General features: G+C 63.1%; 113 protein-coding genes (1 of these 113 only partly in view). 34 read left to right on the top strand and 79 right to left on the bottom strand.

Going from position 1 to position 112,980, the window contains the following annotated elements:
- Positions 1-749 carry the 3' portion of an N-acetylneuraminate synthase gene (gene neuB, locus AC1RQP_RS31085; RefSeq protein WP_492940634.1) on the top strand. 322 nt of this gene lie to the left of the window's left edge, so 749 of the gene's 1,071 nt are visible here — the last part of the coding sequence; its start codon lies off the left edge, out of view; its stop codon occupies positions 747-749.
- On the opposite strand, the gene AC1RQP_RS31080 is transcribed toward neuB, so the two are convergent.
- Positions 746-1,357: an acetyltransferase gene (locus AC1RQP_RS31080; protein WP_492940632.1), complete on the bottom strand. Its 612-nt coding sequence runs from the start codon at positions 1,355-1,357 to the stop codon at positions 746-748. The two genes, neuB and AC1RQP_RS31080, sit on opposite strands and share 4 nt — an antisense overlap.
- A 198-nt stretch (positions 1,358-1,555) precedes the next feature.
- On the opposite strand from AC1RQP_RS31080, the gene AC1RQP_RS31075 reads away from it, so the two are divergent.
- From AC1RQP_RS31075 to AC1RQP_RS31035, 9 genes are all read left to right on the top strand, one after another.
- A complete protein-coding gene (locus tag AC1RQP_RS31075; RefSeq protein WP_492940631.1) occupies positions 1,556-2,605 on the top strand; it encodes a nucleotidyltransferase family protein in 1,050 nt (349 codons plus the stop codon).
- The gene (locus AC1RQP_RS31070) at positions 2,602-3,510 is read left to right on the top strand and encodes a Gfo/Idh/MocA family protein (protein ID WP_492940629.1); all 909 of its coding nucleotides are present in this window, start codon (positions 2,602-2,604) and stop codon (positions 3,508-3,510) included. Before AC1RQP_RS31075 ends, AC1RQP_RS31070 begins: the two co-directional genes overlap by 4 nt.
- Entirely contained in the window at positions 3,507-4,208 is a 702-nt protein-coding gene (locus AC1RQP_RS31065; RefSeq protein WP_271533338.1) for an acylneuraminate cytidylyltransferase family protein, read from the top strand. Before AC1RQP_RS31070 ends, AC1RQP_RS31065 begins: the two co-directional genes overlap by 4 nt.
- A 13-nt stretch (positions 4,209-4,221) precedes the next feature.
- The gene (locus tag AC1RQP_RS31060; RefSeq protein WP_492940627.1) at positions 4,222-5,043 is read left to right on the top strand and encodes an SDR family oxidoreductase; all 822 of its coding nucleotides are present in this window, start codon (positions 4,222-4,224) and stop codon (positions 5,041-5,043) included.
- Between the two features lie 10 nt (positions 5,044-5,053).
- Positions 5,054-6,568: an oligosaccharide flippase family protein gene (locus AC1RQP_RS31055; protein WP_492940625.1), complete on the top strand. Its 1,515-nt coding sequence runs from the start codon at positions 5,054-5,056 to the stop codon at positions 6,566-6,568.
- Between the two features lie 68 nt (positions 6,569-6,636).
- On the top strand, positions 6,637-8,025 hold the full coding sequence (locus AC1RQP_RS31050) for a surface carbohydrate biosynthesis protein (protein ID WP_492940623.1): 1,389 nt from the start codon (positions 6,637-6,639) through the stop codon (positions 8,023-8,025).
- A gap of 4 nt (positions 8,026-8,029) precedes the next feature.
- On the top strand, positions 8,030-9,436 hold the full coding sequence (locus AC1RQP_RS31045; protein WP_492940621.1) for a capsular polysaccharide export protein, LipB/KpsS family: 1,407 nt from the start codon (positions 8,030-8,032) through the stop codon (positions 9,434-9,436).
- Between the two features lie 11 nt (positions 9,437-9,447).
- On the top strand, positions 9,448-10,197 hold the full coding sequence (locus AC1RQP_RS31040; RefSeq protein WP_492940619.1) for a glycosyltransferase family 2 protein: 750 nt from the start codon (positions 9,448-9,450) through the stop codon (positions 10,195-10,197).
- A 142-nt stretch (positions 10,198-10,339) separates the two neighbouring features.
- Positions 10,340-11,302 carry a UDP-glucuronic acid decarboxylase family protein gene (locus AC1RQP_RS31035; protein WP_492940617.1) on the top strand — a complete coding sequence of 321 codons (963 nt, stop codon included), beginning with the start codon at positions 10,340-10,342 and terminating at the stop codon, positions 11,300-11,302.
- 121 nt (positions 11,303-11,423) lie between these two features.
- Here the strand turns inward: AC1RQP_RS31035 and AC1RQP_RS31030 are convergent, their stop codons facing one another.
- Positions 11,424-14,360, bottom strand: coding sequence for a M10 family metallopeptidase C-terminal domain-containing protein (locus AC1RQP_RS31030; RefSeq protein WP_492940615.1), 2,937 nt, complete (start codon positions 14,358-14,360; stop codon positions 11,424-11,426).
- Between the two features lie 287 nt (positions 14,361-14,647).
- Here AC1RQP_RS31030 and AC1RQP_RS31025 point away from each other — a divergent pair, with 287 nt between their 5' ends.
- Complete coding sequence (locus AC1RQP_RS31025) at positions 14,648-14,872, top strand: hypothetical protein (RefSeq protein ID WP_492940613.1); 225 nt, start codon at positions 14,648-14,650, stop codon at positions 14,870-14,872.
- Positions 14,873-15,027: 155 nt separating this feature from the next.
- Complete coding sequence (locus AC1RQP_RS31020; RefSeq protein WP_492940611.1) at positions 15,028-16,221, top strand: CaiB/BaiF CoA transferase family protein; 1,194 nt, start codon at positions 15,028-15,030, stop codon at positions 16,219-16,221.
- A 167-nt stretch (positions 16,222-16,388) separates the two neighbouring features.
- Here AC1RQP_RS31020 and AC1RQP_RS31015 read toward each other — a convergent pair whose 3' ends face one another.
- From AC1RQP_RS31015 to AC1RQP_RS30985, 7 genes are all read right to left on the bottom strand, one after another.
- The gene (locus tag AC1RQP_RS31015; RefSeq protein ID WP_492940609.1) at positions 16,389-17,339 is read right to left on the bottom strand and encodes an outer membrane protein; all 951 of its coding nucleotides are present in this window, start codon (positions 17,337-17,339) and stop codon (positions 16,389-16,391) included.
- Positions 17,340-17,415: 76 nt separating this feature from the next.
- Complete coding sequence (locus AC1RQP_RS31010; RefSeq protein WP_492940607.1) at positions 17,416-18,933, bottom strand: tripartite tricarboxylate transporter permease; 1,518 nt, start codon at positions 18,931-18,933, stop codon at positions 17,416-17,418.
- A gap of 13 nt (positions 18,934-18,946) precedes the next feature.
- Positions 18,947-19,489 carry a tripartite tricarboxylate transporter TctB family protein gene (locus tag AC1RQP_RS31005; protein WP_239625343.1) on the bottom strand — a complete coding sequence of 181 codons (543 nt, stop codon included), beginning with the start codon at positions 19,487-19,489 and terminating at the stop codon, positions 18,947-18,949.
- A 176-nt stretch (positions 19,490-19,665) separates the two neighbouring features.
- Entirely contained in the window at positions 19,666-20,652 is a 987-nt protein-coding gene (locus AC1RQP_RS31000) for a Bug family tripartite tricarboxylate transporter substrate binding protein (RefSeq protein ID WP_492940605.1), read from the bottom strand.
- Positions 20,653-20,796: 144 nt separating this feature from the next.
- Positions 20,797-21,594: an enoyl-CoA hydratase/isomerase family protein gene (locus AC1RQP_RS30995; RefSeq protein ID WP_239625346.1), complete on the bottom strand. Its 798-nt coding sequence runs from the start codon at positions 21,592-21,594 to the stop codon at positions 20,797-20,799.
- 61 nt (positions 21,595-21,655) lie between these two features.
- Positions 21,656-22,855 (bottom strand): pyridoxal-phosphate-dependent aminotransferase family protein, encoded by a 1,200-nt coding sequence (locus tag AC1RQP_RS30990; protein ID WP_492940603.1) that lies wholly within the window; start codon positions 22,853-22,855, stop codon positions 21,656-21,658.
- 138 nt (positions 22,856-22,993) lie between these two features.
- Positions 22,994-24,196, bottom strand: a complete 1,203-nt coding sequence (locus AC1RQP_RS30985) for a pyridoxal-phosphate-dependent aminotransferase family protein (RefSeq protein WP_492940601.1) — start codon at positions 24,194-24,196, stop codon at positions 22,994-22,996.
- A 130-nt stretch (positions 24,197-24,326) separates the two neighbouring features.
- Here AC1RQP_RS30985 and AC1RQP_RS30980 point away from each other — a divergent pair, with 130 nt between their 5' ends.
- The 3 genes from AC1RQP_RS30980 (at position 24,327) to AC1RQP_RS30970 (ending at position 28,564) form a co-directional block, all read left to right on the top strand.
- Positions 24,327-25,064, top strand: a complete 738-nt coding sequence (locus AC1RQP_RS30980) for a GntR family transcriptional regulator (RefSeq protein WP_492940599.1) — start codon at positions 24,327-24,329, stop codon at positions 25,062-25,064.
- Between the two features lie 103 nt (positions 25,065-25,167).
- Complete coding sequence (locus AC1RQP_RS30975; protein ID WP_492940597.1) at positions 25,168-28,143, top strand: FAD-binding and (Fe-S)-binding domain-containing protein; 2,976 nt, start codon at positions 25,168-25,170, stop codon at positions 28,141-28,143.
- Positions 28,136-28,564 carry a GlcG/HbpS family heme-binding protein gene (locus AC1RQP_RS30970; protein ID WP_239625354.1) on the top strand — a complete coding sequence of 143 codons (429 nt, stop codon included), beginning with the start codon at positions 28,136-28,138 and terminating at the stop codon, positions 28,562-28,564. The genes AC1RQP_RS30975 and AC1RQP_RS30970 overlap by 8 nt, the downstream gene beginning before the upstream one ends.
- Positions 28,565-28,747: 183 nt before the next feature.
- Here the strand turns inward: AC1RQP_RS30970 and AC1RQP_RS30965 are convergent, their stop codons facing one another.
- The 6 genes from AC1RQP_RS30965 to AC1RQP_RS30940 all read right to left on the bottom strand — a co-directional run bounded on the left by AC1RQP_RS30965 (position 28,748) and on the right by AC1RQP_RS30940 (position 35,659).
- A complete protein-coding gene (locus AC1RQP_RS30965) occupies positions 28,748-29,530 on the bottom strand; it encodes an enoyl-CoA hydratase/isomerase family protein (RefSeq protein ID WP_492940594.1) in 783 nt (260 codons plus the stop codon).
- A gap of 132 nt (positions 29,531-29,662) precedes the next feature.
- Positions 29,663-31,750: a molybdopterin oxidoreductase family protein gene (locus tag AC1RQP_RS30960; RefSeq protein WP_239625358.1), complete on the bottom strand. Its 2,088-nt coding sequence runs from the start codon at positions 31,748-31,750 to the stop codon at positions 29,663-29,665.
- A 208-nt stretch (positions 31,751-31,958) separates the two neighbouring features.
- Entirely contained in the window at positions 31,959-32,765 is an 807-nt protein-coding gene (locus tag AC1RQP_RS30955) for an SDR family NAD(P)-dependent oxidoreductase (RefSeq protein WP_492940592.1), read from the bottom strand.
- A gap of 22 nt (positions 32,766-32,787) precedes the next feature.
- On the bottom strand, positions 32,788-34,080 hold the full coding sequence (locus AC1RQP_RS30950) for a TRAP transporter large permease (protein WP_492940590.1): 1,293 nt from the start codon (positions 34,078-34,080) through the stop codon (positions 32,788-32,790).
- The gene (locus tag AC1RQP_RS30945; RefSeq protein ID WP_492940588.1) at positions 34,071-34,622 is read right to left on the bottom strand and encodes a TRAP transporter small permease; all 552 of its coding nucleotides are present in this window, start codon (positions 34,620-34,622) and stop codon (positions 34,071-34,073) included. The genes AC1RQP_RS30950 and AC1RQP_RS30945 overlap by 10 nt, the downstream gene beginning before the upstream one ends.
- Positions 34,623-34,687: 65 nt before the next feature.
- Entirely contained in the window at positions 34,688-35,659 is a 972-nt protein-coding gene (locus AC1RQP_RS30940) for a TRAP transporter substrate-binding protein (RefSeq protein ID WP_239625365.1), read from the bottom strand.
- 280 nt (positions 35,660-35,939) lie between these two features.
- Here AC1RQP_RS30940 and AC1RQP_RS30935 point away from each other — a divergent pair, with 280 nt between their 5' ends.
- A complete protein-coding gene (locus AC1RQP_RS30935) occupies positions 35,940-36,716 on the top strand; it encodes a cyclase family protein (RefSeq protein WP_239625367.1) in 777 nt (258 codons plus the stop codon).
- Between the two features lie 111 nt (positions 36,717-36,827).
- On the opposite strand, the gene AC1RQP_RS30930 is transcribed toward AC1RQP_RS30935, so the two are convergent.
- From AC1RQP_RS30930 to AC1RQP_RS30920, 3 genes are all read right to left on the bottom strand, one after another.
- The gene (locus tag AC1RQP_RS30930; protein ID WP_492940585.1) at positions 36,828-37,556 is read right to left on the bottom strand and encodes a Crp/Fnr family transcriptional regulator; all 729 of its coding nucleotides are present in this window, start codon (positions 37,554-37,556) and stop codon (positions 36,828-36,830) included.
- Between the two features lie 280 nt (positions 37,557-37,836).
- Positions 37,837-37,965 carry a hypothetical protein gene (locus AC1RQP_RS30925; RefSeq protein WP_256457747.1) on the bottom strand — a complete coding sequence of 43 codons (129 nt, stop codon included), beginning with the start codon at positions 37,963-37,965 and terminating at the stop codon, positions 37,837-37,839.
- Positions 37,966-38,057: 92 nt separating this feature from the next.
- On the bottom strand, positions 38,058-38,771 hold the full coding sequence (locus AC1RQP_RS30920; RefSeq protein ID WP_131873074.1) for a helix-turn-helix domain-containing protein: 714 nt from the start codon (positions 38,769-38,771) through the stop codon (positions 38,058-38,060).
- 154 nt (positions 38,772-38,925) lie between these two features.
- On the opposite strand from AC1RQP_RS30920, the gene AC1RQP_RS30915 reads away from it, so the two are divergent.
- On the top strand, positions 38,926-39,243 hold the full coding sequence (locus AC1RQP_RS30915; protein WP_492940583.1) for a c-type cytochrome: 318 nt from the start codon (positions 38,926-38,928) through the stop codon (positions 39,241-39,243).
- Positions 39,244-39,249: 6 nt separating this feature from the next.
- On the opposite strand, the gene AC1RQP_RS30910 is transcribed toward AC1RQP_RS30915, so the two are convergent.
- From AC1RQP_RS30910 to AC1RQP_RS30900, 3 genes are read right to left on the bottom strand one after another with little or no spacing between them, the layout of a single operon-like run.
- Complete coding sequence (locus tag AC1RQP_RS30910; protein WP_492940581.1) at positions 39,250-40,353, bottom strand: ABC-type transport auxiliary lipoprotein family protein; 1,104 nt, start codon at positions 40,351-40,353, stop codon at positions 39,250-39,252.
- A 3-nt stretch (positions 40,354-40,356) separates the two neighbouring features.
- A complete protein-coding gene (locus AC1RQP_RS30905) occupies positions 40,357-41,124 on the bottom strand; it encodes an ABC transporter ATP-binding protein (protein WP_239625373.1) in 768 nt (255 codons plus the stop codon).
- A gap of 2 nt (positions 41,125-41,126) precedes the next feature.
- Entirely contained in the window at positions 41,127-42,263 is a 1,137-nt protein-coding gene (locus AC1RQP_RS30900; protein ID WP_028181563.1) for an ABC transporter permease, read from the bottom strand.
- Positions 42,264-42,438: 175 nt separating this feature from the next.
- On the opposite strand from AC1RQP_RS30900, the gene AC1RQP_RS30895 reads away from it, so the two are divergent.
- On the top strand, positions 42,439-42,714 hold the full coding sequence (locus tag AC1RQP_RS30895; protein ID WP_035704954.1) for a hypothetical protein: 276 nt from the start codon (positions 42,439-42,441) through the stop codon (positions 42,712-42,714).
- On the top strand, positions 42,715-43,203 hold the full coding sequence (locus AC1RQP_RS30890; RefSeq protein WP_492940578.1) for a phage holin family protein: 489 nt from the start codon (positions 42,715-42,717) through the stop codon (positions 43,201-43,203).
- Positions 43,204-43,257: 54 nt separating this feature from the next.
- Here AC1RQP_RS30890 and AC1RQP_RS30885 read toward each other — a convergent pair whose 3' ends face one another.
- Positions 43,258-45,951: a bifunctional acetate--CoA ligase family protein/GNAT family N-acetyltransferase gene (locus tag AC1RQP_RS30885; protein WP_239625376.1), complete on the bottom strand. Its 2,694-nt coding sequence runs from the start codon at positions 45,949-45,951 to the stop codon at positions 43,258-43,260.
- Positions 45,952-46,015: 64 nt separating this feature from the next.
- The gene (locus AC1RQP_RS30880; protein ID WP_492940576.1) at positions 46,016-46,849 is read right to left on the bottom strand and encodes a universal stress protein; all 834 of its coding nucleotides are present in this window, start codon (positions 46,847-46,849) and stop codon (positions 46,016-46,018) included.
- Positions 46,850-47,024: 175 nt separating this feature from the next.
- On the opposite strand from AC1RQP_RS30880, the gene AC1RQP_RS30875 reads away from it, so the two are divergent.
- The 3 genes from AC1RQP_RS30875 to AC1RQP_RS30865 are packed head-to-tail and all read left to right on the top strand — an operon-like array spanning position 47,025 to position 50,556.
- Positions 47,025-48,008 carry a zinc-dependent alcohol dehydrogenase family protein gene (locus tag AC1RQP_RS30875; RefSeq protein WP_492940574.1) on the top strand — a complete coding sequence of 328 codons (984 nt, stop codon included), beginning with the start codon at positions 47,025-47,027 and terminating at the stop codon, positions 48,006-48,008.
- 11 nt (positions 48,009-48,019) lie between these two features.
- Entirely contained in the window at positions 48,020-49,570 is a 1,551-nt protein-coding gene (locus AC1RQP_RS30870) for a bifunctional aminoglycoside phosphotransferase/ATP-binding protein (RefSeq protein ID WP_492940572.1), read from the top strand.
- Between the two features lie 11 nt (positions 49,571-49,581).
- On the top strand, positions 49,582-50,556 hold the full coding sequence (locus tag AC1RQP_RS30865) for a CHAD domain-containing protein (RefSeq protein WP_492940570.1): 975 nt from the start codon (positions 49,582-49,584) through the stop codon (positions 50,554-50,556).
- Here the strand turns inward: AC1RQP_RS30865 and AC1RQP_RS30860 are convergent.
- Entirely contained in the window at positions 50,553-52,406 is a 1,854-nt protein-coding gene (locus AC1RQP_RS30860; RefSeq protein WP_492940568.1) for a PHA/PHB synthase family protein, read from the bottom strand. The genes AC1RQP_RS30865 and AC1RQP_RS30860 overlap by 4 nt on opposite strands.
- A 207-nt stretch (positions 52,407-52,613) precedes the next feature.
- Here AC1RQP_RS30860 and AC1RQP_RS30855 point away from each other — a divergent pair, with 207 nt between their 5' ends.
- Complete coding sequence (locus tag AC1RQP_RS30855; protein ID WP_239625385.1) at positions 52,614-53,342, top strand: CBS domain-containing protein; 729 nt, start codon at positions 52,614-52,616, stop codon at positions 53,340-53,342.
- A gap of 54 nt (positions 53,343-53,396) precedes the next feature.
- Here the strand turns inward: AC1RQP_RS30855 and AC1RQP_RS30850 are convergent, their stop codons facing one another.
- The 3 genes from AC1RQP_RS30850 to AC1RQP_RS30840 all read right to left on the bottom strand — a co-directional run bounded on the left by AC1RQP_RS30850 (position 53,397) and on the right by AC1RQP_RS30840 (position 56,235).
- A complete protein-coding gene (locus tag AC1RQP_RS30850; protein WP_239625387.1) occupies positions 53,397-53,861 on the bottom strand; it encodes a RidA family protein in 465 nt (154 codons plus the stop codon).
- Positions 53,862-53,876: 15 nt separating this feature from the next.
- Positions 53,877-55,568: a benzoate-CoA ligase family protein gene (locus AC1RQP_RS30845; protein WP_492940566.1), complete on the bottom strand. Its 1,692-nt coding sequence runs from the start codon at positions 55,566-55,568 to the stop codon at positions 53,877-53,879.
- Between the two features lie 148 nt (positions 55,569-55,716).
- Positions 55,717-56,235: a MarR family winged helix-turn-helix transcriptional regulator gene (locus AC1RQP_RS30840; protein WP_028181148.1), complete on the bottom strand. Its 519-nt coding sequence runs from the start codon at positions 56,233-56,235 to the stop codon at positions 55,717-55,719.
- A gap of 251 nt (positions 56,236-56,486) precedes the next feature.
- Between AC1RQP_RS30840 and AC1RQP_RS30835 the strand changes: the two genes are divergently transcribed.
- Entirely contained in the window at positions 56,487-57,662 is a 1,176-nt protein-coding gene (locus AC1RQP_RS30835; RefSeq protein ID WP_492940564.1) for an ABC transporter substrate-binding protein, read from the top strand.
- Positions 57,663-57,692: 30 nt separating this feature from the next.
- The gene (locus AC1RQP_RS30830; RefSeq protein WP_492940562.1) at positions 57,693-58,145 is read left to right on the top strand and encodes a cupin domain-containing protein; all 453 of its coding nucleotides are present in this window, start codon (positions 57,693-57,695) and stop codon (positions 58,143-58,145) included.
- Positions 58,146-58,254: 109 nt separating this feature from the next.
- Here the strand turns inward: AC1RQP_RS30830 and AC1RQP_RS30825 are convergent, their stop codons facing one another.
- The 4 genes from AC1RQP_RS30825 to AC1RQP_RS30810 form a co-directional block, all read right to left on the bottom strand.
- Entirely contained in the window at positions 58,255-59,505 is a 1,251-nt protein-coding gene (locus AC1RQP_RS30825) for a flavin-dependent oxidoreductase (RefSeq protein ID WP_492940560.1), read from the bottom strand.
- A 51-nt stretch (positions 59,506-59,556) separates the two neighbouring features.
- On the bottom strand, positions 59,557-61,908 hold the full coding sequence (locus tag AC1RQP_RS30820; RefSeq protein WP_492940558.1) for a bifunctional salicylyl-CoA 5-hydroxylase/oxidoreductase: 2,352 nt from the start codon (positions 61,906-61,908) through the stop codon (positions 59,557-59,559).
- 100 nt (positions 61,909-62,008) lie between these two features.
- Positions 62,009-62,845 (bottom strand): enoyl-CoA hydratase family protein, encoded by an 837-nt coding sequence (locus AC1RQP_RS30815; protein WP_239625398.1) that lies wholly within the window; start codon positions 62,843-62,845, stop codon positions 62,009-62,011.
- Between the two features lie 43 nt (positions 62,846-62,888).
- Positions 62,889-63,650 carry an SDR family NAD(P)-dependent oxidoreductase gene (locus AC1RQP_RS30810; RefSeq protein ID WP_492940556.1) on the bottom strand — a complete coding sequence of 254 codons (762 nt, stop codon included), beginning with the start codon at positions 63,648-63,650 and terminating at the stop codon, positions 62,889-62,891.
- Positions 63,651-63,861: 211 nt separating this feature from the next.
- Between AC1RQP_RS30810 and AC1RQP_RS30805 the strand changes: the two genes are divergently transcribed.
- Genes AC1RQP_RS30805 through AC1RQP_RS30785 form a run of 5 tightly spaced genes read left to right on the top strand, consistent with a single transcriptional unit; the run spans position 63,862 to position 69,580 of the window.
- Entirely contained in the window at positions 63,862-64,659 is a 798-nt protein-coding gene (locus AC1RQP_RS30805; protein ID WP_492940554.1) for an alpha/beta fold hydrolase, read from the top strand.
- 12 nt (positions 64,660-64,671) lie between these two features.
- Positions 64,672-65,961 (top strand): acyl-CoA dehydrogenase family protein, encoded by a 1,290-nt coding sequence (locus AC1RQP_RS30800; protein ID WP_492940552.1) that lies wholly within the window; start codon positions 64,672-64,674, stop codon positions 65,959-65,961.
- Positions 65,962-65,963: 2 nt separating this feature from the next.
- Positions 65,964-67,499: a class I adenylate-forming enzyme family protein gene (locus AC1RQP_RS30795; protein WP_492940550.1), complete on the top strand. Its 1,536-nt coding sequence runs from the start codon at positions 65,964-65,966 to the stop codon at positions 67,497-67,499.
- Positions 67,496-68,584: an NAD/NADP-dependent octopine/nopaline dehydrogenase family protein gene (locus AC1RQP_RS30790; RefSeq protein ID WP_239625406.1), complete on the top strand. Its 1,089-nt coding sequence runs from the start codon at positions 67,496-67,498 to the stop codon at positions 68,582-68,584. The genes AC1RQP_RS30795 and AC1RQP_RS30790 overlap by 4 nt, the downstream gene beginning before the upstream one ends.
- Before the next feature lie 3 nt (positions 68,585-68,587).
- Positions 68,588-69,580 (top strand): 3-hydroxybutyryl-CoA dehydrogenase, encoded by a 993-nt coding sequence (locus AC1RQP_RS30785; protein ID WP_239625408.1) that lies wholly within the window; start codon positions 68,588-68,590, stop codon positions 69,578-69,580.
- Here the strand turns inward: AC1RQP_RS30785 and AC1RQP_RS30780 are convergent.
- The 6 genes from AC1RQP_RS30780 to AC1RQP_RS30755 all read right to left on the bottom strand — a co-directional run bounded on the left by AC1RQP_RS30780 (position 69,577) and on the right by AC1RQP_RS30755 (position 75,893).
- Entirely contained in the window at positions 69,577-70,623 is a 1,047-nt protein-coding gene (locus AC1RQP_RS30780) for a 2,5-dihydroxypyridine 5,6-dioxygenase NicX family protein (RefSeq protein WP_239625410.1), read from the bottom strand. The genes AC1RQP_RS30785 and AC1RQP_RS30780 overlap by 4 nt on opposite strands.
- Positions 70,624-70,654: 31 nt before the next feature.
- Entirely contained in the window at positions 70,655-71,422 is a 768-nt protein-coding gene (locus tag AC1RQP_RS30775; RefSeq protein WP_239625411.1) for an ABC transporter permease, read from the bottom strand.
- On the bottom strand, positions 71,419-72,204 hold the full coding sequence (locus tag AC1RQP_RS30770; protein WP_239625413.1) for an ABC transporter permease: 786 nt from the start codon (positions 72,202-72,204) through the stop codon (positions 71,419-71,421). Before AC1RQP_RS30770 ends, AC1RQP_RS30775 begins: the two co-directional genes overlap by 4 nt.
- Complete coding sequence (locus AC1RQP_RS30765; protein ID WP_492940547.1) at positions 72,201-73,046, bottom strand: ABC transporter ATP-binding protein; 846 nt, start codon at positions 73,044-73,046, stop codon at positions 72,201-72,203. The genes AC1RQP_RS30770 and AC1RQP_RS30765 overlap by 4 nt, the downstream gene beginning before the upstream one ends.
- Positions 73,047-73,140: 94 nt before the next feature.
- Complete coding sequence (gene ilvD / locus AC1RQP_RS30760; protein WP_492940545.1) at positions 73,141-74,835, bottom strand: dihydroxy-acid dehydratase; 1,695 nt, start codon at positions 74,833-74,835, stop codon at positions 73,141-73,143.
- A 74-nt stretch (positions 74,836-74,909) separates the two neighbouring features.
- Positions 74,910-75,893: an ABC transporter substrate-binding protein gene (locus tag AC1RQP_RS30755; protein ID WP_239625416.1), complete on the bottom strand. Its 984-nt coding sequence runs from the start codon at positions 75,891-75,893 to the stop codon at positions 74,910-74,912.
- Positions 75,894-76,059: 166 nt separating this feature from the next.
- On the opposite strand from AC1RQP_RS30755, the gene AC1RQP_RS30750 reads away from it, so the two are divergent.
- Entirely contained in the window at positions 76,060-76,977 is a 918-nt protein-coding gene (locus tag AC1RQP_RS30750) for an NAD(P)-dependent oxidoreductase (protein WP_492940543.1), read from the top strand.
- A gap of 15 nt (positions 76,978-76,992) precedes the next feature.
- Here AC1RQP_RS30750 and AC1RQP_RS30745 read toward each other — a convergent pair whose 3' ends face one another.
- From AC1RQP_RS30745 to AC1RQP_RS30710, 8 genes are all read right to left on the bottom strand, one after another.
- The gene (locus AC1RQP_RS30745) at positions 76,993-77,556 is read right to left on the bottom strand and encodes a flavin reductase family protein (protein ID WP_492940541.1); all 564 of its coding nucleotides are present in this window, start codon (positions 77,554-77,556) and stop codon (positions 76,993-76,995) included.
- Positions 77,557-77,565: 9 nt separating this feature from the next.
- Positions 77,566-78,771 carry an acyl-CoA dehydrogenase family protein gene (locus tag AC1RQP_RS30740; RefSeq protein ID WP_492940539.1) on the bottom strand — a complete coding sequence of 402 codons (1,206 nt, stop codon included), beginning with the start codon at positions 78,769-78,771 and terminating at the stop codon, positions 77,566-77,568.
- 90 nt (positions 78,772-78,861) lie between these two features.
- Positions 78,862-80,130, bottom strand: coding sequence for a CaiB/BaiF CoA transferase family protein (locus tag AC1RQP_RS30735; protein ID WP_492940538.1), 1,269 nt, complete (start codon positions 80,128-80,130; stop codon positions 78,862-78,864).
- A gap of 237 nt (positions 80,131-80,367) precedes the next feature.
- Positions 80,368-80,796: a GNAT family N-acetyltransferase gene (locus AC1RQP_RS30730; protein WP_492940813.1), complete on the bottom strand. Its 429-nt coding sequence runs from the start codon at positions 80,794-80,796 to the stop codon at positions 80,368-80,370.
- 63 nt (positions 80,797-80,859) lie between these two features.
- Positions 80,860-81,159 carry a hypothetical protein gene (locus AC1RQP_RS30725; RefSeq protein ID WP_492940536.1) on the bottom strand — a complete coding sequence of 100 codons (300 nt, stop codon included), beginning with the start codon at positions 81,157-81,159 and terminating at the stop codon, positions 80,860-80,862.
- Positions 81,156-81,539 carry a hypothetical protein gene (locus AC1RQP_RS30720; protein ID WP_492940534.1) on the bottom strand — a complete coding sequence of 128 codons (384 nt, stop codon included), beginning with the start codon at positions 81,537-81,539 and terminating at the stop codon, positions 81,156-81,158. Before AC1RQP_RS30720 ends, AC1RQP_RS30725 begins: the two co-directional genes overlap by 4 nt.
- Before the next feature lies 1 nt (position 81,540).
- Positions 81,541-81,771 (bottom strand): hypothetical protein, encoded by a 231-nt coding sequence (locus AC1RQP_RS30715; protein WP_492940532.1) that lies wholly within the window; start codon positions 81,769-81,771, stop codon positions 81,541-81,543.
- On the bottom strand, positions 81,768-82,457 hold the full coding sequence (locus tag AC1RQP_RS30710) for a hypothetical protein (RefSeq protein ID WP_492940530.1): 690 nt from the start codon (positions 82,455-82,457) through the stop codon (positions 81,768-81,770). Before AC1RQP_RS30710 ends, AC1RQP_RS30715 begins: the two co-directional genes overlap by 4 nt.
- A 63-nt stretch (positions 82,458-82,520) precedes the next feature.
- On the opposite strand from AC1RQP_RS30710, the gene AC1RQP_RS30705 reads away from it, so the two are divergent.
- Together AC1RQP_RS30705 and AC1RQP_RS30700 are read left to right on the top strand one after the other, a co-directional pair.
- Positions 82,521-83,786, top strand: a complete 1,266-nt coding sequence (locus tag AC1RQP_RS30705) for a hypothetical protein (RefSeq protein ID WP_492940528.1) — start codon at positions 82,521-82,523, stop codon at positions 83,784-83,786.
- On the top strand, positions 83,783-84,727 hold the full coding sequence (locus AC1RQP_RS30700) for a glycosyltransferase family 2 protein (RefSeq protein ID WP_492940526.1): 945 nt from the start codon (positions 83,783-83,785) through the stop codon (positions 84,725-84,727). Before AC1RQP_RS30705 ends, AC1RQP_RS30700 begins: the two co-directional genes overlap by 4 nt.
- Before the next feature lie 14 nt (positions 84,728-84,741).
- On the opposite strand, the gene AC1RQP_RS30695 is transcribed toward AC1RQP_RS30700, so the two are convergent.
- The 34 genes from AC1RQP_RS30695 to AC1RQP_RS30530 all read right to left on the bottom strand — a co-directional run bounded on the left by AC1RQP_RS30695 (position 84,742) and on the right by AC1RQP_RS30530 (position 112,191).
- Positions 84,742-85,737, bottom strand: a complete 996-nt coding sequence (locus AC1RQP_RS30695) for a tail fiber protein (protein WP_492940524.1) — start codon at positions 85,735-85,737, stop codon at positions 84,742-84,744.
- A gap of 73 nt (positions 85,738-85,810) precedes the next feature.
- On the bottom strand, positions 85,811-86,032 hold the full coding sequence (locus tag AC1RQP_RS30690) for a hypothetical protein (RefSeq protein ID WP_492940522.1): 222 nt from the start codon (positions 86,030-86,032) through the stop codon (positions 85,811-85,813).
- The gene (locus tag AC1RQP_RS30685) at positions 85,998-86,486 is read right to left on the bottom strand and encodes a hypothetical protein (protein ID WP_492940521.1); all 489 of its coding nucleotides are present in this window, start codon (positions 86,484-86,486) and stop codon (positions 85,998-86,000) included. Before AC1RQP_RS30685 ends, AC1RQP_RS30690 begins: the two co-directional genes overlap by 35 nt.
- Entirely contained in the window at positions 86,483-86,749 is a 267-nt protein-coding gene (locus AC1RQP_RS30680; RefSeq protein ID WP_492940519.1) for a hypothetical protein, read from the bottom strand. Before AC1RQP_RS30680 ends, AC1RQP_RS30685 begins: the two co-directional genes overlap by 4 nt.
- Before the next feature lie 53 nt (positions 86,750-86,802).
- On the bottom strand, positions 86,803-87,324 hold the full coding sequence (locus AC1RQP_RS30675; RefSeq protein ID WP_492940517.1) for a hypothetical protein: 522 nt from the start codon (positions 87,322-87,324) through the stop codon (positions 86,803-86,805).
- Between the two features lie 115 nt (positions 87,325-87,439).
- Positions 87,440-87,901: a hypothetical protein gene (locus tag AC1RQP_RS30670; protein WP_492940515.1), complete on the bottom strand. Its 462-nt coding sequence runs from the start codon at positions 87,899-87,901 to the stop codon at positions 87,440-87,442.
- 79 nt (positions 87,902-87,980) lie between these two features.
- The gene (locus AC1RQP_RS30665) at positions 87,981-89,111 is read right to left on the bottom strand and encodes a hypothetical protein (RefSeq protein ID WP_492940513.1); all 1,131 of its coding nucleotides are present in this window, start codon (positions 89,109-89,111) and stop codon (positions 87,981-87,983) included.
- A gap of 66 nt (positions 89,112-89,177) precedes the next feature.
- Positions 89,178-90,041: a tail fiber domain-containing protein gene (locus AC1RQP_RS30660; RefSeq protein ID WP_492940511.1), complete on the bottom strand. Its 864-nt coding sequence runs from the start codon at positions 90,039-90,041 to the stop codon at positions 89,178-89,180.
- Between the two features lie 76 nt (positions 90,042-90,117).
- Positions 90,118-90,396, bottom strand: coding sequence for a hypothetical protein (locus AC1RQP_RS30655; RefSeq protein WP_492940509.1), 279 nt, complete (start codon positions 90,394-90,396; stop codon positions 90,118-90,120).
- Between the two features lie 354 nt (positions 90,397-90,750).
- A complete protein-coding gene (locus AC1RQP_RS30650; RefSeq protein WP_492940507.1) occupies positions 90,751-91,530 on the bottom strand; it encodes a hypothetical protein in 780 nt (259 codons plus the stop codon).
- Positions 91,531-91,795: 265 nt separating this feature from the next.
- Positions 91,796-92,164, bottom strand: coding sequence for a hypothetical protein (locus AC1RQP_RS30645; RefSeq protein ID WP_492940506.1), 369 nt, complete (start codon positions 92,162-92,164; stop codon positions 91,796-91,798).
- A 642-nt stretch (positions 92,165-92,806) separates the two neighbouring features.
- On the bottom strand, positions 92,807-93,427 hold the full coding sequence (locus AC1RQP_RS30640) for a tetratricopeptide repeat protein (RefSeq protein ID WP_239625453.1): 621 nt from the start codon (positions 93,425-93,427) through the stop codon (positions 92,807-92,809).
- A gap of 78 nt (positions 93,428-93,505) precedes the next feature.
- A complete protein-coding gene (locus tag AC1RQP_RS30635) occupies positions 93,506-94,270 on the bottom strand; it encodes a hypothetical protein (protein ID WP_492940504.1) in 765 nt (254 codons plus the stop codon).
- A gap of 471 nt (positions 94,271-94,741) precedes the next feature.
- A complete protein-coding gene (locus AC1RQP_RS30630) occupies positions 94,742-95,056 on the bottom strand; it encodes a hypothetical protein (protein WP_239625454.1) in 315 nt (104 codons plus the stop codon).
- The gene (locus AC1RQP_RS30625) at positions 95,053-96,525 is read right to left on the bottom strand and encodes a hypothetical protein (protein ID WP_239625456.1); all 1,473 of its coding nucleotides are present in this window, start codon (positions 96,523-96,525) and stop codon (positions 95,053-95,055) included. Before AC1RQP_RS30625 ends, AC1RQP_RS30630 begins: the two co-directional genes overlap by 4 nt.
- A 328-nt stretch (positions 96,526-96,853) precedes the next feature.
- The gene (locus tag AC1RQP_RS30620; protein WP_492940501.1) at positions 96,854-97,261 is read right to left on the bottom strand and encodes a DUF6968 family protein; all 408 of its coding nucleotides are present in this window, start codon (positions 97,259-97,261) and stop codon (positions 96,854-96,856) included.
- 979 nt (positions 97,262-98,240) lie between these two features.
- Positions 98,241-99,656 carry a hypothetical protein gene (locus AC1RQP_RS30615; RefSeq protein ID WP_492940499.1) on the bottom strand — a complete coding sequence of 472 codons (1,416 nt, stop codon included), beginning with the start codon at positions 99,654-99,656 and terminating at the stop codon, positions 98,241-98,243.
- 1 nt (position 99,657) lies between these two features.
- Entirely contained in the window at positions 99,658-100,089 is a 432-nt protein-coding gene (locus AC1RQP_RS30610) for a hypothetical protein (RefSeq protein WP_492940497.1), read from the bottom strand.
- Between the two features lie 9 nt (positions 100,090-100,098).
- Positions 100,099-100,752, bottom strand: a complete 654-nt coding sequence (locus AC1RQP_RS30605) for a phage adaptor protein (protein WP_239625462.1) — start codon at positions 100,750-100,752, stop codon at positions 100,099-100,101.
- Complete coding sequence (locus AC1RQP_RS30600; RefSeq protein WP_492940495.1) at positions 100,749-101,081, bottom strand: hypothetical protein; 333 nt, start codon at positions 101,079-101,081, stop codon at positions 100,749-100,751. The genes AC1RQP_RS30605 and AC1RQP_RS30600 overlap by 4 nt, the downstream gene beginning before the upstream one ends.
- Complete coding sequence (locus tag AC1RQP_RS30595; RefSeq protein WP_492940493.1) at positions 101,081-101,392, bottom strand: hypothetical protein; 312 nt, start codon at positions 101,390-101,392, stop codon at positions 101,081-101,083. The genes AC1RQP_RS30600 and AC1RQP_RS30595 overlap by 1 nt, the downstream gene beginning before the upstream one ends.
- 1 nt (position 101,393) lies before the next feature.
- A complete protein-coding gene (locus AC1RQP_RS30590; protein WP_492940491.1) occupies positions 101,394-101,756 on the bottom strand; it encodes a hypothetical protein in 363 nt (120 codons plus the stop codon).
- A 69-nt stretch (positions 101,757-101,825) separates the two neighbouring features.
- On the bottom strand, positions 101,826-102,788 hold the full coding sequence (locus tag AC1RQP_RS30585) for a DUF5309 domain-containing protein (RefSeq protein ID WP_492940489.1): 963 nt from the start codon (positions 102,786-102,788) through the stop codon (positions 101,826-101,828).
- 206 nt (positions 102,789-102,994) lie between these two features.
- On the bottom strand, positions 102,995-103,639 hold the full coding sequence (locus AC1RQP_RS30580) for a hypothetical protein (RefSeq protein WP_492940487.1): 645 nt from the start codon (positions 103,637-103,639) through the stop codon (positions 102,995-102,997).
- A gap of 545 nt (positions 103,640-104,184) precedes the next feature.
- A complete protein-coding gene (locus AC1RQP_RS30575; RefSeq protein WP_492940485.1) occupies positions 104,185-104,667 on the bottom strand; it encodes a hypothetical protein in 483 nt (160 codons plus the stop codon).
- A gap of 47 nt (positions 104,668-104,714) precedes the next feature.
- Positions 104,715-105,164, bottom strand: a complete 450-nt coding sequence (locus tag AC1RQP_RS30570; RefSeq protein WP_492940483.1) for a hypothetical protein — start codon at positions 105,162-105,164, stop codon at positions 104,715-104,717.
- Positions 105,140-105,547 (bottom strand): hypothetical protein, encoded by a 408-nt coding sequence (locus tag AC1RQP_RS30565; RefSeq protein WP_492940481.1) that lies wholly within the window; start codon positions 105,545-105,547, stop codon positions 105,140-105,142. The genes AC1RQP_RS30570 and AC1RQP_RS30565 overlap by 25 nt, the downstream gene beginning before the upstream one ends.
- A complete protein-coding gene (locus tag AC1RQP_RS30560) occupies positions 105,544-106,380 on the bottom strand; it encodes a M23 family metallopeptidase (RefSeq protein WP_492940479.1) in 837 nt (278 codons plus the stop codon). Before AC1RQP_RS30560 ends, AC1RQP_RS30565 begins: the two co-directional genes overlap by 4 nt.
- On the bottom strand, positions 106,377-107,489 hold the full coding sequence (locus AC1RQP_RS30555; RefSeq protein ID WP_239625482.1) for a WD40 repeat domain-containing protein: 1,113 nt from the start codon (positions 107,487-107,489) through the stop codon (positions 106,377-106,379). Before AC1RQP_RS30555 ends, AC1RQP_RS30560 begins: the two co-directional genes overlap by 4 nt.
- Positions 107,490-107,592: 103 nt before the next feature.
- Complete coding sequence (locus tag AC1RQP_RS30550; protein WP_239625484.1) at positions 107,593-107,892, bottom strand: hypothetical protein; 300 nt, start codon at positions 107,890-107,892, stop codon at positions 107,593-107,595.
- Entirely contained in the window at positions 107,885-109,522 is a 1,638-nt protein-coding gene (locus AC1RQP_RS30545; RefSeq protein WP_492940477.1) for a portal protein, read from the bottom strand. The genes AC1RQP_RS30550 and AC1RQP_RS30545 overlap by 8 nt, the downstream gene beginning before the upstream one ends.
- A 1,076-nt stretch (positions 109,523-110,598) precedes the next feature.
- Entirely contained in the window at positions 110,599-110,892 is a 294-nt protein-coding gene (locus tag AC1RQP_RS30540; RefSeq protein ID WP_492940475.1) for a hypothetical protein, read from the bottom strand.
- Positions 110,893-110,941: 49 nt separating this feature from the next.
- Positions 110,942-111,409: a portal protein gene (locus AC1RQP_RS30535; RefSeq protein ID WP_492940473.1), complete on the bottom strand. Its 468-nt coding sequence runs from the start codon at positions 111,407-111,409 to the stop codon at positions 110,942-110,944.
- An 89-nt stretch (positions 111,410-111,498) separates the two neighbouring features.
- Positions 111,499-112,191: a hypothetical protein gene (locus tag AC1RQP_RS30530; RefSeq protein ID WP_239625492.1), complete on the bottom strand. Its 693-nt coding sequence runs from the start codon at positions 112,189-112,191 to the stop codon at positions 111,499-111,501.
- A 159-nt stretch (positions 112,192-112,350) separates the two neighbouring features.
- Here AC1RQP_RS30530 and AC1RQP_RS30525 point away from each other — a divergent pair, with 159 nt between their 5' ends.
- Positions 112,351-112,665 carry a hypothetical protein gene (locus tag AC1RQP_RS30525; RefSeq protein WP_492940471.1) on the top strand — a complete coding sequence of 105 codons (315 nt, stop codon included), beginning with the start codon at positions 112,351-112,353 and terminating at the stop codon, positions 112,663-112,665.
- The last annotated feature ends 315 nt before the right edge of the window (positions 112,666-112,980 follow it).

The raw sequence follows: 112,980 nt of genomic DNA, 5'->3' as shown, positions 1-112,980 counted from the left end.
TCCTTTTGTCTCTGAAACTGTCGCGCATCAAGATTGGTTCGGGCGATCTCACCAATGCCCCGCTGCTGCACGCAGCAGCAAAGGCCGGCGCGACGCTGATCCTGTCGACCGGCATGGCAACGCTCGGCGAGGTTGAGGAAGCACTGGGTGTATTGGCCCATGGCTATGCGCATCGCAGGGATCCCGCAGGCGTCGCCTCGTTCCGCGCAGCATGGCGCGATCGGGCGGCACGCGCCGCGCTGGCGCGGCATGTCAGCCTGCTCCATTGTACGACCGAATATCCCTGCCCCATCGCCGATGTAAACCTCGCCGCGATGGCGACGATGCGATCGGCGTTCCAGCTTCCGGTCGGTTATTCCGATCACACCGATGGGTTCGAGATTTCGGTAGCCGCGGTCGCGCTCGGCGCGACCATCGTCGAAAAGCACCTGACGCTGGATCGCAATGCGCCCGGCCCCGACCACGCTGCCTCACTGGAGCCGGACGATTTCAAGCGCATGGTCGGCGCCATCCGCAATGTCGAGACCGCGCTCGGCGACGGCGTGAAGACGCCGAAGGAATCCGAAATCAGGAACGTCCCGGTGGCGCGCAAGAGCATCGTGGCGGCGCGCGCGCTGAGGGCCGGCGAGATCATCGGACCGGCCGACATCACGGCCAAGCGGCCGGGCACCGGGCGGCCGCCGATCGACTATTGGTCCTTGATCGGAACGGCGGCGCCGCAGGCGCTTGATCCGGACGACCCGGTTTAACGACGGGGCTTTGCAGGGACCCCGCGCAGCACGGACCCGGGCGGCCATGAAGCCGTAACGACGGAACCCATCGCCACCAGCGTATCATTGCCAATGGAAATGTGATCGCGGACCCGGCTGCCGAGCCCCACAAAGGAGTTGTCGCCGATCTCTGCACCGCCGCCGACCACGGTTCCGGGAGACAGATGCGTGCAGTGCCCAACTCGCACATCGTGCTCGACGACCGCGCCGGAATTGATGATGCAGTGATGGCCGATCATGCTGCGTGCATTGACGATCGCACCCGGCATGATGACGCTACCCGCGCCGATCGTTGCCGATGGCGAGACGAACGCGCGCGGATGGATCACCGACGCCCAGCGCTTGAGCTGCAGCCGGCCGATCAATTGCCGTCGCGCGGGCCCCGCCTGCATCGTTCCGATCCCGACCACGAAGGCGGCATCCGGATAGTTGGACGCAACGTCATCGGTTCCGAGGTAGCGCGCATTGCCCAGTGTTCCCGGCTGGCGATCGAGGAAACCGACGACGTTGAACAGGCCCGACAGGAGAGCGGCCTCATAGACCATGAAGGCATGCTCGCCGCCACCGATGATGATGAGATCGTCCATCGCATTTCCCCTGCACAGACCGATCTTAGCGACGGGGCTGCGGTACTTCAAATCGACGGGGCCTGGCCCAAAAACACGGGTATTAACAAGGTCAACGCCCGGGCCCCTGGCGGGGTTGACGCCGCCTCTCGCAGCCGCGATATAGCAGGCTCAGCCGTGGGCCGCCCCCAATATCTGGCGTATACGAGGCAAATTGCCATGAAATCCTGGCGCAAAGCCGTCGTCGGTACCCAGGCGACTGTGGGCGAGGCCATCGCCGCGATCGAGAGCGGAAGCATCCAGGTTGCGCTGGTGCTCGACGACCACAATCGCCTGCTGGGCGTGGTCACCGACGGCGACGTGAGGCGCGGGCTGCTGCGCGGCATTCCTCTCGCCGGACTTGCGACCGACATCATGAACCGGACGCCGGTGTCGGCCCCTGCGACCTTGCCGCGCGAGGATCGCCTGCAGCTGATGCGGCAGAGGTCGATCAAGCAGCTCCCGCTTGTCGACGAGGGCGGCCATCTGGTCGTGGTCGAGACGCTCGATGAGCTGCTCGAGCCGCGTCACTATCCCAATCCTGTGCTGATCATGGCTGGCGGCCTCGGCGAGCGCCTGGGTGCGCTGACGCGCGACGTGCCGAAGCCGATGCTCCATGTCGGCGGCCGACCATTGCTGGAGACGATCGTCCGCAACGTGGTGCAGCAGGGTTTCGGCAACATCTACATTTCGGTCAACTACAAGGCTCAGACGATTAAAGACTACTTTGCCGATGGCGCCGCCTTCGGTGCCAACATCCAGTACGTGCACGAGACCGAACGTCTGGGTACCGCCGGCGCGCTTGGGCTCTTTTCGACACCGCCGGATCTGCCGATGATCGTCACCAACGGCGACATCCTCACCACGATCAACTATGGAGCGCTTCTCGACTTCCACAACGGAACGCCGGCGGAAGCGACGATGGCCGTTCGCGAGCACAAGGTGCACGTCCCCTATGGCGTGGTTTCCACGTCGGAGGGCTTTCTCCAGACCATTCGCGAGAAGCCGACCGAGAGCTGGTTCGTCAGTGCCGGCATATATGTGGTTGGAAGCTCGGTCTTCCGCCATGTCGCCCCCGGTGTCAGCATCGATATGCCGACCGTGCTGGAGCGGGTGATCGCCGATAAGGGACGCGTCGCCGTCTATCCCATTCGTGAATACTGGCTCGACATCGGCCGCCTGGAGGATTTCGAGCAGGCGCATGCAGAGTTTCACGAGGTCTTCCCGTGACCTCAACAACCGCCGTCGTGGTTGGCCTCGGCTCGATTGGCGCAAGGCATGCGCGGGTCCTGCGCGAGCTCGGCCTTCGGGTCGCGACTGTCAGCCGGCGCGAAGGCGGCGACTACGGGTCGATCGCGCAGGCCGTCGCGGCGGCGCATCCGGACTACGTGGTGATCGCTACCGAGACTGCGCGCCATGCGGGCAATCTGCAGGAGCTCGCGCAGACCAGGTTCCATGGCAGCGTCCTTGTCGAAAAGCCGCTGTTCGCAACACCGGCCCCGGCCCCGAAATATCCCTTCGCCCGTGTCAGCGTCGGATACAATCTGCGCTTTCACCCCGTGATGACGGCGCTGGCGGAACGACTGCGCGAGCGCGACGTGATCACGGTCGACGCCTATGTCGGCCAGGACATCAGGGACTGGCGGCCGGGCCGTGATCACCGTGCGACTGCATCCGCCACGGCTGACGCCGGGGGCGGCGTGCTGCGGGATCTCAGCCACGAACTGGACTATCTTTTGTGGCTGTTCGGGCCATGGCATCGCGTCGCAGCGCTCGGCGGCTCCTCCGGCGCTCGCGACATCGACGTCGACGACCATCTCGACCTGCTGCTCGATATGCAGCTGGCGCCATCGGTGCACGTCCACATGGACTATCTCGATCGCCAGGGCATCCGCCGCATTCGCGTCAATGTCGACGACGATACCATCGAGGCCGATCTCGTCGGCAGCCGTCTCACGGTCAACGGCAAGGCAACGGAGATTCCCAGCGAGCGCGACCAGAGCTATCGCGACATGCATGTCGCGGCGATGCGCGGCGCGAGCCCGGTCTGCTCGCTGCCCGAGGCCCTCGGCGTCGTGCATCTGATCGACGCCAGCGAGCGCGCGCTGCGCGCCAAGACCTGGATATCGCCATGAGTCTCGTCTGCACCATCTGCGCGCGAGGCGGCTCGAAAGGGGTGGTCGGCAAGAACGCGCGCGATCTCCTGGGCAGGCCGGTGCTCGCGTGGAGCATCGCGCAGGCGCGAGAGACCGGCCTGTTCGATGCGATCGCCTTCAGCAGCGATTCGGACGCCCTGCTCGAGGCAGCGCTGAAGGCCGGCGCCGACATCGCGGTCAGGCGCCCCGACGAGATGGCGACCGATACCGCGCCAAAGCTGCCGGCGATCCGCCATTGTCTCGAGCAGGCCATCGCGCAAATGGGCACGACGCCCGAGATCTTCGTCGATCTCGACGTAACCTCGCCGCTCAGGCTCGCCTCCGACATCACCGGTGCGGTGGCACTGCTGCGCGAGAGCGGCGCGCGCAATGTCATTACCGGGGCGCCGGCGCGACGCTCGCCCTATTTCAACCTTGTCGAGCAGCGCTCCGATGGCAGCGTCGGCCTGTCCAAATCTGCCGATCCTCCGATCACGCGCCGGCAGGATGCGCCGCGCTGCTTCGACATGAACGCGTCGATCTATGTCTGGCGCGTCGCGCCATTCCTGGAGCGGCCTGCGGTATTCTACCCGGACACGCGCCTGCTCGAAATGCCGGAAGAGCGTTCGATCGACATCGATTCCGATCTCGATTTCACGTTGGTGGAACTGTTGCTCCGCCAACGACTGGCGGCCTGAGGAGGCGCAAGCGATGACCACGAGCTTCAAGGCTCTGTTCGATCTGACCGGCCGCACCGCCGTCGTTACCGGCGGGTGCGGCATTCTTGGTCGTCGCTTTGCCGAGGGCCTTGCCGAGTTCGGCGCCAACGTTGCGATTGTCGATCTGGATCAGGCCGCAACCGATGCCGCAGCAGCCGACGTCGCCTCCCGCCATGCCGTCCGCGCCAGAGGCTACGGTTGCGACATCACCAACCCTGAAGCGGTGCGCAACACAGCCGATGCGATCGAGGCCGACCTCGGACCGGTCTCGATCCTGCTCAACAACGCGGCCAGCAAGACCCGCGACGTCGACGCCTTCTTCGCGCCTGTCGAGAAATTCTCGCAGGAGACCTGGCGCGAGATCATGGCTGTCAATCTCGACGGCATGTTCAACGTCGCGCAGGTGTTCGGCGGCCGGATGGCCGAACGCGGCTACGGCGCCATCGTGCAGACCGCCTCGATCTACGGACTGATGGCCCCCGATCAGCGCATCTACGAAGGCTCCGAGTATCTCGGCCGCGCCATCAACACGCCGGCGGTCTACACCGCCTCGAAGGCCGGTGTCATCGGCCTCACGAAGCACCTGGCGACCTACTGGGCGAGCAAGGGCGTTCGCGTCAACACGCTGACCCCGGGCGGGGTGGAGAGCGGGCAAAACGAGACCTTCAAGGCGCGCTATGGTGCCCGTATCCCACTGGGCCGCATGGCTCGCGCGGACGAAATGGTGGGAACGATCCTCTTCCTGGTGTCCGATGCGGCATCCTACGTCACCGGCCAGAACATCGCGGTCGATGGCGGCCTGAGCGCGTGGTGAGCGGCGGAGCATGCTCAAACAGCTGATCCGCAACACGCTGATATCCAGTGCGGCCTTCGGAATTGCGGCTGTGCTCGGGCTCGTCGTTATACCCGTCATCATCCGCACTTGGGGCGTGACCGAGTTCGGCCTCATCGTGCTGGCCCGCATCCTGCTGCCAAGCGGGATGATGGGACTGCTCGATCTCGGCCTCTCCGAGGTCACAACGCAAGCGGTCGCACGGGCGCGGGAGCATCGCAATTGGCGCATCGCCGGCCAGCAGCTCGCGCTTCTTACTGTGATGGCCGTGGGCCTCGCAGGGCTGCTCGCGGTCACGATCTGGATCAGCGCGCCTTACCTGACCATCGCGCTCCGCGTCGATGCTGCTCACGCCGACAGGTTTGCGCAAATTTTGCGCTACACTGCGCTTGCCAACGTGGTGCTGATCCCGGCACTGGTCTGGGAAGGCATCGTCAAGGGCTTTGAACGCTACAATGTCCTGCGGCTGGCGGAGGTGAGCTCCACGATCGCCTATGTGACCTGCACGATCTGGGCCGCCAATACCGGGGCCTCATTCGAGGTGGTGGCCTACATCTATCTCGCCAGCACTTTGATGCGCGCATGCTTGGCGTTCGCCGCAGCCTTCGTCGCTGTCGTGCGCAAGGTCAAACTCGCGATGTGGGACGCGCCGATCCGGCGCGAGCTGTTCCACCGCTGCGCGCTGTTCGCGCAAGGCAAGCTGACGGGCGGCCTGGCACTCCCGATTCAACCCTTCCTGGTCGGCCTCTTGTTCGGACCCAAGGGCGTGGGGGTATACGACACCCTGGTCAGGCTGCCCCGCGTGTCCAAGGTCGTCGTTGGCCTCCTGACGTCGGCCCTGCTGCCGGTGGCAAGCCGCCTCGACGAACGCGGCAACGCTGCCACGTTCCAGCGCCTTGGCGAATTCGGCCTGGTCGTCCTGCCGATGTTCACGGTGCCGCCGCTGATGGCGGCCGCCGTGCTGTCGCGCGAGATCATGCAGGTATGGATCGGACCACAGATGGCCCCCTACGCTGTCTGGATGGGCCTCTGCTTCGTGGTGCCGATCTGCGCTCAATACCTCGCCTTCGGCAACGTCATGTTCCTGACCCGCACAGACGTGCAGTCGCGTCTGAACCGGCTCATGATCTATCAATTGGCGGTGTGGGCCGCGGTGGCGGTTGCGACATTGCACCTGTTCGACGAGCGAGCGCTGATTCTTGGCCAAGTGGTTGCCAACGCCGTAATTCTACCGTTGCAGATCGGCACCGTGAGCCGCGCGTTGCGGCTTGACTCTCACCGCCTCCTTAGAGCACTTCTCATGCAGGCTGTCATTCTCGTGGTCCTGGGCCTGCTGCTCCTCAAGTTTGCAGAGTACCTGGCAATCGACGGCTTCTGGGGGCTTGGGCTTGCGATCGCTTCGTTCTGCGTAGTGAGCTGGACCGCACAGTATTTTCTCGTTCTGGAAGACCGCCAGCGGGCAATCTTCGCGGAACTCAGCCAGCGCTTCGGCTGGGCGTCGACCTAGCCTACTATTTGCACGAGTATGTTCGGGAGATCGATGAGCGCCTTGGTCGATACGAGGAGACGTGAACGGTGCGCATAGGCCTCGTGGTCGATCACCCCAAGCGTGACCTGCCGGGTGCGGTCATGCTCGGTTATCAGCTCGCGCGGCGCGGCGTCTCCGTCGTGCTGGTGCCGATGTACGAGCAGGCCGTCGACGTTCCTCGGCTCGGGCTCGACGCGCTGGTCGTCAACTACGCGCGTCCCGTCAACCTCGATCTCATGCGCAGCTTTGCGAGGGACGGGCTCGCGCTCTACGTGCTCGATACCGAAGGCGGCGTGCTCGCGGAAAAGGGCGGCAACTCGCCGCCGGCAATGGCGGCCCACATCAAGGGCAGCGGCTACGCCGACATCCTGGCGGGCTATTTCTTCTGGGGCAGTCGGCTGCACGAGGCCTTCCTCGCGGCCGGAACCATGAAGCCGGAGCAGCTTCACCTCACCGGATGCCCGCGCTTCGACTTCGCTGCGCCGCGCTGGCGCGCGCTGCTCGATGGCGAACCGCGTGACTACCTGCTCGTCAACGCCAACTTCCCGCTGGTCAATTCACGCTTCACCGGCAAGCCGGGCGGCGAGCGCGAAGCGATGGTGCGGGCCGGTTGGGACGGCGGCTATGTCGATCGCTTCATCGCCGACCTCAAGCAGGTCTTCGCCAACTACCTCGCCGAAATCGACCGTCTTGCCGCAGCGCGGCCCGACCGCACCATCCTGGTGCGTCCGCATCCCTTCGAGAGCGAGGAGGTCTATCGCAACGCGCTGGCGCGCCACGCCAACGTCCTGATCGACGGCACCGGCAGCGTACTCGACCGCATCCGCAATGCGGCCGCGGTCGTTCATCTTAACTGCGGCACGGCCGTCGAATCGGTCCTGCTCGGAAAGCTTCCGCTCCAGCTCGAATATCTGAACACACCGACCACCGCCGGCCATGCGGCGCTGCCCGCGCGCGTGAGCCGACCGGTCGCCTCGTTCGAGGAGCTGCTTGGCGCGATCGACCATATCGAGCGCGAGACCGAGACCTTCGATTTCGCCCGCGTTCATGCCGCCGATATCGAGGCCTTCTTCCATCTCAACGACGGGCAAGCCGCAGAACGGGTCGCTGATGTCCTGACGCGCGCCACGGGTGCGCGCCGGCCTTACGTGTCGCTACTGGCGACCGTGAAGGGCACGCGCGACAAGCCGAGTGTCGGCCAGATCGTCAAGGGCGCTGCCAGCGCCGCGCTCGGATCGGCCGTGACGGAACGGCTGCGCAGCCGGTTCAACCCGGCCCGGCGCGACAAGCGCATCGAGCCGGTCGTCGTCAGGACCCTGTTGCAGCGTATCGCAGCTCATGACCGCGCGAGCCCGGCGCAATTCGCCACAAGACGCGCACACTGCGCGACGACAGGCTTGCCGCTCGCGAGCATTGCCATCGACCCCACCCGATAGACTCATGGCCACACCCTCAAAGACCATTCTCATCACCACGCTTGCCGAATACCAGACCCGGTTCTGGATTCCGGTCGCGCAGCGGCTGCGTGCGGCAGGCAACGATGTCGAGCTGCTCGCCTTCGACGATCGCAGCGCCGAAATGTCGGCAGCCGAAGGCGTGCCGGTCACCAACATGTACCGCGACGGCCTGAGGACCGGTCCCTCCCCCGACGACCGCGGCGCGTTCGACGCGCGCGTCGCCGCCTACGGGCTCGACGGGACCAATTTGCTGTTCAGCCATGAGCGGTTCACGTTCGGCATCCGCGACACCGCAGCGCTGCGCCGGCGCTTCATGATCTATGCCAACGCGATGGAGACGGTGCTCGACCGGCTGGAGCGGCAAGGTAAGCGCGCCGAGCTGGTGCAGGAGCTGGGCGGCTTTCTCTCGGTGCTCGCGAGCTTCTACGCCGCCAGGCGCCGCAACATTCGCAACTGGTTCATCGAGCCTTCGTTCTTTCGCGGCCGCATGTACTTCACGCCCGACAGTCTCGCTGCGCCCGACGTGATGCCGACACCGGCGGATACGGTGTCGGCAGAGGTACGCGCCTATCTCGACGACACGCTGAAGCAGCGCGCGATCGTCATCCCCAAAAAGGACCAGCATCATTATTCAGCGGCCTTCAAGAAGGTCGTGAACCTGCGCAATGCCCGCCGCCTCACCGAAAAGCTGTGGGACCAGTTCGCGCTCGGAAAGCATCAGGAGTTCGGACACAATCTGCGTCACGCCCGCGTGCACGCGGCGATGGCGCTCAATGCGACGCGGCTGCGCAAGCTCTACAAGCCGATCCCCGGGGCGCCCTTCGTCTACTATCCATTCCACGTTCCCGCCGACATGGCGCTGACGCTGCGCTCGCCCGACTACCTCGACCAGGTCGCAACAGTCGACTTCCTGCTGCGGACGATCCCGGACTCGCATGTGCTGGTGGTGAAGGAACACCCCGCCCAGATCGGCGCGATCTCGGCCGACCGCCTGTTCGAGCTGGCGCGCCGCTTCGACAATTTCGTACTGCTGCCGCCGCAGACTAACAATTACACAGTGCTCAACCGCGCCGATGCGGTCATCTCCGTCAACAGCAAGTCGGGCGCCGAGGCCTTGCTGCTCGGCAAGCCGGTCGTGGTGATGGGCGATGCGTTCTACCGCTCCTGCCCGCTGGTCTACGCGGTCGACCGGCTGGCGGACGTGCCCGCGCGGCTGCGCGAGGCGCTCTCCGCCGGGCCATTCGATCCAGCCAAGGGCGCGCCCTATTTCGAAGCGGCCTGGCGCAGGTCTTATCCGGGCGAACTCTATATCAGCGATCCAGGGCTGCTCGACACGTTTGCGGCCTCGTTGTGCGCCGCGATCGCCGAGCCCACCGCCCGCGCGAATTGAACGGACCCGTCATGCCGCTCGTCTCGATCATCACCCCATCCTGGAACGTCGAAGGCCTGATCGAGGAAACCATCCGCTCGGTGCAGAGCCAGAGCTTTCCCGATTGGGAGCTCCTGATCGCGGACGACTGCTCGACCGACAGGACACCGCAGATCATCGCGGACATCGGCGAGCGCGATCCTCGCGTCAAGCTGATCCGGCAGGCAAAGAACGGCGGGCCGGCGCTGGCGCGCCAGGCCGCGATCGACCGGGCGCAGGGCCGCTATCTCGCCTTCCTCGACAGCGACGATCTGTGGCTGCCCGGGAAGCTGGAGCGGCAGCTCGCCTTCGCGAAGGCGAAGCAGGCCGCGCTGAGCTACACCGCTTTCCGCCGCATCAACGAGACCAACACGGCGACAGGACGGCTGATCGAGGTGCCGGCCTCGCTCAGCTATGGGCAGCTCCTGAAGAACACCGCGATCGCCACGCTGACCGCGATGGTCGACCGCGAGATCGCCGGCCCCATCGCGATGAAGAACGAGGGGTATGACGATTTCTGCCTGTGGCTCTCGATCCTCAAGCGCGGCCATACCGCATACGGCCTCAACGAGGATCTGGCGCGCTACCGCGTCAGGGGCTCCTCCGTCTCCAGCCGCCCGGTGCGCTCGGCCAAATGGGTCTGGCAGATCTACCGCAATGTCGAGCACCTCTCCCTGGTCCGATCGGCTTGGTGCTTCGGCCATTGGGGGGCACGGGCCTGGTTGAAGCGACGGGAGTTCTAGGCCCAGCCTAAAAAGTGCGAAAACAACCCCATGCACAGTAGAGGTGTTTAGATACCTCGGCCCAAGGCATTTGGCTATTGGCGAGTCCGGCCGTTGCCGATACCACTCAGCCGCTCCCTTTGCGAACAATCTGGAACCGATCATGCCGTTTGAAAACTACAGGAACAGCCGCATCCTCGTGACCGGGGGAGCCGGGTTCATCGGATCGCACCTTTGCGAGCGACTGCTCGATTCGGGAGCCGAGGTGGTGTCCGCGGACAACTATTTCACCGGCAGCCGGCGCAATATCGCCCATCTGATCGCAAATCCGCTGTTCGAGGCGGTCCGGCACGACGTCACCTTCCCGCTCTACATCGAGGTCGACGCGATCTTCAACCTGGCCTGCCCGGCCTCGCCGATCCACTACCAACGCGATCCGGTACAGACCACCAAGACCTCTGTGCACGGCGCCATCAATATGCTTGGGCTCGCCAAGCGGCTCAAGGCGCGCATCTTCCAGGCCTCCACCAGCGAGGTCTATGGCGATCCGCTGATCCATCCGCAGACCGAGGATTACTGGGGCAACGTCAACCCGATCGGCATCCGCTCCTGCTACGACGAGGGCAAGCGCTGCGCCGAGACGCTGTTCTTCGACTATTGGCGCCAGCACGGCCTGCCGATCAAGGTCGCGCGCATCTTCAACACTTACGGCCCGCGCATGCAGCCGAATGACGGGCGCGTGGTGTCGTCCTTCATCGTCCAGGCGCTCAAGGGCGAGCCGATTACCGTATTCGGCGACGGCGGCCAGACCCGCTCGTTCTGCTATGTCGACGACCTCGTCGAGGCCATCGCGCGGTTGATGGTGAGTGCGGAAGACGTCACGGGACCGATCAATCTCGGCAACAATTCCGAGTTCACCATCCGCGAACTCGCCGAGAAGGTCATCAAGCTCACCGGCTCGCGTTCCAGGCTGGAGTTCAAGCCGCTGCCGCAGGACGACCCGCGCCAGCGCCAGCCCGACCTCACCAAGGCGAAGGCGGTGCTGAACTGGGAACCAAAGGTTGCGCTCGAGGATGGGCTGAAGGAGACGATTGCCTACTTCAAGCACTCGCTCGAAATCGCCTGATCCCGCTCGCGGGGCCATTCCCGTGGTTGCGGATAGCTGCGATGTAGCCGGCAGGATGGGACACCGGCGAACCAAGACAGAGACGTTTGCCGGAGAAGCCTCGCGGAAAACGACCACGCCTTCAGGTCAGCTGGAAATCGAAATCGTGACGGGCCTGGAGAAAGTCGGCCAGAATGTCGATTGCAGCCGTGCCGTGACTGTCCGCCGGTCGAGTCCACTGATCCGACGCAGTCCACGGATCGGCGGGTGCCGGGATAAGGTCCGGCGGCTCGGACGGAGCGGTCAACGAGTGGGTGAAATCGAACGCGAAACCGTCGCCGGATGTCGGCGCAGCGCCCACCGTGCCGTCGCCGTTGAGATCCTGCTGCAGCGTCGGCTCCAGCGCTTTCAGAGACGGATCGGACCCGAGCACTTCCGGGGCCGCGGCAAGGGTCGTTAGGAAATTGCCGTTCGCGTCCGTGCTCCAGACTGAATAATGGGCATTCGCCGAGTTCTTCCAGACCACGTCGTAGCCACCGCCCGACACCTTCTCGGCGCCGATCACCGACCAGGTGCCCCAGTTCGCTGTGATCACCGCAGAGCCTGCATACTTCAAGGTCGGCCCGGTACCTGTCGCGATGCTCTCAAGATGGTAGTTGCCGCCGGATGAAACGACGCGCGTCGATCCAAACGCCTCGATCGTGGTGCTGCCGGCAGCAGCGACGCCGATCATCCCGTCACCGTTCAGATCTTGCTGCAGCGTCGGCTCCAGCGTCATCAGCGATGGATCGGTTCCCAGCATTTGGGGAGCCGAACCCAGCGTGGTCAGGAAGTTGCCGTTGCTATCCGTGCTCCACACGGAGTATTGCCCGCCTGCCGAATCCTTCCAGACCACGTCGTAGCCGCCGCCCGACACCTGCTCGGCACCAATCACCGACCAGGTGCCCCAGTTCGCTGCGATCACCGCAGAGCCCGCGTATTTCAAGATCGGCCCGGTACCCGACGCGATGCTCTCGAGATGGTAGTTGCCGCCGGATAAAACCAGACGCGTCGATCCAAGCGCCTCAATCGTGGTGGTGACGGCAGCAGCGACGCCGATCATGCCGTCACCGTTCAGATCTTGCTGCAGCGTCGGCTCCAGCGCTTTCAGAGACGGATCGGACCCGAGCACTTCCGGGGCCGCGGCAAGGGTCGTCAGGAAATTGCCATTCGCGTCCGTGCTCCAGACGGAATAATGGGCATTCGCCGAGTTCTTCCAGACCACGTCATAGCCGCCGCCGGACACCTGCTCGGCGCCGATCACCGACCAGGTGCCCCAGTTCGCTGTGAACACCGCAGAGCCTGCATATTTCAAGGTCGGCCCGGTACCGGTGGCGATGCTCTCGAGATGGTAGTTGCCGCCGGATGAAACGACGCGCGTCGATCCAAGCGCCTCGATCGTGACGGCAACTGGGAAGCCGATCATACCGTCACCGTTCAGGTCTTGCTGCAGGGTCGGCTCGAGCGTCTTCAGGGATGGATCGGTTCCCAGCATTTGCGGGGCCGAACCCAGCGTGGTCAGGAAGTTGCCGTTGCTGTCCGTGCTCCAAACGGAATATTGCCCGCTGGCCCCTTCCTTCCAGACCACGTCATAGCCGCCGCCCGACACCTGCTCGGCGCCGATCGCCGACCAGGTGCCCCAGTTCGCTGCGATCACCGCAGAGCCCGCATAGTTCAAGGTGGGCCCGGTCCCGGTGGCGATGCTCTCGAGATGGTAGTTGCCGCCGGATAAAACCAGACGCGTCGATCCAAGCGCCTCGATCGTGGTTGTCACCAAGCTGGAGCTTGCGAAGGTACCATCGGCGAATTGGAAGTACTCTACACCCACGGCAGTGTCGGTTCCGTCGGGCAGGCCGGAACGTTGGTCGACGATTGTGAATATCTGCGTCGCCACGTCGTACGAAATCAGGTAGTTGGCCCGGCTGCCCGAATACACCGCAGTGTCCGTGCCGGTGCCGCCATTTATACTGTCGTTGCCCGCACCGCCCGTGATGGTGTCGTTGCCACCGGCGCCGTTCAGCGCGTTGGCGATGGCGTTGCCAAGGATCGCGTCGTTGCCGGACCCGCCGACGGCGTTGTCGATGTAGGAGCGCGTGTCCCCGTTGTAGAGATAGGCGTTGTAGACGTTGCCCGATGCATAATGGCCGTTGCCGAGATAGGCCAACTGCACGGCGGAGAACACCGACGAAGCGCCGGGATTGAGGTTGATGCTCAGGTTGGTCGTGTAGTTCGACAGGTCGTAGGTATCGACGCCGCCGCCGTCCCAGACGGTCTCGTAGATGCGGTTGGCCGAGCCGCCGACGCCGCCGCCCGGCGCGAGCTGACCGACGCCGTTGATGAACTGCTGTCCGGTGGTCGAATTCCAGGTGTAGACGGTGTGGCTGCTCTGCGTCGTGTAGTCCGCGCCGTACATCGTCTGGAGCGCGAGGATATCGTTGGCCATGTAGGTCTGCGAATATCCATAGGCTTCGTTGGTGTAGCCGCCCGTGGTCGAAGCGCCGACATAGCTGCGATAGCTCATGACGGTATATTCGCTGCTGTCATGCGCGCTCGGCACCGCGACGTTGCCGGGGCCGCCAGCCTCCTGGCTGTGCTTGAGGCCCAGGGCATGGCCGAGCTCGTGCAGCGCGGTGGTGAAGTAATAGTTGCCGAGCTTGGCCAGCGAGAAATTGTATTGAGTGCCGAACCAGATGTCGCCGCCGGGCGCATAATTGCCGGGATAGTAGGCGTAGGCGGTCGGGTTGGCCGCGGACGACTGCGCGACCATGATGTCGGCGCCGTTCGTCCCCGCGTATTGGATGTCGGCGTTGGTGTAGCCGAGGATCAATCCGACCGCGTAGTTGATCGCCGCCTGTATCTGCGTGGGCGCCGAGGCAAAGCCCGAAGTGGTCGGCTCGCTGCTGCCGCCGTAATAGGGGTTGGAATAGTCGCCGGGCGCGTCGGGAAAGCTGTAGGTGATCGCGCCGGTCCATTTGTAGCCGGACAGCAGGCCGTCGATCTCGGCGTTGTTGGTGGCACTGACATTCACAGCGGTAGCCAATTGACTCTCCAGAGCAATGCCTCGCCAGATTCGCGGCGGAGGCGCATGATTCTAGCCTGAGAGTTGAACGTTTGGTTTAACTTGGGCTGCGGCGTCCGCTCCCTTCCGTAAGACCTTGTTAGGCGTCAAATCCCGTAGTCATACGGACACCGATGGGATACGGCTTCCGGCCCCTGTCATGTCCCAGAGACGATATGATGAAACGAGGCGCATTGTCAGCCGGTCTGATCGGTGTCCTCGCAACGTTAGCGGGATCGGATCATCTGTCCAACGGAGAACAGCCTGCCATGGTCGGGAAAGCCAAAGCGGATGACGGCAGGAAGGAGAGCGGCAAGGCAGGCCGCGCGCCCTCCATGCCAATCGCCCGCGATCCTGCCGTCGCGGTGGCAGAGGAATACGAAGCCGCCCGCCGGAAGGGAACGCGGGAAGCGTTCGAGCTCTTCATTGCGCGCCACGGCGATGATCCCTTGGCCGAGCAGGCGCGCGCGGAATTGAAGCGCCTGTCGCGCTGACCCTTCCCCACGCACCGCAGCAAAGCCGCCACGCACCGCAGCAAAGCCGTGTCAGGCATGGCATTTCGGCAGGCGGCATGCGCATCGGACGAGGGTTGCCGCAAGGTCTTTCGGCACTATGGTAGGCCCCGCAATCCGTCCCGGAGCCTCTCAAGATGCCCTTTCCGCATGCCTCGGAAGCCCTGTCGCGCTTCACCGTGCTCGATCTGACCCGCGTGCGCTCCGGGCCGACCTGCGTGCGGCAGCTCGCGGACTGGGGCGCCAACGTCGTCAAGATCGACGCGCTGACCGAGGATGCCGGCGGCGAACAGCCGGGCGGCCCCCGGCGGGGTTCCGACTTCCAGAATTTGCACCGCAACAAGCGGGCGATGACGCTGAACCTGAAGGATGAGCGCGGGCTCGCCGTCTTCAAGCGCCTGGCCACCAAAGCCGACGTCGTGGTCGAGAATTTCCGGCCCGACGTGAAGAAAAAGCTCGGCATCGACTATGACAGCCTCGCCGCAATCAACCCGCGCATCGTCTATGGCAGCATCTCCGGCTTCGGCCAGGACGGCCCCTACCATAAGCGCCCCGGTTTCGATCAAATCGCGCAAGGCATGGGCGGGCTGATGTCGATCACCGGCGCGCCGGGCGGAGGCCCGATGCGGGTCGGCATTCCCGTCGCCGACCTCACCGCCGGCCTGTTCTGCGCCATGGGCATCCTCACCGCGCTGCTCGAACGCGAGGTCTCCGGCAAGGGCCAGTGGGTGCAGACCTCGCTGCTCCAGGCCCAGATCTTCATGCTCGACTTCCAGGCCGCGCGCTGGCTGATGGAGAAGGAGGTCGCCAGGCAGGCCGGCAACAACCACCCGACCAGCATTCCGACCGGCGTGTTCAAGACCTCCGACGGCTACATCAATATCGCTACCACCGGCGGCCGGATCTGGGAGCGCTGTGCGCAGGCGATCGGCGCGCCGGAGCTTTTTGGCCATCCCGACTATGCGACGGCGCCTGCCCGCTCCAAGAACCGGGATGCGCTCAACGCCGAGATCGAGAAGCGCACCGTGACGAAGTCGACCGAGACCTGGGTCCGCGAGCTCAACGAGGCCGGCGTGCCCTGCGGTCCCATCTATGCCATCGACCAGGTGTTCGAGGACGCGCAGGTGAAGCATCTCGGCATTGCGCAGGACGTGCCGAACGACGAGGGCCGCCATATCCGCCTGGTTGGCCAGCCCGTGACGCTGTCGCGTACGCCGAGCAGGATGGTGGCGCGGCCGCCGGAATTCGGCGAGCAGACCGATGAGGTGCTGAAGGAGTTCGGTTTCGGCGCCGACGAGATTGCTGGACTCAGGGACGCCAAGGTGGTGTGACCTACAGCATGATCCGGAAAAGTGCGAAGCGGTTTTCCGGAAAGATCATGCGTGAACAACAACCTAAAGCGCGATGACGCTTCATCCAAATCTCATCGCGCTTTAGGTCGGAAACGACAATGCCCGGCAAGGTTGTCGGGCATCGATGGCAGTTCGCGCTGGACAGCTCAGTATTTTGCAACGACGGGCGTTGGAGTGAACGCGTAGTTGAAGCCGGCGCGCAGCACGTGATCGTGGAAGCTTACGTCCGCCTGGTTGGCGGTGCCCGCGAAGTAAGTCTTGCTCCCGAAATCCATGTAGAGATATTCGAGCTTGGCCGACCAATTCCGGGTGAACTTGCGTTCGACGCCCGCGCCCACCGTCCAGCCAACTCGGGTATCAGTGCTGGTTGCCCCCGCCCCGATTGGAAAGCTGAAACCGCCGAGCGGAGTCGTGCCGCCGAGGCCCGGCCCGAAGACCTGGATTCCAAGCGCGGTCGCGGACGAATATTTGAACTCGCCTACGGCGAGACCACCGGTCGCGTACCAGAGAGTCTGCGGATCCGACAGAATACCGACGCGCCCGCGGAATGTCGCGAACCACTGCAGGTCGTAGGAGAGATTTGCGGTGAGCGTCGCAATGGAGTTGAAGTCGCTGCCGAATGGGAGACCGATGATATTCGAACCGTAGCGTGCGCTCGTCGTGGTCACCGTCCGCGATGACCGCTCGCCGGTCGCCTGAATGTCGCCCTCGAGACCGACGACCCATTTCGGATCGACCTGCCAGTTGTAGCCCAGCTGACCGCCGGCCAGCCAACCGTCGACGTTCTGGCCAAACGCGCTGAATTGTGTGGCCGGAAACGGCAGTGCGATCGGCGCCACAGTCGTCTCTGCCCTGCCCCAGCTGTATCCGGCGTTCAATCCGGCGTAAAAGCCCGTCCAACTCCAGACCGGATCGACGACGGCCGGAGCCTTCACGTAAGGCTTCGATGCCAGATCAGCTGCCAATGCGCTGGTCGCGACCAGCGATGCCACCACAACTCCCGTCACAATCTTCATTGCAATGCCCCGTGAAAAACAAGAAATCCACGAGCAGCATAAGCGCCAAGGCCGGCCCAGGCTGTCGCGCGACAGCAACATTTGGAAACGACCACTAAGCGTCAGCGACCGGACTATGGCGACACGATAGAACTAAGACACAGATCAAATTCACCTTTCATTGCGTCGCCGTTTTGTCCTGCTGCCGCCCGCCGACACGGCCGAGCAAGCCGTCGATCACCGGCCAGAACAGCAGCAGAATCGCCAGCGTCGTGATCGAGCCGACCAGACCGTTCGACCAGAACACCTTCAAGGTCCCACCGGAGCCAATCATCGACAGGCGAAAGGCATCCTCGGCGCGGTTGCCGAGCACGAGCGCGAGGGTAAACGGCGCCAGGGGAATGCCGATCTTCTTGAAGACGTAGCCGACGATTCCGAAACCGAGCATCAGCCAGATGTCGAACATCGCGTTCTGGATCGCATAGGCGCCGATCGCGCAGGACACCACGATCATCGGCGCCACCGCGGCAAAGGGCACGCGCAGGATCGAGGCGAAGATCGGCACTGTCGTCAGCACCAGGACGAGGCCGACGACGTTGCCGAGATACATCGAAGCGATCAGGCCCCAGACGAAGTCCTTGTGTTCGACGAACAGCAGCGGCCCCGGATTGAGCCCCCACACCATCAGGCCGCCGAGCAGGATCGCCGCAGTGCCCGAGCCGGGGATGCCGAGCGCCAGCATCGGCAGCAGGGCCGAGGTGCCGGAGGCATGCGCAGCCGTCTCCGGCGCGAACACGCCCTCGATGCGGCCCTTGCCGAAGCTTTCGGGCTCCTTGGCGAAGCGCTTGGCGAGGTTGTAGCCCATGAAGGAGGCCGCGATCGCGCCGCCGGGGGTGATGCCGAGCCAGCAGCCGATGAAGGAGGAGCGCAGCAGCGTCACCCAGTATTTCGGCAGGTCCTTCCACACGCTGAGCACGACGCGCAGCGAAATGCCCGCCGCATGTCCCCGCAGCGCCAGCCGCTCCTCCATCGTCAGCAGGATCTCGCTGATGCCGAACAGGCCGATGACGGCGACCAGGAAGTTGATGCCGCGAAGCAGCTCCGGCGAGCCGAAGGTCATGCGGAGATTGCCGGACACGGTATCCATGCCGATGCCGGCGAGCAGCAGCCCCAGCGACATCGAGATGACCGTCTTGTGCTTGGCCTCGCGCCCGAGGCCGACGAAGGAGCAAAAGGTCAAGAGATAGACCGCGAAGAACTCGGGCGGGCCGAACTTCAGCGCGAAGGACGAGATCATCGGCGCGAGGAAAGTGATCAGCAGCACGGCGACCAGCGAGCCGATGAAGGAGGAGGTGAATGCCGCGGTCAGCGCCTCCGCCGCCCGGCCCTGCTGCGCCATCGGATAGCCGTCGAAGGTGGTCGCGACCGACCAGGCTTCGCCCGGGATGTTGAACAGGATCGAGGTGATGGCGCCGCCGAACAGCGCGCCCCAATAGATGCAGGACAGCATCACGATCGCCGAGGTCGGGTCCATCGTGAAGGTAAGCGGCAACAGGATCGCGACGCCATTGGGGCCGCCGAGCCCCGGCAGCACGCCGACGAAGATGCCGAGCACCAGCCCGACCATCATCAGCACGAGCGTCTTCCACGTCAGCAGGACGGCAAAACCGTGGAGCAGGAGCCCGAAAGCTTCCATTGTGCGGGCCCGCCTAGCGGCCGAGGGCCGCTTCGAGCGGCCCTTTCGGCATGATGACGTCGAAGGCGATGTCGAAGGTGACGAACATGATCGCCGTGAACACGAAGGCGGTGAGCAGCGACTTCCACAGCGCGATCTTGCCGACGAGGCGCATGAAGCCCGCGATCAGGAGGAAGCTCGCAACATAGAGGCCGAGGAACTGGGTCGCCGCGCAGAACAGCAGCGTCGGGACGAACACCGCCATCACGCGGCGGGCCTGCGCCCGCGTGACAAAGGTCTCACGCACCGCGCGCCGCGCGAGGAGCGCCGCGATCAGGCCGTAGAGGCTGCCGCCGCCGAGGATGATGGCGAGGTAGAACGGGAAATAGCCCGGCTCCGGCCCGGTCGCATCCCAGGACGCGCCGGTACGCCAATTGTCGTAGCCGAGCGTGGCGGCGAGCGCGAGCAGCAGGAGACAGACGACGATCTCGATCGTCCCGGAAGAGACGACGGAGGGGGAGTCGTCTTCAGGCGCGGTCGGATCGTCGACGACGATTTCAAGTTCGGTTTGGGACATGGGCGAGCAACAAATGCTGTGGCCAATCCCCTCTCCCCGCTTGCGGGGAGAGGGTTAGGGTGAGGGGGAGTCTCCGCGGAGACGGCGAGAGTTGGACTCGCGGAGAGTCCCCCTCACCCGGATTGCATCTTCGATGCAATCCGACCTCTCCCCGCAAGCGGGGCGAGGTGAAACAGCTACTTCGCGACGAAACCGGCTTCCGTCATCAGCGACTTGTTCAGCGTATCGTCCTCCTCGAGGAACTGCACCATGTCCTTGCCGGTGAGGAAGATCGGCTTGAGCGCCTGCTTCTCCATGTACTCCTTGTATTCCGTGGTCTGCGTCACCTTGTGGAACAGGTCGACATAGAACGCCTGCTGTTCCGGCGTCACCTTGCCGGGCAGGAACATCGCGCGCAGCATCAGATACTGCACGTCGACGCCCTCCTCCTTGCAGGTCGGGATGTCGGACCAGGACTGCGTCTCCGTCACCTTCGTCGTGTAGGAGATGCGTTCCTTGTCGAACACGCAGAGCGGACGCACCTGGCCCGCGCGCCAGACTTCGAGGTTCTCGCTCGGATTGTTGACGTTGGCTTCGGTGTGGTTGCCGACCAGCTGGGTCGCGGCCTCGCCGCCAGACTTGTAAGGCAGATAGGAGAATTTCGCGCCGGTCTTCTGCTCGAGGAACACGGTCAGCACGTGGTCCTCGCGCTTGGAGCCCGTCCCGCCCATTTTGAACGGCGAACTCGCGGCTTTCGCGGCTGCGACGAATTCCTTCACCGTCTTGGGACCCGCGCTGTTGTCCCAGAGAACGAACTGATCGAGTGCGACCACGGAGACCGGGGTCAGCTCACGCCAGTTGAACGGGATCTTGGCCGACAGCGGCAGCATGTAGATCAGCGAATAGGCGATCAGCACCTTGTTCGGGTCGCCCTCGCTGGATTTCATGTACATCAGCGCTTCCGCGCCCGAGGCGCCGCCCTTGAGCGAGACGACCATCGGCTGCTTCATCAGATTGTTCTTCTGGATCGCGGCCTGCATCATCCGCGCCATCTGGTCGGAGGCGCCACCCGCGCCCGCCGCAACCACGATCTCGACGGGCTTCGTCGGTTCCCAGCCGGCGAAGGCCGGCGTGCTCAACAACAGCGCCGTCGCAGCGCCGACGGCCTTTACTGAAATTCGCACGAGTTTCGCCCCCTGATGTTTTTTTGAGTTGTAGTGCGGAAGAATTCTATCCCTGCATTGTGCGGACTAACGCTGACGAGTGCAAGCAGCCCGGCAATTGGGCGCATATGACTTTCGACGGACGACGTCGATAGCGCATGAGCTTTACTTGCCCTTCCAGACGGGTGCCCGCTTGTTCAGGAAGGCGTCCATGCCCTCGCGGAAATCTTCGCTCATATAGGCTTTCAGGATCAGGTCCTCGCCCTCCTCCCGCGACAGCGTGCGGCGGATGCGGCGCACCGCTTCCTTGGTCGCTTCCAGCGTGAGCGGCGCGTGGCCGGCGACGAGCTTTGCGGTCTCGTCGGCGCGGCGTTGCAGCGTCTCGACGTCGGGCACGACCTCGTTGAGCAGGCCGAGCGCCAGCGCTTCCTGTGCCTCGACGAGGCGCGCCTTGAAGATCATGTCCTTGGTGCGGGCGGGGCCGACCAGCGCGACGATGCGGCTGATGTTCGACATCGACAGGCAGTTGCCGAGCGTGCGCGCGATCGGAAAGCCCATCCGCGTCGTCTCGGTGCCGATGCGCAGGTCGCAGCACGCGGCGATGCCGGCGCCGCCGCCGGTGCAGGCGCCGGCAATGGCCGCGATCACCGGAACGCGGCACTGCTCGAGCGTGCCCAGCACGCGGTCGATCCGCGCCTCGTAGTCGAGCGCATCCTGCGCGGTCTTGAAGGCACGGAATTGCGAGATGTCGGTGCCGGAGGCGAACGCCTTGTCGCCGGCGCCGGTCAGGATCAGCGCCTTGATCGAGCGATCGGCGTTGATCTCCAGGCAAATCTCCGCCATGCGGTCATACATGGCGAAGGTCATGGCGTTGCGCGCCTGCGGGCGGTTGAAGGTGATCCGCGCGATGCCGTCCTCGACGGAATAGAGCAGGTCTTCGTTTGCAGTCGTCGGTGCGTTCATCGCGCGCTCTCTTCTTCGTTACGCCGGTTCAGGCCACCTGAACCTTCAAGCTATCCGGGCCTCAAGCCACCTGGGCCTTGGCCATCTGCACCACGTCGCGTCCCTTCAGGACGTCCATGGCCGCGAGCACGCCGCCGCTCCGGTGCGGGATCTTTGCAAGATCCAGGCCCATCTCGACGCCGGCAAGCGTGCCCATCAGCATCAGATCGTTGAAATGGCCGATATGGCCGATGCGGAACACCTTGCCCTTGACCTTGTTCAGGCCGGTGCCGAGCGACATGTCGAAGTTCTCCAGCACGACCTTGCGGAAGGCGTCGGCGTCGTGCCCTTCGGGCACGCGCACACCGGTCAGCGCGGGCGAATGCGCGGCGGGATCGGCACATTGCGTCTCCAGGCCCCAGACCTTGACCGCGGCGCGCGTCGCAGCGCTGTGGCGCTTGTGGCGGGTCCAGACGTTCTCCAGCCCCTCCTCTTCCAGCATCTTGACCGCTTCACGCAGGCCGTAGAGCAGGTTGGTGGCGGGCGTGTAAGGGAAGGTGCCGAGCTTGTTGAAGTTGATCACCTCCTGCCAATCCCAGTAGGAACGCATGCCCGGGTTGGCCTTGGCCACGGCAAGCGCCTTCTCCGAGACGGCGTTGAAGCCGAGGCCGGGCGGCAGCATCAGGCCCTTCTGCGAGCCCGCGACCGAGACGTCGATGCCCCAGGCATCGTGCTCATATTCCATCGAGCCGAGACCGGAGATGGTGTCGACCATCAACAGCGCCGGATGCTTGACGCGGTCGAGCAGCTTGCGCACTTCCGCAGGCGGCGTCACGCAGCCGGTCGAGGTCTCGTTGTGGACGACGCAGACCGCCTTGATCTTGTGCTGCTTGTCGGCGGCGAGGCGCTTCTCGACCTCGGCGAGATCGGCGCCATGGCGCCAGTCGCCCGGGATGAAGTCGACGTCGAGCTTGAACTTTTCGGCGATGCCGCGCCACAGTACGGCGAACTGGCCGGTCTCGCACATCACGACCTTGTCGCCGGGCGCGAACACATTGACCATCGCCGCTTCCCAGGCGCCGGTGCCCGACGAGGGGAAGATGATCACGGGCTGCTTGGTACCGAACACGCGCTGCATTGCAGCGAGAACACCGAAACCGAGCTCGGCGAACTCCGGACCGCGGTGGTCCAGCGTCGGCATGTCCATCGCCCGCAGCACCCGGTCGGGCACGTTGGTCGGTCCTGGAATCTGTAGGAAATGCCTTCCAGTATGCACGGTCATCGGCGTCCTTCCCGGTTGAGCCTTGGTTTGGTGGGCGCCGAATAGCACCATTTGACCGGCTTGTCCCCTCTCGAAAGGGTCCGTCCGTGCTTGGCGGACCGGCCCGCCCTCACCTGCCTTTCCTTCCATCACGGCCCCTTACGTGCCGACGATCTTCAGATGCGGCGAGGCATTGCCCTGCGGGCGCTGCTCCAGGAGCTTCATCGCAACGTCGACGCCGCCGGCGCGGTGCGGCACGCCGGCGACCGAGAGGCCCATTTCGACGCCCGTGAGCGCACCGAGCAGCGTCAGCGCGTTGCATTCGCCGAGATGGCCGATGCGGAAGACCTTTCCCGCCACCTTCGACAGGCCCGAGCCGAGCGACATATTGTAATTGTCGAGCACGACTTTCCGGAACTGGTCGGCGTCATGCCCCGGCGGCATCAGCACCGCGGTGAGCACCGGCGAGTACTCGGCCGGCTCCTGGCATAGGATCTCGAGCCCCCAATGATTGACGGCGGCGCGCGTCGCCGCGGCCAACCGCTGATGGCGCGCGAACACGTTGTCGAGCCCCTCTTCCAGCAGCATCGCGATCGCCTCGCGCAGGCCGTAGAGCAGATTGGTGGCGGGCGTGTAGGGAAAGAAGCCTTTTGCATTCGGCTTGAGCATCTCGTCCCAGTCGAAATAGGAGCGCGGCATCCGGTTGGCTTTGGACGCAGCCAGCGCCTTCTCCGAGATCGCGTTGAAGCCGAGGCCGGGCGGCAGCATGAAGCCTTTCTGCGAGCAGCTGACGCTGACGTCGACCTTCCACTCGTCGTGGCGGTAGTCGGCCGAGCCGAGCGAGGAGATGGTGTCGACCATCAGCAGCGCGGGATGCGACGCGCGGTCGATCGCAGCGCGGATCTCGGCGATGCGACTGGTGGCGCCGGTCGAGGTCTCGTTATGCACGACCATCACGGCCTTGATCGCGTGCGCCGCGTCTTCGGTCAGCTTGGCCTCGATCACCGCCGGGTCGGCGCCCCGCCGCCAGTCGCCAGGCACGAAATCGACCTTGATGCCGAAGCGGCCGGCCATCTGCCGCCACATCGTGGCGAAATGGCCGGTCTCGACCATCAGCACCTTGTCACCCGGCGACAGCGTGTTGACGATCGCAGCCTCCCAAGCCCCCGTGCCCGAGGAGGGGAAGATCACGACCGGCCCCGTGGTCTGGAAGATCTGCTGGCTGCCTTCGAGCACGGCGCGGCCGAGCTCGCCGAACTCCGCGCTGCGGTGGTCGATGACGGGCATGTCCATGGCGCGCAGGACGCGCTCAGGGACCGGGCTCGGGCCCGGAATCTGAAGGAAATGACGTCCCTGATGCATGAGGCCTCCCTGGCTGCGGTCTTGGCAAAGCCGACAGCCATTTTGCATTCATTTTTTGCCGTTTCAATCGATTTTTGGTATGCGTTTGTGGACATCGACGCGATCGAATGGGCAAACTATTGTGCTGCAAATGAAATCCACGATTCCCGACAGCGCGGTTCCGATCGCCCTGGCCGCAGGCAATGGCGGCGACCGCCCCGAGGCCTCGCTCCACGGCGAGATCCTGCTGCGGCTGCGCGACTACGTGGTGGAAGGCAACATCGCGGAAGGAGCCCGCATTCCCGAGCGGCAGCTCTGCGAGATGCTCGGCATTTCCCGCACGCCCCTGCGCGAAGCCCTGAAGGTGCTTGCCGCCGAGGGCCTGATCGAGCTTTTGCCCAACCGCGGCGCACGGGTCCGCCAGCTCAGCCAGCGCGACCTCGAAGAGCTGTTCGACGTGATGGCGGGGCTGGAGAGCCTTGCCGGGCGCCTTGCCTGCGAGGCGATTAGCGACGCGGAAATCACCGCGATCGAGCAGTTGCATTACGAGATGTACGGCCACTATCTGCACCGCGACATGCACGGCTATTTCCAGGCCAACCAGCGCATCCATGAGAGCATTGTCGCGGCCGCGCGCAACGAGGCGCTGAAGACGGCCTACGCCAATTTCGCGGGGAGAATCCGCCGCGTCCGTTACTCCGCCAATTTCGCCCGCAAGCGGCAGCGCTGGGCGGAAGCGATGCGCGAGCACGAGGGCATCCTCGATGCGCTGCGCCGGAGAGCCGGCAGCGAGCTCAGCGACATCCTGTTCCAGCACCTGCGCAACAAGCGGACGGCGGCGATCGAGCACCTGACCGAGCCCCAAGAGCCTGCACCGGCCTCGCCCTGAGGGCGGCCAGCCTGCTCGCTTTTGAATTCATAATGCGTCGGTCGGGAACAATAATGAATAACTCAGCAAGGCGAGGCCTTACTGGAGCAGTCCGGGATCAGGGATGACAAACGCCTCCTCGCTCGAACGGCGCCTGCGGTCGGAACTGACCGGCGACGTCCTGTTCGACCCCTTCAGCCGCGGCCGATACGCTACCGACGCCTCGTTCTACCAGATCATGCCGGCCGGCGTGGTGGTGCCCAAGACCATGGACGAGGCCCTGCGGGCGCTGGCGATTGCCCGCGGCGAGGGGCTGAAGGTCACCCCGCGCGGCGGCGGCACCTCGCAATGCGGCCAGACCGTCAACGACGGCCTGGTGGTCGATCTCTCCAAGCATCTCAACCGGATCCTGACGCTCGACATCGAAGGCCGCACCTGCGTGGTCGAACCCGGCATCGTGCTCGACGACCTCAACCGCCAGCTCAAGAAGCACGGCCTGTGGTTTCCGGTCGACGTCTCCACCGCCTCGCGCGCCACCATCGGCGGCATGGCCGGCAACAATTCCTGCGGCGGCCGCTCCTTGCGCTACGGCACCATGCGCGACAACACGCTGTCGATGGAGGCCGCCCTCGCCGACGGCACTCTGAGCCGCTTCGGCGAGGTGTCGCGCGATCTCTCCGATCTCAAAGCCGGGGACGGCACCCGCGCCTTGTTCCGCGACATGCTCGATCTCGGGGCCCGCGAGGCCGACGAGATCGCGGCTCGCTTCCCCAAGGTGCAGCGCCGCGTCGGCGGCTACAATCTCGACGCCTTGGTGCCGCGCAATGCGCCGAACAACATGGCACATCTCCTGGTCGGCTCCGAAGGCACCCTCGCCTTCACCACCAAGGTCGAACTGAAGCTGTGGCCCGTGATCCGCAACAAGGCGCTCGGCATCTGTCATTTCGGCAGCTTCTACGAGGCCATGGACGCGGCCCAGCATCTGGTGAAGCTGAAGCCGATCGCGGTCGAGCTGGTCGACCGCACCATGATCGCGCTCGGCCGCGACATCGCGATGTTCCGGCCGATCATCTCCGCGGCCATCAAGGGCGATCCGGATGCCGTGCTGGTGGTCGAGTTCGCCGAGGAAGACCAGGCGGACAACCTCCTCCGTCTGAAGCAGCTCGGCGAGCTGATGGGCGATCTCGGCTTCGGCTGGAACAACGACACGCGCAAATGGGGCGGCGTGGTCGAGATTACCGAGCCCGCGCTACAGGGCGGCATCGCCGATTTCCGGGCCGCCGGCCTCAATGTCATGATGTCGATGAAGCAGGAGGGCAAGCCGGTCTCCTTCGTCGAGGACTGCGCCGTGCCGCTGCCGCATCTGGCCGATTACACCGCGCGGTTGAACGAGGTGTTCGCCAGGCACGGCACCAGCGGCACGATGTATGCGCACGCCTCGGAGGGCTGCCTGCATGTGCGTCCGGTGCTGAACCTGAAGCTGGACAAGGACGTCAAGGCAATGCGCGCCATCGCCGAGGAAGCCTTCGCGCTGGTGCGCGAGTACAAGGGCTCGCATTCCGGCGAGCACGGCGACGGGCTGGTGCGCTCGGAATTCCACGAGACCATGTTCGGCGGGCGCCTCGTCGCCGATTTCAAGGAAGTGAAGCGGCGCTTCGATCCCGCCGGCGTCCTCAACCCCGGCAAGATCGTCGATGCGCCCAAAATGGACGACCGTTCGCTGTTCCGCTACCGGCCGGACTATCGCGCCGGCGAGCTGAAAACCAGGCTCGACTGGTCCGCTTATCCCGGCGCGGGTGGCGGTTTCCAGGGCGCGGTCGAGATGTGCAACAACAACGGCGCCTGCCGCAAGCTCGAGGGCGGCGTGATGTGCCCGTCCTACCGCGCGACGCGCAACGAGAAGGACGTCACGCGAGGGCGCGCCAACACGCTACGGCTCGCGATCTCGGGTCAGCTCGGCCCCGACGCGCTGGCGTCGGACGAGATGATGGAGACGCTGAAGCTCTGCGTCTCCTGCAAGGCCTGTCGCCATGAGTGCCCCACCGGCGTCGACATGGCCAAGATGAAGATCGAGGTGCTCGCCGCGCGCGCTACCACGCACGGCCTGACGCTGCGCGACCGGCTCGTCGGCTATCTCCCGCGCTATGCCGGCCTCGCGTCGCGCTTTGCGCCGCTTTCAAATTTGCGCAACCGCAGCCCGCTCTTGCGAAAGCTGTTCGAGCGCTTCGCCGGCATCAGCGCGCGCCGCGCCCTGCCCGCCTTCCGCAGCGACGTGTTCGAGCCGCCGGCCGACAGCGTCGGCCCGGACGCCGGCCGCGAAGTCGTTCTGTTCGCCGACACGTTCAACCGCATCTATGAGCGCGAAAATCTCGACGCGGCGCTCCGCGTTTTGGTGGCCGGCGGCTATCGCGTGCATCTGCCGAAGCCTGCGCGCGGCGGCCGGCCGCTCTGTTGCGGCCGCACGTTCCTCTCCGCCGGCCTCGTCGACGAAGCGAAGTTTGAGCTCGATCGCCTCGTGGCCGCCTTCGCGCCCTTCGCCGCGCGCGGCGTGCCGATCGTCGGCCTCGAGCCGAGCTGCCTCCTGACGCTGCGCGACGAGCTCGCCTCGCTGCGCAAGGACAACGATGCCAAGGCCATCAGTGCCCATGCCCTCACCTTCGAGGAATTTTTGGTGCGCGAGGCCGAGGCTGGCCGTCTGCAGCTGCCGCTCGGGACCGTCGCCGACAAAGCCATTGTGCACGGCCATTGCCATCAGAAATCCTTCGGCGCCTTCAAGCCGGTCGAGCAGGTGCTGCGCCTCGTCCCCGGCCTGAAGGTCGAGACCATCGAGTCCAGCTGCTGCGGCATGGCCGGCGCCTTCGGTTATGGCGCGGACACCTATGACGCGTCGATCGAGATGGCCGAGCTGTCGCTGCTGCCTGTCGTGCGGCGCGCGGACCCAGATACGCTGGTCGTCGCTGATGGCACCTCGTGCCGGCACCAGATCCATGACGGCACGCAACGCGAGGCACTTCACGTCGCGCGCGTGCTGGCGATGAGCCTCGATCGCTCCGAAACCCATTCCACCTCTCAAGCCGCAAAGGAAACCAGCCATGGCTGAACTGACCCTCGACACCGCCCGCAAGATCCTCGACGCCGCCCTCGCAAAGGCCGGCGAGCTCAAGCTGAAGCCGCTGGTCGTCACCATCCTGGACGCGCGCGGCGTGCTCAAGCTTGCGGCCGCGCAGGACGGCACCAGCCTGATGCGCGCCGAGATCGCCCATGGCAAGGCCTATGGCGCGCTCGCCATGGGCATGGGCTCGCGGGCCCTGTTCCAGCGTGCGCAGGAGCAGGCCTATTTCATCGATGCCGTGAACACCATGGCCAAGGGTGCGCTGGTGCCGGTGCCCGGCGGCGTGCTGATCATGGACGGCGCGACCTTGGCTGGCGCCGTCGGCGTGTCGGGCGATACGTCGGACAACGACGAGGCCTGCGCGGTGGCGGGCATCCAGGCGGCGGGATTGAAGGCGAACGCGGGGTAGTCGTCCCAGAGCGCATCACATTGAACCATCACCGTCACCCTGAGGTGGCCGCTTCTTCAGCGGCCCTCGAAGGGCGACGGCCCGGCTGCATCTCGGCCGTGCATCCTTCGAGGCTCCCGGCGCGATGCTAGACGCACCGCGCCACTCGCACCTCAGGATGACGGATCAGCCAGCAGCCTTCTCTCACCGTCCCGTCCAGACCGGCTTCCTCTTCTCGCTGAACGCCTTCAGCCCCTCCTTGGCGTCCTCGGTCATCGCCAGCAGTGCGATCTGGCTTTCGGTATAGGCGATGCTCTCGTCGAACGACATCGAGGCGATCGCCCGCATGGCGTACTTGCCGCGGCGGATCGCGGTCGGCGATTTGTCGACGATGCGGCCGATCAGCCAATCGACCTTGGCGTCGAGCTCGGCGGTGGGCACGACGTAGTTGAGGAGGCCCGCGGCCTGTGCGGCCTTGGCGTCGAAGGGCTCGCCCGTGAGCGCCCATTCGTTGACGAGGCGCGGTGGCGCTATGCTCTGGAGCAGGCTCAGCACCTGCATCGGGAAGACGCCGACCTTCACTTCCGGCAGGCCGAAGACGACGTGATCGGCCGCGACCGCCATATCGGTCATGCACAAAAGGCCCATGCCGCCGGCCATGCAGACACCACCGACCCGCGCAATCGCCGGCTTGGTGGCGTTCTGTGAGAGACGCAACAGATCGGCATAGTCGACATTTGGCTTGGAATGATCCATCGCGAAAGCCGCGCCGGAGTTCTGCAAGTCGGCTCCGGCGCAGAACGCCTTGTCGCCCGCGCCCGTCAGCACGATGACGCGGACGTCCTTGTCCTCATGCGCGTCGCGATAGCCTTTGCTGATGCCGGCGATCACGTCGCCGTTCAGCGCGTTGCGCTTCTCCGGCCGGTTGATGATGATCCAGAACGCCTGCCCGCGCTTTTCGGTGATGACGGCTGTTGTGTCGGTCATGGCACGCTCGCTTCCTTGGCTCCGCTTGCAGCCATTTGCGGCAGCTCGGGCAGGAGGTGCAAGCGCAAACTGCGGCGCGCCGCTGCTTTAGCGCCTCGACACAAATTGCGAGCCGATAGCGGTGCGCGCCGCTCAGGCGACCGCTTTCCTGATCCAGACCTTGTTGTCGTGGAACGCGGCCCCGCCGATCGGCGCGATCGTGTCCGCACCCGTCAGCGTGTTGATGCCGCGGCCGCCGATGTGGTTCTTGTTGGGATGAACGGACTCTGCGATCAGCACACCGCGCCGCACGCCCTCGAACAGCGTTGCGACCAGCGTGGTCTCGCCGCGGCTGTTGCCGAGCGTCACGGCGTCGCCATCGGCGATGTCGAGCGCGGCCGCATCCAGGGGATGGATCATCACACTCGCCTTGCCCTCGCGCGCCTGAGAGGACGGCGTCTCGTTGAACGTGGTGTTGAGGAAGCTCCGCGAGGGGCTGGTCGCGAGCCGGAATGGGTGGGCCTGATCAGCGTGCTCGATCGCCGCCCAATGGTCCGGCAGCGCCGGCATCTTGTCGACATCGCCCATGGTCACACCGAACGGCGGATGCGCCCAGTCAGCCTTGAAGTGGAACTTCTTGTCGGCATGAGCAAAGCCATCGAGATAGTGCGAGGTGCGGAAATCCGGCTGCAGGTCGCGCCAGAGATCGGCTTCGAGGCCGGCGATGTCGCCGTGATCGCTCAGCTTCAGCGTCGCATCGATCAATTCGCGCGGCGTCATCTCGAAACCCGTATGCTTCGCGCCGAGCCGCGGCGCCAGCGCCTGCAAGACCTCGTGGTTGGAGCGGCATTCGCCGGGCGGATCGATCAGCTTCGGTCCGACCGAGATGTGCTGGTGGCCGCCGCCGTAGTAGAGATCGTCGTGCTCCATGAACATGGTCGCCGGAAGCACGATGTCGGCCATTTGGGCCGTCTCGGTCATGAATTGCTCGTGCACCGCCACGAACAGATCCTCGCGCGCAAAACCCTGCCGCACCAGCGCCTGCTCCGGCGCGACCGTCATCGGGTTGGTGTTCTGGATCAGCATCGCCTTGACCGGGCCCTTGCCTTGCAGGGCTTCGGCATCGCCGGTGAGGATGCGGCCGATCTGAGACTGGTCGAGCGCGCGCGTCGACTTGTCGATCGCGTCGTGGCCTTCGATGATGGATTCGTTGAAGTGCCACAGCGCATAATTGTTGAAGAACGCGCCGCCGCCTTCGTATTGCCAGGCGCCCGTCACCGCGGGAATGCACAGCGCCGCATGCATCTGCGTCGCGCCGTTGCGCGAGCGAGTGAAGCCGTAACCAAGGCGCAGGAAGGTCCGCTTGGTCTCGCCGACCGCCTTGGCAAAGGCCTCGATCTCCGCCACCGGAACGCCGCAAATGGCGGACGCCCATTCCGGAGTGCGCGTTTTCAGATGCGCCTCGAGCTCGGCGGGACAGTCCGTGTACTTGTTCATATAGGCGCGATCAGCATAACCGTCGCGGAACAGGACATGCATCACGCCGCAGGCAAATGCGCCGTCGGTGCCGGGGCGCAGGATGATCTTGATGTCAGCCTGCTTCATGGTCTCGTTGTCGTAGATGTCGACCGCGGCGATCTTCGCGCCGCGCTCCTTGCGCGCACGGGCGGCGTGCGTCATCACGTTGACCTGGGTGTTGACGGGATTGGTGCCCCAGATCACCACGAGATCGGACAGCGCCATCTCGCGCGGATCGACGCCGGCGATCTTGCCGGTGCCGATCGCGTAGCCAATGCGCGCGACGTTGGCGCAGATCGTTTGATAGAAGCGCGAATATTTCTTCACATGGGTGAGGCGATTGAGGCCGTCGCGCATCACAAGGCCCATCGTGCCGGCGTAGTAATAGGGCCAGATCGATTCCGCGCCGAACTCGCGCTCGGCCTCGTTGAAACGGTGCGCGATCTCGTCCAGCGCCTCGTCCCAGGAGATCCGCGCGAATTGCCCTGAGCCCTTCGCACCCGTTCGGCGCATCGGATACATCAGCCGTTCGGGGTGATGGATGCGCTCGGCATAGCGGGCGACCTTGGCGCAGACGACGCCGGCCGTGTAGGTCTGCTGCTTCGAGCCGCGGACGCGGCCGATGCTGCGGCCTTCGATCACCTCGACATCGAGGGCGCAGGCCGAGGGGCAGTCATGCGGACAGGTCGAATGGCGGATTTCGATCTTGGCGTGCTGGTTCATGCCCCAGTTCGTAACACCAAAATACCGGCCAGCCGAGCGCGTTTATCCGGCAAGACCCATGCGATTTGCACAAAGCGCACGCGCCGCGGGTTCCTGCTGCAACCGCGAAGACGGCTTGGCCAGGGACAAGAGCGGCGGTTGCGCGCCGGTCGGTTTCCGAGGGGCGCGTGCCGCCAGCTCTACGGCGAGAAGCGAATGCCTTCCTTTCCTATTTGTGCAGTTGGGTGAGACCAGTCGGTGGGCCATCGACCGCCGTCCAGCCGCCGTCGACGAACAGTGTGCTGCCGCTGACATAGCTCGCGGCATCCGAGGCGAGATAGGCCACCGCCGTGGCGACCTCGTCGGCACTGCTCCAGCGGTTGAACACGGTGTGGCCGGCATAGAGATTGTAGATGTCGGGACGCTGCTTGAACGGGCCGGTCAGCGCGGTCTCGGCGATGCTCGGCGCAATCGCGTTGACGCGCACGCCGGCGTGGCCGACCTCGGAGGCAAAGCCCTTCACCAGCAGGCCGATCGCTGCCTTGGTCGAACCGTAGACGCCGAGGCCCGGCTCGATGGTGACCGCGCGCACCGAGGAGCAGGCGATAATGCTGCCGCCCTTCTGCTCGACCATGATGCGACCGAAGGCCTGGAAGAACCAGACCGTGCCCTTGACGTTGAGGTTGAGGACGCGGTCGAGATCCTCCTCGGTGTAGTCGAGGATGGTCTTGCGAATGTTGAGCCCGGGCGTCGTCACCGCGATGTCGAGCCGCGGAAACTTCTGCATCACGGTTGTGGCGAGCGCGTTGACCTCCGCAGCACTCGCGGCGTCGCAGCTAGCCGCCTCCGCCCAGCCACCCTTTTCGCGAATGCCGGCGGCGGTCGCCTCCGCAGCGTCAAGCGCGCGATCGGCGCAGACAACGCGGGCGCCGAGCCCGGCCAGCGCCTCGGCCGACGATTTGCCGATGCCCGAGGCGGCGCCGAGCACCACGGCCGTCTTGCCGGTGAGATCGAAGAGCTTGCGATAGTCGGTCACTGGTAGCTTCTCCCTGGTACTGCTAGCCCTTGTAGCCCATTAAGAGGCGCGGCAGCCACAGCGAGAATGCAGGGACATAGGTCACGAACATCAGTGCTGCGATCAGCGCGGCATAGAACGGCAGGATGGTGCGCATCACGGCACCGACCGAGATGCCGCCGATGGCACAGCCGACGAACTGCGTGGTCCCAACCGGAGGCGTGTTGAGCCCGAGGGCGCAGTTGAGCAGCATCAGCATGCCGAACTGCACGGGATCCATGCCCGCCTTCATCGCGATCGGCAGGAAGATCGGGGTGCAGATCAGGATGGTCGCCGCCATGTCCATGAACGTGCCGAGCACGAACAGGATGACGTTGATGAGCAGGAAGATCATCCAGGGCTGCGTGGAGACCTTGCTCATCATTTCGCCGGCAAGGTCGGCAACCTCGTAGAGTCCCATCAGGTACTGGAACATCGTGGAGACGCCGATCAGCAGCAGCACCACACCCGTCGTTTTCACCGCCTTGGCCGCGGCCCGCAAGAAGTTCTGCAAGGTCATGGTGCGATAGATGAAGAAGGTCAGCAGGATCGTGTAGGTGACCGCGATGGCTGCCGACTCAGTTGCCGTGAAGACGCCGGACAGGATGCCCGCAAGGATGATGCCGACGATCAGAAGGCCCGGCAGCGCGGCCGCGAGCGAGCGGAAAACCTCGCTCCAGCCCGGAAACTTGCCGGCGGGATAGCCGCGCTTCACCGCGACTGCGTAGGCGGCGACCAGCATGCACACCATCAGCACCAGTGCCGGCAGCAGACCCGCGGCGATCAGCGCGCCGATCGAGACCTTGCCGCCGGCGGCCAGCGCATAGATGATCATGTTATGACTGGTCGGCATCAAGGCTCCGACCAGCGAGGCATGGGTGGTGACGTTGACGGCGTAGTCGGTGTCGAAACCTTCCTTCTTCATCATCGGGATCATCACCGCGCCCATCGCCGACACGTCGGCCACGGGCGAGCCGGAGACGCCGCCGAACAGCGTGCAGGCGACCACGTTCGACATGCCGAGGCCGCCGCGGATGTGTCCGACGAGGTTCTTGGCGAGTTGCACGATCTTGTCGGCGACACCGCCATGCAGCATCAGCTCACCGCTGAAGACGAAGAACGGAATGGCGAGGAAGGAGAAGATGTTCATCCCCGACATCATCTGCTGGAAGATGACGGCGACCGGCAGGCCCTCGTAGAGGATGGTGCAGATCGCCGACAGGCCGATCGCAAAAGCGACGGGAACGCCGAGGATCAGGAAGCCGAAGAAAGTGGCGCCGAGGATGATCAGTTCCATGAGGGCACGACCTCTTCGCCGCGCAGGAGAGCGATGATGTGCTCGATGGAAAAGGAGAGGATCAGGACGCCGGAAGCGATCAGCGGCACGTAGCGAATGACTTCAGGCAGACCAAGATTGGGAATCTTCACGGTGCCGACCGACGCGCCGAGGATCCAGCCGTTATAGGCCATCGCAATGCCGAACACGGCGACCAGAACATGGATCACGATCTCGATCTTCTCCCGCACGTGATCCGGAAGCATGACCAGCAGACTGTCCATGCCGATGTGCCCGGCATCGCGCACGCCCACGGCGGCGCCGATCAGCGTGACGTAGAGGATCAGGACCAGCGCCAGGTTCTCCGTCCAGGTCGGGCTGGAGTTGAGCACGTAACGACCGAACACCTGGTAGAAGACAATCGTGACGATGACGAGCAGGCCGGTCACCGACAGATACATCCCCACGCGCGCAACGGGGGCGTTGATCCGCGACAGCAGGCCGGCGGACGGGCTTGCCGCTACGGCGCCCTGCTCGTGGCTTGCGACGTGTGGGTCTGTCATCCCGCGCCTCCATGCGGAGTCCGGTGCCGCCGCGCGGCGACGCCGGACCCGGTCGCCGCCGTGTCTTACTTCGTGTCCTGGATACGCTTGACGAGGCTCTGGAGCTTCTCGTCGCCGGCGAACTTCTGGTACACCGGCTTCATCGCATCGACGAATTCCGCCTTGTTGGCGATCGTGACGACCTGAACGCCGGCGGCCTCGACGGTCTTGCGGGAGGCCTGCTCACGCTCGTCCCAGAGCTTGCGCATGACGGGCACCGATTCCTTGGCCGCCTTGCGGATCATGGCCTGATCGTCCTTGCTCAGCGTGTCCCAGACCTTCTTCGAGATCACGAGAACTTCCGGAGCGAGGGAGTGCTCGGTGATGTTGTAGAACTTGGCAGCCTCGAAGTGACGCGAGGATTCGTAGGACGGCCAGTTGTTCTCGGCAGCGTCCACGAGGCCGGTCTTGAGCGCGGTATAGACCTCGCCATACGGCATCGGCGTCGGGTTGGCGCCGAGGCTCTGGATCATGCCGACCCACAGGTCGGACTGCTGGACGCGAATCTTCAAACCCTTCAGATCCGCAAGCGATTTGACCGGCGCCTTCACGGTGTAAATGGACCGGGCGCCGCTGTCGTAATAGGCAAGCCCCACCAATCCCGCGGGCTCCATCGCCGCCAGGATCTCGTCGCCGATCGGCCCGTCGAGGACGGTGCGCATGTGCTGCGTATCCCGGAAGACGAAGGGCAGGCACAATGCGATGGTCTCAGGCACGAAGTTGTTGAGCGGCGATGCGTTGATCCGCATCATGTCGAGCGCGCCGATCTTGAGCTGCTCGATCGTGTCCTTCTCGGAGCCCAGGGCGCCGTTCGGAAACACCTTCACGCCGAGCTTGCCCCCGCTCGCCGTCGCGAGCTGCTTGCCCATGAACTTGACGGCCTCGACGGTCGGATAGTCGGCGGGGTGAATGTCGGCGGAACGGAAGTCGCGTGCGGTCGCCAGGGGCGCTGAAACCGCCAGTGCAACGGCCGTGATGATGCCGGTGAGTGTCTTCATCTGGGCTCTCCTCCTGGATTGATTATGTCGTTGTCGGGGCAGATGCTCGGCCGCCTTGGGTCGCTCCCCTTCCGGTGTGAAGTCAAGCGCCAATGTCGTCCCTAGGGCGGGCGGCATTCTCTGTCCAAGCCAAATCCGGCATCGATCAATGCAAGAGTTGCATCGATCTGCGCAATCCATGGAGGCGATGGACCGCGTTGACGTCGCCGGCACGTGACTTGACCCAACCAATGAAGGCCCCTCAAGATATCAGAGACTCCGGACCATCTCGAGGAATGCCATGCCGCGGAAGCTGATCGATATCTCGGTGCCGCTCACGAACGACGTGACCGCCGATCCGCCGGGCAATCACCCGACGATCCAGTATATCGATCACCAGCAGGGGCTGCCGCGCATGCTGCAGTTCTTCGACGGCCTCAAGGCGCAGGATCTGCCTGACGGTCAGGGCTGGGCCGTCGAGCAGGTCTCGCTGTCGACCCACAACGGGACGCATCTCGATGCGCCCTGGCACTTCCATCCGACCATGAACCGCGGCGAGCGGTCATGGACGATCGACGAGGTACCGCTCGAATGGTGCTTGCAGCCCGGCGTGAAGCTCGACTTCCGGCATCTGCCCGACGGCTACGTGGCAAGTGCGGCCGACGTCGAGGCGGAGCTGAAGCGCATCGGGCATACGCTGTCGCCGCTGGAGATCGTCGTCGTCAACACCAGCGCCGGCGCGAAGTTCGGAAAGGCCGACTACGTCAATTCCGGCTGCGGCATGGGCTACGAAGCCACCATGTACCTGCTCGAACGCGGCGTGCGGCTGACAGGTACCGACGGCTGGAGCTGGGACGCGCCGTTCGTCTACACCGCGCGGAAGTATGCCGAAACGAAAGATGCCAGCCTGATCTGGGAAGGCCACAAGGCGGGACGGCACATCGGCTATTGCCATCTCGAGAAGCTGCACAATCTCGACCAGCTGCCATCGACCGGATTCACGGTCTCCTGCTTTCCGGTGAAGATCGAGCGCGCGTCCGCGGGCTGGACCCGCGCGGTCGCCATCATCGACGAGTAAAGCGCGATGCGATCAGGGTGAATCGTCATCGCGCTTCAGGTTGCTTTTTCAGCATGATCTTTTCGGAAAACCGCTACGCACTTTTCCGGATCATGCTTTGGCTCCGGGGCGTCAGCCGTCGTCGAGGCCGCTCTCGGCGAGCTCGCGCAGCGCGTCCGTATCCAGCACCACGATGGCGCCGTGCTCGAGGCGAACCCAGTTACGTCCGGCCCAGACGCGCAATTGCTTGTTGATGCTCTCGCGCGTCATCCCCACCATCTCGCTGATTTCCTGCTGCGTGATGGCGAGCGTGCCGCTGCCGGAATCGAGCTTGCGCTCCTCGGTGAGGCCGAGCAGCGCACTCGCGAGCCGGCCCGGCAGATTCTGGAGGATCACCTGCTCGACCTGCTGGCTGGTCCAGCGCAGACGCGCGCACAGCAGCTCGATGAATTTCATCGCCAGCGCCGGCTGGCTCTTGACGAAGGGCAGGAAGTCGCGGCGATCGATGACGTAGAGCTCGCAATTGGTGTTGGCGGTCGCATCCGCCGACCTGGGGGCGCCGTCGAGCACCGCGATCTCGCCGAAGATTTCACCCGGACCGATCAGATTGAGGATGGCGTTCCGTCCGTCGGGCGACGAGGACGAGATCTTCACCGTCCCCGCGACCACCGCGAACAGGCTGTTGCCGGGATCGCCCTTGGCGGCGATCGTCGCGCCGCGCTTGACGGTGGTGTGCTTAGCGTAGCGGCAGAGCTGATCGAGCGCTTCCGGCTCCAGATCCGCGAAGATCGGGTGCTTGCGCAGGACCGATAATTTGCTGCCCGCCGACTGTCGGGGATCGCCGGTCTTGTCCTGAGGCACGCCGCGGGGCTCCTAAGACTACGAGGCACTGGGTTCCTGCGTAGTCAACGTTATCAGGCTTTTCAACCGGAAAGCACGCGCGCGATTCGAGGTAAATGCCATCAAAAGGACGTGGTACGGCCGAGAATTCACATCCGAAGGATGCATGGATGCGTCTCGGCTGACGCAGAGTTGCAGGCAGCACAGGCTGTGATTGCGTCGAGCTGCCAGTCACCGCCGGCCCGGCAAGAGTCGGCGGTCGACACGCCGGAAGCGGACGAAGACCCGAGGCGCTTCAGCTTCAGGGCTTGGTATCCGGATTGAGCCGGCCCGCGCTGGTTTGCCGGTCTGCCCAAGCCAGAGCCGCGGCGAATGCGACGAAGATCGCGACGACGACGATGGTCACCAGCAATGCGTCAGCAGGCATCATGCTCCTCCCGGATTGTTTGGGGCATTGTTTTGCTGCGCACGGCCGGCGTCATTGATCGGGATCAAACGCCCGGGGGCGTTGTGGACAGGAGGTCAGGCCGCAGCCATGGCCTCGACGCGAGCCGGATCGAGCAGGCTGATGCCACCGTGGATGATCTCGATCACGCCCTGACGCTCCAGCTTGGTGAAGGTGCGACTGACTGTTTCGATGGTCAGGCCGAGATAATCGGCGATGTCCTGACGGCTCATCGGAAGCGGTACCGTGTCGGAGAGGCCCTTGAGCGTGACCAGCCGCTCACGCCAGCCGAGCAGAAAGGTCGCGACCTTCTCGTCGGCCGAGCGTCGGCCGAGCAGGACCATATGGTCGCGAGCCTGGCTCAACTCGCGAATGGCCAGCTCATTGATTCGCCTGAGCAGCTGCGGCCGATCCTCGATGAAACGGCTGAAGGACGCCTTTGCGAATTGGCACACGGTCACCGCACCGATCGCATCGGCCGAGAAGTTGTGCCGGCCGGATAGATTCATCCCCAGGAAGTCACCGGGCAAGGCAAAGCCGACGATCTGCCGCCGGCCGTCGGGCAGCAGCTTGTACAGCCGCATGACGCCTTCGAGAACGTTGTAGAACGAGGTCGTGATCTCCTCCTCGGAGAACACGGTCTCGCCCGAGCCAAAATGGACGCGGCGGCCGAGATGCTCGAATTCCCTGAGCTCGGCCGCATCCAGCGACGAACAAACCGCAGCTCCGCGCACGGCGCAATCGTCGCAAAAATGTCCGTTCGGCTCAATCGTGACCACGGAAGGCTTCATCCACCGCTCCTCGCGCGGGCTATCCCCGACACCAGGCCGAGTCCACCGCGCGGCTGCATTTTACTGCATCGCGCCAAAGCCGATTGACTCAGATCAAATTTGAGTGGCATCCCCGTCTTATTCTGCCCTCCACGGTTCGACGGGATCACCTTCCATGCTGCAAAGCGCTCTGCGTCACGGCCTGATCGGGCTGCTTCTGACTACGCCTGCGCTGGCGGCCTCCACGGCCGAAAAGCGCGGCAAGGCCTTTGCTCAGGCCAATTGCGCCCGCTGTCACGCCATCGACCGCGTCTCCAAAAGCCCGGTCGAGATCGCGCCTCCGCTGCGCACCCTGCATCGCCGCTATCCGATCGACAGCCTGGGCGAGGCGCTGGCCGAGGGCATCTACACCGGTCATGCCGACATGCCGGTCTTCGAGCTCGATCCGGACCAGATCCACGACCTCCTGTCCTACCTGAAGACGCTGGAATAGTCGGCCTCACACCGCCTGCACGGTCCAACCGATCAGCTCCTTTGTGATGCGCGCGAAGGCTGCATCGAAGGCGGCGACCGCCGCGGCCGGCTCGACCTTGTCGAGCTTTTCGCTGGTCTCAATGAGGCGCGAGGCGATCACCTTGCCGTTCTTGTCCACGATCCGCGCCGACAGTCCGATCTCGGCCCGAATCTCACCCTCCGTGGCGATCCGGAAGCGCCGGATATCGATCAGGAGCTGGTAATCCGCCTGCCCGAGGTCGGACGTGCGCAGCGGGGCGTGGGCGATGTCGTAGTTCTCGAAGCTGTCGATCAGGCGCGCCTGGACCAGTTTCGGAATGCTGTCGGCCCAGAGGAAATCCCCAAAGCCCGGCCTGTCGCCGGCGGGCGCGAACAGCATCCGCTGGGTCTGCAGCATTGCAACCGCTGTCGGCTCGGGGATCGCCAGTGAAGCGGCCAGCGTCTTGCCGGCCGGGCCGAGGTTCTGCGGCGTACGCAGGTCGTAGGTGATCTTCTGCGCGGGCGTGCCGCCGCCGGTCATCTTCTCGAGGCCCGCCAGAATCCCGTCGATCTTGCCGGTGTTGCGGGCGAGCCCGTCGGAGAAAGTCTTGAAATTCGCAATAGTGTCCTTCAGCGGGCCGGAATTGTCCTGAAGCACCGTGTCGACCCGCCGCAGCGCGTCGCGCGCCGCCTGCGTCATGCTCTGGCCGGCGCCGGGCTCCGCGATCAGGGTCACGGATTCACCGGATTTGGCGACGATGACGCCGCCCTCCAACGTCACCACCGGCACACCGGTGAGGCCCTGGAATTCGAGGCCGACCCTGGTGTCGGAACGGACCGGCGTCGCGGTGGCAACCGAGATCGTCGCATTGACGAAGCGCGGATTGTCCGGCGCGAGCCCGAGCTGGGTCACCTCTCCGACGCGAATGCCGTTGAACAGCACGCCGGCGCCGACCAGGAGGCCGGGCACCGGTCCCTGGAATTGCACGTGGTAGTTCGTGCGCGGCCCGATGCCGCCGGTGTTGTTCAGCCAATAGACGAAGCCGAACACCGCGAGGATCGCGGCCAGCACGAAACTGCCGATCAGCACGTAGGGAGCGCGGGTTTCCATCTCTCATCTCATCTCGTGTTGCAGCATCTGCGAGCGCTTGCCGTGGAAATAGGCGCGCACCCAGGGATGCTCGGATTGCAGCAATTCGCGCATCGGGCCGATCGCCACGATCTTGCCGTCGGCGAGCGCGGCGACGCGGTCGCAGACCGTGGTCAGGCTCGCGAGGTCATGGGTCACCATGAACACGGTGAGCTCCAGCGTCCTTTGTAGCGTCTTGATCAGCACGTCGAAATCGCCGGCGGCGATCGGATCGAGACCCGAGGTCGGCTCGTCCAGGAACAGGATCGGCGGATCGAGCGCGAGCGCGCGCGCCAGCGCCACGCGCTTGGTCATGCCGCCGGACAGCTCCGACGGATATTTGTCGGCATCCTCGGCGCGCAGGCCGACCATTTCGAGCTTGGCGATCGCGATCTCGTCCATCAGCTCCTGCGACAGGACGAGATTTTCACGGAGCGGAAACTGGACGTTCTGGCGCACGGTCAGCGAGGAGAACAGCGCGCCCTGCTGGAACAGGATGCCCCATGCCATCGCTGCGCCCCGGCCGTGGCCGCCGGCGGATTGCCCCATGACCTCGATGGTCCCGCCGCGGCGCGGGATGAGGCCGATGATGGTCCGCATCAGCACCGACTTGCCGCCGCCGGACGCCCCCACGAGCCCGAGGATCTCGCCCCGGCGAACGTCGAGCGACAGATGGTCGAGCACGGTCTGACGGCCGAAGCCGACCACGAGGTCACGGACGCGAATCGCGAACTCGTCTTGCGGTCCGTCCATCGTCACATTCCGATCGAGGCAAAGAAGACAGCGAACAGGCCGTCGAGCACGATGACGAGGAAGATCGACTTCACGACCGACGTCGTGGTCTGCCGCCCCAGCGACTCGGCGCTGCCCTTGACGCGCAAGCCCTCGCTACAGGCCACGATCCCGATCACCAGCGCCATGAATGGCGCCTTCAGGATGCCCACCTCGAAGTGGGTGACCGAAATGGCCTCATGCAGCCGCGCGATGTAGATCGCCGGTCCCATGTCGCCATAGAACTGGGCAACGAGGCCGCCGCCATAGAGCGCGGCAATGGATCCGATAAAGGTGAGGATCGGCAGAGCAATGACCAGGGCGGCAACGCGCGGCAGGATCAGGACGTCGACGGGATCGAGCCCCATGGTTGAGAGCGCGTCGATCTCCTCGCGCATCTTCATCGAGCCGAGCTCGGCGGTGTAGGCACTTCCCGACCGGCCCGCGACCATGATGGCGACGATCAGCACGCCAAGCTCACGCAGCACCAGGATGCCGACCATGTCGACCGTATACGACTCCGCGCCGAATCTGCGGAAGTGGAAAAAGCCCTGCTGCGCGATGATGGCGCCGATCAGGAAAGTGATCAGCGCAACGATGGGGATTGCCTGCCACCCGATTCGGTAGAGCTGATAGACCAGTGACGTCAGCCGCAGCGATCGCGGCCGGCGCAGCACGCCGATCACGGCCATGAACAATGCGCCGAGCATCTGGAGGAAGATCGTGATGTCTTCCCGCGCCCCGACCGTGGACTTGCCGAGATCGCCCAGCCTCGCCAGAACCGGATTGGGCGCAGGCGCCGGGGCCGGCGTGTGGCGGTTGACCTGGCGCACCTCGTCCATCAGCCCACTGAAATGGTCGGCGACGCCGACGAATTCGGCCGATCTGCCTGACGATGCGGCCCTGCGCGACAGCTTTTCAAGGACCCAGGCGCCGAGCGTGTCGAGCGCGCTGATGCCTGACATGTCCAGGGTTACGACGCGCGACCGGTCGACGTCGCCTCCGACCGACCGGGACAAAGTTTCGAGCGTCACCACATTGGCGGCAGTCCAGGGCCCTTCAGGGCGCAATTTCAGCTCGTCGCCGGACGGCGTCGCGAGCAGCAACGGTTCGTGGTTCACGCTTCCACCTCATCGGGACAATCGGTCCCCATTCAGCCGGCATTTCTAGGCTAGCATGTGGCGGCCGGTTTGACCTGTCTCAAGACCCGATCACGCCCTGCCTCTTGACGCAAATCAAGCGCGATAGCACGGGCGGGTCTTAGACTTGCCTTGATTTAACGAGGATACCGGATTCATGTTCGACAGTGACAGGATGGGCGAAGAACTGCGGGCGCTGAAGGTTGACGTCACACGTCTGCTGAGCACCGCCGGCGAGGAGATGTTCGAGAGCTCGAAAGACCGCGCCGAGGCACTCGCCGATCAAATCAGGGCCGCGCTCACCGAGCTCGGCGAGACCGTCGAACAAGAGCAGGAACAGCTCCAGGGCCTCGTTGCGGAGCGTCCGATCACGTCGCTCGCCTCCGCCTTCGCGCTGGGCGTGGTTGTCGGCTTCATGTTGAGGAGACACTAGGTGAATACCGAGAACGTCGTCAAACATCTGCGCGTGCTGTGGCGTACCGACAGGATCATCGCGGACATCAGGCTGCGCCATCTGCTGATCGGCCTCGGCCTGCGCGCCTTCGCGGCGCTGATCGCTGCGTTCGGGCTCCTGATGCTGGAATTGTCCGCCTATTTCGCGCTGGTGCAGATCTGGAGCGCAATTGCCGCGGCTGCCATCCTCGGCGCCGTCAATTTCGTCATCGCGGCCGTTCTCTTCGTGATCGCCGGCCGCGCCCCCTCAGGACGTGACATCGAGCTTGCCAACGAAATTCACGGCGCCTCGATCGAAGCCCTCCAGCTCGAGGCGCGCGCGCTCCAGGCCCAGGTGTCGGGCGCGGTGCATCATCCGCTCAGCACGATCGTGCCGGTGCTGCTGCCGCTGATCGCAATCATCATCAAGAACCTGCGGACGCCGGCCAAGGCGTCCGCCGAAGCAACATCGGCCGAAGCGCGCTCTTGAAGCTCCGCACCTTGTGAAGCCTCGCACCTTGCGCTGACATGCTCCAGCGCACGCTCAGAGCTTCAACTTGACGTCGCAAAGGTCAGGCTCGGCCGGATCCGGCTTGACCTCGAAGCCAAGCTGCCGGCACATGTCGAGCATCACGGTGTTCTCCTGGAGCACGTCGCCCGATATGACCTTCAGTCCTTCCGACCGCGCATAGTCGATGATCAGCTGCATGAGCGCCCAGCCGAGCCCCCTGCCCTTGAGATCGGACCGTAGCAGGATCGCGTATTCGCCGCTCTCGTAGATCGAGTCCGAATGAAGCCGGACGACGCCGACCATCTCGCCGGTGGCCTCGTCGAATGCGATGAAGGCCATCGCGCGCGCATAGTCGAGCTGGGTCAGGCGTGCGATGAATTCGTGGGTGAATTCCTTCATCGGTGCGAAGAAACGCAGACGAAGGTCATGCGGGGTGACGTGGCCCAGGAATTCGTGGATGATCGGCTCGTCCTCGGGCCGCATGGGCCGCACGAAGATGCGCCAGTCGTCTTTGAGCTTGAGGCGGCGCTCCCATTGCGACGGATAGGCGCGAACGGCGAAATTGGCCGGGCCGGAGCCGACAAACTTCCGCTGCGGCGGCCCGACCGCAACGCGGGCATCGACCGCGGTCACGCCGGTTTCGTCCGCCAGCAGCGGATTGATGTCGAATTCGCGGATCTCGGGAATGTCGGCCGCCATCTGCGCCAGCTTGACCAGCACCATGGCGACGGCGTCCGGCTTCACAGCCGGCACGTCCCGGTAAGCGCGGAGCAGCCGCGACACGCGCGTGCGCTCGATCAGGTCGCGGGCCAGCTGCAGATCGAGCGGCGGCAGCGCGAGCGCCTTGTCATTGATGATCTCCACCGCCGTCCCGCCCCGGCCGAAAACAACGACCGTGCCGAAGGTCGGATCGTCGGCGAGGCCCAGGATCAGCTCGCGCGCTTTCGCCTTGACGACCATCGCCTGGACGATGACGCCGCCGATGCGCGCCTCCGGACGCAGCTTTTTCGCGCGCGCGATAATGCCCGTGGCGGCCACTCGCACTGCTTCAGGCGTGGTCAGGTTGAGAACGACGCCGCCGACGTCGGATTTGTGGACGATGTCCCGCGACATGATCTTCAGCACGACGGTGTCGCCCTGTGCGAAGATGTCGTTCGCATAGGCTACCGCCTGCTCGACATCGGTCGCCGCATAGGTCGGCACCATCGCGATGTCATAGGCTTCGAGCAGGTGCTTGATCTCGACGGGCTCGAGCCATTCACGGCCATCCGCGACCGCGGCGGTGACGATCTGCCTCGCTCCCCGGGCGTCCGGAACGAAGGTATCGGGCATCGCGGGAGGAACCTGGCTCAGCTCCTCCACCACCTCGCGGTGCCGCACCAGATACATGAAGCCGCGCACGGCGTCGTCCTCGGTCGGATAGTTCGGCACACCGGCGCTGGAGAGTGTCTGGATGATGTGCTGATCGGCTCCAACCCAGGCCGCCAATACGGGCTTCGCCCAGCTGCGGTGCTGCTCGCGATATTTTCTGACGAGCTCCGTCACGGTCGTGGCGATCTCGGCGGCGGAGGCTATCGCCGTTTGCACGTTGAGGACCAGGACTGCGTCGTTGTCACGATCGGCCAGCAGCTCCTCAAGCGCCACCGCGTAGCGCGAGGCGTCGGCATCGCCCACGATGTCGACGGGATTCGCACCGGACCAGGTCGGCGGCAGCGCTGCATCGAGCTTCTTGCGCGCTTCAGCCGAGATGGTTGCCGGAATTCCTCCGAGTTCGACCAATCGATCGATAGCAAGGACGCCGATGCCGCCACCGTTGGTCAGGATGGCGAGACGCTTTCCCGTCGGCGATTCGACACGGCCGAGCGTCTCGGCACAATCGAACAGCTCGCGCAGATCGGAGACCCGCAGGACACCCGCGCGGCGGAACGCCGCGTCGTAGACGGCGTCGGCGCCGGCGAGCGCACCGGTGTGCGTGGCAGCCGCCTTCGCGCCCTGCGCCATGCGGCCGGATTTCACCACGACGACGGGCTTCACGCGCGCGGCGGCGCGCGCCGCCGACATGAACTTGCGCGCGTCCTTGATGGCCTCGATGTAGAGCAGGATCGCGCGGGTCTTGTGATCCATCGCGAAATGGTCGAGCAGATCGGCAATATCGACGTCGATCTGATCGCCGATAGAAACGATGCCGGAGAATCCGACGCCGCGCTGCGCGGCCCAATCGACCATGCCGGCGGCAATTGCGCCCGATTGCGAGATCAGCGCGAGGTTACCCGCCCCCGGCATGTGCGCGGCGAAACTGGCATTCAGGCTGACGCCGGGCATCATGATGCCGAGGCAGTTCGGCCCGACCAGCCGCATGCCGTATTTTCGGGCAGCGGTGCTTGTGGCCTCGTGCAGCGATCCCGGTCCCTGGCCGAGCCCGGCCGAGACGATCAGCGCGCCCGCAGACCCGAGACGCCCGGCTTGGTCGACAATGCCTGGAATCTCGCCTGCGGGGGCGGTGATGACCACGAGCTCGGGCACGAAGTCCAGCCTGTCCAGGCTCTTCACCGCCGCGACGCCGCCGATCTCGGCATGGCGCGGATTGACGAGGCCAAACTGCCCCTTGAATCCGGCCTTGCGAATGTTCTCCAGGACGGCGCGTCCCACGGACCCCTGACGAGCGCTCGCCCCGACGAGCGCGACCGAGCGCGGCGACAGCAGGTTGTTCAGACGATAGGTTGACATGAAAGAAAATGCGCCGGGTCAGCGGCGGTTCCGATTGGTTGACGATCAAGACGAAAGAAGGAGCCTAGTGCGAGATCATAACCCAGCACGGTGGCTGGCCAATGACGGTCTTTGTCACACCGCCCCAGACGATCTCGTTCAGGCGCGAATGATGATAGGCGCCCATGACGATCGCATCGATGCCATGGGAATTCGCCCAGCTTCCCAGTACCTTGCCGATCGAGCTGCCGCCGCCTTTCGTTGTTTCGAACGAGGCATCGACCCCATGTTCCCTCAAATGATCGACGAGAGCCGTGCCGGATTGCACGACCGGCTCGGTCTTGTCGTCCGCCACGGTCACCACGCGGACCGAGGTGGCAGCCCGAAGAATCGGCAACGCGTCGGCGACCGCACGCGCGGCGCGAGCAGAGTGATCCCAGGCAATCATGACGTTTTCGAATTCAGGCCGAAGTTCGTCCGCGAGATGTTCGGGACAGAGCAGAAGCGGCCGGCCGGATCCGAACAAGAGGGCTTCGACAATGCCCTCTGTTCGACTGTCGTGCGGTTTCACGGGAACCAGCGTGAGGTCGCTGAAGCGGGCATGCTCGGCCAGGATCGCGCCGATCTGATCCGCAGGCACCTTGCCCGATCGGCTCTGGGCGCGAATGTTGGCGCGGGAAGCTGCGCTGGTGAAGGCATTCAGGAGCCGCTGCATGTCGCCGGCTTCGGGGCCGGCGTGCTCGGAATCGCGATCGTAAGGCAGCATCACCCTCGGTCGCTCAAAGATTTCTTCCTCGAGCGCGAGCGCGGTGATCCTGGCGCCGAGATCGGCGGCAACGGCCACGCATTTCTCTATCGCGACCACAGCCGGTCCGCGCGGCTGGCCGACAAGGGGCAGAAAGACGTCCTTGATGGGCATCCGCATTCTCCTGGGCCGCCACGATAGGCCGGCGCGCGTCGAGGCGCTTGATCCTCGTCAAGCGCAAAAAGACTCTATCCGGTCACCCGGGAACAGGCGTTGACCGGCGTCAAGGACTGGTCGCTTGGTCATTCTATGAATAATTCAATCGGAGCGGTTTGCCCCGGAGAGACTCATGCGTGCGATGGTGTTGCCGGCTCCACGAGCGCGGCTCCAGATGGAGGAGCGGCCTGACCCGATTCCCGGCGAGGGTCAGCTCCGGGTGAAGATCGGCGCCTGCGGCGTATGCCGGACCGATCTTCATCTCGTCGATGCCGAGCTGCCCAATATTCGTTATCCGATCGTGCCTGGGCACGAGATCGTCGGCCGGGTCGACCTCGTTGGGCCGAATGTGACAACACATGCGCCTGGCGACCGGGTCGGCATTCCCTGGCTCGGCTTCACCTGCGGAAAATGTCGATTCTGCCGGGAGGGCATGGAAAACCTGTGTGACGCGCCGCTCTTCACGGGTTATACGTGCGACGGCGGCTACGCGACCCACACCATCGCCGACGCACGCTACGCTTTTCCGCTCAGTGAGGCCGGCAGCGACGTGGAGATTGCGCCCCTGCTGTGCGCAGGGCTGATCGGCTGGCGCTCGCTGGTTCTGGCCGGCCCCGCCGACCGGCTCGGCCTCTACGGCTTTGGCGCAGCCGGCCACATCATTGCGCAGGTCGCGGTTTGGCAGGGACGATCCGTCCATGCATTCACGCGACGCGGCGACGCCGCTGCACAAGACCTTGCACGCCGTCTCGGCGCGGTCTGGGCGGGATCATCGGACGAAGCGCCCGACGAGCCGCTCGACGCCGCCATCATCTACGCACCGGCCGGCGAGCTCGTTCCGGCCGCGTTGCGCGCCGTCCGCAAAGGCGGTCGCGTCGTATGCGCCGGCATCCACATGACCGACATTCCAAGCTTTCCGTATGACTTGCTCTGGCAGGAACGGCAGTTGGTTTCGGTCGCCAATCTGACCCGGCAGGATGGCCTCGATTTTCTAAAGGTCGCCCCGCAAGCCGGCGTGCGTACCGAGACGACGGCGTTTCCGCTCGATCAGGCCAACGAGGTTCTTGGCATGCTGCGGAATGGCCAGATTCTCGGCGCAGCCGTGCTGACGCCGTGATGGTGCTTCGAATGCCCGCTCCGATCGAGGATGGAACGGCGGCCCAGGAGCGCATCTTCCAGATGCTGACCGACCATCCCGGCGTGACGCGGATCGACACGCATGGAGCCTCGGTGTTCCTGGATGCGAAGCGCGCGCTGAAGATCAAGCGCGCCGTCCGGTTTCCGTTCCTTGATTATTCGACACTCGAGAAGCGCAAGGCGGCCTGCGAGGAGGAGATCAGGATCAACCGGCCGCTGGCGCCGCAGATCTATCACGGCGTCGTGGCGATCACCGAAGAGCCGGATGGATCTCTGAAGGTCGACGGCGCCGGCCGGCCGATCGAATATGCAGTCGACATGTCGCGCTTCGACGAAAACAGGACACTTGATCATCTGGCAAAGGCCGGTCCGCTGGAGGCGAAGCTCGCCTCGGCTGCTGCTGAAGCAATCGTGGCGTCGCACGCGGCGGCGACACGCGCCGACGGAGAAGCCTGGGTCTCATCCATCCCGGCCCTGATCGACGGCAACAGTGACGGCCTGCGGGCCGGCGGACATTTCAACGCGGAAGACATCGAAAGGCTTGGCAAGGCGTCGCACGAGGCATTTCGGCGTATTCGTCCCCTGCTCGCAGAGCGCGGCCGCCAGGGCTTCGTGCGCCGCTGTCATGGCGATCTGCACCTCGCAAACATCGTTCTGATCGATGGTCGGCCCGTGCTGTTCGACGCCATCGAGTTCGATGCACAGATGGCAACGGTCGACGTGCTCTACGACCTCGCGTTCACCCTCATGGACCTGTTGCAGCACGACCAACTGCGCGCGGCCAATATCGCCCTGAACCGCTATCTTGCAGCGACGCCGGCCGACAATCTCGACGCGCTCTCGGCCCTGCCGCTGTTCATGTCGATCCGTGCGGCGATCCGCGCCCAGGTGGCCCTGGCACGGCTGAAGCGGCCGCATTCCGATCGTCCCGGCATTCTCGACCAGGCACAGCGCTATTTTGACCTCGCCAGGATGCTGATCCGTCCTCCCGCTCCGCGCCTGATTGCGGTCGGCGGACTGTCCGGCACCGGAAAGACCGTTCTGGCGTACGCGCTCGCGCCGCTCGTCGCGCCGCAGCCGGGAGCCGTCGTGCTGCGCAGCGATCTCGTCCGCAAGCAAATGTTCGGGGTCGAGGACACGCACCGCCTGCCGCCATCCGCCTATACGCCGGAGGTCACGGCCCGCGTCTACGACACGCTGGCTCAGCGCGCCCGGCGGGTGCTGGCGCAAGGCCATTCGGCGCTCATCGACGGCGTATTCGCCCGCGAGGACGAACGCGACGCGATCGCCGCGCTGGCGCGCGAGCGCAACGTGGCGCTGAACGGTCTATTCCTGGTCGCAGACCTCGCGACCCGGCAGGCGCGGATCGGAAACCGCCGGGGAGATGCATCGGACGCCACGCAAGAGGTTGCCGCGCTGCAAGAGAACTATAAGATCGGCCATGTCGGCTGGGCGACCATCGATGCATCCGGGACAGAAGAGCAGACGCTGCAGAACTGCCGGAACGCGATCGCCAAGGGGCACACAACGCAACCTGATTGATGCAGGCAAGGATGTCGGGACCCACCACAAGCTCGAGGGCGACCACGCGTGCCAAGCCGGCGACGCGGCGCAATACCCTGCCCGGCCGCCTCAGCCCCGGCATGGCCTGCGACACGGCCTTCCGGATCATCGCCCGCCGTCACCTCGATGCCGTGATCGCTCAGCACGACGGCACCTGCCGCGGCGATCCCGAAGCTCTGCACCAGATCCGCATCGCACTGACGCATCTGCGTACTGCCATCCGCTTCTTCTCGCCGATGGTCGACGACGTCCTGCGCCCGAACGTCTGGGCCGAACTGAAATGGCTGAACGGCCAGCTCGGCATGGTGCGGGATCTCGATGTGGCGATCGAGCGGGTCGTCGCCGAGAGTGGCGACGAACTCGCCGTGATCGCCGAGCTTCAGCAGTGGGACGAGAAACGGACCGAGAGCCACAGGCTGCTGGCGCGTGCGCTGCAATCCGCACGGTACCGCCGCCTGGTCGAGCAGACCTCGACGTGGATCGAAAGCGGTGCCTGGTCGACCCGGCGCAGCAAGGAAGCCATTCGACTGCGCCGCCGCACGCTCGCCGAACACGCGATGGAGCGGCTGACCGAGTGGGAGACGAGGCTGCTCAAGAAGGCGCGAAAACTCCGCAAGCTCGACGTCGAGAAACGACACAAGCTGCGGCTTCTCAACAAGCGGCTGACCTATTCGATCGAATCGCTCCAGGACCTGTTCGCCGCGGAAACGCCGACGAAACACAAGTCCATCCTCAAGCAATTGCGCAAGGCACAAAGAGCACTCGGACAATTGAACGACGATGCACGAGGACAGGCGCTGGCGGCGTCCTTGAACGGCGCCGGCCTCGGTGCCTCCGATCGTTTTCTCAACCGAAAGCGGGAAAAGAAGCTGTTGCGAACCGCGTCGGTGGCCTACCGGAAATTGGACAAGGCCAAGCCCTTCCGCTCCTCGGACCTCGCGCCGGGCTCCGAGCCGGAGGTCTAGGTGTGAACATAGTCTCCCGGCGCATCGGGCAGGCCGGGTGCGCCTCCAAGCCCGATCTGCGGCGGATCGCAGGGCGCGCCGGAGCGCGCCGCGAGCCATTTGGTCCATTCCAACCACCACGACCCTTCAACCCGCGGAGCCAGCTTCAGCCATTCATCCGCGCCGACATAGGGCGCATCAGCAGCCTTGGTCAGCACCTGATAGCTGTGGCCGGGCTCCTCCGGAGGCGCCACGACACCGGCATTGTGACCGCCGCTGGTCAACAGGAACGCCACGTCAGCATCGACCTGATAGTGGATCTTGTAGACGGATCGCCACGGCGCCACGTGATCGGCGAGCGTGCCGACCACGAACATCGGCACGTGAATATCGGAGAGCGAAATACTCCTGCCTCCGACGAGATAGCGCCCTCCCGCCAGATCGTTGTCGAGGAACAGCTTGCGCAGATACTCCGAATGCATGCGATAAGGCAGCCGCGTGGCGTCGGCGTTCCAGGCCATCAGGTCGCTCGGCGGTGCGCTCTCGCCCATCAGATAGTCATGTGAGAGCCGCGACCAGATCAGTTCGTTGGAGCGCAGCAGCTGGAAGGCGCCGGCCATCTGCGTCGTGTCGAGATAGCCGCGCTGCCACATCATGTCTTCGAGAAAGGCCACCTGGCTCTCGTTGATGAAGAGCGTCAGCTCTCCGGCCTCGGTGAAGTCGGTCTGCGCGGCAAGGAAAGTGACCGAGCCGAATCGGTTGTCACCGTCGCGTTCCATCGCGGCGGCGGCGATCGACAGCAATGTGCCCCCCAGACAATAGCCGAGCGCATGGGTCTTCCGACCCGGCATGATCAGGCCGATCATGTCCAGCGCCGCCATGACGCCCAGCCTGCGATAATCGTCGAAGGCGAGATCCCGATCCCTCGCATCCGGGTTGCGCCATGAGATCGCGAACACGGTGAAACCTTGACCCGTCAGATATTTGACCAGCGAGTTCTGCGGCGAGAGATCGAGGATGTAATATTTCATGATCCAGGCCGGCACGATCAGGATCGGCTCGGGCCGCACCTGCGCGGTGGTCGGATAATACTGGATCAGCTCGATCAGCTCGTTGCGGTAGACGACCTTGCCGGGTGAAACCGCCACCGTCTTGCCGACCACGAACTGCCCGTCGTCCGCCAGTTTCGAGTTGGAGAGCAGGCGCATCAGGTCGCTGCACCAGTTCTGCCAGCCGAAGATGAAATTCTCCCCGCCGCTCTGGAACGCCTTCTCCAGCACCTTCGGGTTGGTCGCAGCGAAGTTCGACGGCGCCAGCATGTCGAGCAACTGGCGCATCGAGAACTCGACGATGGCTTCATTTGCGTGCGACACGCCGCGTACGCCCGTCGCAGCATCGCGCCACCAGCGCTCTCCGAGCAGAAACGCCTGCGCCAGCAGGTTGAACGGCGGGGTCTCCCATTGCGATCCGCTGAAACGACGATCCCGCTGCTGCGGCGCGATCACGGACCACGGCTTTTGCCCGGGCGACGCCGCGTGCGCGGCAGCTTCTGCGAGCCGGCCGACATCGCGAAGGGCGTTCCGCGAAATCTCCATCTGGCGCTGCGGCGCTGCGGCCAGATGCGAGCTCCAATCGAGCCAGGCGAGCGACAGGGCAAGCGGCGAAATCCCGCCCGTGAACCGCGCCAGCATCGCGTGCAAGGCGCGGTCCAGAGGATACGGCTCTGATGCAGGCACGGAATCGGCCGCGACCGGAATGCTTTCGAGTTTTCCCGGGCTCACAGGCAAGGCTTCGGGACCAGCGGCGGGATGGGCGGGGAGAACCTGCACCGCCGGCTCTTCAGCCCGTGGAAATTTCTGCACGACGCTCATAGCTCATGTTCCTGCGGGCTTCAGCTGTACGTACGTAAAGGGTATCGCGAGGCGTCGAAGCCGTATTGAGCTGCATCAAACCCGGGTCCGGATCACAATTTCTCAATCGGGATCGATCGTGTTTCGCCCGATTGACTTGCGTCAAACAGCACCTCGATACCCGAGCTAGGTTGCGCGCATCGAAGTTTCAACAAAGCGGAGTTATCCATGCGCGCCCACCAGATCATGACCCGGTCGGTCATCTCGGTCACCCCCGACACCAGCATCGTCGAAGCGGCAAATATCATGCTGAAGCGGCATGTCAGCGGACTCACGGTGGTCGACGAGACCGGCAAGCTGGTCGGCGTCGTGTCGGAAGGGGATTTCATCCGCCGCAGCGAGATCGGCACCGGGCGCAAGCGCGGACGCTGGCTTCGATTCATCCTCGGTCCGGGCAAATCCGCCGGTGATTTCGTCCATGAGCACGGACGCAAGGTCTCGGAAGTGATGACCGACTCGCCCGTGACGATCACGGAGGATACGGCGCTCGCGGAGATCGTCGATCTCATGGAGCGGAACAACATCAAGCGGCTGCCGGTCGTGCGTGGCGACAAGGTGGTCGGGATCGTATCCCGCGCCAATCTGCTGCAGGCGGTGGCGGGGCTCGCCCGCGAAGTGCCGGATCCCACCGCGGATGACGACCACATTCGCACCCGGATCATCGATACCATGGAGAAGAGCGACTGGTGCCCGTTCGGACTGAACGTGATCGTGCGCAACGGTATCGTTCACCTCAGCGGCGTCATCACCGAAGAGCGCGCACGGCAAGCCGCGGTCGTCGCCGCGGAGAACGTCGAGGGCGTGAAGAAGGTGCACGACCATCTGTGCTGGGTCGACACCATGTCGGGCGTCTATCTGAACTCGCCCGAGGACGATGAGCTCGCCAAAGCAAGCTAACCAAGGCGAGCTGATCAGGGCGAGCTGATCAGGGAGAGCCGATCCCGGCAGAATTCAGCGAGGAATGACGGCGGTGGCTTCGATTTCGACGCGCGCCGCCTTCTCCACGAGGCGGACCACCTGAACCAGCGCCATCGCAGGATAATGGGCTCCGAAGACGTCGCGATAGACCCTGCCCAGTTCCTTCAGATTGGCCAGGTACTCGTCCATGTCGACGACGTACCAGGTCAGGCGCACGAGGTGCTCGGGCCGGGCACCGGCCTCGGCCAGGATCGCGGCGATGTTGCTCAAGGTCTGGCGTACCTGCGCGACGAAGCCTTCCGCAAGGCGCTCTTCTGTATCCCAGCCGATCACCCCGCCGGTGACGACGATGCGCCCTTCGGCAGCCATGCCGTTGGCATAACCTTTCGGAACCGGCCAGCCTGACGGCTGGAGGATCTGCGCCCTGATGCGCGTTCCGTCCTCGGCTGCCGTCGGCAGCACCGCGAGTTGCGAGCCTTTCGGGGGCGTCACGGACAATTCTCTATCCTTCTCTCATTCCGCAGCGACGCCTGACGACGTCGCCGCGACCTGCGCCAGCTGCCGCAGGGCAAAGCGCTTCAGCTTGCCGGTTTCGGTCTTCGGCAATTGCGTCACGAACTCGATCGCGCGCGGATATTTGTACGGCGCGATCTCGCGTTTGACATGATCCTGCAGCTCCGCCACGAGCTGCGCATCCGCAGTCACGCCGGGCGCGGTGATGACATAGGCCTTCACGATCATGCCGCGCGCATCGTCGGGGGCGCCGACCACGCCGCACTCGGCAACCGCCGGATGCGTAAGCAGCGCTGCTTCGACATCGGTCCCTGCGATGTTGTAGCCGGCCGACACGATCATGTCGTCGGAGCGCGACTGGTACCAGAAATAGCCGTCGCTATCCATCAGATAGGTGTCGCCGGTGATGTTCCAGCCGTTCTGGACGTATTTGCGCTGCCGCTCGTCGGCCAGATAACGGCAGCCGGTCGGCCCGCGCACCGCGAGACGGCCCATCGTCCCGGGCGCAACGTCGCGGCCCTCATCATCGACGATCTTGGCCTCATAGCCCGGCACGGGCTTGCCGGTGGCGCCCGGGCGGATCTCGTCCTCGGTCGCGCTGATGAAGATGTGCAGCATCTCGGTCGAACCGATGCCGTCCATCAGCTTGATCCCGGTGGCCTTGAGCCAGGCATTGAATGTCGGCTTGGGCAGTGTTTCGCCCGCGGAGACGCATTTGCGAAGCGAGGAGATGTCGCGGCCCGGAAGCTTGCCGATCATGGCGCGGTACGCGGTCGGCGCCGTGAAGCAGACCGTGGTCTTGTACTGCTCGATCGCGGACAGCAGGTCGTCCGGCGTCGTCTTTTCGAGCACGACGAAGGACGCGCCGATATGCATCGGAAACAGCACGCCGCCGAAGCCAAAGGTGAAGGCGAGCGGGGCCGAGCCGATGAAACGATCCTTCTGCTCGGCGCGCAGGATGTTGCGCGCGTAACCGTCGCAGACCGCGAGCATGTCGCGGTGGAAGTGCATGGTGCCCTTGGGATCGCCTGTCGTGCCCGACGTGAAAGCGATCAGGCAGATGTCGTCGGACGCGGTATCGACAGCTGTGAACTCAGAGCTGGCATCGGCAATCAGCGCCTCGAGTGAATTGTCGGTGTCATTGCCCCAATAGACGACCCGCTCGAGACCGGGCGCGGCGGCCTTCGCCTTTTCCATCTCGTCGGCGAGTTTTCCGTCGCACAGCGCCAGCGCGATCGCCGCTTTCTGGATCGGATAGGACAGCTCCTTGGCGCGGAGCAGCGGCATCGTCGCCACGACGATGCCCCCAGCCTTGATCACCGCGAGATAGGTCGCAACCATCATGGGGTTGTTGGCAGAGCGCAACAGCACGCGGCCGCCGGGGACGAGATTGAGCTTGCCGACCAGCACGTTGGCGATGCGATTCACCAGCGCCTGCAGCTCGCGATAGGTGTAGCTGACGGAAGGGCTGACGACGCAGGGCGCCTCGCCATGTCCCTGCTCGACCCAGCGATCCAGGAAATAGCTGACGCAGTTCAGTCGCGGGGGGTAGTGCAGCTCCGGCCGCGTGAAGATGAATTCGGGCCAGAGCTCGCGCGGCGGCAGATGTTGCCGCGCGAACGTATCGACATGGGCCGTCGCGGCGTTGCCGTCACACGAACCCGACACTTGAATCTTGGCGGCGTTGGCCATCGCACGCTCCTTTCAGCATGGATTGCACCCGGCAGCACGATCTGGAAACATTTTAGGCTTAAAACAATTCGGCGCAATAGCGGATTTTGGGCACGCCGTGCTTTTTCCTGCGGCAAAAGGAATTGGTGGCCGGTCCCAGCGGCGGGGCTTACGACCGGCGGCGCGCGGCCGATTTTTGCGCGGACGCCTTGGTCTTGGCCAGGAGCCGCATCAGCTCGCGCACGTCCTTCGGCGTCAGGTCGGCGAAGAGATCGGCGATCCAGGTTTCGTGTTCCGCAGCCATTCGGCGAAACTCGGCGCGCCCGAGCTTCGTGAGGCGGATCACCTGGACGCGGCGGTCCGTCTCCGAGGTCCGCCGATCGAGATGGCCGGAGTCCACCAGCCGCTCCACGAGGCCGGTCACATTGCCGTTCGACACCATCATGCGCTTGGAGACGTCGGACAGCGTCATGCCGTCAGGCGCCTTGTCGAGCTGCGCCATCAGGTCGAAACGGGGCAGCGTGACGTCGAACCGCTGCCGCAGCCGGCCGCGCACCTCGCCTTCGATCAGCGTCGTGCAGGTCAGGAGCCGCAGCCACAGCCGAAGCTCCTCGGCGTGGTCCTCCGGCGTTTCGACGGCCTTGGTCTCGGAATCGAGCATGTTGATGCAGCCACTCACGGCCGGCATTGGCGCCGGCACGGATTCCCCAACGTTTTGAGCTTCAAATAAATCGGAGCCGGCTGCAAGTCCAAAGCTGCAACAATCAACCGCAGGACAATTTCTTTAGGCTTCAAATAATTGGCGCGCCGCTTGCATGCGCCGCTCCCCGCAGAATGCGACGCCTCGAGCTCGGCTTGCCGCGGCGACCATCATCGGCATAAGTTTGAATTTGGAGTACGTGGCTTGCAGCGCAAGCCAATCGTCACGAGGGACAGATCATGAAGACGCAAATGACCTTGGCCGCAGCCGCCGTGCTGCTCGGCACCGTGGTGACCCCTGCCCTTGCCCAGGAAAAAATCAAGCTGGGCGTGATCGTGACCCTGTCGGGACCCGCCGCCGCGCTTGGCCAACAGGTTCGGGACGGCTTCACGCTTGCAGTGAAAGATCTCGGCAGCAAGATGGGCAGCCGCGATGTCGAGGTCGTCGTCGTCGACGACGAGTTGAAGCCGGATGCAGCGGTGACCAAGGTCAAGGGCCTTCTTGAGCGCGAGAAGGTCGACTTCGTGGTCGGACCGATCTTCTCCAACATCCTCCAGGCGATCCACCGGCCCATCACGGAATCGAAGACCTTCCTGATCAGCCCCAATGCCGGGCCGTCGACCTTTGCCGGCAAGGACTGCAACCCGTTCTTCTATGTGACTTCGTATCAGAACGATCAGGTGCACGAGATCCTCGGCAAGGTCGCGCAGGATCGCGGCTACAAGCGCATGTACCTGATGGTGCCGAACTATCAGGCCGGCAAGGATTCGGTGGCCGGGTTCAAGCTGGACTACAAGGGCGAGATCGTCGAGGAATCCTACATGCCGCTGAACACGCTGGACTTCCAGCCGGAGTTGTCCAAGATCTCGTCGCAGAAGCCCGATGCACTGTTCACGTTCATGCCCGGCGGCCTCGGCGTCAATCTCGTCAAGCAATACCGGCAGGCCGGCCTTGCCGACACCATTCCGGTGCTCTCGGCTTTCACGGTGGATGAATCGACCCTGCCGGCGCAGCAGGACGCAGCGGTCGGCATGTTCGGCGGCGCGAACTGGGCGCCCAATCTCGACAATCCCCAGAACAAGAAGTTCGTTGCCGCCTATGAGGCCGCTTATAACATCGTGCCCGGCACCTACGCCTTTCAGGCCTATGACGCCGCGATGCTGATCGACAGCGCGGTCAAGGCGGTGAAGGGCGATCTATCGAACAAGGACGCCGTTCGGGCGGCGCTCAAGAAGGCCGATTTCACCTCGCTGCGCGGCACCTTCAAGTTCAACACCAACGGCTATCCCATCCAGGATTTCTACCTGACCAAAGTCGCCAAGCGTCCGGACGGCAAGTTCCAGACCGAGATCGTCCAGAAGGTCTTCGAGAACTACGGCGACCGCTATGCCAAGGACTGCAAGGCGGCGAATTAAGGCCGCGTATCGCGTTACGGGAGGACTGCAATGAAGAGCGAAATCACCGGCATCACCCGGGCGAATGAGGGCATCCAGGGCATTTCCTGGAGCATCCTCGGCCAGACCTATGTGCCGAAGAGCTACGCCGAACACAGCTTCTCCTGGCATGCGACACTTCCGCCGGGCACGTTCGTGCCGCCGCACATTCATCCCGATCAGGATGAGTATCTCTACATGCTGGAGGGCAAGCTCGATTTCATGCTCGGCAATTCGGAGTCGCAGGCGACCGCCGGCGACCTGATCCGGCTCGGCATGGGCGTGCCTCACGGCATCTTCAACAAGTCAGAGCAGACCGCAAAAGTGCTGTTCTGGGTCTCCCCAAGCCGCAAGCTGTTCGACCTGTTCTGGGGCCTTCACAACATGAAGGAGCAGAGGCCGGAGGACGTGGTGACGATGGCCGCCGAGTTCAACATCCACTTCCTGCCGCCGCCTCCCGGCTAAGACGGGACTATGTTGGGCTCTGCAGCTGGCCACCTCTCCTTATGGGAGAGGTGATTTGCGTTCCGGGCTGGCGCCGATCCTCAAATTCATCCCGACCTACAGGCGGACTTCAGGCGCGTACCGCCGCAAGTCCCGGGACGGCGGCAAAGCCGGCCTTGGTGGCGTAGCCACGCACGATCGCCTCGCGCTGGGAATAGCTCAGGACGTTATCGACATTGTCGAAGCCGTCAGGCGCAAGCTGCTCGACGGCGTCGATGACGCCCTCAGGACCGCCGCGCCGATTGGAGCGGACGATCTCGGCCGTCATCGGCAGGCGCTTCTTCTCGTATTCGAGCAGCGCCTGGCGCGGATGCTCGGCACGCACCAGCACATCCGCAAGGCAGCGCGCGTCGAGGATCGCCTGCGAGGCGCCGTTCGAGCCGACCGGATACATGGGATGCGCGGCGTCGCCGAGTAGCGTGACACGCCCGGACGACCAATAGGGCAAGGGATCGCGGTCGCAGGTCGGATACTCGTAGAATTCGGGCGTCGCCGAGATCAGGCTCTTGACGTCAATATACGGCACGGAGAAGCGTGCCACATGCGGCATCAGCTCCTCGCGCCGCCCCGGCCGCGACCAGTCTTCTTTCCGCGGCGGCGGTGCATTGCCCTCGCCCACTTTGACCAGCACCGCCCAATTGGTGAGGCGGCTTGCCGCGCTCGATCCTTCCGCGATCGGATAGATCACCACCTTGGCATTGAGACCGCCGGCCACAATCATCGATCTGCCGGTGAGGAACAGCGGCCAGTCGCGGGCGCCGCGCCACAGCATCAAGCCGTTCCAGCACGGCGGCCCCTCGCTCGGGAACAGCGTCTCGCGGACGCGTGAGTGGATGCCGTCGGCGCCGATCAGGATATCCCCACGCGCGGTGTGGACGTGCGTGCCGGCACGATCGAAGAAGTAAGCGGTGACGCCGCCCTCATCCTGCGTGAAGGCACCAAGCCGGCAGCCGGTGTGAATTGCGTCCGGCCCGAGCCGTTCCTCGACGGCACGATGGATGACGCCCTGAAGGCGCCCACGATGGATCGAGAATTGCGGCACATCGTGACCGGCGTCGATGCCGCGGGCTTCGCGCCAGACTTCCTGGCCGTGGCGGTTGAGGTAATAGAGCTGATCGGTGCGGATCGCGACGTCGTCCAGCCTCTGCAACAGGCCGAGCCCGGCCAACTCGCGCATCGCATGCGGCAGCGTGTTGATGCCGACGCCGAGTTCGCGGATGGTGTCGGCCTGCTCGAAGATCTCGCAATCCAGGCCCCGTGAGCGGAACATCAACGCCGTGGTGAGACCACCGATACCGCCACCGACGATAATCGCCTTCATCGCCTTACTCCACTCGAAACACAGGCAACGGGGTTAACGTCGCACGGTCGGTCACTCCGCCGCAAGCGGCTTTGTCGCCTCCGCCTTGAGCTCGGCCCGGGTCCTGGGCTTAGCCTTAATTCTCAGCTCCTCCAGATCCTGCCGGTCGCGCACGCTGTTGCGGAAAATCTGATCCTTTCCCGGCAGATATTGCGGCGGGCAGAATGCGTCGTTGGCGCCGTACCAGGCCGCCGCCTTCATGGTAAAGAAGGGATCGACGAGATGCGGACGGCCGAGCGCGACGAGATCCGCCCGGCCAGCGGCCAGAATGGTGTTGGCCTGGTCCGCCGTGGTGATGTTGCCGACGCACATGGTGGCTACCCGCGCCTCGTTGCGGACCTGATCGGAGAACGGCGTCTGGAACATGCGCCCGTAGACCGGCTGCGCATCGCGCACCGTCTGGCCGGTCGAGACGTCGACGAGATCGACGCCCGCCTCGGCAAAGGCGCGCGCGATGGCAACGGCATCATCGCCGGTGATGCCGCCGTCAGCCCAATCGGTTGCGGAGATGCGCACCGACATCGGCTTGTGCGACGGCCACACCGCGCGTAGCGACTCGAACACCTCAAGCGGGAAACGCAGGCGATTTTCAAGCGAGCCACCATAGTCGTCGGTGCGGGTGTTCGTCAGCGGGGAGATGAAGCTCGCGAGCAGATAGCCGTGGGCGCAGTGCAATTCCAACATGTCGAAGCCGCAGCGCTCGCCGCGCTCGGCCGCCGCAACGAAAGCGTCCCTCACCGCGTTCATGCCGAAGCGGTCGAGCTCGCGCGGCACTTGGCTGTCGGGGAAATAGGGCAGCGGCGATGCCGAAACGGTTTCCCAGCCACCTTCGTCCAGAGGCCGATCCATACCGTCCCACATCAGCTTGGTCGCGCCCTTGCGACCGGCGTGCCCCAACTGAAGGCAGATCTTTGCCGCCGAATTGCCGTGGACGAAATCCACAATGCGCCGCCATGCGGCTTCCTGCTCGTCGTTCCACAGGCCGGCGCAGCCGGGCGTGATCCGGGCATCACGGCCAACGCAGGTCATCTCGGTAAAGATCAGCCCGGCACCGCCGATCGCGCGCGAGCCGTAATGAACCAGGTGGAAGTCTGTCGGCACACCCTCCTTCGCCGAATACATGCACATCGGCGACATCACCGCACGATTGGCGAGCTTCATCTCACGTAGACGGAACGGCTGGAACAGCGGCACCATCGGTCGATCGGTATCGACATCGAGGCCGCTGCTGCGCACCTGCCTCGCAAACGACTTCTCGACCTCCGCCACGAAATCCGGGGCGCGGAGTTTCAGATTGTCATAGGTGATCGCCTTCGAGCGCGTCATGACCCCGAAGGCGAACTGCACCGGGTCAAAATCCCAGAAGCGGTCGACATGCTCGAACCAGACCAGCGAGACGTCGGCGGCATGCTGCGTCTTCTCGACCTCCTCACGGCGGCCGTGCTCATAGACTTCCAGCGCCGCCTCGATGCTGGGCGCCTTCTCCATCGCCTCGGCCAGCGCGATCGCGTCTTCCATCGCGAGCTTGGTGCCTGAGCCAATGGAGAAATGCGCGCTGGCCTTGGCGTCGCCGAGCAGGACCATGTTGTCCTTGACCCAGCGCTTGCTGCGGATCATGGGGAAGTTGCGCCACATCGAGCGGTTGATCAGCAATTGATGCCCGCCGAGGAACCAGCCGAAGATGTCCGCCATCCGCGCGGCGGACTGAGCTTCGTCCAGCCCTGTCAGTCCCGCCCGCTCGAACGTCTCCGGATCGGTCTCGAATATCCAGGTCGAATGCCCGGCCTCATACTGATAGGCATGGGCGATGAACGGCCCCCACTCGGTCTCCTGGAAGATGAAGGTGAAGGCATCGAGCGGCCTGGTCGATCCCATCCAGGCGAATTTGTTGGAGCGGATGTCGACCTCCGGCTGGAAATGGTCGACGTATTTCTCGCGGAAGCGACTGTTGATGCCGTCGGCGATGAGAATGAGATCGGCATCGGCGAAGCGGGACTCGTCGTCGATGTCCATCTCGAAATGCAAGACGACGCCAAGCTCGCGAGCGCGCTCCTGAAGGATCAAAAGGAGCTTGCGTCGTGAGCAGCCGCAAAAGCCGTTGCCGCCGACGCGATGCACCGTGCCGCGAAAGTGCACCGCGATGTCATCCCAGTATGCGAACTCCTGGGTGATACGGCGGTAACTCGGAAGATCGTGCTTCTCGAAATTGTCCAGCGTGGCGTCGGAGAACACCACGCCGAAGCCGAAGGTGTCGTCGGCCCGATTGCGCTCGTATACCGTAATGTCGGCGGCCGGGCGCTGCTTCTTGAGCAGGATCGCAGCATAGAGACCCGCAGGTCCGCCACCGATGATCGCGACTTTCATGGGAGCCTCGCCAATTCACCCGGCCACGAAACTATTTTAAGCCTAAAATAATTCCGCGCAAGTCCCCGTTGCTGACATGGACGCCGTCAAGGCGATCGGTCTAGTCGCCCCTGAATACCGGCTTGACCTTGTTGGCGAAAGCCTCGAAGGCGCGCTCGAAATCCGCCGTGGTCATGCACAACGCTTGGGCAACGGCCTCCGCCTCGATCGCCTCCTCCACCGACATCGCCCATTCCATGGCCAGCATCCGCTTGGTCATGGTGTTGGCGAAAGTCGGCCCTTCCGCGATCTGCTTCGCCAGAATTTGCGCCTGAGGCAGCACCTGCTCCGGCGTGACGATGCGGCTGAAGAAGCCCCAGCGCTCGCCCTCTTCCGCGGTCATGAACCGGCCGGTGTAGAGCAGCTCGGAGGCGCGCGACTGCCCGATGATCCGCGGCAGGATTGCGCAGGCACCCATGTCGCAGCCGGCCAGCCCCACCTTGTTGAACAGGAACGCCACCTTGGCCCCGCTCGCCGCAAGGCGCATGTCAGATGCCATGGCGATGATCGCCCCGGCCCCGGCGCAAATGCCCCCGACCGCGGCAACGATCGGCTGCGGACAGGCCCGCATCGCCTTGACGAGGTCGCCGGTCATCCGAGTGAAGGCGGTCAGCCCCTTCGTGTCCATCTTCACGAGCGGGCCGATGATCTCGAACACGTCGCCGCCCGACGAGAAATTGCCGCCGGCACCGGTGACGACGATGGATTTGACCGCATCGTCGAAGGCGCAGGCACGGAAGAAATCGGTCAGCTCCCGATAGCTTTCGAACGTCAGTGGGTTCTTTCGTTCGGGGCGGTTGAGCGTGACCGTCGCAACGCCGTCTACCACAGCCAGCATAAAGTGCTGCGGCGAGTAGTCTGCAAGCGGCACGGTGACGGGATTGGCGGGTCTGCTCATGCGATCTCCTTGGCTTCCTTGTTCCCCGACTGCACCAGGCACGCTAGACCTCGCCCCCGGCCACGGCAATCGCCTGCCCAGTGATTGCGCTCGCGCCTTCACCGCACAGCCAGAGAACCGTGTCTGCCACTTCCTGAGGCGTGATCAGGCGTCCTTGCGGATTGTGTTTCGCGAGCTCTGCGACCGCCTGCTCTCGGCTACGCCCCGTCTTCTTCATGATGTTATCGATGCTGCCGGCAACGAGATCGGTGTCGGTGAAGCCTGGACACACCGCATTCACGGTCACATTGCTTCCGGCCATCTCGAGGGCGAGCGAACGCACGAGACCGACTACGGCGTGCTTTGCAGCAGCATACGCGCTGACATAGGCATAGCCCTTGAGCCCGGCCGTCGACGCGACAGCAACGATACGGCCATAGGGCCGATCCTTCATGCCCGGCAGCACGGCCTGGGCGGCATGCACGACGCCCATGAAATTGACATCCATCATGCGCGCAAAAAGGGCGGCATCCGATTTCGCGAACGGCGCCGATTCGGCGCTGCCCGCATTGGCAATCAGGATGTCGATCGGCTTGCGCGCACTCGCTCCGGCAATGGCAGCTTTCAGGGACGCTTCGTTCGAGACATCAGCGACGGCCGCAAAGTGCGCCGCACCCGCATTGACTGCCTCTTCGAGAACCGCCGCGTTCCGGCCAAGCACGGTTACGGTCGCGCCAGCGCCGACGAGAGAAGCAGCTATCGCGCGGCCGATGCCGCGACCGCCGCCGGTCACCAGTGCGTGCGGCGAGTGCGACAATCCGGACATGCGCTGTCTCCCTCCGATCTCGTGATCGTTCTTCCGATATATTTTAACCCTCAAATTTTTGCAACGAAACCGGCGCTCGCCTCCCGAACACCGCCGCACAGAAGCGGCCCGGAAATTGCTTTAAGTATAAAATTATCTCTTCCCATCCCCTACAGGCCTGTTAGCATCAACGGGCCAAGCAAAAGGATGTCGCGTGTCGCAGCCTGCGCCAATGATAACAAAGGACGGACGCTTCGCCTATGAAGCCGCGGGCGATCCGGGCGCGATACCCCTGATTTTCCTGCATGGCATTGGCGGCGCGGCGCGAAGCTGGCGGCAGCAGCTTGCCACGTTCGGCGACCGCTTTCACACGATCGCATGGGACATGCCGGGCTATGGCGGATCGGCGCCGCTCGCCAGCGTCAGCATCGCTGCCCTGGCCGATGCGCTTCAGCAATTCATCGAACAGCTTGGTGCGGTCAAACCTATTCTGGTCGGCCATTCCATCGGCGGCATGATCGTCCAGAAATGGCTGGTGCAGTCCCCCGGACTGGCACGAGCGGTCGTGCTGGCGCAGACCAGCCCTGCCTTCGGGAAGGCTGACGGCGATTGGCAGAAATCATTCATCGCGGCACGGCTCGGGCCGCTCGATCGTGGGGAGACCATGAAGTCGCTGGCGCCAACGCTGGTGAAGGAGCTGGTCGGCGATGATCCCGATCCGAACGGGATGGAGCTGGCGCGCGAGTGCATGGGGAGCGTGCCCGAGGCAAGCTATCGCGCCATGATGCTGGCTCTCATCGGCTTCGATCAGCGCAGCAGGCTTGGGGATATCTCCGTCCCCACGCTGCTGCTGTCCGGCTCCAAGGACAACAATGCGCCCGCCCCGATGATGGCAAAGACCGCGACCTATATCCCTGGGGCTGCATATGTCGAGCTCGCCGGCGTAGGCCATCTCGCCAATCTCGAACGCCCTGCCGCCTTTGACGAAGCTCTCGGCCGGTTTCTGAACTCTCTCGCGACCAAAGCCTAAGGTAACTGCGCGATGACCATGCAAGTCAGCAAGACTATTGCCACGACCGACAAGGTCGCGCTGGATGCGCCGATCTTCGATCCCGTTGCTTTCCGCCTGAGCGACGAACAGGCCGGCATCATTGCGCGCGCCCGCGAGATCGGCCAGAGCGTCTTTGCCGGTCGCGCCGCGACCTATGATCGCGAGGCGATCTTCCCGACCGAAAACTATCGCGACTTGCATCGCGTCGGGCTGCTCGGCATCGCAGTCCCCAAGAAGCACGGCGGACTTGGCGCGAACTACCAGACCTATGCCTTGGCTGCCGCCGAGATCGGCCGCTATTGCGGCGCAACCGCGCTGACCTGGAACATGCATGTGTGCTCGACACTATGGTCGGGCCCGCTGGCCGACGATCTCGACATGGATGAGCAGACGCGCGCGGAGCATGAGCGGCGGCGCGCGGTCCACTACAAGCGCATCGTCGAGGAGGGCGCGATCTATTCGCAACCCTTCTCTGAAGGTGGCGCAGCGGCGGCCGGCGGTGTCGCGTTCGGCACGGAAGCAAGGCCGGTGGAGGGCGGCTGGATCGTCAATGGCAAGAAGATCTTTGCATCGCTCTCCGGCCATGCCGACTATTACGGCGTGCTTTGCACCGAAATCGAAGAAGGCGAGAAGGCCTCGCGCCGCAACACGCTTTACCTCGCCATCCCCGCCAAGTCGGAAGGGGTCTCTGTCGTCGGCGATTGGGATCCGCTCGGCATGCGCGGCACGGTCTCGCGGACGCTTCTGTTCAAGGACGTGTTCGTGCCGGAGGACTCCGCTCTGATGCCGCGTGGCGTCTATTTCCAGGCCGCGATGCGCTGGCCGCACATGTTCCTGACGCTATCGCCGACCTATATGGGCCTCGCGCAAGCGGCCTATGACTTCACCGTGCGCTACTTGCGCGGCGAGGTGCCCGGCATGCCGCCGGTCAAGCGGCGGATGTACCCGACCAAGCAGATCGCGGTCGCGCAGATGCAGATCAAGCTGGAGCAGATCAAGGGGATCTGGTTCCAGGCCGTCACCGAAGCCCGCGCCAATCCGAGCAAGGAGCAGGTGCTGCGGGCTTATGCCGCGCAATATTCGGTGATGGAGGGCGCCAATGAGCTTGCCGCGCTCGCGATCCGCACCTGCGGCGGTCAGGCCATGCTCAGGTCGCTGCCGCTCGAGCGGATCTATCGCGACAGCCGCTGCGGCTCGCTGATGCTGCCCTGGACCGCCGAGCTCTGCCTCGACCGGATCGGGCGCGAAGCGCTGTACGAGGCCGGTGAAACGGACGACTGACGGTGGACCTCTGTAGCCTGATAGACCGCAACGCGGCGTTCGCTCCAGACAAGACGGCTATTTCCTTCGAAGGGAAGCGGCTGAGCTATGCGGCATTCGCCGCACGCATCGAACGGACCGCAACCGCCTTGAAGCAGGAGCTTGGCGTCGGCCGCGGCGACCGCGTCGCGATTCTGAGCCTGAACCGGCCCGATTATCTGGTGCTGCTCTACGCGTGCGCGCGGCTCGGGGCTATCCTGGTGCCACTGAACTGGCGGCTGGCTTTCGCCGAGCAGCTATTCATTCTCAGCGATGCCGGCGCCAAAGTGCTCGTGCTTGAGCAAGCCTTTGAGGGACTTCTTTCCACGCTCGCGCAGTCCGCACCGGGAACTGCCGTCATCGGCCTCGACTTCGCACCGCCCGGCGGCACAACATTCGAAGGTCTGCTGGCCAGGAGCGACGGCACCAGCCGAAATCCGCACACCGATCTCTCGTGTCCGCTGCTCATCGTCTACACGTCGGGAACGACCGGGCGGCCGAAAGGCGCAGTGCTGCGCCAGGAGGCACTGTTCTGGAACAGCGTCATGAGCCAGCACATGCACAACATGACGTCCGACGACCACGTGCTGACCGTGCTGCCGTTCTTCCACGTCGGCGGCCTCAACATCCAGACGACGCCGGCGCTCCAACTGGGCGCGACGGTCACGATCCATGCGCGCTTTACGCCCGATACCGCGCTTGCTGCCATCGAACAGGAGCGGCCGACGCTCACGGTGCTGGTGCCTGCGATCATCCAGGCGGTGAGCGAGCATCCCGCCTGGGCGACCGCCGATCTTTCGTCACTCAAGGCCGTCGCAACAGGCTCGACCATCGTGCCTCCGCACCTGATCGAGCGCTTTGTCACGCGCGATGTCCCGGTGCTTCAAGTCTACGGCTCGACCGAGACCTGCCCGATCGCAATCTACACAAGGCTCGGCGGCGACCTTTCGCGCCTGGGATCGACCGGCCTTGCCGGCCTGTGCTGTGAAGCCAAAGTGATCGATCAGGCTGGCAATGAGATGCCCGCGGGCACGCCGGGCGAGATCGCGGTGCGCGGGCCCAACGTGTTCTTTGAATATTGGGGCAACGAGGCCGCAACGCGCGACGCCTTGCACGACGGCTGGTATCGCACCGGCGATATCGGCCTGTGCGATTCTGACGGCTATTTCTGGGTCCGCGACCGCAAGAAGAACATGATCATATCCGGCGGGGAAAACGTCTACCCGGCCGAGGTCGAGCGTGTCCTGCTCGAACATCCTGACGTCAGCGAATGCGCCGTGATCGGCCGGCCCGACCCGCGCTGGGACGAGGTGCCGATCGCCTATGTCATTGCGAGATCCGGCTGCCGGCTCGAGGCGGACGAATTGAGGGCGCATCTTCAGGCGCAACTCGCGCGCTATAAGGTTCCGCGCGAGATCGTCTTCGTCACCGATCTGCCGCGGACGGCGCTCGGCAAGGTCCAGCATTTCCTGCTGAAGCAACTTGATACGCAGTCCCGCACGCAAGGAGAAGCATCTTGAAGATTGCGGTTCTGGGTGGGGGGAACGGCTCTTTCGCGGCCGCGGGCGATTTTGCACTGTCGGGACATGAGGTGCGGCTTTGGCGCCGCGATGCCGATCAGGTCGCGGCACATCGTACCGCGGGCGCGCGCATCACGGTCAAGGATCACAACGGCCGCCACGACGTGAAACTCGCGCTGGTCACGACCGATATCGCCGCAGCCGTCAACGGCACGGAGCTGATCCTGTGCCCCGCCCCCGCTTTCGCACAGCCGGATATCGCCCGCCTGCTCGCCCCGCATCTGCGAGACGGCCACGTCGTGTTTCTGCCGCCGGCGACATTCGGCTCGATGATCTTCGCCCAAGCGGCGCGGGATGCCGGCAACCACGCCAAGGCAAGCTTTGCGGAGACCGGCACGCTGCCGTGGCTGACCCGCAAGCACGGACCATTCGAGGTCGCGATCACCATCCGCGCCAAGCGATTGCCAGTCGGTGTGTTCCCGCTTGACCAGGCGCCCCACGCACTCGATGTCATCGGACGCGCTTTCCCGGGCGTGATCGAGCCGTGCGGGGATGCTCTGTCAGGCGCGCTGATGAATGCAGGACCCATCATCCATCCGCCGCTGATCGTGATGAACGCCGGCCCGATCGAACATTTCGAACGTTGGGACATTCACAAGGAAGGCACGCAAGCCGCGATCCGGCGGGTCACCGACGCGCTCGATGCCGAGCGGATCGCCGTGCGCGAGGCGCTCGGCTATGCTGCACCACATTTCCCGCTCGCTCATCATTACGCGAGAGAAGGCGAGATCTGGATGTATGGCCGGGGCTCGCACGACCGGCTGACCGATTCCGGCGACTGGCGCGAACGGATCGTGCTGAGCGAGCACCGCTACATGCGCGAGGATCTGCGGCTCGGGCTGTCTCTGCTGGTGTCCGTCGCCGATCTGGCTGGTGTGGCCACGCCGCTCGCCAAAGCGTTCCTGTCGATAGGTGGCGTGGTCTGCGGCGAGGATTTTGCGCAAGGTGGCCGAACGCTCGAAACGCTGGGGCTCGGCAATCTCAGGAAGGCTGAGTTGCAGACGCTGCTTCGCAACGGATTCTGATCGATGACCAATCACGTCAATATCGCCTGCCTCGGCGCCGGCCGCATGGGACGCGGCATCGCGGTCGCGTTCGCCTATGCGGGCCACAGGGTCACGATGATCGACATCAAGGCGCGCTCCGCGGAGGATTTCAACAAGCTGGAAGCGGACGCACTCGGCGAGGTCAGGAAGACCTTTGCCAGCCTGTCGAAGCTCGGGCTGCTGAGCGAAGCAGACGTCGAGCCGCTCATCGCGCGGGTCTCGGTGGTCGCGGCCGGCGAAAGCGGTCCAGCGCTCTCTGAGGCCGGCATGGTGTTCGAGGGCGTTCCCGAGGTCGTCGAGCTCAAGCGGGAGGTGCTGGGGGCCGCCTCAAGGCAAGTCGGCCCGGACACGATCATCGCATCGACGACATCGACCATTCTTGTCGACGATCTCTCCGGCGCAATCGTGAACCCTCGTCGCTTTCTCAACGTGCATTGGCTCAATCCGGCCTACCTGATCCCGCTGGTCGAAGTTTCTCCCGGCAAAGCCACCGATCCCGCCATCATCGAGGAGGTCAAGGCACTGCTCGAAGGCATCGGCAAGGTGCCCGTGGTCTGTGCGGCGACGCCTGGCTTCATCGTCCCGCGCATCCAGGCGCTGGCGATGAACGAGGCCGCTCGCATGGTCGAAGAAGGCGTCGCCAGCGCCGAAGAGATCGACAAGGCGATCCGCTATGGCTTCGGCTTCCGCTATGCCGTGCTCGGGCTGCTCGAGTTCATCGACTGGGGCGGCGGCGACATCCTGTACTATGCAAGCCGCTATCTCGAAGGCGCACTCGGCAGCGAGCGCTATCGGGCGCCGGACGTCATTTCACGCAACATGCATGAAGGCCGGATCGGCCTGCGCACGGGTGCAGGATTTCTCGATTATTCCGGGCTCGACATCGACGCCTATCGCGCGAAGCGGCTCCAGGCCATGGTCGACCTGCTCCGGCATTTCGGACTGGCGCGCCCCCCGGTGCTCGACCGCAACTAGCCGAAGACGTCCTGGAGCACGCCCTCCCGGACCACCGCAACGCCGTCGAGCTCAATCGTCGTTCCCATCATCGGCAGGTCGAAATGTCCTGCCGTGTAGCGCCCTGCAAATTCATTCGCGCCGGTCGAGAACAGGAAATTGCCGGAGACGGCCCGAATCTCGGTGCCGTTGGTGTCGCGCTGGTCGTACATCGACAGCGCCTCGTAGCGCGCGCCCGGATTCATACCGAAGCCGACATGCGACACGGCGTAGGCTTCGCGATCGCCCCAGGCGGCGAGATAGGCACGCATCATCGCAGCATCCGTGCCTTCCCCTTCCAGCTCGACGACATAGTCGTCCTTCAACGTCATCTTCACAGGAGACGTCAGGTAGCGCTTGAAAGTGAGATTGATGTCGCCGGGCGCCATCACCAGCGTGCCGTTGATGGTTCCGCTCTTGGGAAAGCTGACGACGATTCCGCCGGGCCAATGCGCCAGGGTGCCGGGTTTGTCGGTCCAACCCCACACACCGACCGTGGAGGCGCCGACCATGTCGACATCGAGCGCCGTGCCGGCCTTCGAGGTCACCCGCATGCGCTTGGTCGCGCGTAACATCTTGGCCGCTGCACGAACGCGCTTCTCGAGCGCGGAATCCGGCACCATGCGCTCCAGCGCTTCGGGATGCTCATTGGAGATCACCAGGATCCGCGCGCCGGCTTTGAGGATCTCAGGCGTCTCCACCGCGTGCATCAGGCCCTCGATGGTGCAATCCACCACGAAACCGGCCTGCTGCAGCGCGCTGATCACCGGTCCAAGCCGCTGGATCGCCTCGCTCGCTCCGGTCGAACGAACCGGAACGATGTTCCGGTTACGCGGCGTCGGCATCACCACATGAAACGGCCGCGCTCCCATCCGCAGCAGGGCAAGCTCCGCCAGATGCACGTTCAACGCACGCGACTGGGTTTCCGAGAGGATCGCCGCGGTATCGCCGGCCTTGACGGCGCATCGCTCGAATATCTCGCAGAATGCGTCAATCCATTTTGCTTCGATGCGATCGGCCAGCATGGTTCTCTCCCGGTCTTCAGAGTTCTTGTTGTTACGCTTCAGGGAAGCCCCGGAGCAAGTACGAGCGCAGCGCTCCCAGCAGGCCGTTCAGGATCAGCCCCAGCAGCGAGATCGTGATCAGGGGCACGAACATATCGACGGCCTGGAAGGTTCGGGCCGCCGTCACCAGCGCGTGCCCCAATCCGTCCGTCGACGTGATCATCTCGGCCAGAAACACCACGATGCAGGAAATGACAAGGCCGATCCGGCATCCCGTCAGGATCGACGGCATCGCGGCCGGCAGCACCACTTTGAAGAGGATTTCATAGCGCGGCGTTCCTGCCGCCATGGCCGACCAGATCAGCTTCTGCTCGACGGCCGATGCACCGTAATAGGTGGAGAGCAGAATGGGAAAGAGCGCGTCCGCCGCCACCAACGTGATCTTCGATCCGTGGCCGAACCCGAGCAGGAGCAGGAGCGCCGGATAGAGGGCAACCTTGGGCAACGGCGCCAATACGCGGACGATAGGACGGACCACGGCGTTGATCGCGGGGTTGGCGGCAGCCGCGATACCGATGCTCACGCCAAGCACGACCGCAATCGCAAACCCCGCAAACAGCCGGATCAGCGTTGCCGCGATCTCCTGCTGAAACGCGAACGTCACGAGCTGCTGAAGCAGCCGGCCGAAGACGAACCCCGGCGGCGGCAGCAAGACCGCGGGCGCAAAGCCGAATGACACAAGGCCCTGCCATACCGCGATCACCAGCACGATCGGGGCAATCCCAAGAAAGACGTTTGGGGAGAAAAAGCGCGACATCATGAGAAGCTCAGCGGCATGTCGAACTGCGGTTCGGACCAACGCACAAGTCTGGCACGAGCCCTTTCGAAAAGCGCGTCGAGGAAAATTCCCATCGCCCCCACGATGATGATCATCGCAAAGACGGTGTCGTATTGGCCCATGTCGAGCGCATTGAACAGGATATTGCCGGCGCCAGATTGACGGGCAATCATCTCACTTGTGATCATCGTGATCAGCGCCAGCACCAATCCCGTGCGGCACCCGGTCAGGATTTCCGGCAGCGCTGCGGGCAGCACGATCCGCACCAACCGTTGTGCGGGCGAAAGCCCCATCGCAGCCCCCGACCAAAGCATCTTCTCTTCGACGGCCTTGGAACCCTCGAAGCTGTGGTAGATCACGGGGAGGCTGACTCCCAGAAAGATCACCAGTGTCTTGGTGATGTCGCCGACGCCCAGCCAAAGCATGATAATCGGCATCAAGGCGGCCTTCGGCACCGGATAAATCACCATCAGGAGCGGATTGAAGAAGGCCGCGACGCCCCGGCTGCGTCCCATCAACAGGCCCAGTGGAATCGAAACCAGCACCGCCACACCGAACCCGATCGCCATGCGGCGAAGCGAAGCAAGGATGTTGATCAGGGACTCCTTGTCGCCGAGAATGTCCGGAATTGCCCGGACCGCCTCGATCGCCGTCGGGAAGCTGTCGTTCTCCAGCGCCAGCGAGGCAACCTGCCACACCGCCAGCAATCCGATGCAGGCCAGCACCGGAGCAGCCCGCTTGGTCAACGCAGCCGGTGTCATCATGAGACATGCCCGGCTTCGTCGCTCTCATCGAACATGCGCTCGATATCGACGACGTACTTCTGATAGCGGGGATCGAGCAACAGCTCATTGCGGCGGCGCGGCCGCGGCAGATCAATGTCGATGACCTGCCGGATGCGGCCCGGAGATTTCGACATCATGACGACCTTGTCCGAGAGGAAGACGGCCTCGTCGACCGAATGGGTGACGAACAGCACCGTCTTGCGGTCGCGCTCCCAGATGGTCAGAAGATCGTTCTGCAGGCGAGTCCGGGTGTGCGCGTCGAGCGCCCCGAATGGCTCGTCCATCAGCAGAACTTCGGGATGGTAGGCGAGCGTCCGCGCCAGCGCCACGCGTTGCTTCATGCCGCCGGACAATTCCTTGGGGTAGAAATTCTCAAAGCCTTTGAGACCGACCATCTCGATCAGGGCCCGGCTCTGCGCTTCGGCCTCGGCGGCGCGCACACCTTGCTGGCGTGGGCCATACATCACATTTCCCAGCACGGTCTTCCAGGGAAACAAAGCAAACTCCTGGAACACCGGTCCGCGATCCGGACCGGGCCCGGTAATCGCATGTCCCTTGATCTTCGCCATGCCGCTGGTCGGGCTGACAAAGCCACCGACGATATAGAGCAGTGTCGACTTGCCGCAGCCGGACGGACCGAGGATTGAGACGAAGGCGCCCTCCTCGATCGTCAGCGAGATGTCCGACAGCGCCAAATGATCCTTGCGCGCCGAGGTCTGAAAGACCTGCGAGACGCGATCGATCTCGATGATTGCGGAAGCCGGCTCTTGTGGTGTCACCGGTCTCATCCATTCGCTCGATCTCGCAGCCACTACCGTCATCCCGTATCTCGTCTCACTCGCGCGAACATTCAGCGGCACGAGCTTAGCAAGAAACCTGCCAGACAGGCCGTCGTCTCCGCACACGTGCGGTGCGTCATTCGAACCACGGCCATTCTGCCGGACCTTCATGCGTAACGGCTCCGCCCGGCGCTTGGCCGACCAGCCGCGCATATTTTGCGAGCGCACCTGCACGGTGACGCGGCGGGCGTTGCTTCCAATCGCGCCGCCGCGCGGTGAGCTCCTGCTCGTCGAGCAAGACATCCATCTGCCGATTTACAGCATCGATCCGGATCCTGTCGCCGTCGCGAACAAGCGCCAATGGACCGCCAACAAACGCCTCGGGAGACACATAGCCGATGCACATGCCGCGGGTCGCCCCCGAGAACCGCCCATCGGTGATCAGGGCAACTTTTTCGCCCATGCCCTGTCCGTAGATCAGCGCGGTGACACCGAGCATCTCACGCATGCCGGGGCCGCCGACCGGCCCTTCGTTGCGGATCACGAGGACCTCGCCCGCCTTGTAGCTGCGGTCACGAACCGCTTTGACGCAGGCTTCCTCATCCTCGAAAACGCGCGCGACGCCCTCGAAGAACTGGCTCTTCAAACCGGCAACCTTGATCACCGCACCGTCCGGACAGAGATTGCCCTTCAGAACTGCAACGCCCCCATCTGGCATGATAGGCGCACGAGACGCGTAAACGACCTCGCCATCGGGAGCATTGGCCGCACCATATTCTTCGGCAAGCGTTCGGCCCGTGATGGTGATGCAACTGCCATCGATATGCCCGCTCTGGATCAGCTCGCGGATCACCACCGCCGCGCCGCCGATGTCGTAGACATCTTTCGCCGTGTATTTGCCACCAGGCCGCAGATTTCCGATCAGCGGCGTCCTGGCAAATACCTCGCCCACATCGTCGATCGTGAATGCAATGCCGGCCTCGTTCGCGATGGCAGGAAGGTGCAACGCAGCGTTGGTCGAGCCGCCCGTCGCGGCCACGACCGCCGCGCCGTTCTCCAGGGATTTGCGCGTCACGATATCGCGCGGCAGCGGTCCACCACGCTCCAGCATCTCCATGATCAGCCGCCCGGCGCGTCGTGACATCTGCGCCCGCTCGGCATAGACACCGGGCACCATCGAGACGTTGGGAATGGTCAGGCCCATCGCCTCCGACACCATTCCCATGGTATTCGCGGTGAACTGGCCGGCGCACGCGCCGATCGTCGGCAAGCAGGAGCGCTCGATCCGCTCGAGCGTGGCGCCGTCGATCTCGCCGGTCATGAAGCTGCCGACAGCCTCATAGGAGTCCAGCACCGTCAACGTTCGACCGTCCACGCGGCCCGGCAGCGAGCTGCCGCCATAGATGAAAATGGACGGAACGTTGCAGCGAACCATACCCATCATCACGCCGGGAAGCGTCTTATCGCATCCGCCATACCCGATCAGCGCATCGTAGGCCAGCCCATGCACGACGGCTTCGATCGAATCGGCGATCAGTTCCCGCGAGAACAGGGAGAACTTCATGCCCTCGTGGTTCATGCTGATGCCGTCGGAGACCGAGACGGTCGAGAATTCGCGCGGTGTGCCGCCGGCTTCCTCGACTCCGGTCTTGGCGGCGGCCACCTGGAAATCGTGGGTCATGTTGCAGGGCGTCTGCTCGCCCTTCATGCTGACGATGCCTACCATCGGTTTGGCGATCGCAGCGTCGTCCAGCCCCATGGCGCGCATGAATGCACGATGCGGGGCCCGGTCGAGCCCGTCCGTGGTGACGCGTGATCGCAACTTCTTCATATGTGCATCTTCTTCATGCAGCGTCCCGGATGATCCGGAACGCTGCGGTCTCACGCACGATCGTTCGCCCGCTTCTATTCCAGCGGAGCGACGATCGTCTGATGCTTGAACTGCGCGACATCCAACTTGGGCAGCATTCCTGTCTCTGCATAGATATCCAGCATCTTCTGGATCGCGGGGAAGTTTGGTGCTGCGCCTGGATCGCGACCGAAATCATTGTCTTTGAGCAGATAGGTCTCAAGCACCGGAACGGGCGCCTTCAGCACCTCCGATACGACCTTCAAGGTCTCTTCACGGTTCGCCAGCGCCTTCTTCATGCCTGACGTGATGTCGCGGACATAGGCTTTGACCAGTTCCGGATTCTTGTCGACGAAATCGGCACGGCAGGCTTCCAGGATGTGCACGATGTTCGGCATGGCCTGGGACAGCGAGAACAGCTTCCTCGTGCCGCCCTTGGCCTCCGCGCGTGCGGCAAACGGCTGGTTCATGTTGACGGCATCGACGCGGCCTTGGCGCAGCGCGTCCTCGGAAACTGCAAAGCCGACTTCGACCAGCTTGATGTCCTTGGCCGGATCGACGCCATTCTGCTTCAAGAGCAGGTTGAATGGCCCTTGCGTGCCGCCACCGATCACCGAAATACCGACCGTTTTGCCCTTGAGATCGGCGATTGTCTTGATGGGCGAGTCATCCTTGACGGCCCAATAGACCGAGAAACCGCCAGGCTTTTCGAAGACGTGTTGCGCAACGATATAGGCCTTGAGATTGCCGCCGACCACGCCATTGGAGAGCGACAGTGGCGCCTGCGTCGCGCAGTCCAGCGCGCCGGCCGCCAATGCTTGCGTCATCGGCGCGGTGCCCTGGAATTGGGTCCATTCGATGTTGTAGGTCTTGCCGATACTGGGAAACTCGGCCGGCCTGCGCATCATCCAGTACTTGGATTCCTCGGCCGGGATCGTCCAGCCGACGCGGATCGTCTGCTGCCCCCATGACGGGCTTGCCGCTGCGCTCACGGCTGCTGCCGCCCCCAAAGCCAGGATCCATTTCGAAACGGTTCGCATCGTACCCACTCCGCTGCTCCGGCGCCGACAGGCGCCCCCAACCCGACCGCCTCAAATGTTTCATGGTTCAAACAATCAGGCAAGCCATGCAAGCCGGGCGGTTTTGCCGTCGGATGCACAATGTATGGTAAAGGGGCCGTCGCATTGCGACAGAAGGAGGCAACCTATGGCTGATGAGAGCAAGGCAAACCCGCAAGGTACTGAGAGGCTCGGCTATCTCGGCCTTGGGCTCATGGGCACGCCGATGACCCGACGCCTGCTCAAGGCCGGCTATCAGGTCGCTGTCTGGAACCGCTCGGAGGGCAAGGTGGCGCCGCTTGCCGAGGCCGGCGCCAAGCGCGCGGTCACGCCTCGTGATCTCCTGGTGAACTCGGATATCATCTTCATGTGCGTGACCGATGCGGCCGCGGTCGAGGAGGTGATCTTCGGGCCCGAAGGCCTGGCAGCGGCACCCGGCGCAGACAAGCTTGTCGTCGACTTCTCGTCCATACATCCCGACGCTGCGCGCGATCTCGCAGCGCGACTGAAAGACGCGAATGGCGCGGGCTGGATCGATGCGCCCGTGTCCGGGGGCACGAAGGGCGCCGAGGAAGGCACGCTCGCCATCATGGCGGGCGGGGAAGCTGGCGACATCGAGAGGGTGCGGCCCTATGTGCTGGCCATGGCGCGCAGGTTCACTCACATGGGCCCGATCGGCGCCGGCCAGACCACGAAGCTGTGTAACCAGGTGATCGTCGGATGCGCGATGGCCGTCCTCGCGGAAGCGACGCGCCTTGCCGTGAATGCCGGAATCGATGCCAACCGGTTGCCCGAAGCGCTCGCCGGCGGCTTTGCGGATTCCATCCCGCTCCAGCTGTTCGTGCCGCGGATGGTCCAGGGCATTCACAACCCACCACTCGGTCACATCGCCACGATGCTCAAGGATCTCGATACGGTCGCCGATGTCGCACAGGCGACGTCGACGCCAGTGCCGATGGCCACCCTTGCCGGACAACTTTTCAGGCTGGCGAAGGCCGCGCGAGGTGCGGAAGCGGACGCGTTGGAAATCTACAAGCTATCGGCGCCGGAACGCCAGGCTGTCTAGGCGACCTGAAGCGCGTTACGGCGCCTTCTTGCGTTCATCGTCGGCCATGAAGCGGCCGAACGCCCCCCGTGCGAAGAGCAGCGGCTCCTTCGCATTGTAGGTGTAGGCCTCGACCGCGCCGAGAAAGATCACGTGGTCGCCGCCATAGTAGCGATTCACGGAGCGGCATTGAAAGTTGGCGACGCTCTCGGCGAGTACCGGCGCGTTGCCGAGGCCCGGCGCCCAGTCCAAGCCGGTGAACTTGTCGTCCGATGATTTTGCGAATTTGTTCGCAAGCGCCTGTTGCGAAGCACCAAGCACGTTGACGGTGAAATGGCTGGCGTTCTGGAAGATGGTCAGGCTCGAGGAATAGACGACGAGGCTCCACAGAACCAGCGGCGGGTTCAGAGAGACCGAGGCGAACGAATTGCACGTCAGCCCGTAGGGCTTGCCGTCAGGCGCTGCCGCCGTGATGATCGTTACCCCCGTTGCATAGGTTCCAAGCGCGTTGCGAAAGTCGCGAGGATCGATCTGCGAGTTGTCGCTCGCAAACTCGTTGGCGGGATCGGGAGCGCGGGGCTGCTTCGGCAGATCATTCATCGGCCGGCCTCACAGCGTCAGATTCTCGGACGGCAGGCCGAGTGCCACTCGTCCATAATTGGTCCCGGCCGCATCGAAGTTGAACGCGAGATGCGAGTTGATCGCGTGCGCATCGCGGAACTGCCGCTGCAACATGCCGCTTGTGAATAGACCACGCGCGCCACTCGCGGCAAACAGCATCGAGACCGCGTCCGTGCACAAGTTCACTGAGAAAGATCCGTCGCGCCGATATCTGGTCTTGGTCGCCATGTCAGGGATATGGCCGCGCCGAGCGTCCGTCATGGCATCGAGGCAGGCCGACCGCATGATCAGGCGTGCGGCGTCGATCTTCGCCGATGCTTCCGCGATCTTGATCTGCGTGCTTTGAAAATCGCTCAGCTTGGCACGATTGTAGGTTGAAATGCGATGACGCGCGACCTCTGTGTAGTCGTCGAGGCATGCCTGCGCATTCCCCAGCGCGACGCCGGAGAGAACGTATGGGAAGAGCGAGAACACGGGTAACGCATACAGCGGATTCGGATTGACCTTGCTTCCCGGCGTCGGGCCACCTGAGAGGTCACCGACAGCGACCGTCATGTGGTCGGCCACGAAAGCGTCCCGGACTTCCACGTCGGAAGACCCCGTCCCGCGCAATCCTGCGACATTCCAGGTGTCCAGCACCTTGTAATCGCCCTTCGGCAGCAGGAAGATTCGATACTCGATGCCGTCCGCCTCATCGTCGGAGTAAACCACGCTTGCCAGCATGTTCCATTCGCAGGAGGCAACCCCCGAGGAGAACGGCCAGCTTCCGTGCAGCCGGTATCCACCCGCGACCCGCGTGGCGCGTCCGGCGGGAAAAATGAACGAGGATGCGATCAGCGCGTCCGGATCACGGCCCCAGACCAGATCCTGAGCCTTCTGCTCGAACATGCCGAGCATCCAATGATGGCTCGCCAGGTTGGCGAGATTCCAGGCTACCGACGCATCCGCCTGCCCGAGCAGCTCAGCGCAATCGACGAGGGCGACATAGTCGAGCTCGGCGCCGCCGATCCGCTTGGGTTGAAGCATCCGGAACAGGCCGGCGTCGTGGAGATCCTTTTCGGTCTCCGACGGAAGACGCCGCAGCTCCTCCGTCCGCGCGGCGCGCTCGCGTAGTGGCGGCAATAGCGCCCGAGCCTTCGCAATCATTGCCGCATAGACTTCTTCGCCGTCTTGCTGTCCGGTGGGCTGAGTCATGCGCGGCTCCTGACCGAGCGCCATTCGTGTCCCTCGCTTTCACACATTTATGCGGCGAGACCTTCGCTAAATCAAGCCGAGGCAACGTCCTCAAGCTGGCGTCGGAGGCTTGGCCGAGCCAAAGGCGCCCTTCTCGGCAAATTGGGCGATGCGACGTTCGTCGTAGCCGAGCGTATCATGCAGGACCTGCTTCGTATGCTGGCCCAACAGAGGTGCCGCAACGGGATCGATCGCGCCGGTCATGCCCATGGCAATCGGTGGCTCGATGTTTGGCACCCATTCCGCTGTCGGGTGCGGAATCCGGTTCAAGCGATGGCGCTCGCGCGCCTCGGGCGCATTGAACCCCTCCTCGACCGTGCGGAGGTAGCCGACCGGAATATTGGCCAGCTTCATCTTCGCCATCCAGTTCTCGAGCGTATCGCTTGCAAAGACCTCTGCAATGGCTGCCCGCAAGAGCTCCTTGTTTTCCGACCGCGCCTTGCGCGTGGCAAACTGCGGATCGGTGATGAGATCGGGGCGGTTCAGGACCTCCACCACGAGCCGGCGGTAAAGCCGCTCGTTGGCGCAGGCCATGTAGAGCGGCCCGTCGGAGGCCTCATAGACGCCGACGGTGGGGGACCCGCTCGGCGAATTGCCGAACCGGCCGGGGTTTTCGCCGTTGATGAGATAGGCCATGCCGTAGAAGCCGGTCATCCCCATCGCAACGTCGAACAGGGCGACTTCGACATGCTGGCCGCGGCCGAGCCGGTCCCGCGCCAGCAGCGCCATCAGGATGGCATTGCAGGCGGACATCCCCGTCGCCATGTCGACGATGGGCGGGCCGGTACGGACCGCCGGGCCGTCGGCAAATCCGTTGAGCGACATGAAGCCGCTTTCCGCCTGGGTGATGGGATCGAAGCCGGGCCGCGAAGCAAACGGGCCGGTGCGTCCATAGGCGGAGATCGAGCAATAGACCAGCCGCGGGTTGAGCGGCGCGACCGACTCATAGTCGAGCCCGAACTTCTTCATCACCCCGCTCGAAAAGTTCTCCACGACCACATCTGCCTTGCGGACCAGATCCAGCGCGATCTCTCGGGCCTCCGGCACGGCAAGGTCGAGCGCAATGCCGCGCTTGTTGCGGTTCAGGCTGAGATAGGCAGCGCTTTCGCCGCCAATCTCGGCATGCTCATAGGCGCGCGTGTCGTCGCCGCCATCGGGATTTTCGATCTTGATGACGCGGGCGCCATAATCGGCGAGCGTCTGGGTACAGGCCGGGCCGGCGACCACGCGCGTGAAATCGACGACCAGCAGACCATCGAGCGCGGTCGGCCCTCCAGTCCCTCGCGACGAACGCACCGGCAATTGAGGCTTGGTGGGCATGATAGCGCTCCCTTACATCGGCTTATGGCCGCCGAATTTCCCGCAACAGCAAACTTAAAGCCCGGCATGGTCGACTTCGCAAGTGCTTCGCCCGCATCGCCCAAATACGCAAAAAGGGCCCGGCAGCCATCAGGCTACCGGGCCCTTCGATATTCCTGGCACATAGGCTGCGTGACGTCTCGCACCGGCTATTCACCGTTGCCACGTTCCGCATTACGGGAAACCCGCTCAATTCTCTCAGCGGAGCCACTTTCGCCAGTAAAGCGTGTGCGACCAGGCCCACGGCAATTCGGGTTCATAGAGCCGATAGCCCGCCTGGATGAAATTATTGGCAGATATCGGATTGTCCGTCGTATCGGAAACGATGCTCTCCCATCCCACGCGCCGTCCCCGCGCCTCGACGACGCGCATAAGCCTGCGCTGGAGGCCGCGCCCCCAATGCCGCTGCAAGACACCGACCCTGGAGAAATATCCGCCATTTCGAGCGTGCGTCGACGGCACGACACCAGCGAAGGCGACCGCGTCATCACCATGATAAGCCAGCCACCACGCACCAAGATCGAACTCGGGCACAGCTGCGGCATCGAAGAACGTGAGTTGATGCAGATCGGCTAGGGTGTCGGCAACGTCGTCATCGGACGGATCGACGATACGAATTCTGTACATGGCGCGGCTCATTGCGGCAAAGACCGAGATCGGGTGTGCGGCGACGTCGCCACCGCCGGAAGCTCACTTGCCCAGCACGACCTTGACACCGAGCCAGACGGCTCCCATGAGACCGGTGGCAAGCACCGTGATCACCGCCTTGAAGGTGTAGCTCTGCGCCTGCTCCACGCTCTTTCGCCACCTGCGCAAGTGCTGAAAATCGGCGCGCAGCTCCTTTCGATCGTCATCTTCGATTCCCAAAGAGGCGAGCACCGACGCCACCGCCTTCAGTACGATCGCATCGATGGCCTCCTGCTGGAGCCTGTGCTGCTGGGCCATTGTCTCGGCCACAATGGCCTTGATCTCGTCGTCCGGCATCTTCATCGCTTGATGATCCTCGCAACATTCTCGAACCCGCGTTTGGCGAAATAGAATGAGACCACGAGATTGGCTGTGATCGCCGCAAACCCCGCCAGAGCGTCCGTCGAGCCCAATCCAAGAACCTTGTCCCAGACCAGGAGCTTTGCGAAGTAGATCGCCACGCAATAACCCATCAGCTTGTCGGGCTCATACCAGTGCCCGATCTCGGCGATGCGGTACCGCATGATCGCGTTGGTCTCGGCCGTCTGCGCCGCGATCTCGCTTGCGGCGAGATCTGCCGCGATCTTCGTCTCGACATTGCCGGCTTTGAGCTTGGCCTGGTAAGCGTCGATCAGCCCCTTGACGACGGGACCACCGAGGAAGCTGAGGATGGTCATCCACATCCTAGAGCGTCCGGCGCCGGGCGATTTCGGTCAACACGCCAGCGGTCGCAACCGCGAGCAGCATCTTGAACGCAGAATTTGCGTCCATGCTTGCGAGCTGCGTGAAATCATAGCCGGAGAACGCCGCGATCAGGCCGGCGCCAAGCATGCCCAGGACATACTGAATGCGAGCCCAGAGGATCGTCACGGAATCTTTGAACCAGGCCTTAACTCTGTCGAACGCGATAGTCATGACTTCCTCTTGAAGATGGCGTTGAAGACGTTGGCGATGAACGCGCCGATGGAGCCCTTGGAGGGGGTGCCGACCGAAGGTGGCTCGTGCGGTGCTTGCGGCGCCGACGGCGTGATCTTGGTGCCCGTGAATGTAATGGTGGGATCGATCGCCATCATCGAGAGCAGCATCGCGACGCAGCCGAGCTGCTGGTCGACATGGCTCGAATCGTACCGACCATCGGCGACGTATTTTCCGGACTTGTATTGATTTGTCCCCGCCCAGAGGTATGGGCTCGGAATGCCCTTGCTGGCGTAGCCAAGACCATTGTACATCTCGAGCGCGATCAGAACACCGGCGAGGGACCAGTCCTTGCGCTTCGCAAGATACGGGTGGCAATTGAGCAGCGCGTCGATCGCCGCGTCTTCCCAGGAGCTGAACGGGCCGCGGCCTGCCGGAACGTGGACGGAGACTTTATTCCAGGGGTCGCCCTGGGCCAGCGACCGGCCCCAGTTCTGGGACGATTCCCGTTCATGGATGACGGCAATCACCGCCCACGGAACGCCGGTCTTGGCTTCGACCGCCTGGTAGCGTTTCTTGGCGGAAACCAGCGCCGTAGCGACCTTGTCGCTCAAAGTCTTCCGGGTCAGCTTGGCATTTTGCCAACGGCTTAGGTTCGCCCGCGTGAGGGCGTTGAAGTCCGTCATTTGGTAGGTCCTTTCGGCTACCATGGGTTGATGGTAAGTTGGCTCCCGGCAGGGAGGATGAATTTGCGGAATCTCAGTTCACTGGTGATCGCGGCAGCTTTGGTATTGCTGCTGCAACCGATCTATTTCTTTGCGATGTCGAACCTTGACCACCTCATCTCAAAGGAGACGACTTGGCAGCACATCAAGAGCGCCTTTGATTCTGGTGTCCTGGTCGACGCCTCGCACCGGAATCAACTCATTGCCAGCGGCGATCGGTTTACGGACTGCTATGCGCTCGGCGAAGGCATGAAACCGGGCACGAGCGCAATAGAGAACGGCATCATGGCACCGAGGCCGGCATCCAACCGTCACGCGTGCGACGACCTCAAGCAGGCCGCCGAAAACCCTACCAGCGTCAATTGGCAAAGCTACGCAAGATATTGGCACGGATATCGTATCTACAGCGCGCCACTGGCGTCGCTCCTACCGATACTTCTTCTGAAGTTCGTAAACCTTGCTGTCCTCGCTAGCGCAGCTATTTTCTTTGTCTTTCAAGCAGATCGGCTCATCGGAACGTGGCCGACCATAGGGCTCTGCGCCCCTGTTCTATTCTTGTCCGACTTCGTTCGCATCTGGCACGTCACACCTCATACGGTCAGCACTGCGATCATTCTCGGGGGCGCCGGGATATTCGCCTGGCTGCTCCGAAAGAAATCCGCTGATCGGACATTGATCATTGCGACAGCTGGTCTTGGTTCTGTTTTCAATTTTGTCGACTTCTTGGTCAACCCGCCATGGTTGCCAATGCTCATGGCGTTCTTCCTTGTGGCGTCCGGACGAGGCTATCGGCTCGCCATCGCTTGCGTCGCGGTGTGGTTTTCGGCTTACAGCGTAACATGGGCATCAAAATGGGTTGCCGCTTACCTCGTAGAGCCGACTTTTGATATCCAGAACGATGTCCTTAATGCCGCGATGTTCAGGATTAACGGGGACTACGCTAGCGTACGGCATTTCCCACTCGCAGCGACGGCCAAGGTATTCACGAACGCTATCTTGAGTTGGGGCATGCTAATTTTTGTACCCCTGCTGATACTATTCCGCATACCGCTGAAGCGGCCAGAGCTAAGCCAGTTTTGGCCGGTGTTGATTCCGATCGTCTGGTTCGAAGCACTGAGCAACCACAGTCAGATCCACGCCGTATTCGTCTCAAGGAGCGCCGCGGCTGCAATAGGAATCGTACTCGCCGCCGGCTTGATGGGGGCGAATGTATCGAGCGCCCGAGAGCTCTTCACAGCTCGATTTACGCGCCCGTTACGAGAGACTTCCCGCTCACAGGAAATTCGATGACCCTGACGCAGATGAAGATTGCCGTCTTAGTCCCTTGTCACAATGAAGAATCAACTGTCGGCAAGGTAATCACAGGTTTTAGAGACGCTTTGCCTGGAGCAGATATCTACGTCTATGAGAACAACTGCGTAGATCGCACCGCAGAGATAGCCAGCAATTGCGGAGCCATCGTGCGGACCGAGAGAAGCCAAGGTAAGGGGCATGTGGTCCGTCGAATGTTCGCCGACATTGATGCTGACATCTATATTCTAGTCGATGGTGACGCGACTTATGATGCATCTAGTGCGCCGAGGCTCATTGGAAAGCTTATCGCTGAACACCTAGACATGGTCGTTGGTGTTCGCGTCGATCAGTCCGAGGAGGCATATCGGCGAGGCCATCGAGCCGGGAATCGTATGCTAACAGGGCTCTTGGCGCTGATCTTCGGCAGGGCGTTTAGGGATGTCCTGTCCGGCTATCGGGTGTTTTCTCGCAGGTTCGTCAAGTCTTTCCCGGTGTTGTCGAGCGGCTTCGAGATCGAAACCGAATTGTCAGTTCATGCTCTCGAATTGTCCCTTCCTGTTGGGGAGATGGAAACGCCTTATTTCGAAAGGCCCATGGGTTCTCATTCCAAGCTCAATACGTGGCGGGATGGCCTGCGCATATTGCTCACTATGTTGAAGCTCTATCGGTCGGAAAGACCGCTCCAATTCTTTGCCTGGGTTGCGACCGGGCTTGCGACCGCATCGGTAGTTTTGGCAATTCCAATCGTTGTGACGTTCTTAGAGACCGGGCTGGTTCCAAGACTACCGACAGCGGTTCTCTCCATGGGCCTCATGACAATGGCGATGCTGTCTGCTTCGTCTGGCCTCATCTTGGACACCGTTACTCGTGGTCGTCGCGAGATGAAAAGATTGGCTTACCTTGCTCTTGGCGTCACTGGCGCTCCACCTCGTCCTTAAAGAGTCTTGCGCGCCTATATAATCCGGAGAAGCTTGTTGGCTACGATCGTCGGCTGAACGGTCACAATCGGCGTGCTCGTGCCGCCCTGTGCGTTACCCGTAAAGGAATACTGGTTGCCGTTGATTGAGACTTGTCCCGTCTGTAGTTGCGCCACTGTGGTATTGCCGCCGCCAGGCGGCGTGATGGATGAACTATAAAATACAACGTTTGTTTGGCTGCTGAGACCCGTTCCGCCGATTGAGCCGGACGGCGTGTAAGGCGGTAGGTTGGCCGTGACGAGTGTTCGAGATTGGGCGCCGCCAGTCTCACCAAGCGTATCGCCAAATCCAACATTGGCGTCGGTCAAGCGACTGGCAGCCGGCCCGCCCATGGTATCGACACCCGCCACAACACGCCCACGAATGTCTGGAATGTTGAAGGTAGTCGAGCCATCACCTGATCCATAGGTCGTGCCGAACATGGCAAACAAGGCCGAATAGATCGTTCTCGAGATTGCCTGCCCATAGGCAAGCACAAACGAGCTGTTGGGAGCAGTAGGCCCCCAAAAATCGATGCTGGCCCCGATCGGGATGGAATAAGGATTTGTGAAGAATCCATGGAGATAGAATGCTGCATCGCTCGAATTGTAGAGCGCCGCGTAAGGAGTACCTTGCACTAGGACGCCCGCCGGCAAGTCGGTCGAAGGCGCCGATCGAAGTGGCTTCGCGCCAAGACCGTCGACGTTGAGCGTTACGGTCGCGCCATTCGTCGCATGCGGCGTGAACGCGATGACCTGACCGCTCAATTGCGCGAGCGTCTGAAACACTTCATAGCTGCTAACCGCATAGGCCGTGGCGGTGCCGGTCGTCACGATCGCGCCGGTCATGTCATCCCGGTATTTCGCAATCGCCGCCATCATCGCGCGCGCCGAGTCGTTGACGCTGGCGGGGGACTGCCCTTCCGCCCAGTTGATTGTCGAATCCGCCGTGGCGTCGACGGACGCCGTTTGGGACCATTTGTAGAGAGTCATGCTGTATCCTTGGTGTGAAAAGACGCTCATGAGCTGCCGGTACGTGGCTCGATCAACTCGCCGCCGCCTGCCGTCAGTCCGGCGTCCTGGTCTCTTTGCTGCACAACTCGATGTACTGAGCGCAGCGACAGGACGGCGCTCGGGCCGTCAGGAGGTTGCGGATCACGCCTGTGGGGACGCCGGGGCTCTCGCTTGCGATCCGGGCGACGCGTGCGTCGATGATCCCGTCGATCTCGGCTCGCAGTTCTTCAATGCGGTCTTCAATTCTGGTCGCGCGTTGCAGCTTCGTTGCCATCGGGCTTTCCGTCCTTCGTTTTGGCCTCGAACGCCGCCAGCTTCTGGCGGGCGGAGGCAGCATCGTTCTGTGCGCGCCGGAGCGCGCGTTCGCGCTGTGCCTCGTGTGAGGCGAGATGAACCTGGATGTCGTAGGGTAGTGCGGCGAACCGCTGCTTGAACGGTCCCGGCCAGGACCGAGGCGGCGGGATGGCCGCAATCGCATTTATCGCGCTCGCCGCCGCACCGCCGAGAGTGGGGTCGGCGAGGCCCAGTGATACGTGCATCCGCGATATGTCCTGTACCGCCGGCCAGAGCCGGTTCATACCGAGCGCCGCGCAGTCGGCCACAAAACGCGCCACCGACGCAGGCGTCGCTGGACAGGCCAACACACCGTTGAGCTCACACCACTTGGCGAATATCGGCGCGTCGCGCAGGCGCGCCTGCGCAAGCGCCGTCAGCAGCGGATGGGTCATCGCTTGGCTTTGCGCAATGCCCCATGGAGGTCGCCCAGGCGCCGGCGCAGATCGACCAGCTGAACACGCTTTCGCAAGCTGTGCGGGCTGGAATCGATATCGCCGCCCAGTTCGGCGTCGAACCGCTCGAGCGCGGCCACGCGCTTCTTCAATCCATAGAGCGCAAAGTTCTCCGCAATGCGATCCGGTGACATCGGCTCGCCATAGAGATTCCCGGTGATGGAGTCGGCGCGCTCGATGAAGTTTCGATTGTCTTCGCTCATGGTGTACTTTCCTGCCGTGAATTCAGTTGATCGGGTGAGACGACCGACGGCTTCTAGAAGGGAAAGAATATTGGTGGCGCTAGGCGCCTTTCCGGCCTGTTCGCCCCGCCGATGAGCCGATCGGAGGAGGTCGAGATTGACCATTCCTGGCGTGGAACGGGGGCATCCTTCATCGGAGGAGCAAACGGATTTGGATCCACGTACAGTTCATTCCTGTCTCGGGTTGTCGGCGACAGCCCTGGCGGGAGCTCGATCGGATCGGAAGGCCCTATTTCCTTCATTCTGTCGCGGAAGTGTTCGGCGTGTGCGCGGAGATACCTGACCACATCTCCGAGGATATCCGCCGGATCATTGACGCGCCCCTGCGAGCTCATGAACGATTTGATGTAAGCGTCCAGATCATCCGCCCGGGCCTGCCAGTCCTTCTGGACGCCATCCGGATAGTAGGACTGATTGCCTTCCAGGAGATCGCCCAGTTGCTTACGAACGGCATCGTAAATGCGCGGACGGTCTGCCTCCGCGATTGTCGTCTCGTAATCCGGGGGAGGCAGATACTGTTGCTCGATGGTAGCCATGACGAACTCCTGTAGAATCATGCCGAAGCGGTCCCGCGATCAACAAAGGATCGCAGAATGATTCAGCTGACGAATAAGGGTGAAAGACGGGCTGGCGGCGCGCCCGGGCGCCGAACTATTTGAAGTCCGAGAACTGCAGATACAGAAGCCCTAAGGGCAGATTTTCAACGTATTCGTTTCTCTTGCGAGCTTGCCCTTCGTAGATCCGCAGGCGAAGCAATGGCTCGGTAAGCTCCTTTGAAACCAGGCGATCGCCACCGAAAAAATAGCAACAACCGTCGCTGCGGCTGCGGCCGCCGTCGGCAAAGACCGTCACCTTATGGGACCACCCTAAACGCTCAACCTTGAGCGATATCGTCAGATCCGATTTTATCAGCTCGATGGTGCAACCCCGCCCGTACTGACATTCTTTCGCGATCCCCACTTCGTTGGACGCACCTGTCGCGCCTCTGGCGACGTCCGCCCTCGTCGTACCATCGAAGGCATAGGAAACGGTGTAATCACCGGCGAATGTCTCGACCGACGGGAGCAGAACTGTGGCGAGAATCGTCACGTATAAAATGCGCTTCAACGACATGGATATCCAATCCTGTATGCACAAGTCTGCATTCGGAGCCAAACAAGGTACAACCGGGCGACGGGCCGGCGTCAACCAGTCACCGTCGACCCGCTGTCTTCGCCTGGTAGAGCGCGACCGCATCCTTGAGATCGCCCGTGTTCGAAAGCCGGGCGCTCAGCGACCGCAGATCTTGCTGATCACGCTCCCCGCGGCTGCTAGCCATGCCCGGCCGCTGCACCGGCGGCATCGGCTTCGCATTCACGGCATCTCTCGCCTTCATCATCAACCGGTATTTCCCGGCGTCGTACATCATGCGCTGGAACGTCGCATTGCGCATCAAGGGCTCGCTGTCGAACAGGCGCCGCAGTTCATCGGGCTCGATGCCGCTGGCCTTGGCCGACGCCATGATCTCCTGCGCCACGGCTTGCCGGACCTCTCGCGCCTCGTCCTTGAGCAACGTCTCGAGGCGAGCGTCCTCCGCCTTCGCATAGTTCTGGAAGCCGTGCCGCGAAGCATCCGCCATCCGCCGCACCTCTTCATTCTGGCGCGCACGCAACTGTTCGCTACTCGCGACCAGCGCCTGGATGCGCGCCAGCTTCGCGGGGTCCTGATGCGCAATTTGCGCCAGGGCTGCCGGAAGCTGCTCCGGGGCAAGGCCGACCAATTCTGGAAACTGGCTGACAAAGCTCGCTTGCGCGATCTGCATCGCCGCGTCGAGGCCCTCGACATAGCTCCGCCGCGCGCGCTCGACCTCGCCCACTTTCTCCTCGATCGCAAGGCGCACCTGCGGATGCTGCAGGAACTGCTCGATATCGGGGTCGAGTTCGGCAGGGCGCCTCCCCCGATCTTCAGGCGCATCTGATGGGGCCTCGATCTCCTCGTCGCGCACCTGGTGGGCTTCGGGCTGCTCGAAGCCGTAGAACTCGGGCGCATCGGGATCGTTGGCGGCGACTTCCGCCCGCAGCGCATCGATCTTGGCGGCAAGCGCCTCCGAAGTCTCGGTTTCGGCGGATTGCCTGTCGCCCACCGTTGCATCTGCATAATCTCGCGATGCGCGCGCGAGAGTTACGGCCTCGTTTGCGGCTGCGGGCTTGCCTTCGACGTCTGTGTATTGCCTGACGACGACTTTCGGCTGCTGATCGGACAGCTGGTCTGCGGCATCGCGCAGCGATGCGACGTCGCTGTCGATCGAGGACTGGCTTTCCCCGTCCCTCCCCGGATCCGGCATTTGCGCATAACCTGCGTTAGCCAGGTCGAAAGCAGCCCCGGTCAGCTCCGCTTTGGACCACCATGGCTAGCCTCCCCAAATGCCCTTGAACGGATTGAGCAGATTGTTGATACCGCCGGCGATCGTTGCAAACTGCTCGGCCCCGGACTTCTGCTGTGTCCCCGTCGTCGTGCTGTTACCCTGCGTCCCAAGCTGGGCGATCGGCACGCCGATCTGCGCGAGCAGGCCTAACGCCTGCACAGGTATGCCGCGACGCTGCGCCTCCGCCGCCAGAGTCGCGTTGGCTCCATAGTTCTGTGCATCCAGTGCCGCTTGCGCGGCAGCGACGCCCTGCCCCCGATTGGCGAGATCGCTCTGCTGCATCTGCGTCAACGTGTTCGCCGTGGTATTGCCGGCATTGTAGAGCGCGCCTGCCGCGGCAAGCTGGTTTGCGACATCCTGATTGTATTGCGCGGCGATCACTGGCGCCTCGGCCGCCGCAACACCCCTTCCGTAGGCCATGAGGTTCGCACCGCTGAAGTCACGGCCGGCAGCGGCAAACTGCGAATTCACGGAGTCGCCCACGTCGGATCGGATCTGGGCGAGCTGGGCCATCAGGGCCGGATTATTGCCGACCATGCTGCCGTTGGCGTAGGGTGTCAGCCGATCACGATAGGACGAGAGGTTGTCCTGCACGTTGCCGGCCTGCGCGGTGGCGCCGCCGCCGCTGAGCAGCGACTGCGCGTAGCCTGCGATCTGGCCTGCATAGGGATTACCTGCCGCAGCGTTGTTCTTCAGCGTGTCGAGCGCTGAGCTCTCCGCCGACGTCAGGCCGGTATTGTTGAGTCCCGTGTTGATCTGGCCCAACATCGCTTGCAGTGCGGGCTGCGCGGCAGCCCATGGTGCCGACTGCGATTGCACGGTCTGTGTGGAGGTGGATTGTCCGCCCATGGAGGATGTTTTCCCTGAGTATGAGTTCGTTGCGTGTGAACGCGAGCGGTGATGAAATCGACAGCTCGTCGATGTGTCAGTCGAACGGAAAGAAGATTGGCGGCTGGACGGCCTTCTCTTCCGGAAGCCCGCTTCTCGTCGGACTCTTGAGGTCCTTCAGCGGGATTTTCAGCAACGTTTCCAGCTGGTCCGCGTAAAACGGCATGGGTTGAAGGCTTGGCAGCGGTTCGATTGCCTGCCACGGACGCGTGTCCAGAAACGGGTCCGGCGCACCCCGGCCTTGGCCCGGCCATGGAGGTTGCTTTGCACGCCCCTCGCGAAGGGCGCGGTAAGCTTTGAACAGCCAGTCGGTCAAATCAGACTCGGTGCGGTGCTGCACATTGTCCGACCTTGGCCGCAGCGGAGCCGGCATCTCTGGCGGGACACCGAAGGGATCTGAATCGTCGCGAGGGACCGGCGGCGGCGGTGACCACGGAGGGAATGCCGGCGGGACAACTCTCCAACGATCGACATCTGCCCACCAGGGCGGCTTCGGTATCGCACCTTCAACCCCGAAATTGGGTACACGTGTGTAAGGATCTCTGAATGATCGCGCCATCTCTGCACTCACGGAATGAAAATCATGTGAACGGTCTATTGCTCGGCGTGCGGCGCGAACACCCGGTCGAGGGACCGTCGCCGAACCAAGAATTCGTCGATTGCTCGCCTATCAAGGGTCATAGATCACCCGGCGGTTCAGACCCAATCGCCCCGCGATTGCGTCGACCTCTTCCTGGCTCTCCGGATAGTGCTGATAGACCAGCCTGGTCTTGATCGCACTGGCGTGATGGCGAGGATTCCAAGTCCACAACACCAGGGGATACTGGCTCGTCGACCGATACAAATTCATCAGTTGGCGTCTGATGAACTTGCTTTCCGGCGGATCGGTGTAGACCGTGTCGACAATTCTATCGCGATAAAATTCTTCCCACAGCCGCGATCTCGGCCTCTCGTCAGGGTAGTCCGACGAGCAGCTCACCCACGTTAGGAAAGCCCCCGCCTGGTCCTTGCCCTCGATGAAGCCGATACACTGGCGATCGGGATATCGCTGAAAAAGCCCCCACGCCACCAATGCGCCGTCCAAGACGTAAGTCTCTGACGACGACAGCAGGATAAAACTGGCACAGGCATAGAGGCAGAAATCCCGCACGACGACGATCGCATTGCGGTCTCGAAGCGTGTTCGCCAGTTGAACGGCCCGTACGGGATCTCCTCCGCGGCTGCGAACGACAGCGATGCCATGGTCTGCCAAATCGGCTGCGATTGCGACGTTCCGGTCGGATGCGATTGCTCCATCAAGACAAAGCACGCGCTTGTCCTGTGACAGCGCGATCGGCCGCGCGACGTCGCCGCGACAATAGTCGGCCGCCAGAGCGTAAGGTGTAAAGTCAGTCTCCTGAGCCACGGACTGGCTTGCGCCGCCGCCAGCGATCAACAAGTAGAGCAGCAAACATCCGCCACGCGAAATCCGGCAAGGCCGCGCGATCGGAGCGCGCAGCATCGGCGCGCAACGCCATTTGCCCCTCCTCCTGGCGACGCCAGATTCATCCAAATGAGGTACGACGCATGACATCTGAGACCTTGAGCTTGCGCACACACGACCACGATAGAACATAGCAAGAACAAACGCAACTCCAAGTCGCGTCGCGCTATCAGAATTGTCTACCGCGAGGCGGTTTCCAGGACCAAAGCCCATGTGAGCACTTACGAAGCAATCACCCTGCCGTCGACGAGGGCAGACGCTTGTCGACGATCGCATAGGTCTGCTCGTACCCTTTCAGCACGCGCGCCCAGCCCTTCCGCCCGAAAATGCGCACGCAGCGACACCCCTCCGCTTGCGCATATGTTTCGATGCCGCGGATCAGCGGCAGCCAGCGCTTCATACCCGTCCCGGCGCATGCCGTGATGACGCAGATCTTGCCGGCATCTGTTTGCTGAAGGTTCGTGGATGCAGCCGCCTCGATCATCGCGCCATTCCAGGCGACCCAAAGCAGCGAGGTGCCACGGAGGATGTCGCGCTCAATTGTTGCGAACGCCGATAAGCCTGTTTCGACGGTCGCTTGCCTGAGCAGAGGCGCCGTCAACGGCCAGATCGAACGCACATGTTCCGGATCGATGCAGAGGAGCTGTGTGCCGCCGGCGCAGGGATCGCGCCAGGGGACGTGAGTGCCCGACATTTCAAACCGGGAAGGAAATCGGCGGCTGGAACGACTGATGCGTTGCGGGTTCGTTGGTCAGCAGCCCGCGCAGGCGATCATCGCGGAAAACCATATTCACCTCCATGCCGGGATCCGAGAAAGAACCTCGCCCGCCCGCAAGACGAGCAGGCAGAATTGCATTGTCGGACGATCACCTATGGCCAAGGAGCCAGCCTGCGGCGATGCGTCTATAGTCGGGTGATCGTCGGGGCCAGCCAACGATGCAGCCGGCAGCGGCGCAATGCGCTGGCCGACTGCGGTCCCGGCGAGAAGCTGTCCATCCGAGCCTTCTCAGCACATGATCCGATTGATCAGATGCGGTGCAGCCAAATCCGCAACGAAGTCCGGATGACGATCCCATCCGGTCCGCGACCTGGCTCCGCTTTCCTGCAACACCTCGAGATTTGGCCCGCGAAGAAGCCGAGCACAGTCGGCGCTCCGATCGTTTGGGCATCGAGCCTTCGTCAATGCGGCCGACGACGATGGCGCGGGACTGTCGACAAACGCTCAAAGAAGCCGATCGATGCTTCACGTTAGATCGTTTGCCGGTTCGAATTTTGGTGGTTCATCAGTTGAACCGTCTTCCGGACGCCTTGGACGAAACTCGTTGTAGCGCTCGAGGACGTTCTTTCGGATGAGTCCCGGTGGTGCGCGATCGACAAAATCGCGCTCTCGACCGATATCGGGAACACCTCGCATCATTTGGAGGGACATGATCTCCTCGAGCACGTCGGACAGTTCGTCACCGCGCGAGAGTTTCAACAAGATCCGAGCCTTGTCACCCAACGCTTCTCTCCGAAAAAACCCAGTCCGACGCGCTCGCTCCAATGCAATATCGATCCACTTGAGTGCTTGCTCGGGTTGATCAAGCGCCGAGAGATAGATGTGTGCCTTGCTGATGGCAGGGCGAACGTCGTCAGGATAGCGATCCGACACCTGATCGAGCGTCCGGATTGCTTCGGCATTTCGTCCGGCCTCACGCAACAGCCTCGCGAGGTCAAGGGCAAGGAAGCGATAGTCGTCACCATCTGCTTGCTCCGCCCGCTCGCCAACGATGTCGATGACGCGATGAAGCGGCTGCTCTCGGCGCAATTGCCATACCCAGTCAGCCAGTTTCCAAAGGGGATCATCATCCCGCTCGATCGTCATTTCCCGGTCTCCCATCTGAGCGCGTATTCGAACGCCCATGAGCAATCCTGTCAACTCGACATCTGCGGCGACGTGTCGTCAGCGGCCTATATTGATGAACACCTCCTCATCCGGATCCAGGCTCCATTTTTTCGGCTCCCACGGCGGCGGTGTCCCACCATTCCGGTTACAGGCATCCCATCGCGCCGTTGCTCGTGCCATGCATCCCTCATAGAAGTCCCGATGCGCATATTCGAGATCCCTCCGTCTCTGGTTGCATTCGTCTTCTTCTTCCCATCTGCGGCTCGAACAGTAATCATCATCATCGCCAAAGTTGCGGCCAGGACCTTTGCCGCCTCCTCTCCCACCGCCGGCATTGTTCGCCGAGGAGTTCGTCCGGCGGGAGATTCTTCCTCCAGGTGAAGTTCCTCGAAGCGTCTTCTTTCTTCGCTTCCGCCAACCAATCAAGGAAGGTTCAGGCAGGTCGGATGTCGCTCCGGCTTCTTGGATGTCCGGGCTGACAGTTCGTAATTCGCGATGGCTCGGATCAGGCTGCCCCAACGCTAGCGGCTCCGCATCGAGCGCCTCTTCTCGCCTCCTCTCCTTCTCCAGTATCGCTGGCCCGACAATCCAGGGAGGCTGATTTCCGGGACGGTTGACCGGGGGCTCAGGCGGATGTTCGGACAACAGCGCTCCATCTCGCTCCTCGGCGGCTTCATTCAATCGTTCGTCACCGACCAATTTGCCTCGCAAGATCCATGGAAGAAGCGTCGCCACGTTCCAGATGTCCCGCGTGGATTGGGGAATGAATCGTTCGAGATGTGGGTTCGGAATCTCGACGATTCTGTCGGGCGCGGGCGCCATCGACACGCCAATCCCGAGCCCGAACCGACCTACCGGCCATGGTCCTCGTGGACCAACCGCTGCCCTTGTCGGGGGCGAGAGTGCTTGCATCGACTGTGGAGTGCGTTTAGGCGGCGAGCCCAATGCACCGAGCACGCCGCCTCCGGACAGATAACCTCCGCCTGCCGTGTAAGCCTCGGGTGGCATCGCATAGCCAAACGGCGGAGATGGAGTACGCGCCTCTGATGGAATGGGTTCGGCCGAATTCCTCGGACTTCCGAGCATACGCAGATAGCGCTCGTACAGGTCTTGGATGTCAGGGATAGCCATCGAAATTCCTCGTAGACAATTGTTCGAAGGGCGCGCATGAAGTGCGCGCGGCGCAATTCGATTGGGCGCGCGGAAACGATGCCGCCCGGTCAGATCGATGATCGAAGTGAATATTGCTGGCTTTAGATCAGGATCAGCAGAACGTCCGACGCGTCCGCCCCCTCACCCCACCACCGCATACAAGAACACCCGCCCGGCCGTCGCGGAGTTCGCATGCGTGACCGTGAACGCGCCGTTCGCAACTGCGCTCACATACATCGTCCCGTTGCCTGCCTCTGCCGCGGCATTCGCTGATGCCGGCACCAGGATCGGCACCGATCCCGCCGCGCAATTCGCCGTTGTCACCGTCGTGCTCGATGCACCCGGTGTCAGCGTCACGCTGCCGACGGCGTTCGATCTGCCGGCCGCAAGCTGCTGAATCGCGAGCACGATCTTCTTCAGGTCGGTCTCGGTGATGCCCGGAACGTAAGCCGTCATAGCGTGCCGTTGGGTGTGAGATCGGGAACGATGCCGGCGCAGAAGGACCAATCGGTCGCAGCCGGGATGCGCACCTTGAAACGGGCGTAGCGGGTGTCGCGCCTGACGTCGCAGCGGCCGGTCCTCGCATTGACCAGCACTTCCGAACCAGGCGTTGCGGCTGCGGCCGGCGTATCGCGCCAGGACACCGACCCGAACAGCGTCGCCGCATCAGTCACCGGGCGAAAGCCGCGGATGGTGATGCGGTTTTCGTCCGTGCCCTGCTCCGCGCTTTCCAGCGTCGCCTCCAGATTGGGACCGCGGAAGAAGCCGAGCACATGAGCATTCGAGAATTGCGCGATCTCCGGCTGCACTGCGGTCGCATAGGCATCGAGACTCAGCGTCAACGCATCCAGCGACGATGAGATGCTGTCGAGATTCTCCAGCGTCAGCCCCGTCTGTGAGATGCCGAGCAGGTATTCGCCCGTGACTGCGACCGGGAAGAAGCGGTCGAGCAGGAAGTCGTAGCCGAGCAGCTTGTCGTAAGCGCCGACGATGCCTGAGACCGACTTGTAGGCCCAGTAAACCCGCGTCGAGCGTGGATCGGCCGCGCCCATGAATAGCTGGAGATTGCCCTTGTCGAGATCCGCGAGGAAGCTGCGGTCGACCTTTTCGCGGCCGATCTGCTGCGGCACGCCGCCCGGTTCGATCTTGTGAAATCCCTGGCCGGCGTAGAAGAAGATGCGCTCGCCGGCGCGGATGATCGAGTATGGCGCGTAGAGGCCCTTGTCCTGGGTGATGCGGTCGATCTGAAAGATGATCGGCGAGCCCGGCACATAGGACATGCGCCGGATCGCCTGGTCCTGGAACACGATGCCGGATTCGCCGCCGGCAACGCCCCGAACGATGCCGCCGTCGGGAAAGTCCTGGAAGTCGGACGACTTGATCCCACTGGTCCAGCTGTCGGCGGCGTTGAAATTGTTTAGCCCCGACCACTGGATCCTGTACGGCGTCGACAGCAGACCTGACAGCACCAGGAAGCGTCCGACCACGCTGATATAGGCGGCCTGCGGCGGCGCACCGAGTGCGTCGGTGAAGGCGGTCGACGACGAAAGGTCGAAGACTTGCAACACGGCGTTCGCCTGCGTGGCAAAGACGAAGTTCCCGGTCTGAGCAAACTGCCATTGCGCGGTTGCCGACAGCGCCGAATAGGACGAGGCTCCGTTGGAGACATCGACCCAGGTGAAGTCGATATTGTTGAGCCGGTAGAGCTTGGTGCTCGTGCCGGCGAAGGTGACGACCGTGCCGTCCGACTTCAACGCGTAAAACGCACCCCGGCATGGCGCCGGCAGTGCCGACGTGTAGGCGGAGAAGGAAGGAAACGGACCATAACCGTCGCCGCGCGGAATGACGTTGAGGATGTTGCGCGAGGCCAGGCCTTCATAGTCGCTGACATCAGGGCGGTATTCGCCGTAGGCAAGAAGTGGCATATTCGCTAATTCCATTTCAAGGTGTAAGCGCAGATGCGTTGTTCCGCTCAATTCGGTGGCGACCGTGTCGAGCACGCACCTCGCAAACCCAAGCTCGCCATATCCTCATCGGAAACGGATCGGTCGGCATCACTCGCCAGCCACGGCCGGCAAGGATCTTGAAGAAGATTCGATCTTCAATGTTGTGGCAGGGCGCGGTGCCTGAACGACGAGGAACTTGTTTGGATTTGCGACCATCTAGCCGCTGGATTCCGGCGCGATGGTTGGCCTTGAATCAGCCGCGATGGGCCCACGCAATCGAGGCACCCAACCGGCAGCCAGCCCGTTCTCATAAGCGCGATCTTCTTTGCCGACGTCGCCTGGAGATCTGCCGCCTCTTCTTCGCTATGGCCTCATCGACCATCTCGCATAGCTGGCGTTGAAATTCGACACCGAAACAGAACGGCAAATACCGTGGAAAAACGACCTCGTAAGGCTCCCGGCCAACCTTGACCATTTTCAAGCGGTCGAGCGAGGCGCGAACCGCCATACTTGCAATTGTCAGAGCTTGAAGTCCATCCGCCCCTCGAGCTCTACGGACTTTACTATCTTTGAGGCCCTCGATCTGAAATGAGCAAACCCACTCGTCCTCGTACGCCTCATCGCGTTCGGGAAAACCGAGCCGAGCTACCGCCTTACGTTGCTGTCTACCGTAGTTAAATTCATATTCTATGAGAGCGCGTTCATTCCACGGCATTGACGTAGCCCATTCGGACGTCCAACAGACTGCAGTCAAACAAAGATACAGAGCAAACGCCATCTACAGAACAAACAGGGAACAATGTCAAACCGCGCGGGAGGCGTCGAAGTTGCCAAATTGATTGTCACACCATTCGGTCTTGTTGTTTCCGCTCTCATATGTCTTCGACCAGCAAGCTCGTTTCGCGGTTTCACCTCCACTGTCTTGCTCATCAGATAATGCTCCGGCAAAATTCCTCCCAGTCCTGAGTGCTTCCACTGGCCGCGCGTAGGCAGCGATTAAAGTCGCCGCCGCCACCTGATATGCCTACACGAGGCGAAACGAGGCTCCAAAATTCCCTCAGTCTTCGCCAGAACTCGAAGCGGCATTATTCGGCCGTCCATGGTTCGGGGTCAATCGAAGCAGGTATCCAGGCGTTCTCGCTCTGCACATCGGCCGTCCAGGCGCTTGCAGCAGCGGTGGCTCCACTCCAGGCCGGCGGCGGCAACGTCGCCGCCACCTGCCATGACATTGTGTCGAACGGTCGCCGAACCCAGGCCTCATGGTCCCAGTCGTAGGCTGTACTGCCACCAGCCCACGCAAATGCGCCGGGTCCAGAGCCGAGCGACGTGATAAATGGGACCGACGTCCCTGACAGAAGGATCGCATTCGCCGAAGCGGCCGTGCGGACCGTCGAGTTCGCCGTTGCACCAGTCAACAGGAACGATCCAGCGAGGCTCGCTGGTCGGACTCCGAATGCTGCTGCATTGCCAGCGAAGGCGGCTGACCCAGGACTCCCCGGTTGTGTCACCTTGAAGCCGGCCGATATCCCTGTCTCCAGGAAACCGGTAGTCGTCGCCGGCTCGGATGTCGCGAACGCCACCGATTGCCCAGCGAAAGCGACCGAGCCTCGCGTCGTCAGAAGCACAAAATTGCCGCTGCTCGGCAGCTGGCCGAGCGCCCACCGTCCGAGAGCGTCAAAGCCGAGAAGAGACATCTACAGCCTCGCGCTCGCGGTGTAATGGTAGAGGATCGGTGTGGTGGAGGAGCCGAACGCGTTGACGATCATGTACTGCGTTTCGCCGACGTTCGAGGCGCTGGCCGCGCGGTTCACGGTATCAAATCCGTTGCCGGACGCGCCGTTGTTCGGCGAGTATAGCGTGACCGTTGGCGCCACGCGCTTGCGTTTCAGGAACGTGCCCGCGCCATATGAAGCCGGTGCCGAGTTCTGCAACGAGCCGCGGACGCCATTGTTGGTCGCGGTTCCGACCGCAGTCGCGTAGTCATAGCTCTTTTCCCAGTAGCGCTGACAACGGTCCAACTCCTCGTTGAAGTCCGGTAGCTGAAACGGCGGGGCCGAATTGCCCTCATAGAGACCGACGTCGAACATCTCGAACACGTTGCCGACCGTACCCATGAAGTTGAATTGATTCGGGGTTGCGATAACACTGGAAGCCGCGCTCCACGCATTGGGAGACTGGACGAAGCTTGAGCCCGCCATCAGAACGAAGATCACCTCCATTCCGGCGGCATTGTCGAAGGCCCAAGTCCCGGTCGCGTCGCCCGCGAAGGTTATGCTCTTGACCACGTCAGTGTTTGCTTCGCCGGCGGCGATGGTGTACTCGCCGACGATGATCCGGTTTTGGGTGCCGTTTCGAACCGCAATGCAATAGGTCCCGGCAGGCGCCTTGACACCAAATTGCACCGTAATCGTCTTCGCCGCGGCAGTGCCGAACCTCAGATCGGCGACGCGATTTCCTTCGATCTTCTGAGTGATGACGGAGTAGTCCGTGCTTCCAAGCGAAGCATCTGCGGCTGTGACCGTCGTTCGAATGCGATATGGCGACCCGCCTGGTGTCGAACTTGCGACTTGTGCCGTACTGACGGCACCAGCGTTGCTGAATTCGTTTCGCCACTGATCGACCGGATAGTAGCCGGAGGTCGTGCCCGCCGCCGTGCCGTTTTCCTGTGAAACCTGCATCCCGCCGTTGACGATATAGTTCTTCCTGGTCACGCCGATATTGGCCCGGGCTTGCGCCATCTGACCCGCGGTGAAGCCGTTCGGCTCTTCGATCGAAATCAGATCTTCCTTGACGCCGACGATGGCGACGTTCGGCGCGGCGATGAAGCTGATCCTGGAACCCGCGCCCGACTGCCCCGCGGCCACGCCGGATCCTGACGAATTACAAAGTACGGTCGCGCGTGCAAACGTTCCACTCGCGGCCGTGTAAACCCCTTCCGCAATCTCCCATTGAGCCAGGTCGTTGCTGATCGCGATGAATTTGTACTTGCGACCGTCGACCGCTCCGGCGAGCGCCGGCGATTGGCAGCCACCGACCGTCGATGAATAGACCCAATCCGTCGTGCCGCCGGCCGACGGAATGAACCGGCAATTGTTGAGAAAAGCAGCCATGTCAGGTGATCGTCAGAATGCCGTTGGTCTGGTCGAGATCGATGGTGAAGGTATTGCCGTTCGTCAGCGTGATCGCGGCGCCATAGTCCCACCAGCCGATCAGTGGCTTGGTGGGTGACGTCGAATTGTAGAGCACCGCATATTGAAACGGTCCGATCGATCCACCCGAGGCGGTCCATGCCGGATCGGTGCCGCCGACGAACTTGAACGTCCCCGTCGTTTGCGCACCGGTGATGGTGCCGACGCTGTTGCCGCCGGCGGTATACCCGTTGCCTGCCGCAAGGTCTGCCGGCGTATTGTACACCGTGTTGGTGACGAGCGGCGCCGTGTTGGTCAGATAGACCTTGTAAACCTGTGCCGTGCCTGTTCTCATGTCGTGCAGCGCGTTGGCGACGTCCTGCACGAAGCAATAGAACTTGTTGAAACTTGCCATTGTCGTCTCCTAGATGACTTGTCCGGAAACGCGCACCGTCATCGGCCCGGCATTGAAGGTCGACGTCAGCCCGAGATTGTTCAGATCGGCAAGCGCCGAAGTGAACCCGAGGCCCCAGGTCTGGATGCGGGCGTCTTCCTTGATGTACGGAGCGGTCTCAAGCAGAGCGCCGTAGAGATACAGGTCGGGCGCCATGGTCAGCAGCCAATTGCTGCTGCTCGACCCGAGCGGCGGCACGTTCTGCCGGTAGACCATTTCGATGGTGTATGCGGCATCGGGCGTCGGTGCGAGTTCCAGCTCGTTGCCGAACACGGTGAAGTACCGCGGCTGCGCGGCGATGTCTGACGTCGCGAAGCGATATTCGTCCATCTGCGTTCCCGATTTGAATTCAAGGCTCGGCTTCCCTGTCGCGCTCGACAGCCGAACCCTTCGCATGGATTGAAAATCCGATGGCAACGAGATGAACTCGGGTTCGTTTGAGCCGAGATCGACCACCGCCGTCGCGCGCTGCTCCATCTGCCGGACGAAGAGCTGGCGGTTGAACTTGGCCTCAGCGAGCTGAATGAATGTCGGGATTCGCGCGATCAGCGTCGCATCCTGATCGCGCGCAAGATACTCGGTCACTGCCGTTTGCAACGATATGTAATCGGTGATCTGGGTCACGTGAGCTCCGCTGACCAGCCGGCCTGCAATTTCGGCCTGTCGGTTCGCAAGTAGGCCCATTCGGGATCGTCCAGCTTGCGCTGCACGATCGCGTCGAATTCGGGCGTGAACAGCCGCAGCGAGGTGTTGCCCCTTGCGTGCTCCTCGTTGAGCCATTGGACGTAGATGACATTGGGAATGCGGGCGACGTGCCGCCCCCAGTCACCGTGCTGCTCGTCCTGGCGCGCCTGCCTGTTCCACTCCAGGATCGGCGCCACGTCCTGGATGTGCTCGATCGCAAGCTCGCGGCCGTTGCTGTCGAGGTGAGGTCTGATCATCATGCCGTCCATCACGACAACTCCGTCACCCACAGCGTGCCGGCAGTCGCAGTGACCAGGCCGTTGGTCGCGGCCTTCAGTGCCGCGATGCGCTGGCCTGGGCTGACCGTGACGTATTCGACGGTGTTGGCCGGCAGATAGGGATCTGAAATGGTGGCCGTCTGTGCGCCATCGCCGATCCGGTAACAGCAGCCTGAATTGGCGACCAGGCGGACCTGAAAGGTCTCCGGTCCGAATGCGTTGGTGGCGCCGACGCTGCTGTCGTACGCGACTGTCTGGGTCGGACCGACACGCGAAGAGTTTTGTTTGGAGAAGAACGACATGTCAGGCGGTCCTCACGGAGATCGAGAAATGCATGGGGATCGTCGTGCCGGAAGCGCCCGAAGGTGTCAGCACGATCACGTCGTCCTCGTTGAGATAGCTCGGTGACGGCGGTACGGCCGAGAACAATTGGCCCGCGGCGGATCCTGGCTGCGTGACGGTGAACGTCGCCAGCGTCGTCGCATTGGACGAGGCGGTGATGGTGCCGTCGGCGGTCGTGATCGCACCACCGAGGATGCCGGCGACTTTCAGCAATCGACAGCGAAAGGGAACGCGGACATAGGCGGCGACGGGGCTCGCGCCGCAGGACGGCGTGTAGGCCGTGAGCTCGGCGGTATTGAGGGTACGATTGCCGGGAAGCGGCATCTTTGGCTCTCCAAAAGGAAAGGGCAGCCCGAAGGCTGCCCCGAGGTTGAGATGGATGATCGTGGTCGCTCAGGAAGTGGTGTTGTCGAAGATGCCGCCGGAGGCCTTCTCGTTGCGGGACACCAGCGCGTATTCGGCCAGGATCTGCCGGCGGTCGGAATCGCCGGTCTTGGCGAGCGGGATCGAGATCATGTTGCGACCGTTGAGATAGGCCACCGCCCATTTGTCGAGCTCGAGCACCAGGACGTCGCGCGGCCGCTGGAAGCGATTGGCGACCACCTTGAGCTTGCCGAAATCGGACTCATACGCATCGACGGATGCAACGATCTTCTTCGACTTGGACTCCTCGATTGCGGTGGAGCGTCCCGTGAAGGTCGAGAACACCTGCTTGTTGAAGGCGCCGGTCATGATGGTGCCGGGCTTGCCGCCATTGGTCCAGATCGAGGAGAGCACGGTCTTCAGGCGCACCTCGGTAAAGGCGAGCTGGGTGCCGTCGGTTCGCGTGCCGGTGCCGTCGGCCGCGGCCGGATCCGCCGCACCGCCGGCGGTGCCCTTCGACGTGGCTGACACGATCCAGGACAGGACGGACGCCGTCTTGCGCGGCGTCGTGGTGTTGCCGACCACCTTGGCCTGGTTGGTGCCGCACAGGATGGTCTCGAGGTCGCGCTTGAGCTCGAGACCCTTCAGCATTTCCTGATAGGCGAGCTCATTGTCGCGGCCGGCGTGATCCACCGCCTGCTGCGTGCCCGAGACCCGCGCGACCTTGTAGGAGATCTGGCAGAGATTGCCGAGCCGCACGGTGGGCGTGGTCGTGTTGGTGTTGGGATCGTCGCCTTCGAGCTGCGCATTGGCGGCGTCAGCCGCCGCGAGAGCCTGCGTCTGCCATTCGTGGTTGACGGCAGTCGCTTTCTCCTTGTCGACGCCGCTCATGAACGGCGTGTCGACGGGATCGATGCGATAGATCATGTCGCTGAGGTCTTCGCGGTTGCCCACCGCGGAGTAGGTGACGAAAGTTGAAGTTGGTAGGGCCATCGGGATTCCTTCAAAGAAGCCGCGCGTCACCTGGCGTGCAGGCCGTAGTCCTGCCGTCGGCGCGTCAAGGCGTGGATATTTCAATCTTCGACGTTGCGGTCTCGCCTGAAACGATCGCGCGGAATTGCGATTCCGGTTCGGCAGCACGAAACCTCTTTGCCGGGAGCCCGCCAAAGGCGGGGGCGGCGTTGCGGCGAAATGCGACGCTATGGCCGCACAATGTACGAACTGAGATAGCGCACCGGCGCAGCAGTCTGTGGCGGCCACGCGGGCGGCGCTGGCTCGTCCGGATTTACGCCTGTCAGCGAAGGCAGAAACGACAAGACGCCACCGCCCTCACCGATCCCCTTTGCGGTGTTCCGAGCTGAGGCGGGATAGCCGTAATCGTTATAGGCCGACGGCTGTTGCCTTGCCGCGGCGCCAGCTTCATAACCTTGAGCAATATTGGCTTCATTGATCTTGCTCAGAAAGAGCTTTCCACTGGTGTCAATGTTATCCCTTGGATGTCTGATCCTGTTGAACAGATTGCGCATCCCTCCACCAGTCTCGGCCAGTTCGCGCGGTAGTCCCGCGGCCCCGGTCACATATCCGAAATGATCAGACGCGGAGCTAGTATAGGCGGGAACGAACGAGTTTGACGGGATGCCCCAGCGCTGATGGCGCTGCAGGTCTTCGGGTCCATCCGCCATGAATGAATGCGTCAACAGCGCCAATACCGGCACTGTACCCAGCCCTCGCATCGCCGCGATCGAGTCAGCGACACGTCTGGCCGCAGCCTGATCATGGACTCTTGGAACGATCACGTAGTTGTTGGGATTCGCGATCGAGCCAGGCGTTTTATTGCCCCCCAATGAATCGGAGTAGAGGAACTGCTGTGATGCTCCGCCGCTGGATCAATCACATACTTTCCGTTACGCATGAGAAACGTCGATGGAACGTAGCCGGTTATCTTGCTGCTACCGCGCTCCTGTGCTGCAACGTAGAATGTCGGATCTGTCATATCATCTCCTTAAATATGTCGAGTCAGTGCACACTGACGTTTCAGCAGATGCGCGTCGGTTGATCTGATCGAGAGCGCTTGCACGCAACGGTCGCGGAGCGTGCGCCGGATGCGGATCGGATCGCGCCAGCTTGGCTGGCCGCCTTGATGACAGGAGCCAACCGAACCGGTTTTGCAATCTAGGACGTAAGAATGGTCACCGGCCTTCGCGGAACGCCAGCCGGATCTCTTGGGGAGCAGCTCTAGTATGAAAGAGTAGCAAGATAGAAATCGTTAGATAGCCGTGTAGCGCCCTCAAACCTCAAGATCGCCGCTTCAGTCTCTCTAACTTTGTAGAACGCCCTGTTCCATTCTTGCGACCTCTTAGACTCCGGCTTGAGAAGATTCCCCGTGGGATCATGTATGACCGTGAGATACGCCAATCCGGGGGGGAAATCCCGGCTCAAAAGCACTGCTCTCGCAGGCGCTTATTGTGTGCATTTCGCCATTCTCTGCGAAATCGAACTTCTTGCACTTCGCAAGATACTGCTCGATCGGCGAAGCGTGGATGCGGAATCCCAATCCCGTAAGGCCCCCGCCGGACTGCGCTTTGATCATCCCTGCAGCCTGAATGATCACCAGGGTCGCAAGGAGAATCGGCGCGCTCCGAGGCTTGGGCAGAAAGGCGCAGACGATCAGCCAGATCAGCGCCACAACCGCACCAAATGCGCCGATCAGCAGCAACCAGTAGGACGCGTCCGGCAATAGAAACGTCAGGAAGCGCCCGCCGAACCAGCCCAGAAGGGTCATCGCTGCGAAGATGTAGGTCAGCCAGGGTTGCCGCCGGAAAATCTCTCCCCCGAAAGTTGCCCGAGCGGGCAGCGCCTGATCGGAATTCATATGATTCCCTCAAATTGGTTCACTTCGCCATCGAACGAGCGCCCGGGCTACGGATCGTAAATCACCTTCATGTCGAGCCGTAGCCGTGCCACCATTTCGTCCACCTCGGCCTGCCCCTCTGGATAGGACTCGTAGACAATCTTTGCCTTGAACAAGTTCGCAAAGTATCTGGGGTGAAGAGTCCAGCCGATATGGTGGTAAGCATGAGTATCGGTATAGAGGGACTTCACGGCCTTTCGCAGATAGCGATTGTCCGGCGTCGGCTCGAAGTACGGGTCGACCATGCGTTCCTTGTAAAATCCGGTTTGGGCCAGCAGGATGTCCTGCCAACGAGCCTCGTCAGCCGGCAAGGGCCGACAGGAGCCGCGCTGCAGGCGGAAATCTCCATCTCGCGTCTTTTCCATCGCGAAGTTGGCGCAGGATGGAAACGCGGGATCGGTGCTCTCATAGTCCCAGGCAACCAGACCTCCCTTCAGTACGTAGGTCCGATCGGACACGCGATGTCGCCTCCGGCGCTTCGAACGACGAAGCGACCGCCCTCCTTCAGCTTCTTCGCCGGCGATACGTCGGCATCCTTCTCGATCCGGCCGTCAAGACACAGGATTGCCTGATCGTCGCTGAGCGCGATTGGACGCTCGACAACACTACGGCAATAATCAGCCGCGCGATGGAATGCCGCCTTGTCGAACAAGTTCTCTTGGGCGCCTGACTGACCGAAGAGGAGGAGAGTGAAAGTGCAGAACGAGAGCATTCCTGTGAGCGAACGAAAGATGCCGACCACACCGACGCGCGTGAAGTTTCGTACGAGCATGCTGTTCGCCGCCTGGTTTCCGACTAGCCTCACGAGCGCACGCGCCAATGCATCGTCGCCGATAGTCACCTTGACTCCCAGCGCGATGACAATTGGCGAATGGCAGACCAGTCGCCGAAGCGATCTTTGAAACTGGCGGGTCGCCCTTCCGACAATGGATCATCTTCCGTCACGAATGGCACCGCGGGTAAGCCAATGGTTGCCTGCGAGTTGCCTGCCGTGCCGTGGCTCTGGCGCAGATAGTCCGCGATCATGCCCGGCAATCCGCCGGGCCGCGGTGCCGTTGCCGATTGAGCGGCGGCAGGGTCACCCGGCCGAGAATTCCAAGCGCCATAGCGATCGGCAACAACACCGTCGCGACTTGGAAAGCCCAATCCGCGCAGGGGAGCCAAAGTGACCGGCGCCCCGGCGGCGGCCGCCGCCTGAACCGGATGAGGGACACTGGTGTCAAATCCTGCAGGGTCAATCGTGGTGTCGCGGTTTACGGCAACGCCAAGAGCTCCTCCATTTCGATAGTCTCGTCCCAAGGCCGGGGTCGCATTTTCATTTTTAATGACCGAGTAATGCAAATGAGGTCCGGTGCTGCGGGCACCAATGCTTCCGACGTTGCCGATGATATCTCCGGGCCAGACGCGCTGGCCGGGCTTCGGCATCGGGCTGGCCTTCCTGCATATGAGCATAGAGCCCGCTTCATTCCTCACGATGACGGTGTTGCCAAAGTTGTCGTTGAAACCAGAGTAAACGACTTCTCCAGGTGCCGCTGCCGGAATCGGAGTGCCGGGGCGGGCCGCGAAATCCTGGCCTGAGTGGAATTTTCCGAGTTCACCGGTCATCGGATCTTTTCGCCTGCCATAAGCCGAGGTGCCGCGAAACGGCGGCCCGGGGTTGTAAGGATCACTCATTCAATGGCCTTTCCAATATCCAGTATCCATCCGGGCTGGCACTTGTCGTTGGCCGGATCGGGGCATTTCGCGCGTTCCGTCAGCCGCCACGACAGCAATGCGGTAGCGGCCGATGGGGACACATAAAGCCGAGGGTTGGTTTGACCGGCTGCCAGGGTAAACTCCTGCCGGAACAGCAGACGAAATGAATTGTCGCGAAGCTCCGCCGCGTAGCGCTGGTAGGGAACGCTTGAATCGTCGTCAGGCAGCTTCGGGCGGTCGATCGGAACGACGATGCCCATCAAGCCCTTGCCACCGCCTGCGGCCTGCTCAACCCGCTCCTTTAGTTGCACACATCGCCAATCCGCGATGCGGCATCTCACAAAAGAGCCGATGCCCTGAATTTCGTCCGAGAAGAGAAACAGAAACAGTGACTTCTGTTCAGCGTCGAACCACCCTGCGGTGACAGCCGAATCTTTTCGAATCTTGCCTCCTCCGATTCTCTTGCCCTGCGCGTCCATGACATCGACTGTATCGGAGTAGGCCACGAAGAACTTCGAGCTGTCGGGAGACCAAACGATTTTGGAGACCGGCCGCCTCGTCGTCGCGGGGACGCTGATGGTGCGCAACTCTCCGGCTTCGGCCGTCAATTGCAGCGGCTTGTCCGAAGCTACGGTCTTCATGTCTGGGGAGAATGCTATCCCAATGTCCGGACGTGATCGGCCGTCGAACGTCGCCAGGATCGCACTCTTGCCGGTCTCGAGCTCGAACTTCCGCACACGTCCGGCATCATCCTCAGGAAAAACGATGTACTGCCCGTCCGCTCCGCATTGGACCCATCTGGACCCTGTAGGGGAAGGGGCGGAGATCTTGGCGCTTCCATCGTATGCGTCGACATACTGACCATCCGTCGCGAGCAGATAGCGCTCCCGATCTCCGCACCACGCGATGAACTCGCCTTTCGGCAGCGGTGTATGCGGCAATTTCTCGAAGGTCGGAACGGCTGGAGGCTTGGCTGGCGGTCCAGGCGAAGCCCCTTCGGCACGGCACACAGTGGCCGTAACAAGCAATCCCAGCACAGCGAAAAAGAACGAAGAACGCAGATCAAGATCGATCGGGCAGAACCGCATGCAATTACTCAAGCCTTGGGGTGAGGCCACCTGCACAATGCCCATCACCAGCTAAAGAACAAACAAAGAACATTATTGAACGCTCTCGCCTTGGTTGCAAGAACTAAATGATCCCGAACCGCTTCCGCCGCTCCGCCGTCTCCGCGAGCTCCTTCAGCTCCGCCCGCGCTAGCTGGCCGTTGGCAACGACGCCAGCGAGGTGGTCCCGCACCTTGCCGACGATGTTGATGGCGAGGAACAGCTTTTCGCGACCGGCGGCGTCGTCCACCGTGGTGGCACGCCAGGCTGCGACGTAGCTCTTCTCGAGCGCCGCGAACGCCTCATTCAGGATTTCATCATCGAGCAATGCTTTGGCCCTGACTGCCCTTGCCGCCGCCCGCTCCAGAGTGCTCTCGTCAGACATTGCTCCCCTCCCCCTCGTTCGGCCGCCTTTTCATCTCGCGACGCGCCGCCGATGCGGCGAGATCGAGCGCGGCTTCCGCGACATCCATCCGATGCTGCTCCTGCGCATGCTCACGCTTCTGCTCGTGGCCAAGCGCCTTCAGATGCGCATCGAGCACCGCGATCTTCGCATCCAGGCCCGCCCTGATCCTGGCGATCTCGATCTCGGCTTGCATCTTCACCTGCTGGTGGATTGCATCGGCTTGCGCCTTTTCGCGCTCCATCTGCGCCTTGTGCGCGGCAGCGAGCTGGTCGGCCTGGAGCCGCGCCTGCAAGGCCAGCAGCTTCGGGTCGGGCGGCGGCTGCGGCGGTGCCGGGAGCGGATGCAGCAACTGCCCGGTCTGTGGATTGACGGCCATGGGATCGTTGAAGAACTGATCGGGATTTCGGTGCCCCATGATCCGGGTCAGCTCGGCCGCCGTGTTGTAGAGCTGGCGGTCGCCGACCAGGTTGAGCTTGCCGCCCGCGAGCAGCTCCTTCTGGACGTTGGCGATCGCCATGGTCTGGGCGAATTGCTGCGCCTTGCCGCCGGCGCCGAGGCCGACATTGATGGTCATGTCGTCGCGCGTCTTCCAGTTGCGCGGATTGACCTCGACCCAGGAATTGCGCAACCGCACCGTCTCCTGGCGCTGGCCGTGCTTGCGGATCGTGCCATGCAGCAGCGCGAAGATATCGCGCACGCCTTCGGCCATGATGCGCGCGATCAGCTTGATGCGCATCTGCGAGGCCGAGAACACCTGGGCGACCGCCGTCGCCGACTGGTTCTGCAACGCGTTGGCGTCGATGCCCTGCGTCTGCTTGCCGAGCCCGGTGCGGATCTCGAGCTCGGCGTCGATATATTGCAGCATCGGGTAGATCGACGTCGTGATGTCGGGCACCACCTGCCAGTTCAGCCCGCCCGCCGTCTTGGTGCGGACCACCCCGCCCGGCCGCGACACCAGCAAATCGTCCAGCGTGTTCGGCCCGGCATTCTGCTCGGCAACCTCGACGCGAGGATTGTTATGCAGATAGAGATTGTCGAGCGCGCCGCGCTTCAGCGCCGTCTTCTCGCGCTGCAGTGGCATGACGAGGTCGGCGATCGAGCGGCCGAAGAAACGATGGGTCACCGGCACCGGCGTGGTCGCCGCAAACGGCATCTCGTCGAACGGCGTGATGCAGTCCTTGCCGTCCTTGCGCAGGATCTCGGCCTGATCGCCGCCGGTGATCACCTGGTAGAGGCAGGGGCGGCCCGAGCCCTCGTAATCCATCCGCACATAGTGCTCGGTGATGCGCACCAGCCTTGCGGCCGAATTGGCGCCGCCGCCGCCCGCGGTCGCGGACAGATGCTCTTCCACGGTGTCGCGCGCCAGCGTCTCGATCTCGGTGGTGCCCGTATGGGGCTGCAAAGCCCTGATCTGCCCGGCATCGAAGCCTTCCGCGATCAGCTGCGCCTCGGTCTTGGTCACGACCTCGTGGAAGCAATAATTGCAGTCGCGGATGCTGCGCGCACCGCGCTCGATGCCGAACTCTTCGGGAGGCACACCCATCACCCGCGCCTGCGCAAGCTTGCGCGTGGTGACGATGGTGACGTCATGCGTGACAGGAGACCCCATCGGCGCGGGCGGCGCCGGGGCTAGCAAGGGAATGGGCATGTTTTGTTGAACTTTCGATCGCGCCGGGCGCTAATTGCCGCGAGCCGCCAATTTAGTTGGCGCTGCCGCGCTACAGCTTCAGACCGGAAGAGCAGTCTGCGTGGCGTACACCGAAGCGGCACCGCACTGACAGGCTCGACCTTCACTTATCTATCTCAGGGGTCCGAATACACCACCAAGGCCGTTCCAACTGCCGAAGCGGTCCGAGAGATCCCAAGGCGCCGCCCCGGGCGCCGGAAGCGAGTTGTCGAGCGACTGCTGGACCCGTATTGTGCCATCCACAAAGGGAATCGGCGCGGCCCTGAACGCTTCCGCGTCTGACGGGGCCTTACTTCCATCGGGCACCCGGACGAGCTGCCGTACCGGCCTCCTATGATCGACAGCGCCTCGCGCGGCGTCGTCCGATGACGCTGCAAACGAGCGCGTCTCGTAGAGCGGCCGTGACGAGACAGCCGGGCTTGGCACGAACTGTCCGCCAGTCCCGAACGGGCCATGCGTCCCGGCGTCCATTGGTTCCGAATTAAGGTAAATATTGCCACGGTCGTGCGCCGACGGATCCTGTGGCAGTAAACTGCTTGGCGGCGAGGCGGGATGATTTAGCGAGTTAAGAGGATCGCTACCATACAGCTTCCGCCAATAGGTAGGATTCGAATCGTAGAGGGCTCGCGCTTGCTCATATCCCCGAAGATTGAGCTCTCGTTTTATGCGATCGACATACGATTCATCGCGATTTAGCTCGAGCTTCATGATCTCGTTGGCCATAGCTTGAGCCGCTGCCCAAACCGCAGCTCCCTTTCCGACTTTGGTAGGCAGTCGCGACATATTCGCTCTCCATATCTTTTTTCTACGAATGTCGATCGACAGCCCTGTCGATCGAACTCAGATGGTTCGAAAGAGCAGCGTTGATCGAGGATCGTGGAATATTTCAAAATTGGGACGCGCCGTTTAGCGGTCGTGTCAGACAACCAAGGCGCAGCACACCCAAAGGTGCGGCGTCATCCGCTCGTTTCCGATACGAGGAACGAAAATGCGCTCGCTCAGTGGATAAAATATAGAACCCCTGCAAGCCCGGCGCAAAAAATCACCAGGCCGATCAGGGCAGCGAAAGTAGCCTCGACTTCAAGTCGTCCATTTTCGATGCGGCGCAAACCTAGCCAACCAAATCCGCCGGCGTCGCGAGCAGTCCCGACCTGGACATGGCCGAAAGATACAAGAGGCAGCACCAGTCGTGCCACGGCATAACCGACGCCCCACCAAATCAGCTCCAGAAACCACCCGACTACCATCTGATATTGGCTCCATGACGAAAACAAGAAGTCGTCGGCGATCACACATCACTGAGCAAAATCATACTGCCATACTGATCGCACCGACAACAGTTCAATCCGGCCGACTTGCTCCCAGCCGCATACAGTCCTTGTCGTCCCTGCCCAGGATCTCGGCCTGATCGCCGCCGATGATCACCTGATAGAGGCAGTGGGGCGCCGAGCCCTCGTAGTCCATCCGCACATAATGCTCGGTGATGCGCACCAGCCGTGCGGCCGAACTGGCGCTGCCGCCGCCCGCGATCGCCGACAGATGCTCCTCCACGGTGTCGCGCGCCAGCGCCTCGATCTCGGTCGTGCCGGGGTGCGGCAGCAAGGCCCTGATCTGGCTCGCGTCAAAACCTTCGGCGATCAGCTGCGCCTCGGTCTTGGTCACGACCTCGTGGAAGCAACAATTACAATCGCCGATGCTGCGCGCACTGCGCTCGATGCCGAATTCTTCGGGCGGCACGTCCATCACCCACGCCTGCGCAAGCTTGCGCGTGGTGACGATGGTCACGTCATGCGTGACAGGAGAGCCCATCGGCGCAGGCGGCGCCGGGGCTAGCAAGGGAATGGGCATGTTTTGTTGAACTTTCAGTTGCGAGCAGCGCCGAAACGCAGCCGGTCGGGCTAGTAGCCCCTGTCGCGCATGACATCCTGGATGAGGCCAAGAAGTCCACCGGGCCGTCCAGCGGCAGGTGATTGGATTGACTCTTGCGGCGCCGAAGGTGTGACCGACGCCCTCCAATCGTCCATCCCGCCACCTAACGGGCTCCTGTCGCCCGCGTTCAGATATCCCACAGGCGGCGCAGCTGCGGCGGCACCAATCGTGCCGCGGCCGGACGTCAACGTCCGCACCAACGGCGACGCTTCATCCAAAGGGCCCATCGCGCGCGGAGCAAAGAACATCTGCAGCCAATCGGCGATCTGCTCCGGCGTCATCGTCGTCGTCAACGAGGGCGACATGTTCGGCGTACCCACCCCTGCCCCCACGGACGTCACCTTGGGTGCCGCGAGCCGTGGAAGAAGCCCACCCAGATCGGGGAACGTGGCATTCAAGCTCACCGACGGGACGAACGTCGAAGCATTCCCGCTGACACCGAATCCGAGCGTATCGCGGCTGGTCATTCCAGGTGTAAGGAAAACGGTCTCCAATCCCGCTCCCGGCGCACCCAGACTGCGGTTCACGGTCCACCGCGGCGCCGTCGCGGAGCCCGGATTCCAGTAATACGTTCCGCCAATCCTGCCGATGGGCAGGAGCGGAAACGGCGCAGAGAACGACAAGCCATCCGGCCATCGATCCGGGTTGTGGCTTTCCGCCATCACAATCTCCTTTGTTGACCGCAGCGAATCTTTTGGCGATGTTGAAAGCGGCTCGAGATCCGAACGGCGTCCGACATGACCTTGGTATTGACCATCCTCGCAGCGATCTGGGTTTGCGGTCTTCTTCTCATCGCGGGGCTTTATCTCAATGACCTCCGCGTGGTGCTCAACAGCGTGGCGCCGGGCGCGCAGATGTCGATGCTACCCGCGCGCCCACGCTGGATGCACGAGACGACGGCCATTGTGTCGCTCGCATCACTTGAAATCCTGCTTCTCACCGTCGTGTCATTGACGATTGGTCGCGTCTTGAAGATAGGTCATGCTGCGTCGATCCGCATCTCCCAATGCGATCCCGCTTGCTTGACCGATACTGGCCGCCTTCATCTCGCGAACGCCGCCCGGCACGAGCGTCTTGCGCTCGCCTGGTCGATTGCCGGCATCGCATCGATCTTCGCGATCTGCTCCTTCGCCTAGCGGCGTGCCGAGCTGGCGCAAAGCATTGGATGAACCACAAAATCACCGCGAGTGAAGAAAGTGGAGAACCGCTGCAAGTAAGGCGCAACAGATCACCAGACCGATCAGGGCGGCGAAAGTGGCCTCGATTTCAAGTCGCCCCTCTTCGGTGCGTCGCAGACCCACCCAACCAAATCCGCTGGAGTCGCGAGCAGTCCCAACCCGGAGCCTGCCGAAAGAAACAAGAGGTAGCACCGGTCGTGCCACGGCATAACCGACGCCCCACCAAATCAACTCCAGAACCCAACCGACTACCATCGGATACCGGCTCCAACA

It is taken from the genome of Bradyrhizobium sp. GW821-FHT13H06, assembly GCF_058803975.1.
Note: the sequence above shows the minus strand (reverse complement) of the source record. Positions and strands in the feature narration are given on the sequence as shown.

Excerpts from the sequence above, each read along its gene's own strand:
- AC1RQP_RS30675 (WP_492940517.1), bottom strand. The coding sequence starts at position 87,324 with ATGGCTACCATCGAGCAACAGTATCTGCCTCCCCCGGATTACGAGACG.
- AC1RQP_RS30875 (WP_492940574.1), top strand. The coding sequence starts at position 47,025 with ATGCGTGCGATGGTGTTGCCGGCTCCACGAGCGCGGCTCCAGATGGAG.
- AC1RQP_RS31075 (WP_492940631.1), top strand. The coding sequence starts at position 1,556 with ATGAAATCCTGGCGCAAAGCCGTCGTCGGTACCCAGGCGACTGTGGGC.
- AC1RQP_RS30575 (WP_492940485.1), bottom strand. The coding sequence starts at position 104,667 with ATGAATTCCGATCAGGCGCTGCCCGCTCGGGCAACTTTCGGGGGAGAG.
- AC1RQP_RS30680 (WP_492940519.1), bottom strand. The coding sequence starts at position 86,749 with ATGAGCGAAGACAATCGAAACTTCATCGAGCGCGCCGACTCCATCACC.
- AC1RQP_RS31060 (WP_492940627.1), top strand. The coding sequence starts at position 4,222 with ATGACCACGAGCTTCAAGGCTCTGTTCGATCTGACCGGCCGCACCGCC.
- AC1RQP_RS30720 (WP_492940534.1), bottom strand. The coding sequence starts at position 81,539 with ATGTGGATGACCATCCTCAGCTTCCTCGGTGGTCCCGTCGTCAAGGGG.
- AC1RQP_RS30995 (WP_239625346.1), bottom strand. The coding sequence starts at position 21,594 with ATGAACGCACCGACGACTGCAAACGAAGACCTGCTCTATTCCGTCGAG.
- AC1RQP_RS30555 (WP_239625482.1), bottom strand. The coding sequence starts at position 107,489 with ATGCGGTTCTGCCCGATCGATCTTGATCTGCGTTCTTCGTTCTTTTTC.
- AC1RQP_RS30550 (WP_239625484.1), bottom strand. The coding sequence starts at position 107,892 with ATGTCTGACGAGAGCACTCTGGAGCGGGCGGCGGCAAGGGCAGTCAGG.
- AC1RQP_RS30970 (WP_239625354.1), top strand. The coding sequence starts at position 28,136 with ATGGCTGAACTGACCCTCGACACCGCCCGCAAGATCCTCGACGCCGCC.
- AC1RQP_RS30735 (WP_492940538.1), bottom strand. The coding sequence starts at position 80,130 with ATGCCCACCAAGCCTCAATTGCCGGTGCGTTCGTCGCGAGGGACTGGA.
- AC1RQP_RS30860 (WP_492940568.1), bottom strand. The coding sequence starts at position 52,406 with ATGAGCGTCGTGCAGAAATTTCCACGGGCTGAAGAGCCGGCGGTGCAG.
- AC1RQP_RS30920 (WP_131873074.1), bottom strand. The coding sequence starts at position 38,771 with ATGAAGCCTTCCGTGGTCACGATTGAGCCGAACGGACATTTTTGCGAC.
- AC1RQP_RS31045 (WP_492940621.1), top strand. The coding sequence starts at position 8,030 with ATGGCCACACCCTCAAAGACCATTCTCATCACCACGCTTGCCGAATAC.
- AC1RQP_RS31015 (WP_492940609.1), bottom strand. The coding sequence starts at position 17,339 with ATGTTGCTGTCGCGCGACAGCCTGGGCCGGCCTTGGCGCTTATGCTGC.
- AC1RQP_RS31040 (WP_492940619.1), top strand. The coding sequence starts at position 9,448 with ATGCCGCTCGTCTCGATCATCACCCCATCCTGGAACGTCGAAGGCCTG.
- AC1RQP_RS30745 (WP_492940541.1), bottom strand. The coding sequence starts at position 77,556 with ATGAATGATCTGCCGAAGCAGCCCCGCGCTCCCGATCCCGCCAACGAG.
- AC1RQP_RS30695 (WP_492940524.1), bottom strand. The coding sequence starts at position 85,737 with ATGACTCTCTACAAATGGTCCCAAACGGCGTCCGTCGACGCCACGGCG.
- AC1RQP_RS31065 (WP_271533338.1), top strand. The coding sequence starts at position 3,507 with ATGAGTCTCGTCTGCACCATCTGCGCGCGAGGCGGCTCGAAAGGGGTG.
- AC1RQP_RS30840 (WP_028181148.1), bottom strand. The coding sequence starts at position 56,235 with ATGCCGGCCGTGAGTGGCTGCATCAACATGCTCGATTCCGAGACCAAG.
- AC1RQP_RS30905 (WP_239625373.1), bottom strand. The coding sequence starts at position 41,124 with ATGGACGGACCGCAAGACGAGTTCGCGATTCGCGTCCGTGACCTCGTG.
- AC1RQP_RS30715 (WP_492940532.1), bottom strand. The coding sequence starts at position 81,771 with ATGACTATCGCGTTCGACAGAGTTAAGGCCTGGTTCAAAGATTCCGTG.
- AC1RQP_RS30830 (WP_492940562.1), top strand. The coding sequence starts at position 57,693 with ATGAAGAGCGAAATCACCGGCATCACCCGGGCGAATGAGGGCATCCAG.
- AC1RQP_RS30940 (WP_239625365.1), bottom strand. The coding sequence starts at position 35,659 with ATGAAGACACTCACCGGCATCATCACGGCCGTTGCACTGGCGGTTTCA.
- AC1RQP_RS31010 (WP_492940607.1), bottom strand. The coding sequence starts at position 18,933 with ATGGAAGCTTTCGGGCTCCTGCTCCACGGTTTTGCCGTCCTGCTGACG.
- AC1RQP_RS30785 (WP_239625408.1), top strand. The coding sequence starts at position 68,588 with ATGACCAATCACGTCAATATCGCCTGCCTCGGCGCCGGCCGCATGGGA.
- AC1RQP_RS30865 (WP_492940570.1), top strand. The coding sequence starts at position 49,582 with ATGTCGGGACCCACCACAAGCTCGAGGGCGACCACGCGTGCCAAGCCG.
- AC1RQP_RS30560 (WP_492940479.1), bottom strand. The coding sequence starts at position 106,380 with ATGAGTGATCCTTACAACCCCGGGCCGCCGTTTCGCGGCACCTCGGCT.
- AC1RQP_RS30980 (WP_492940599.1), top strand. The coding sequence starts at position 24,327 with ATGAAATCCACGATTCCCGACAGCGCGGTTCCGATCGCCCTGGCCGCA.
- ilvD (WP_492940545.1), bottom strand. The coding sequence starts at position 74,835 with ATGAAGAAGTTGCGATCACGCGTCACCACGGACGGGCTCGACCGGGCC.
- AC1RQP_RS30585 (WP_492940489.1), bottom strand. The coding sequence starts at position 102,788 with ATGGCCCTACCAACTTCAACTTTCGTCACCTACTCCGCGGTGGGCAAC.
- AC1RQP_RS30635 (WP_492940504.1), bottom strand. The coding sequence starts at position 94,270 with ATGGCGCCCGCGCCCGACAGAATCGTCGAGATTCCGAACCCACATCTC.
- AC1RQP_RS30750 (WP_492940543.1), top strand. The coding sequence starts at position 76,060 with ATGGCTGATGAGAGCAAGGCAAACCCGCAAGGTACTGAGAGGCTCGGC.
- AC1RQP_RS30535 (WP_492940473.1), bottom strand. The coding sequence starts at position 111,409 with ATGGGCTCTCCTGTCACGCATGACGTGACCATCGTCACCACGCGCAAG.
- AC1RQP_RS30665 (WP_492940513.1), bottom strand. The coding sequence starts at position 89,111 with ATGCCGGATCCGGGGAGGGACGGGGAAAGCCAGTCCTCGATCGACAGC.
- AC1RQP_RS31025 (WP_492940613.1), top strand. The coding sequence starts at position 14,648 with ATGGTCGGGAAAGCCAAAGCGGATGACGGCAGGAAGGAGAGCGGCAAG.
- AC1RQP_RS30615 (WP_492940499.1), bottom strand. The coding sequence starts at position 99,656 with ATGGCTGCTTTTCTCAACAATTGCCGGTTCATTCCGTCGGCCGGCGGC.
- AC1RQP_RS30985 (WP_492940601.1), bottom strand. The coding sequence starts at position 24,196 with ATGCATCAGGGACGTCATTTCCTTCAGATTCCGGGCCCGAGCCCGGTC.
- AC1RQP_RS30810 (WP_492940556.1), bottom strand. The coding sequence starts at position 63,650 with ATGTCCGGATTGTCGCACTCGCCGCACGCACTGGTGACCGGCGGCGGT.
- AC1RQP_RS30660 (WP_492940511.1), bottom strand. The coding sequence starts at position 90,041 with ATGGGCGGACAATCCACCTCCACACAGACCGTGCAATCGCAGTCGGCA.
- AC1RQP_RS31020 (WP_492940611.1), top strand. The coding sequence starts at position 15,028 with ATGCCCTTTCCGCATGCCTCGGAAGCCCTGTCGCGCTTCACCGTGCTC.
- AC1RQP_RS30670 (WP_492940515.1), bottom strand. The coding sequence starts at position 87,901 with ATGTCGTTGAAGCGCATTTTATACGTGACGATTCTCGCCACAGTTCTG.
- AC1RQP_RS30870 (WP_492940572.1), top strand. The coding sequence starts at position 48,020 with ATGCCCGCTCCGATCGAGGATGGAACGGCGGCCCAGGAGCGCATCTTC.
- AC1RQP_RS30925 (WP_256457747.1), bottom strand. The coding sequence starts at position 37,965 with ATGATGCCTGCTGACGCATTGCTGGTGACCATCGTCGTCGTCGCGATC.
- AC1RQP_RS30855 (WP_239625385.1), top strand. The coding sequence starts at position 52,614 with ATGCGCGCCCACCAGATCATGACCCGGTCGGTCATCTCGGTCACCCCC.
- AC1RQP_RS30590 (WP_492940491.1), bottom strand. The coding sequence starts at position 101,756 with ATGCCGCTTCCCGGCAATCGTACCCTCAATACCGCCGAGCTCACGGCC.
- AC1RQP_RS30725 (WP_492940536.1), bottom strand. The coding sequence starts at position 81,159 with ATGAAGATGCCGGACGACGAGATCAAGGCCATTGTGGCCGAGACAATG.
- AC1RQP_RS30975 (WP_492940597.1), top strand. The coding sequence starts at position 25,168 with ATGACAAACGCCTCCTCGCTCGAACGGCGCCTGCGGTCGGAACTGACC.
- AC1RQP_RS30770 (WP_239625413.1), bottom strand. The coding sequence starts at position 72,204 with ATGATGACACCGGCTGCGTTGACCAAGCGGGCTGCTCCGGTGCTGGCC.
- AC1RQP_RS30835 (WP_492940564.1), top strand. The coding sequence starts at position 56,487 with ATGAAGACGCAAATGACCTTGGCCGCAGCCGCCGTGCTGCTCGGCACC.
- AC1RQP_RS30965 (WP_492940594.1), bottom strand. The coding sequence starts at position 29,530 with ATGACCGACACAACAGCCGTCATCACCGAAAAGCGCGGGCAGGCGTTC.
- AC1RQP_RS30740 (WP_492940539.1), bottom strand. The coding sequence starts at position 78,771 with ATGACTCAGCCCACCGGACAGCAAGACGGCGAAGAAGTCTATGCGGCA.
- AC1RQP_RS30620 (WP_492940501.1), bottom strand. The coding sequence starts at position 97,261 with ATGCCGTGGAATGAACGCGCTCTCATAGAATATGAATTTAACTACGGT.
- AC1RQP_RS30880 (WP_492940576.1), bottom strand. The coding sequence starts at position 46,849 with ATGCCCATCAAGGACGTCTTTCTGCCCCTTGTCGGCCAGCCGCGCGGA.
- AC1RQP_RS30595 (WP_492940493.1), bottom strand. The coding sequence starts at position 101,392 with ATGTCGTTCTTCTCCAAACAAAACTCTTCGCGTGTCGGTCCGACCCAG.
- AC1RQP_RS30780 (WP_239625410.1), bottom strand. The coding sequence starts at position 70,623 with ATGCTGGCCGATCGCATCGAAGCAAAATGGATTGACGCATTCTGCGAG.
- AC1RQP_RS30640 (WP_239625453.1), bottom strand. The coding sequence starts at position 93,427 with ATGACGATCGAGCGGGATGATGATCCCCTTTGGAAACTGGCTGACTGG.
- AC1RQP_RS30610 (WP_492940497.1), bottom strand. The coding sequence starts at position 100,089 with ATGGCAAGTTTCAACAAGTTCTATTGCTTCGTGCAGGACGTCGCCAAC.
- AC1RQP_RS30530 (WP_239625492.1), bottom strand. The coding sequence starts at position 112,191 with ATGGCGGAAAGCCACAACCCGGATCGATGGCCGGATGGCTTGTCGTTC.
- AC1RQP_RS30915 (WP_492940583.1), top strand. The coding sequence starts at position 38,926 with ATGCTGCAAAGCGCTCTGCGTCACGGCCTGATCGGGCTGCTTCTGACT.
- AC1RQP_RS30700 (WP_492940526.1), top strand. The coding sequence starts at position 83,783 with ATGACCCTGACGCAGATGAAGATTGCCGTCTTAGTCCCTTGTCACAAT.
- AC1RQP_RS30815 (WP_239625398.1), bottom strand. The coding sequence starts at position 62,845 with ATGAGCAGACCCGCCAATCCCGTCACCGTGCCGCTTGCAGACTACTCG.
- AC1RQP_RS31035 (WP_492940617.1), top strand. The coding sequence starts at position 10,340 with ATGCCGTTTGAAAACTACAGGAACAGCCGCATCCTCGTGACCGGGGGA.
- AC1RQP_RS30805 (WP_492940554.1), top strand. The coding sequence starts at position 63,862 with ATGATAACAAAGGACGGACGCTTCGCCTATGAAGCCGCGGGCGATCCG.
- AC1RQP_RS31080 (WP_492940632.1), bottom strand. The coding sequence starts at position 1,357 with ATGGACGATCTCATCATCATCGGTGGCGGCGAGCATGCCTTCATGGTC.
- AC1RQP_RS30600 (WP_492940495.1), bottom strand. The coding sequence starts at position 101,081 with ATGGACGGCATGATGATCAGACCTCACCTCGACAGCAACGGCCGCGAG.
- AC1RQP_RS30825 (WP_492940560.1), bottom strand. The coding sequence starts at position 59,505 with ATGAAGGCGATTATCGTCGGTGGCGGTATCGGTGGTCTCACCACGGCG.
- AC1RQP_RS30775 (WP_239625411.1), bottom strand. The coding sequence starts at position 71,422 with ATGATGTCGCGCTTTTTCTCCCCAAACGTCTTTCTTGGGATTGCCCCG.
- AC1RQP_RS30800 (WP_492940552.1), top strand. The coding sequence starts at position 64,672 with ATGACCATGCAAGTCAGCAAGACTATTGCCACGACCGACAAGGTCGCG.
- AC1RQP_RS30895 (WP_035704954.1), top strand. The coding sequence starts at position 42,439 with ATGTTCGACAGTGACAGGATGGGCGAAGAACTGCGGGCGCTGAAGGTT.
- AC1RQP_RS30845 (WP_492940566.1), bottom strand. The coding sequence starts at position 55,568 with ATGGCCAACGCCGCCAAGATTCAAGTGTCGGGTTCGTGTGACGGCAAC.
- AC1RQP_RS30885 (WP_239625376.1), bottom strand. The coding sequence starts at position 45,951 with ATGTCAACCTATCGTCTGAACAACCTGCTGTCGCCGCGCTCGGTCGCG.
- AC1RQP_RS30945 (WP_492940588.1), bottom strand. The coding sequence starts at position 34,622 with ATGACAGACCCACACGTCGCAAGCCACGAGCAGGGCGCCGTAGCGGCA.
- AC1RQP_RS30710 (WP_492940530.1), bottom strand. The coding sequence starts at position 82,457 with ATGACGGACTTCAACGCCCTCACGCGGGCGAACCTAAGCCGTTGGCAA.
- AC1RQP_RS30690 (WP_492940522.1), bottom strand. The coding sequence starts at position 86,032 with ATGGCAACGAAGCTGCAACGCGCGACCAGAATTGAAGACCGCATTGAA.
- AC1RQP_RS31055 (WP_492940625.1), top strand. The coding sequence starts at position 5,054 with ATGCTCAAACAGCTGATCCGCAACACGCTGATATCCAGTGCGGCCTTC.
- AC1RQP_RS30630 (WP_239625454.1), bottom strand. The coding sequence starts at position 95,056 with ATGACGGCTTACGTTCCGGGCATCACCGAGACCGACCTGAAGAAGATC.
- AC1RQP_RS30960 (WP_239625358.1), bottom strand. The coding sequence starts at position 31,750 with ATGAACCAGCACGCCAAGATCGAAATCCGCCATTCGACCTGTCCGCAT.
- AC1RQP_RS30625 (WP_239625456.1), bottom strand. The coding sequence starts at position 96,525 with ATGCCACTTCTTGCCTACGGCGAATACCGCCCTGATGTCAGCGACTAT.
- AC1RQP_RS30935 (WP_239625367.1), top strand. The coding sequence starts at position 35,940 with ATGCCGCGGAAGCTGATCGATATCTCGGTGCCGCTCACGAACGACGTG.
- AC1RQP_RS30765 (WP_492940547.1), bottom strand. The coding sequence starts at position 73,046 with ATGACGGTAGTGGCTGCGAGATCGAGCGAATGGATGAGACCGGTGACA.
- AC1RQP_RS30820 (WP_492940558.1), bottom strand. The coding sequence starts at position 61,908 with ATGAAAGTCGCGATCATCGGTGGCGGACCTGCGGGTCTCTATGCTGCG.
- AC1RQP_RS30685 (WP_492940521.1), bottom strand. The coding sequence starts at position 86,486 with ATGACCCATCCGCTGCTGACGGCGCTTGCGCAGGCGCGCCTGCGCGAC.
- AC1RQP_RS31005 (WP_239625343.1), bottom strand. The coding sequence starts at position 19,489 with ATGTCCCAAACCGAACTTGAAATCGTCGTCGACGATCCGACCGCGCCT.
- AC1RQP_RS30545 (WP_492940477.1), bottom strand. The coding sequence starts at position 109,522 with ATGGGGTCTCCTGTCACGCATGACGTCACCATCGTCACCACGCGCAAG.
- AC1RQP_RS30910 (WP_492940581.1), bottom strand. The coding sequence starts at position 40,353 with ATGGAAACCCGCGCTCCCTACGTGCTGATCGGCAGTTTCGTGCTGGCC.
- AC1RQP_RS30990 (WP_492940603.1), bottom strand. The coding sequence starts at position 22,855 with ATGACCGTGCATACTGGAAGGCATTTCCTACAGATTCCAGGACCGACC.
- AC1RQP_RS30730 (WP_492940813.1), bottom strand. The coding sequence starts at position 80,796 with ATGTACAGAATTCGTATCGTCGATCCGTCCGATGACGACGTTGCCGAC.
- AC1RQP_RS30950 (WP_492940590.1), bottom strand. The coding sequence starts at position 34,080 with ATGGAACTGATCATCCTCGGCGCCACTTTCTTCGGCTTCCTGATCCTC.
- AC1RQP_RS30755 (WP_239625416.1), bottom strand. The coding sequence starts at position 75,893 with ATGCGAACCGTTTCGAAATGGATCCTGGCTTTGGGGGCGGCAGCAGCC.